The following is a 113,593-nucleotide window of genomic DNA, read 5'->3' on the forward strand; positions in this document are numbered from 1 at the left end:
ATGCAACAAGACAAACCGGAAGATTTTGTAATAGCAACCGGAAAAACTACATCCGTTCGAGATATGATTAAAATGGCCTTCAAAGAAGTCGGTGCAGAACTGGAGTTTAAAAATCAAGGTCAGGATGAAATAGGAATTATCAAGTCTGCAACGGGAGAATTTTCCGACAACTTAACAGAAGGAAAAGTTGTAATAAAAGTTGATCCGTCATATTTCCGCCCTACGGAAGTAGATTTATTAATAGGCGACCCGACAAAAGCAAATACTAAACTCGGGTGGAAACCGGAATATACTCTCGAACAATTAATCACAGAAATGGTTCAAAGCGACTTAAAATTGATGAAAAAGGATAAGTTTTTGAAAAATTCCGGGTATGAAATAAAGAATTATTTTGAGTAAAACACAAACATCAGCGATTTTTAAGACGAGTAAAAAGAGAAAAAATAAAACCGAGATTATTCCGGGAATAGTTCTGATATGTGTGCTTTATGCTTCCAAAACCACTATTAAAATCTGCGATTCCTTTAATATTCGACCCGGCAAAATCTAAAACAAGATCTGTTCCTGCATAATTTTTAAGAAATAAATCAACTAATAAATACCCGACCTTATTTTTTCGACCCGTTTCGTTTATTGCAGAAAAGATAACAGCTCTTTTATATTTTATTATAAAGCCGGCTGAACCACAAATATTTCCGCTTTTATCATAAGCATTATACAAAATAAAGCAGTCATTTTTTTGAGCGAAACTTAAAACATCTCGCATTCTTTCAAATAGGTAATTCGGAATTTTGTTGCCCGTAAGCTGTTTTTTTAAAAAAATAAGTCCGGAAATGTTTTGTTCTTTTTTCACGGCAATATTTTTTTTATAACTCCTGTTAACGTTTTTTCTGTGGTTTTTTGAATAGCTCTTTTTGAGTTCGTTATACTGTTTTTTAAGTTGGAGTTCGTAAGTTATGTTTTCTGTATGTGTGAAGTTTGGAACTTCAATAATTTCAAAAGAGTTTTGCTTAATGTTAATTACCTTAAATTTAGGCGGAATTTTTGAGAAAAACTTGTTTAACAGATCAAAGTCAATTTCTTTTTCAGAAAAAACACCCAGCCTGGCAGAAAAAAAAGGATTATAAATATAGTTTATAAAAAACTTTCTTTTATGTATTATAGGCATTACAGATATATAATCATTTTCAACTATGGCGTCCCATCCCGGGCATAGCCTGTCTAAGTACCAAGAAAGGGCATAAACAATTCTGTTTTTTGAAACACTGATACAATTATCCCATTTCTTTTTATCAATATTTTTGTGTTTTATATATCTCAAAATATCCGTTGTCAATAGTAGTATTATTCTGGTATTTTAACTTTTATATGCCCCGAGTTTCTTCAAAACTTTTGCAGGATTTCCTCCTATAAGTTGATTGTTTTCAGGAAAAGATTTTGTTACAACAGAACCGGCTGCAACAATCGTGTGTTCTCCAAGTTCAACTCCGGGCAAAATTATACTGTTTGCCAGAAGTAAAGAGTTTTTTCTGATAATTATAGGCATTCCCGGCATATAATCGTTATAATTATCGGGCGAGTGATTCTTGCTTATAATATATACTCCCGGACCTATCCAAACATTTTCTTCTATAATAATTCCGTTTCTTCCGTCAATATAGCAATTAACAGCTCCGCCGGGGTTCTTTTCCGTATTTTTTTTTATTTTTTTGTGGCAAATAATTTGAGAAGTAAAATGTACAGGCCAAGGAACCTTTCTGTTTATTCCTATTATTTTTTGCATAATAAACAAAATTGTCAACTTTTTAACAGAGTAATAAACAGACAAATCCATTTGTTTGTAAAACAAGCGGAAAAATTTCAGAACCAATAATTTAAAAAAACTTTTCATCTGATGTATTTATATTTTAAAACGGTGTTTTTTTAAAACAAGATAACCGATAATCCCCAAAACAATATACAAAGATGCTCCGAAAAATGAAAAATAAGTCAATAAAATAATAAGTTTTTGTCCTTTGCATAAAATAAAAATTAAAATAGCCGTCCCTAAAAAAACAATTTGCCAAATTAAAAGAATTTGTTGAAGTTTAAGAAATGAAAAAACACTGCTTACATTTCTTGTTGCAAATCCGGCAACTGCAATTGGTATAAGAGCTTGTGCAATATTGCCCGAAAAAGCCCAATTTTCTCCCAAAACAAAACCAAAAAGCTCTCTTCCCCAAATCAACACCGGAAACAGAATTAATAAAGCTGAAAGAAAAGAAATTAAATATGAATAAAAATATAAGCGAAGCTTGTTTTTTGTGGTTGTAATTTTTTGATAAAAAACCGTTGTAAAAGAACTGCTTATAAAGTTAAGCGGGTAATTTATGACTTTACTTGCCTGTAAATACAGCCCGACAATTGTTGTGTTGAACAGAAATGTAAGAACATATATAAGAATGTCAACAGAAATAGAGTTTAGGAATGCCATAGGCATTGAAAAAATCGGAAAATTCTTATTTTCTTTTATTTCTTTTTTTAAAGTTGCTTTATTAATAACTAAATTTTTTAATGGATTAAGCCTTCTGTTTTTTAAGAATAACAGAAAAACAGAAGAAAACTGTCCGATAATTTCCCCCGCAATAAGACCAAACTCTTTTAATATAAAAAACCCAAAGCCTATTTTTGAGGATACAGATGTGCTGTTTTTTGCAATATAGGAAAAGGCAATACTTTTAAATTCTTTTTTTCGACTGAACCAGTTGTAAAAAATTTTATATGTTCCCAGAAAAAAAACAGACAGCGGAACAAAATACAAAACAGACTTGTAACCTTCGGTGTTCAGCAAACCGGAAATTTGTTCATTGAAGATTAAAACAAAAAAAAGGCTTAAAACAGAAGTAACTACAACCAAACCAAAACTTAAAGCAAAAAGGTGTAACGCTCGGGTATCTTCTTTCGGCAACATTATTGCTAACTCAAAGCGACCGGAAGATATTGACGCAATAACTGATGAAAGACTAAAAAATACTCCGAATATTCCAAATTCCTCCGGAGTATATATTCTTGTTAATATCGGTATTGCCAGAATACTGATTATTTGGGCAATTGCTGTTCCCGACATTAATGTTAGAAGGCTTTTCGCAAAATCTTTTTTAATTACCTTTTTTAAATTAAAACTGATCAATTTCTTTGTTTTAGGAATAAGTTTATCTTCGTCTCCGAAAAGAAACAATAAACTTGTTAATTTTTTTCGCTGTTTTTCTTGCAAAAACACAACAACCGTCTTTTATATCAATATCCTCTATGCTTCAATTTTCATTATCTTGTGAAATCTATATTGTATGTTTTTTTTAAGTTTAAAATATCCTCTTCTAACATTTTGTATGCAAACGAATATTCCTCGTCATTTATTTTATTATATTCTTTAGCCTGCTTGTTCATGTCTGCAATTTTTTTTACTGTCCCGGTTTTAATGAGAAAACGATTAATAAAGGAAGGAATAATTTTCTTTAAAAAAAGTCTTGTCGGATTATTTCTGTTAACTAAAAACTGTTGAAGCTTTTTTGAGCGAACTTTAAAGGCTTTATTTTTAATATTGTCGTTTATATTTAGATTTTTATATTCTATGTTAAAGAAACCGGATATTTGCCTGAGAACAAACGGAATATTATCTTTTAAATCAGACGTTTTTAATAAAAGAAAGTTTTCTTTCGGAAAAAATTGCATCCAATATTGAAGCCCGGAATAATACTTACTTCGTAAAATATTACACATATTGTTTTTCTGTACAATATCATCAGAATTTTCAAACTCTTTTTCTTGCTGACAAGCATCAATAAAACTAATGTTTTTATTTATGTAACCGTTTCTGACAGAGTAATTATAACCTGAAAATGCACGTAAAACAGGATCTCGCAGAACCAATACAATCTTCATATTCGGATTATATTGTTTTGTTTTTTCTGGGGCATTTTTATCAATTAAAAGATATGTGTCTGCAGTAATTTTACATCTTCCGTCATTTTTAAAAAACGAATTAAGGTATGTGTCTCCTTTTTGAAATAGATCTTCAAACGCAAAAAAGTGAACTTCTTTTTCTTTGGAGAAATCAATTGAAGGATGCACATCCATATATGATGCAAGTGTTGTTGTGCCTGCTCTGGCAGCTCCGATTATTATACCTTCAACTTTTTTCATTTTGTATTGCCAAAAATAAAAAACAATTTTTCTTTTTCAACGACTTATATTGATATTATTCAGAAATCAAAAAAAGAATATATACAATATGCTAACTTTTTGTTAATTTTACAAAATTATCTTTTTAATAAAGAGGCTTTGTTAAAATGACAAAAACACAACAACTTAAAAACTTCAGTTACTTCGGAGGTTCCCATATCGGAAATGTCCGTGAAGAAAATGAAGACGCATTTACTCATTTTGAAACAGTTAACGGAAGTTTTTTTGTGTTGTGTGATGGCATGGGAGGAATTAAGGGCGGAAAAAAGGCCGCAGAAATTACAATTAAGCAAATTGAAAAATACTTGTCGGAAGAATGGGAGGAAAATCCACAAATTCTGATAAAAAACGCAATAGAATTTGCAAACAACAAGGTTTTCGAATATTTTGAAAAAAGAAGTCTCGGACAAAAGCCCGGAACAACAATTGTTTTAGTTCTTATCCGAAATAATAAGGTTTATTATGCACATGTCGGCGACAGCAGAGTTTATTACCAAACCGGAAAAAAAATATTTGCATTAACACAAGACCATTCTTTCGTAATGAACTTAGTAAACCGAAAAATTATTACGGAAAATGAGGCAAGAGAGCATATCAGGCGAAACGAAATTACAAAAGCAGTCGGAATTAAGGAATTTGCCGACCCGTCAGTTTGTAAAGATTTTATTAGTCCCGTTGATAATGATTACATTCTTTTATGCTCTGACGGACTAACCAACGAACTGACAAACAAAGAAATACTTAACATTTTATTAAATAATAAAGATATTGACAAAAAAGTTAATTTGCTGATTAACAATGCTCTTGATAACGGGGGAGACGATAATATAACAGTACAACTGATTCGCTTTTATAATACCGGAAAAGAAACAAATACTGATTTTTTAAAAAAACAGTCAAAGTCGAAAAAAGTTAAAACGCGTTTTTTTTATTTGTTCGTTTTCCTTTTTTTAGTCTCATCAGTGCTTATTATTCGATATTTTATTAAAGACCCCGTTGTAGTAAAAAAGGACAACAAGTCAAGTTCTGCATTACTTATATACAAAAAGCAAAGTAACGACACTTTAATAAATGTTTTCATAAAAGCAGGGTCAAAAACGAATGATATTCATAAAAGATTCAATATACAGCCTGAAGAAATAGGTCGTGCAACCGGATTATCGGAACATAAAAGTTTTATTAAATACTATATCCCCGTAAAAGATGTTTATAAAAAAAGAGTCGGGAAATATATTTATTCGTATCCGGATATTAAAAAACGTAATATGATTGACATCTTAATTGCAAATAAAAAGAACGAACTTTTTTTTATCCCGGGGGAAATAATAATAATACCGAAAAAACAAAAATAAATGGTCGGCGAATACATAAATGATTACGAAATAGACGAAATTATTGATGAGGGCGGCATGGCAATTGTTTATCTCGGTATTCATAAAGTTTTGAAACGAAGAGTTGCCGTAAAAATGCTAAATCCTATATTAGAAAAAAATCCTCAATATAAAAAACGCTTTATAAATGAAGCGAAATTACTTTCCAAGCTTAACCACCCGAATATAATCGGTTTATATGATTTTGTTGAAAACGATCTGGGAACATTTCTAATAACCGAATATGTAAAAGGACAAACGCTTGATGCTTATGTTGATTTGGTATCAGGCCCGATGCCGGAAACAAAAGCTGTCAAATTAATTGTTCAAATTTTAGATGCTGTCGGACACATGCACTCAAAAAACATGATACACAGGGATATAAAACCGTCGAATATTATGATAACTTCCGACAATACCATAAAATTAATTGACTTCGGAATAGCAAAACATTTAAGGAAAAACCAAGCATTGGTCACACAAGACGGAGCAAAACTCGGAACAACAATTTTTATGAGCCCGCAGCAAGTAAAAGGAAAGGTGCTCGACAGAAGGACTGATATTTATTCAATCGGAGCAACACTTTTTTATATCTTAACAGGGCAATATCCGTATGATAAAAACAAAAGTGAATATGAAATTTACAATAAAATTGTTACGCAACCCTTCCCAGACCCTCACAGGTTTTATGTCGGAGTTTCCGACAAAATGCGAAACATAATCAGTAAAGCAACACAAAATCAACCGTTAAACAGGTTCCAGTCTTGCGACGAATTAAGCATAGCTCTTTTAAATACACAAACAAAAAAAACAAAATCAGCAACAATTTCTTTGCAAACAAAAATAATCGATGCTGCAGAAATAGATATAAGAAAACCCGTACTCGGAAATGAATTTAAACAAAATATTATAATGCTTTTTGCTGCAATTGTATTCACGGCAATGATTATTACGGGCTTATATTTTTTGTCAAAAAAAGATGAGCGACAAATAATTGATAACAATGCATATTTACTTGAAGCAGACAGCTTAGGTGCAAAAAAAACAGAAAAACTTCATTATGGTGAAACTGTCAGAATAATCAAGAAGCCCGAAGACGGAATAATTAAAAAACCGTGGTATAAAGTAAGAAGTTTAAGAAATAATGTCGGTTATGTTTATGCGGACTATGTTGAGGTATCTCCTGTTTTCGCACAAATAAATGCAATTTTTGGAAATAGTTTGGCAGGAACAATAATCCCGGCCAAGTATAAAAAAGCCTTGCGAGAATTTTTTGTTGAAAACAGATATTTTGAAGACAACAAAACAAGCTGGAAATTATATCCCGATGATGTTAAAACTTTTGAATTAAATACCGTAGCATTCGGCTTTTTTGATAATAACGATATTGAAGATTTTGCTTGTATCATTGAAAATAAAGAAAAAGAGGAAACCCAAATGTTGATATTTTTTGATAATAAAGAAAATATTTCCGTTATTATTAACGAAAAAGTTAAAATAAAAACAATAGAAGCCGGAAGGCACGGCGGAAGATGGTTGCTCGGGAACTCAACCGTAAGAACAAAAGAAAACGGAGATAAATACGAAGCCGGAAAATATGAATATTTGAAAACAGACGGAATATTGCTTTTTAAACAAGAAAACAATGAAAACATTGTATATGTTTATAATCCGGAAGAAAAAATGATACGGTTTTACTCACAAACAAAGTGATTTCTTTCACATAATACTAAATATCATTCAGAGCAAATATTAAAAAATATGCAAAACTTCATAAACAAAATTGAACAAGCCGAAGAACTAATCAGAATAAAATCTCGGGTTAATCCTGAGCTCGAAATTGCCGAAATTGCTGACCGAATGTCAAAATCAAAAGGCGGAGGCAAAGCTCTGCTGTTTGAAAATACAGGAACTGATTTCCCTGTTCTGATCAATGCTCTCGGTTCAGTTAAAAGAATGCAAATTGCTCTTAATGTAAATAACTTTAACGAAATTGGCAAAGAGTTAGAAACAATGTTCAAAAGTATGACTTCTCCCAAGAAAGGGATTTTCGATAAGCTGAAAATGTTGCCCGAACTTGCTGCCTTGTCTTCTTTTATGCCGAAAACCGTTTCCGGAAAAGGACGTTCACAAGAAGTAATTCACAAAAACCCGGACTTATCAACATTTCCTATTTTAAAAACATGGAGCAGAGACGGAGGTAAATTTATTACACTTCCCCAAGTTATTACAAAAGACCCGATTACAAACATCCGGAATGTCGGAATGTATCGAATGCAAGTTTTTGAAAAAGATTTGACCGGGATGCACTGGCACAAACACAAAGTTGGGGCGAGACATTTTTCGGAATATAAAAAACTCGGTAAAAAAATGCCGGTTGCTGTTGCTCTCGGAGGACATCCGACATTAACTTACGCTGCAACAGCTCCGCTACCTGATAATATTGACGAATATATGCTTGCCGGTTTTTTGCGAAAGCAAAAAGTAAAAATGGTAAAAGCAATTACTCAAGAAATTGAAGTTCCCGCAGAAGCAGATATAATTATCGAAGGGTATGTTGACCCGCAAGAAGATTTTATTTGGGAGGGTCCTTTCGGAGATCATACCGGTTTTTTCTCTTTGCCCGATTGGTATCCTAAATTTCACGTAACCTGTATAACACATAAAAAAAATGCAATATATCCTGCCACGGTTGTCGGGATTCCGCCTATGGAAGATGCATATATAGCACGTGCAACCGAAAGAATATTTCTTGCTCCCATAAAACTGGCAATGCTGCCCGAACTAAAAGACATGAATATACCCGATGCAGGGGTTGCTCACAATTTAACTCTTGTAAGTATTGAAAAAACATTTTCCGGGCAAGCTCAAAAAGTTATGAATTCGCTTTGGGGTGCCGGACAAATGATGTTTAATAAAATGCTTACTGTTTTCGACAAAAATGTTAATATCTCTGACTATAAAGACCTTGCAAAAGCTTTTTCGGAAAACGTAAACCCTGAAAACGACATTGTTTTTATGAAGGGGCCTTTGGATGTTCTTGACCATTCGTCAAGCAAATTTGCATACGGGAGTAAACTCGGAGTTGATGCAACAAAAAAATTTGATGAGGAAAAAAGCGATAACAAATCGGTTAAGATAAATACCAAAACGGTAGAAATAGACCTTATCAATATTAAAAAAAAATATCCGGAAATTAAAGAAATAAATGACGACCTTTTAAAAGACGATATTTCATTTCTTTTTATATCGGTTGAAAAAAGTAAAAAAGAACACGTAAAAGAGCTTTCAAAAAAACTGATAAATGAAGTCGGCATTACTAAAGTTAAATTTTTAATCTTTGTAGATTATCCGGTTAACGTATTTGATATTGAACAAACAACCTGGATTTTTGCAAATAATATTGAGCCTTTACGAGATTGTTATATTTTTAATTCGCAAGATCGCTTTTCTCATTTAATAATTGACGGAACACGAAAAAGAGCCGATATTGATAATTTCAAAAGAGATTGGCCTGATATTGTAACTTCCGATGAGACTACAATTAAATTAGTTGACAAGAAATGGAATGAATACGAAATCGGAGAATTTATTTCATCGCCTTCCGAAAAATATAAACATTTAATAATGAGCAAAACAGCAGTTGTAGAATAAATGTCGCAAGAATATATATCATACAAAAAAGCATTAAACAAAGCGATGTATTTCTGCAGCAAAGCCGAAAAATGCAAATCAGATATTAGTAAGAAGTTATATGACTGGAAGGCCAAACCTGATGAACATGAAAAAATAATTTCCGAGCTTGAAAAACAAAAATTTATAGACGAAAAAAGGTATGCAAACTTTTATGTTAAAGATAAAATTAAGTTTAATAACTGGGGGAAAATAAAAATAAAAACAATGTTGTTTCAAAAACAAATACCCGAAAAAATAATTGCTGAGGCAATAAGCGAAATTAAACAAGAAGAATATCTTGAAATGTTAAAAAATGTTATAAAAGAAAAAAGAGAAAAATTAAAAGAAAAAGACCCGTATAAAGAGAAAACAAAGCTTTTGCGGTTTGCTTCAAGCAGAGGTTTTGAGCCGAATATTATTATAAAATTGCTTGAAAATGAAAAAAAGCACTAAATTAGCTTTGTAAAACAAAAAAAATGTTCGAAAAGTTCAACTTACTGCTTCAACCTTTAGATGAAATTAAATTAAATTTTAACGAAGCCGGGCTTATGGTCATGAATATTACCATAGCATTTATTATGTTCGGTGTTGCTCTCGGAATAAAACGAGAACACTTTGTTCAAATAACAAAAAACCCAAAATCGGTTATGATAGGGTTAATTGCACAGTTTTTATTGCTCCCGGCAATAACTTATTTGTTAGTTATATTACTAAAGTTTCCTGTTTCTATTTCTTTGGGAATGTTGCTTGTTGCATCCTGTCCCGGCGGAAACATTTCAAACTTTATGACATCATTGGCAAAAGGAAACACCGCACTGTCAGTAACATTAACCGCATTTTCTGATTTGCTTTCAATTATAATGACTCCTTTAAACTTCGTTTTTTGGAGCGAACTATACATAAGCTCCGTTCCTTTAGCAAACCCTCTTGAAATTCCCTGGCAACATGTTTTTCAAACAATAATAATATTAATGGGAGTTCCGTTGACAGCAGGACTATGGTTTGCACGAAGATTTCCGAAATTAACAGAAAAAATATTTAAACCCATAAAATGGATTTCAATAATTGCATTTCTCGGCTTTATTGCCGGTGCCGTTGTTGCAAACTTCGGACATTTTATGGGCTATTTCTTACTGCTTTTACCTATCGTTTTCTTTCATAATGTCATTGCCTTCGGAATGGGAAATGCAATTGCACGGGCATCTTTTTTGCCTGTCTTAGACAGAAAAACAATTACGATAGAAACCGGAATTCAAAACTCCGGCATCGCTTTAGTCCTAATTTTTAATAAAAACATTTTTCCGGACGGTTACGGTGGCATTGCTTTTATTGCTGCAACGTGGGGCATTTGGCACATTGTTTCCGGTTTAATCTTAAGTTCTTGGTGGTCAAGAAGAACAAACGGTCTTAATCAAAAAAAAGAGGCAAAACTTCAATAGTCTTGGTTTCGGCTTATTATTTTTATTTTTAATGAATATCAAGCTCTCTTTGTTTCATTTTTTCTTTTTATACAAATTATAATATTTATTTCTTTAAATTTTTATTATTTTGCATTTTAAAGGGTTTTAAAATAAATGAGCGATATTATACAATTATTACCGGATTCGGTTGCAAACCAAATTGCTGCGGGTGAAGTTATCCAGCGTCCCGCTTCGGTTATAAAAGAACTGATTGAGAATGCAACAGATGCCGGAACAAATAATATAATTGTAAATATAACAGATGCCGGAAGAACATTAATACAAGTAATCGATAACGGTAAAGGAATGTCGGAAACAGATGCTCGAATGGCTTTTGAACGACACGCAACTTCTAAAATAAGAGAAGCAAAAGATTTGTTTGCCATAAATTCTATGGGATTCCGAGGAGAAGCTCTTGCATCAATTGCTGCTGTTGCAGATGTTGAGCTAAAGACAAAACAAGAAGGAAGTGATCTCGGAACATTTATTCATATCAAAGGTTCTGAAATAATTAAGCAGGAAACAGTTTCCGTTTCTATAGGAAGCAACTTTTCCGTTCGTAATTTGTTTTTTAATATTCCGGCAAGACGAAAGTTTTTGAAAGCTGATAACACAGAATTTCGACATATTGTTTCTGAATTTAAAAAGGTTGCTCTGGCTCGTCCGGATATTTCGTTAAGCCTTATTCATAATGATAATATTATTTACAAACTGAGCAGCGGAAAATTAATACACCGTATTTCTGAATTATTCGGAAAAACTATCAGTAAGAATTTGATTCCTGTTGAAAGTAATACAAGTATTCTGAAAATATCAGGGTATATCGGTAAACCGGAAATTGCAAAAAAAAGAAATGAAGAACAGTATTTTTTTGTAAATATGCGTTTTATGAAGCACCCTTATTTTTACAAGGCAATTTCCCTCGCATATGAGCAAATAATAAAGCCGGATATACATCCTTCGTTTTTTTTATATTTTGAAATTGACCCGGCAAAAATTGATATTAACATTCACCCGGCAAAAATTCAAATTAATTTTGATGATTCAACGGGAATATTTCAGTTACTTCGAGCATCAATAAAAAAAGCTTTGGGCAGTTTCAATATTGTTCCTTCAATTGATTTTGACAGAGACGGCTATATTGAAATGCCGTACTCCGGGAATGAAAAAGATGATTTAAAAATTCCGGCTATAACAAATTCAGGAAATTATAATCCTTTTAACGAAAAGGGTCGTGAGGCAAAAATGTCTTTTACGGGCTCATCTTTTAAAAAAGAACCGGTTCCTGAAAATTGGGATTTGTTATATAACAGTTTTGAATCAAGCCTCAACAATGAAACAAAGACTCCTGAACAAAATACAATTTCTGCCGAAGCCCAAGCATTTTCAAAATTATTTCAGGTTAAAAATAAATATATTGCAACTCCGGTAAAATCCGGAATTATGTTGATTCACATAACAAGAGCACACGAACGTATTCTTTTTGAATCTTTATTAAGTTCAATGCAATCCGGGAATGTTTCAATACAAAAAATTCTGTATCCTGTAAAAATTCAATTGACATCTGAAGATTTTGAGTTTTTGAAAAGTGCTGAAAAAAGTCTTAAAAGCATCGGTTTTGACATTTCTTTTAACAAAAACGAAGAAGTTGTTATTTCCGGAGTTCCGTCACATATAAAAAATGCAAACCCAAAAGAGCTCTTAGAAGTTGTTCTGGTCCAAATTAAAGATGATACTAATTTTTTATCTGAATCCATTCAGGAGAACCTTTCTGAATTATTGGCAAAAAAAGCATCTCTAAGTTTTGCTAAACCGCTTGCATCAGAAGAAATGTTGCATATTATAAATAACTTATTTTCATGCAGAATGCCCAACTTTACTAACAACGGCAGAAAAATCATTGAAATCATTAAGTTTGATGAAATTGAGAAACTGTTTTAAGTTCGACTGATTACCTGAACATTTGAACCCAATATGTTCCGGAATGACCTATTCCCATATATTTATGATTGCCCATAATGTTTTTGCAATGTCCCGGGCTTTGCAACCATCCTCCTAACACTTCAGAAACATTTGCATAACCTGCAGCAATATTTTCTCCGTCGGAATAACAACCTTCGTCACGAGCACGTTCCCACGGAGATTTTCCGTCGGGTCCGTAATGAGAATAATGATCTTCTTTTTTCATTGTATCGGCATATTTTTGTGCTGTTTTTACCAAACAATTACATAATACCAACGGCAGTTGTTTTTTTATTGATTTTTCTCCGCAGATGTAACCGGTTGCTCTTTTTTTGTTTACCATAACCAATAAGTCAATTTGCCAATATTTTTCTTGAAATTTTCTCGACAGCTCCTTTGCTTTGGTGCTTGACTTATAGTTCCTTTTCAAAAAAACCAACAGTGTGCTTGCAGTTTCAATATCACACTTCTCTTGCAAAAAAAGGGTTTCCAAAGCATTTTCAAGTTCACCCCTTCCGCCTTTTTTCAAATAAATAAAGCTCTCACTTACAACATCATATATTGTTTCGTGTAAATCCGCTTCGTCTATATTTGGGGTGTTTTTTAAAATATCCCGGCTCTTAAAATTGTATGCTTTGGCAAGCTTAAATAAGTACACCTTTTCAGCAGGATAAATTTGCATAAGTTTTTTATATATTTTCTTTGCTCTCTTTGAATTCCCTTTTATAAAGAACGAATCTGCAGCAACCAGGACATTGTCTTTAATACGTTTTATTTTTCTTTTGTTTGTTCTGTAAAATGAGTCTTTCGGCTTTTTCTTGTTGTAAGATTCAAGTTTACTTATTCCTTTCAGGGATTCGTATATCGAATATTCATATAATTTGATAATTTTCTCATCTCTGAAAGCGTCTGTTAATACTAAGCTTTTGTAAAGAATCGAACCCTGTTTGTCTTTATTTTCTTTAATGTTTTTATCACAAAGGATTAGGCATTTTTCATATTTCTTTGCATCATATAGTTTTTGAACTTTTGTTTGAGAAAAGGCTGTTACAAAATAAAACATTAATAATAGAAGTGTGATTCCGGCTTTTGTTTTCATTGAGAAATATTTTTGATTCGAAATACAAGTTAATTGTTTTTTATAAATAAAACAACCCGATATGAATTGTAACGATTTCCCTTTCATTTAAATTATATTTTTTGTGTTGTAAATCCTATTTGAAGGTTTAAATTATTAATTAATTTGTTTTATTATGAGAGTTACTAAACTTAAGCTCCTTTTCTTTCTGCCGCTTTTCTTGTTCTTTATTTTTAGTTGCGGAGATGAAGATGCTGCATCCGAAAAAACCAATGATGTTGTTTCCGAGGAATATGTTGTTGATGACCCCGCCCAAGAAGACGATACTGACAAGATAAAAAATATTATTTGTATGTGGAAAGCAGTTTCTTTGAAAGAAACTCCGTCTTCAAAAGGAAAATACATAGGGCTTGCAGAAAAGCTCACAGGTGCATTAGATTTCAAGTTTCTCGTTTGAAGTCGTATATAAATACTGCGAAATAAGAGAAATTTGAAAGATAGTGTGCCTGTGGGCAGCTAAAATATTTTACACAAGTACCGGGAAATAGGACGAAATGAATTAAAAACCTTGCACCTGTATATGTAAACAATCCTATAAATGGCTGAAAACAAACATATTAGTGTTTTTCGGCAAGCCCTACATAACCACAATATACTTAGGTGAAGTTGCAACAACATTCGGAGAAATTGTTCCCGATTCAAGTACATCAAAAGTTCGAGATTATATTAAGATTAAATTGGGCGACGTAACAGAAGGCTGGATTCAAGAAAGCCTCATATTTAACAAGTTCTGACGTTGATATTGCCGTTGCAATTCTTGCCGACAGAGCAATGAATATTGATGATAAAAATAAAACAGTTGGTGCTTTAAATGAAATCTTTGAAAATCCTGACTTTTCAGAATCTCAGTTTATTTCAGACATACAAGATGTTATTGACAACCTTACGATGGAAGACCTTGAGCCCGATTCCGGTTTCGACGGAGATGGTGAATATTAAATATTCCCGAAAGAAAAGGGATAGAAAAATATAATCAAAAATGCAAAGCGTAGCTTTTTCGGCTGCGTTTTTTTATTATAACCTTATCTGTCTTATTTCAATGTAAGGTACTCAGTTCGGAATAATATAAACTTTAAACAAATCAAAAAACAATAAATAAATCATTAAATTTAATTAATTTTGTCGCTTATTAAGGATAATTACGACCTTCCCTTATATTTTTTACAACTATGAACAACCTCGAAGATATAAATATTTCAAAAGCTCTTATTAATGCAATTTCTGATTTGGGTTTTACAAGTTTAACCCCTATTCAAAAAAAAGCTTTTCCTATAATCCGTTCAGGCAAAAATATTGTAGGAATTTCACAAACCGGAACAGGAAAAACTTTAGCATATATGTTGCCGATACTGCAAGATTTAAAATTTTCAAAGCAACTAACACCCCGAATTTTAATAATGGTTCCTACCAGAGAACTGGTTTTACAACTTACAGAGCAAACAAAAACTTATGCAAAATACATGAGTCTGAGAGTGTTGGGCGTTTACGGAGGAACTAACATCAACACACAAAAAAAAGCTGTTTTAAAAGGTGCTGACATTCTGATTTCGACACCCGGAAGGTTATATGATTTAGCTGTAAGCGGTGTCTTAAGATTAAAATCAATAAGTAAATTAGTTATTGACGAAGTTGATGTAATGTTAGATTTAGGCTTTCGTTACCAACTAAAAAACATTTTTGAGCTTTTGCCGAAACGCAGACAAAATATAATGTTTTCTGCTACAATGACATTAGAAGTTGATACTTTGATTAATGATTATTTTATTGCTCCTGCAAAAATATCTGTTGCCGTAAGCGGAACTCGCCTTGAAAACATAGAACAACAGTGCTTTAAAGCCCCCAACTTTTATACTAAAATAAATTTACTTTCTTATCTTATTGAAAATAAAGAAGAGTATAAGAAAGTGCTGGTTTTTACCTATAGTAAAAAAAGTGCAGATAAAATATTTGAAACTTTAGAAGAAACTTTCGGAATTGAAATGGGGGTTATACACTCAAATAAATCTCAAAATTACAGAATTCGCACAATAAAGCAATTTAATGAAGGGAAAAATCGAATATTAATAACTACAGATATAATGGCAAGAGGATTAGACTTAGAAAACATCTCTCATGTTGTTAATATTGATACTCCGAACTTTCCCGAAAATTATATGCACCGTATTGGAAGAACCGGGAGAGCAGAAAAGCAAGGAAAATCAATTTTATTTTTTACCGAAAAAGAGCAAAAAGCAAAAGAAGCAATAGAAAAATTAATGTCATACAAAATTCCGGAAGTTGATTTCCCGAAAGAGGTTAAAATTTCGAAAGACCTTACTCCCGAAGAACAACCCTCTGTTAAAGGAAAAATTATTAAACATCGTATTCCCGATAAAGATGTTAAAGGTCCGGCTTTTCATGAAAAGAAAGATAAAAACAAAAAAACTAATCAAGGGGGTTCATATTTAAGAAAAATGAAAAAATATAAAAGACCTAAAACAAAAGGAGATAAAAATTTTAACCGGCGTAATAAAAAGAAATAATAATAACATTTTTTAAAAAGTTTATATCTTTGTTAAGCAATGAAAACATCACTCTACATAAAAAACATGGTTTGCCCGCGTTGTATATCTTCCGTAAGACAAATACTTATTAAACTGAACATTCCTTTCTCGGATATTAGATTGGGCGAAGTAACAATAACTATTAAAAAAGAAGAAATAGATTTTTTGTCGCTTGATAAAGAATTAAGAGCCGTAGGTTTTGAACTTATTGACGATAAAAAAAGCAAAATTATAAGTCAAATTAAAACCGAAGTTATTAATTACATCAGATATTCGCCTGATTTTACAAGAAAAGTAAATTTTTCGGATTACCTTGCCGGAAAAGTAGGACACGATTATCCGTATTTAAGCAAACTCTTCTCTTCCGTTGAAGCCCAAACCATTGAAAAATATATCATTCTGCAAAAAATAGAAAGAGTTAAAGAATTGTTGATATACAACGAATTATCTTTGTCTGAAATTTCTTATGAAATGGAATACAGCAGTGTTCAGCATCTTTCTCGGCAATTTAAAGACGTTACGGGCATAACACCTACCGCTTTTAAAAAATTGGAAAGCGGTAAAAGGAAGTCATTAGACGAAATATAATCCCCCGAAAATATATAAATCATATTCTTAATTGTATGAAAGATTTTGTTGTTGCAGGCATAACTTTGCAGTAAATAAAATCATACAATTATGACACATACATATAAAATTGACGGCATGACCTGCATGGGTTGTAAAACTAGTGTTGAAGATGCTCTGAATTCTCTTAACGAAATTACCGATTTAAAAGTAAACTTAAAGAAGTCGGAAGTTACAATTGAAATGTCGAAACACATCTCGCTTGAAAAATTGCAGGAAACCCTGATGAAAGCTGGCTTACATTATACAATTCAGATGCCCGGTAACGAGCCCGTAAACAAACACGAACATAAACACCATATTAAGAAAGCAGATTTTAATAAAACCGGTATTTTTTACTGCCCGATGCAATGCGAAGGTGATAAAACTTATGATAAATTCGGAGCATGTCCAAAATGCGGAATGGATTTGATAGAGCAAAAACAAGTAAGTACGAAAACAGAATATACTTGTCCTATGCACCCGGAAGTTATTAAAGATGTTCCCGGTGCTTGTCCTAAATGCGGAATGGATTTAGTTCCGAAAGAACCCGAAGAAAGTGAAGAGGACAAAACCTATTTGAAACTTCTTAAAAAAATGAAGATAGCTGTAATTTTTACTGTCCCTATCTTTCTTATTGCAATGGCGGATATTCTGCCTAATAATCCTTTGTCTGATATTACAAATCAGCAAAATTGGAATATATTGCAATTAATATTATCCTTGCCTGTTGTTTTTTATGCAACTCGAATGTTCTTTGAAAGAGCCTGGACATCAATCGTTACTTGGAACTTAAATATGTTCACGCTTATAGGCATCGGTGCGGGTGTTGCTTTTATATTCAGCATATTTGCACTGTTTTTTCCGGATATTTTCCCTGCTCAATTTAAAACCGACAGCGGAACAGTATATGTTTATTTCGAGGCAGTTACCGTAATTCTTACATTGGTTCTTCTCGGGCAGCTTTTGGAAGCAAAAGCACACAGTAAAACAAGCGGAGCAATAAAAGAACTTATGAAGTTAGCTCCGACAGAAGCAACCGTAATTATTGACGGTGTTGAAAAAGTAATTTCAATTCACGATATAAAAAAAGGTGATTTAATTCGGGTTAAACCCGGTGAGAAAATTCCCGTTGACGGAATTATTACAGAAGGCGGCAGCCATATTGACGAAAGTATGATTACCGGTGAACCTGTTCCCGTAGATAAAACAATTAACGATAATGTCAGTTCCGGAACAATTAACGGTAATAAGTCTTTTGTAATGAAAGCCGAAAAAGTAGGTTCCGAAACTTTATTGTCGCAAATAATAAAATTGGTTAACGAAGCAAGTCGCTCGCGTGCACCTATCCAAAAACTTGCCGATAAAATTTCAAAATACTTTGTACCTATCGTAGTGGTCATTGCCGGAACTACATTTGCCGTATGGGCAATTTTCGGTCCCGAGCCGGCTTACGTTTATGCTTTTGTGAATGCAGTTGCCGTTCTTATTATTGCTTGCCCTTGTGCATTGGGGCTTGCAACGCCTATGGCGGTTATGGTAGGTGTGGGCAAAGGTGCTCAATCCGGAATTTTAATAAAAAATGCCGAAGCCATTGAAAAAATGGACAAAATCAATGTTTTGATTACCGATAAAACAGGAACACTTACCGAAGGTAAACCCTCTGTCGAGAAAATTGTTGCTCTAAATGCCGGTAAAGAAGAATATTTATTACAAAAAGCAGCATCTTTAAATTCACAAAGTGAACATCCGCTTGCCGAGGCAGTTGTGAAATATGCAAAAAATAAAAAAATTGCTTTAAATGAAGCTGAAAATTTTGAATCCGTTACCGGAAAAGGTGTTATCGGAGTTGTTGCAGGAGAAAATATTGCGATAGGAAATTCAAAATTAATGTCCGAAATCGGTGCGGATATACCCGAAAACTTAAAAAATCAAGTTGAAAAAGAACAAAAACTTGGTAAAACGGTTTCATATATTGCAGAAAATAAAAATGTTGCCGGTTTTATTACCATAAGCGATGCAATTAAGAAAACAAGCAAAGAAGCTGTTCAAGAACTTATCCGACAAGGTGTTGAAGTAATTATGCTTACAGGCGACAATAAAAATACTGCAAAAGCAGTTGCCGATGAACTTAACATCTCCGGCTTTAAAGCCGAATGTATGCCCGAAGATAAACTCAATGAAATAAAACGATTGCAAGCCGAAGGTAAAATTGTTGCAATGGCGGGCGACGGAATAAATGATGCTCCGGCTCTGGCACAATCCGATATCGGTATTGCTATGGGAACCGGCACGGATGTCGCAATTGAAAGCGGCGAAATCACATTAATGAAAGGCGATTTAAACGGTATTGTTAAAGCCAAAAAGTTAAGTCATTCTATAATGAAAAACATCAAACAAAACTTATTTTTTGCATTTATTTATAATGTATTAGGTGTCCCGATTGCCGCAGGTGTATTATTCCCGGTATTCGGACTTTTATTGTCACCTATGATTGCAGCAGCAGCCATGAGCTTCAGTTCTGTTTCGGTAATTACAAATTCTTTACGATTAAAAAATCTGAAATTGTAATAAAAACATTATTTTCGTGCCTAAATACAAAGTAAAATAATGAAAGAAATTGCAAAAAATAAAGATTTAAGGCATCATTGGAATAAAAAATACACAAAAACTCCCGATGAACAGCTTGGTTGGTATGAAACAGATTTGAGTAAAACAATTGAATTAATAGAAAAAACAAACTTAAATAAAGATTCAAATATATTAATTATCGGAGCGGGAACAACAACCCTTATTGATGAATTACTTAAAAAAAATTATACGAATATAACGGCAACCGATATCAGTGAAGTTGCATTACAAAAACTAAAAGACCGAATAAATACGGATAAAGTTAAATTTATAATTGACGATTTAACAAAACCGAAAGAAATTAACAAAATACAAAAAGTTGATTTATGGATAGACAGAGCTGTTTTGCATTTCTTTACCGAAAAAAAAGACAGGGAAACATATTTTAATCTGTTAAAAAGAAATATTAAAAGTAACGGATTTGCCTTGATTGCTCAATTTAACACAGATGGTGCCGAAACCTGTTCGGGACTTCCGGTTTTCAGGTACAATAAAGAAATGCTTGTTATAGAACTCGGTAAGGAGTTTGATTTAACTGAAAGTTTTAATCATACATATATAATGCCTTCCGGTAACGAAAGACCGTATATTTATACTTTATTTAAAAAGAAATAGCCTTAAAATTATATAAAATACTTTCAAAATTATATGAAAGAAACAAAAAATAACATTTTAATTTTACACCGAATAATACCTTAAGTTATATGCTATGCTTAAAAAAGCAGCTTATTATATAATGACTTTTATTTTGTTACTCTCTGTAATAGGAATAACCGTGAATAAACATTATTCGGGAAATAAATTATTTTCAGTATCTCTTTTTCTTGAAGCTGACAGTTGCTGTGATAATCCTTGTGATTGTTGCAGTAACACATCAGAAACACACAGCCTGACAGACAGTTTTGTCAGAACGTTTTTTGAATTCGGTATAAATTCCTTCAGCTACATTACTAATACAAATGAAATAATTTCGAGTTTGTCTGAAAACACTGTTTTTTCGGCAACATATAAAAATATCAAATATAGCGCAAACACTTCTCCTGCATATTTGCAGAGTTTCAGGTTGTAGAGTAATCAGATACCTGAATAGTCTGTTTTTTTTTATAAATAAACCTAATAGAATAGATTATACTTCCGGAATTTAACCTCCGATACAGCAAAACGATTATTGTAAATACACTTTGTGTCGACAAATAACTTATCTAATCGTACCTGATATAAAAAAACTCGCATAACAATAAAATACATTTTCATACAAATATATTTTATACAATAATAAAACATATCTTCATCCGAATATACTTTATATAACAGTTTAAACAAAAATAATATGAAACAAAAAAAAACAATTACATACATTGCGTTTTTGCTCTTAGGAATAGGAGGATTACACGCACAAGAAAGCCCGGTTGCCGCAGGCGGTAAGGCAACAGGAGCTGGCGGAACAGTCAGTTACTCCGTAGGACAAGTAGTTTATACTGCTCACACGGGCACAACAGGAAGCATTTCACAAGGTGTTCAACAACCTTACGAAATTTATACAACAGTAGGAATAAACGAAATATCTGTCAATTTGGAACTTTCCGTTTATCCCAATCCTACCGACGGTTATTTAACTTTAAAATCAGAAGACAGCAGCAATTTGAGTTATCAATTATTTAACATACAAGGAAAAATAATTGAAGACAAAATAATAAGCAGCACTTCTACAGACATTAGTTTGGAAAGCCAAGCATCAGCCGCTTACTTTTTAAACGTATTAAAAAATAACCAAGTAATAAAAACATTTAAAATAATCAAAAACTAAAATTATGAAACGAATATTAAAAATAGCAAGTGCTTTACTTTTAACTTTTAGCTTTGGGCTTTCCGTTGTTTACGCCCAAGCTCCGGAAAAAATGAGTTACCAAGCGGTAATAAGAGATGCCGGTAACAACTTAATAGCCAATCAAACCGTAGAAATGCAAATAAGCATTTTACAAGGCTCTGCAACAGGCACGGAAGTTTATGTAGAAACACAAAGCCCTACAACCAATGCTAACGGATTGGTAAGCATTGAAATAGGAACGGGAACCGTGGTAAGTGGCAATTTTACCGCCATAGACTGGGCAAACGACACTTATTTTATAAAAACAGAAACCGACCCGACAGGCGGAACAAATTACACAATTACGGGAACAAGCCAGTTGTTAAGTGTACCTTATGCTTTGCATGCTAAAACAGCCGAAAGTTTAACGGGAACAGTAAATTATACCGAAACCGACCCGGTTTTCGGAGCATCTATTGCCAATGGTATTACAGCAGCAGATACCGCCAATTGGAACAACCACACCGTTGATACCGATACACATATTGATTCAACAGGAATAGCAGGTTTAGGGTATGTTGCAGGAGCACACACTGTTGACACCGATACACACATAGATTCTGCCGGTATTGCAGGTTTAGGATATGTAGCAGGAGCACACGTTGATTCTACTGCTATAGCCAATATGGGATTTGTAGCAGGTGGTGGTAGTGGTGGATACTCTGTTGGCGATTTTGCACAAGGTGGTATAGTATTTTGGGTTGACGAAACAGGAAAACACGGATTGGTTTGTGCAAAATCTGACCAAAACGGAGAAAGTAGTGTAAGATGGTATGCAGGAACTTATGGTAATACTCAAGCAAAAGGAGACGGGCCTTATGCGGGAAAGGCAAATACAGCAATAATAATTGCCGCACAAGTAGCAATTGGAGATGACGGAAATACCTATGCAGCTCGAATATGTAATGAATTACAAATTACCGAAGGCGGAAAAACTTATGGCGATTGGTATTTACCTTCAATAGCAGAACTTACTCTAATGTATCAAAATAGAGCAACTATTAATGCAACAGCTACAACAAATGGTGGTGCTAATTTTGTTAATAATATGCTCTATTGGAGTTCTACAGATATCAATAATAATAACGCTTGGGGCTTCAATTTCTACTATGGTACCCCAGACAATATCGGCTTTAAGGACAACCCTTATAGAGTGAGAGCCGTCAGAGCTTTTTAACCTGGTGAAATAATTTTAAAAATGGATTTTTGCTAAGCAACCTGTCAGGTTTTAAAAATCTGACAGGTTTACAAATAAAACCCACAATGTGGGTAAAATAATTAAAAACGATATGAGACTGTCCGTTAAAATGAATTTTCTTTTTCAGAAAGTTTGTATCAAGGACACAATCATAACTTAAAAATTAAAAACAATGAAAAAGATAATTCAATATACAGCAATGGTACTTTTTATTTGTACCGTTTCACTTTCAACTGCTTTTGCACAAGCACCCGAAAAAATGAGTTACCAAGCCGTAATTCGCGATGCAAGTAATAATTTAGTAATTTCTCAATCCGTAGGAATGCAAATAAGCATTTTACAAAGCTCTGAAACAGGCACGGAAGTTTATGTTGAAACACAAAACCCTACAACCAATACCAACGGATTGGTAAGTATTGAAATAGGAACGGGAACTGTGGTAAGCGGCGATTTCACTACAATAGATTGGGCAAACGACACCTATTTTGTAAAAACAGAAACCGACCCGACAGGCGGAACAAACTATACCATAACGGGAACAAGCCAACTATTAAGTGTACCTTACGCTTTGCACGCTAAAACAGCCGAAAACATTACAGGAACTGTAAGTTATACCGAAACTGACCCAATATTTGGAGCATCTATTGCCAATGGTATAACAGCGGCAGACACAGCCAATTGGAACAACCACACCATTGATACCGATACACATATTGATTCAGCAGGAATAGCAGGTTTAGGGTATGTTGCAGGAGCACACACTGTTGACACCGATACACACATAGATTCTGCCGGTATCGCAGTTTTTGGTTATGTAGCAGGAGGAATAACCGCAGAAGCAGACGGAGACCCAACCAACGAAATACAAACCATATCAAAACCGGGCCCATCTCCGGTTGTTTATTTGTCTAATGGCGGAGGGAGTTTTGTTGATGCAGTAAACGATGCTGATGCTGACCCTCTGAACGAACTGCAAACAATATCCAGAATCTTAGATATCGTGACCTTATCCAATACAGGCGGTTCTTTTTCGGTAAACGATGTCGATGCTGACCCATTAAATGAACTTCAAGATATTTCGTTAAGCGGTAACAGTCTGAGCATTAGCAGCGGCTCTACGCTTGATTTATCCGGTATCGGTTTTGATGGTGATTTCAATAATTTAACCAATGTACCCGTTAATTTAGACACAAATTTTACCGATGATTTTGACGGACAATACAGCAGTTTAACCGGCGTACCAACCAATGTAAGTGTGTTTACGAACGATGCAGGTTATTTGACATCTTTCTCAGAAACCGATCCGGCTTTTACAGCTGCGCCGGCATTTGGTATTACTAATACCTTAATGACCAATTGGAGCACCGCTTATTCTTGGGGAAACCATGCTGCACAAGGTTATTTAACTTCTTTTATTGAGGTAGATGGAGACTCTACCAATGAAATACAAAACTTATCAATTAGTGGTAATAATTTAAGTATTTCCGGTACGGGGGGAAATACGGTTGCTTTACCAACAAGTTCTTCTCCTTGGACAATTAGCGGAAGTGATATTTACAGAGCAAGTGGTAACGTAGGAATAGGAACAACTACACCAAGCACAGTTGTAGAGGTTGCAGATAATTTTCCTCTTTTTTCATTAACGGATAATGATAATTTAGAAACAGATGGGAATTATCAATCTTATTTCCAAGGATTAGATATGGCAGGAACAGAAACATGGTATGTTGGTGAAGGATCTACAGGTAAATTAGTTGGTTTGATGGCTTCTCGCCCTAATTATGATTTGTTTTTAGGTACTAATTCTATTGAACAGATGACCATCAAAGCTGATGGGAAAACAGGAATAGGAACAACAACACCATTAACTACTTTAGATGTTGACGGAGACATTAGAGGAACATCTTTTAAATTAGGTAACACAACTACTATCGGTAATTATTTTCATGTAGGTTTTAATGCCAACGGTACAGATACCGATATAAAATACGGTTCAGGTTTAATAGCCTTTATACCGGGAGGAAGCAGTAATATTCCTTTAGCATTAAACAATACGGGAGATGCTTTAATGGCGTTAGGAAGCAGTAATGTGGGTATTGGCACTTTCTCTCCAACCGAAAAGTTAGAGGTAAGTGGTTCTGTTAAAATTACAGATGGAACAGAAGGTGCAGGAAAAGTATTAACTTCTGATGCCAATGGTAAAGCAAGTTGGGTAACTCCGACAACTACCGGGGGTACAGGCGGTCTGGTTTCGCAAGGAGGTGAAGTTCGAAGAGATTTTATTACATTTAATACTACTGATAATACAGCTAATCCAATACATATCAAAACAAACATACCTGAATATTCAAACACCATGTACCGTATATTGGTTGAAGGTTATGCTTATGGAGTAAGTGCGGTAATTAATTCAGATGTAGCTGGTTATACATTTGGATCAACTGCAGGTATAAGTAATCCAAGTGCTAATAATTATGCTTCGGGGGTCTCAATATCTCAATACATCAGTTCTGATGGTTTTGTCGTTGTTAAATTAACTACAACATATAATTATTACTTAGGTTTTTCTGCCTCAGCTTGGTTTGTTAATCCTACAGGTACTAATTTCCCAATTAGTGCTACGGCAGTTGTTAGTGCAACTAATTTATAATAAAAATGTCTTTAAGCATCTATTTTGGAGCTTATAAAAAATAAAAATAATGAAAAAAATAATAACAACAGTATTTACCATTCTTTTAGGATAAGGCCGGGAACTTGTACGTTCGCGCAGTTCGGGCTTTTTAACTATTTATCACTTTAACAATTAGCGTGGTAGTAGATTTTATTTTTTTGAGTTGAGTAAATTGCTCAACTCAAAAAAACTTTACAAATATGGCATTATCACATCCTTTACTATTTTAAAATAATATAAATATTAATCAAAATTATATGATAATAACACAATATTAAACATTACTTTTGTGTTTACAGTTTAAATATTTATTCTAACATAAAAATGCTTAAAAAAGCAGCCTATTATATAATGTCTTTTATCCTGTTACTCTCTGTAATAGGAATAACCGTGAATAAACATTATTCGGGAAATAAATTATTTTCTGTATCTCTTTTTCTTGAAGCTGACAGTTGCTGTGACATTCCGTGCGATTGCTGCACCGACACATCAGAAACACACAGCCTGACAGACAGTTTTGTTAAATCAGATTTCATCTCTGATCAAAAAACTGTAGTTAAAACGGTTTCATTTTATGTCAATACCTTTAAGAGTTATTTTTTAACAGAAACAAAACATATTCTCTCGGACAACTTTAAATCCTTAAAGCAAATTGTCCTGAATTCCTCAGCCTTTCTTCAGTCTTTCAGACTATAGGATAAATCTGCATATACGGTAAACTTTACTTTTAGAGAAGTTATACCTTATCCGGGTTTATAGTAATATAACAAATAAAATAACTGCAAATTTCGGTTTATCCGAAATATAATAAAATTAATAATAAACAAATGAAAACTTTTAAAATATTATCAATTACGGCAATTATTGCAATGTCTGTTGCAATAGTTTCATGTGATAAAAATAATCAAATTAAAGATTTGACAATTGATATAGTCGGGTCATATACAGGAACGGTTACAAGCAACAATAAAGCAGGAGTGTCTGATGCAACAGCAGATATTACAAGAACTGATGACAACCAAATAGAAATTCATTGTTACGGAAGTGAAATTGATACAACATTTATTCAACGTCTTTTTGAAGACGGAGATATGATACAAATGTGTACCGTGGGTAATGATTTTTATAATGAATACGGACACGACATGACAGATCAAAGCGAGCATCACAATATGATGAAAGATTCCGAAGGAATGTCTTGGGCACACCACATGGATGAAGAACATGAAAACGGTGATGAACATTACGGATTATATAATAGTAATTCAAATGTATTTACCTATACATTCAAAATTATGTCCGGAAACACATCATATACAGCCGAGTTTTTCGGTGAAAGGAATTAACAGAAAACTGCATACAGGCGAAAAACATTGCCTGTATGCAGTACAATTTTAAATAAATATAATAATTAAAATCTTTTAAAATGAAAAAATCAGTATATATATTAGCCCTTTTGGTCTTCTCTGTTGCCGCAACAGCAATGATGACACCAAAAAAAATGTTTAACTTTAACATCGGTCAAACTGATGAGTGGGTTGCTCCAAAAAGTGCCGATAATAATAAAAACCCATTTTCAGGAAATGAAGAAGCAGCCAAATTCGGAAAAAAACTTTACAAGCAAAACTGTGCAATTTGCCACGGAAACAAAGGTATGGGCGATGGGCTTGCAGGTATGAGTCTGAAGCCGAAACCGACAAACCTTACAACAGAAAATTTTAATAAACAATCAGACGGTGCAATTTTCTGGAAATTAACAGAGGGAAATTCTCCGATGCCTTCGTATAAAAAAACATTCACGGAAAAACAGCGTTGGCAGGTCGTAACTTATTTAAGAGAAATTAAGAAATAGCTTATAGGTTTTTTGTAATGAAATTAAGCGTACAAGGAATTTTATTACAAATTTCACAGATATCTAAATCTGTGATAACCTTTTAAGAATTTAAAAAATATACAAATGAAAAACATACTGTTTGTCGTAATATTAATTCTTTTTTCTGTATCTGGCATTTTTTCTCAAAATTACGATAATCAAAAATTTGAGAAAATGAGAAATGAAATTGACAGCCTGAAAGAATTAAGTAAACCCGGAAAAAGCAATTTTTTATTGAGAGGGTATTCTCATTCCGGTCTTGAAATAACAAAGGATAATACGTCTTTTGTTGGTGGGTCGTTTAACCCGATTTTTATTTATAAACAATCTGACAGATTATTGTTTGAAAGTGAACTGGAGTTTGAACTTGAAGATAGAAATTTAGCTATAGGTCTGGAATATGCAAATATTTCCTATCTGCTTACCAAGTCTTTAACTCTTCGATTCGGTAAAGTTCTTACACCTTTCGGAATTTTTGTTGACAGAATGCATCCGGCATGGATTGATAAGTTTTCTTCAAATCCGCTCGGCATAGGTCACGGAGGAATACTTCCGAGCTCCGATATAGGAATTGAATTGAGAGGTGCATCATATTTAGGGTCTTCAAAAGTTAATTATTCAATTTATGTTATGAACGGACCTCGCCTGAATGAAGGCGATGAGGAGCCGGAAGAAGCCGGACAATTGCATTTTGATAACTTTCCCGATAACAACAGAGGTAAAACAGTCGGCGGAAGATTGGGATTTTTGCCCTTATCAAACTCTTCGTTAGAAGTCGGTTTTTCCGGAATGTACGGAAAAGTAGGATCCAAAGATTCAGAATATTTAAATGTCGCTTCCGCTTTATATGCAATAGACCTTTCTTACATACAAAACTTACCGTTTATGCAAAGCGTACTCGATATAAAAGGTCAATACAGCGGTATAGTTACGGATGACGCAAACTACACAGATACCGAAAATCTTTTAGACCCTACGGCTCTATATACTTTTGATAACCGTAGTTCAACATTTTTTGCACAATTGGCATTAAGACCTGCAATGGTAAACAACAAAATTCTGAGAAATTTTGAAGTAGCAGGAAGATATTCTGATATTGCTACACCTGTCGGTTCATTATGGGAAACAAATCTTAATCAATGGGAGTTCAGCTTAAATTATTGGTTAAACTGGCGAACTGTTTTTAAACTCTCATACCGAACAACACAAGAAGATGCCGAACAGGGTGAAAGTGCCGAAAGTCTTACCGGTAATGCGTTACTGTTTCATTGGGCAATCGGGTTTTAATTATTTTCTAAAAACGTTTTAACTATTTAATCAATTTAATATGAAAAAGATAAAAAAAACAATACTGTTTAACGGCTTCGGATTATTTATTCTTATTTTTCTGATTTCCTTATTAAGTAATTGTGCCGTAAATGATGATGTGAAAGCTAAAAGCGGAGCACAACTATGGGGAGAAAGTTGTTTGAGATGCCACAATAATCCGTCACCGGAAACATTCGGAGATGTTGATTGGGATGTTGCCGTTATGCATATGCGAATACGTGCAAATTTAACGGATGAAGAAGCCAAAAAAATTGCAAAGTTCCTGAAAACTGCAAATTAAATTGCAATGTTTCAAAATTTTATAAATATTATTCAGAATTTTATAAACAAATATGACAGAAAAATGTTTTATTTGTATTAATTATTAACTAACAATCAAAAAAATGAAAAAAGTAATCTTTTTAGTATCAGCAATACTCTTTACAATCAGTTTTTCTGTTGTTTCGGCACAAAGTGGCGGATGTTGCAACAAATCATATTCAAAATCATCTTGCAATAAAAATAAAAGCAAAGAAAGTTTCAACTCAACAAAAGGTGAGAAAGAAACAACCTTTAAAGTTGCAGGTAATTGTGGTATGTGTGAGGCAAGAATTGAAAAAGCAGCTCTCAATGTAAAAGATGTTAAATCCGCAGAATGGAATAAAGAAACCAAAATGCTGAAAATAACTTACACCGGAAATGTTAATAAAGAAGAAGTGCAAAAATCAATTGCTGCGGCAGGTCATGATACCGGCAAGTTTAAGGCAAAAGATGCAGTTTATAATGCACTCCCCGGATGTTGCAAATACAGATAATCTGTTTCTTCAACAAACAATTAAAGGCTTGTAAATTATAACTTTACAAGCCTTTTTTGCAAAATAATGCACATTTTAAACTGAATTATGTGAAAACATCATCAAAAAACACAGTATATTTGTATCAATGTTAAAAGCAATATCACATATCATAATTTCAATTTTAGTTCTGTTTCTGTCAATAGGAATAACCGTCAGTAAACATTACTCAAACGGAAAACTGTATTCTCAATCAGTTTTTGGAGAAGCCGAAAGTTGCGAATCTGCCGAATCTGAAGTTTGCGAAATGCAAAATACGGCAATGCAATGTGAAATGCACAACGAACAAAATGAAAATAATAACACAGAACAATCCTGTTCTTGTGAAGACACATCGGAATATCTATATTTTGATGCAATTTATACAGTTGCTGAAAAATTAACATTAAATCCTATTTATAAAAACTCAACTGTATTTTTTACAAGCAATATTATTGAAATATCCTCAATTGAGACCAACCGAAACACGCAATTTCAATTTTCAAACAGAAAAATGCCCGGTTTGAAAACACAAGACTTTGCTTCCTTATTCCAAATATTTCGTTGTTGATTTTAGAATCAAACTAAAAGTTATCGTATTTTATTAAAAGTTCATTTTTATTAATGCTTTCAAATTAATATACGGTTTAATACGCAAGTTTTATTTAAGTATATTTTAACTTAAATATTGCTCAACAAAAAACTTTTATACATTCTAAAATACAAAACAATGAAAAATATAATAATAATTGCCGCAGCAGTTTTAATCAGTGTAACATCATATGCACAAATAAAACTCAGCAGCAAATTAAATTCAAATACAAAAGTTGTCAAAATAGATGAGAATAACTATAAATCTTACAATTTTAACTCAAAAGACAACACCGTTCAGATTTTCAACTTAGACAATACACTTTGGAAAACAGTAACTCTTAATATACCCGAAGATGCTTTTTTCGATGAAATTTTACACATCTCAAACAGTATAATTAATAAAGACGAACAAGTTGAGATTGTTTATACAACCTACAAAGAAACATATTCCGATGTTTTCGATGAGGTAGAAAGCATTGCCTATGAAAATTACAACCTTATAATTATTAATGAAAAAGGTGAAGAACTCCTAAATGTAAAAGGAGGTATCTCTTTTAATATCTTAAACAAAAGTGATGCTTCCGATATCATTATTATCAATACACTTATAAAAAATGAATTCGATAATATTAAAAAAACACTTGTTTATTCAATATTCTGATAAATAATTGTAACTTTAAAAAAATATTAACATATAAAACTCTTTTAAAATGGAATATTACAACAATAAATTTGTCGATACCGACATAGAAACAGCAACAGAACTAATAAAAACAGAACTTCAAAAAGAAGGTTTCGGCATTGTTACCCAATTTGATGTCAACAAAGCATTAAAAGAAAAAATGGATTTGGATTTTCGACCATACAGAATTTTGGGAGCTTGTAATCCGCCGTTTGCATTAAAATCTATTAATGCCGAAGATAAAATAGGAACCTTATTGCCTTGCAATGTTATGTTACAGGAAGAAAACGGTAAAACCGAAATCGCTATTATTAATCCTGTTGCAATGATACAGTCAATTGAAAACAAAGAAATGAAAGAAATTGCAAAAGAAATTGCCGAAAAGTTAAATTCAGCATTAAAAAATGTCTGATTATAATCTAATGTCTTAAATCTAAATTATAAAAAAATGTTAAATAAAATTATAAAATTTTTCCTCGAAAATAAGCTGGTAACATTTATGTTTCTTGCCATATTTATAATGTGGGGAGTTGTATCATCGCCCTTCGGCTGGGAAACATTTTTACCCTCCGATCCGGTTCCGGTCGATGCCATTCCCGACATAGGAGAAAACCAACAAATAGTTTATACCGAATGGTCAGGACGATCACCGCGAGATATCGAAGATCAAATTTCATATCCGCTGACAACAGCATTACTCGGCATTCCCGGCGTAAAAACAATAAGAAGTAATTCAATATTCGGATTATCAAGCATTTATTTAATTTTTGAAGACGGTGTCGATTTTTACTGGAGCAGAACAAGAATTCTTGAAAAATTAAATTCTTTGCCTCCCGGAACTTTGCCCGATGAAGTAAAGCCTGCATTAGGCCCTGATGCTACGGCTCTCGGCCAAATATATTGGTACACGCTTGAAGGCAGAGATAAAGACGGGAATCCCGCAGGAGGTTGGGAACCGCATGAACTCCGAACAATACAAGATTTCTATGTTCGCTACGGACTGACTTCCGCAAAAGGAGTCTCCGAAGTTGCTTCAATCGGCGGTTTTGTGAAAGAATACCAAATCGACATTGACCCGAATGCCATGAAAGCATACGGAGTAAATGTTTCACAAATTATAAATGCCGTTAAAAACAGTAATCTTGATATAGGAGCAAGAACAATCGAATTTAACAGAACGGAATATCTTGTAAGAGCTTTGGGTTATATCAAAAACCTTGAAGATTTGGAAGAAAGCGTAGTTGCCGTAAATAGTAATACGCCCGTAAGGTTAAAAGATGTTGCAAAAATCTCTTTCGGACCGGCAACTCGAAGAGGCGGACTTGATAAAGGCGGCTCGGAAGCCGTTGGCGGTGTTGTAGTTGCTCGTTACGGTGCAAATCCGATGGAAGTTATCAAAAATCTGAAAGAAAAAATTAAAGAAATTTCTCCCGGTTTATCAAGCAAAACCCTTGCAGACGGAACAGTTTCAAAAGTAACAATTGTACCTTTTTACGACCGTACAGGTTTAATAAAAGAAACGCTCGGAACGCTTGAAGAAGCTCTTACTCTCGAAATCCTTATCAGCATCATCGTTGTTTTGATTTTGGTTATGAACCTTCGAGCATCTTTCTTAATATCAAGTTTGCTTCCGATTGGTGTTTTAATGACATTCATCGTCATGCGGCGTTTCGGTGTTGATGCAAACATTGTTGCACTTTCCGGTATCGCAATTGCAATAGGCGTAATGGTCGATGTGGGGGTCGTCTTTACCGAAAATATTATCCGGCATCTCGAAATGGCGAAGAATGTCGGAGTAAGAGGTAAAAACCTCGTAAAAGTTATTTATGAAGGAACAACGGAAGTTGCCGGAGCTGTTATTACTGCTCTTACAACAACGGTTGTAAGTTTCTTGCCGGTATTTGCCATGCAAGCCGCAGAAGGAAAGCTATTTCGACCTTTAGCTTTTACCAAAACTTTTGCCATGATTTCGGCATTGGTAATCGGATTAATGTTTATTCCGGTTCTTGCAAATATGGTTTTTTCGATAAGACCCTCAAAAAATCTTAAAAAATATATCTCAAACGGAGTTGTAATTGTAGCCGGTATTGTTTTGGCAATTGCTGCAAAATCCGTCATTGCACTTGCTTTAGTTTTAATAGGAATAAACAATTTACTGTCTGAGAAGTGGAGTGAAAAACGAAAAAAATACACAAACCGTATAAATATTTTCATCACATTAAGTATTGTAATCTTCTTTTTAACAAGAGAATGGATGCCTTTGGGTGCTCAAAACAGCCTGTTTGTCAACTATATATTTGTTATGCTGATTATCGGGGTTGTTCTCGGGGCATTAATGTCTGTTGTTCATTATTATACACAGATTTTAACTTGGAGTTTAGAAAATAAAAAGAAATTTCTTGCAATTCCTGTTTTTGTAATTCTTTTCGGAATTTTATCCTGGCAAGGTGCAGAAAAACTGTTTGGTTTTATGCCTAAATTTGTAAAGGAAAGTAAAGCGTGGAGCTCTTTCGAAAAAGTTTTTCCCGGAACAGGAAAAGAATTTATGCCGAATTTAGATGAAGGCTCTTTCTTGTTGATGCCTACAACAATGCCTCATTCAGGAATTGAAGAAAACCTTGACGTTATACAATTACTGGATAAAAGAGTAAACAACATTCCGGAGGTTAAAACCGTTGTCGGAAAATGGGGACGTGCAAATTCAGCACTTGACCCGGCACCTACCTCAATGTATGAAAATATCATAAACTACAGATCGGAGTTTATTGTTGATGAAGACGGTTCAAAACAAAGATTCCGAATTAATGATGACAATGACTTTGTTTTGAAAGACGGAACAACATTTAATCAAACAAAAGATGAGTTTCGTGTTATTGAAAGATCGGAACTTATTCCTGATGAAGACGGTAAATATTTTCGCCAATGGCGACCCGAAATAAAATCCACCGATGATATTTGGAAAGAAATCGTAAGCAAATCCAAAATACCCGGCTTAACTTCCGCACCAAAATTACAACCGATTCAAACACGACTTGTGATGTTACAAACCGGTATGCGAGCACCAATGGGAATTAAAGTCTTCGGACCCGATTTGGAAACTATTGAAAAAACGGCTTACGAAATAGAACACCATCTTAAATTTGTAAAAGGTGTAAAGGCATCTTCAGTTTTTGCCGACAGGGTCGTAGGAAAACCGTATATTGAATTGAATATCAAACGAAAAGCTATTGCACGATACGGACTGACAATTAAGGATTTGCAAAGAGCAATAGGAACAACAATAGGCGGAATGCCTTTAACTTCAACCGTTGAAGGTCGCGAACGTTTTCCGGTTCGTGTTCGATATGCTCGTGAGTTCAGAGATAGTCCGGATGAATTAAAGAAAATTCTGATACCGACAAAAAGCGGAGCACAAATCCCTCTCGGAGAGCTTGTTGACATTGAATACACAAGAGGCCCGCAATTGATTAAAAGTGAAAACACTTTCCTTGTAGGCTATGTTATTTTTGATAAAAAAGACGGATTTGCCGAAGTTGATGTTGTTGAAAGTGCTCAGAAATATTTAGAAGAAAAAATTGACAAAGGAGAACTTATAATTCCGGCAGGTGTAAACTATATATTTACAGGCAATTATGAAAATCAAGTAAGAGCAAGTAAAAGATTGCTGTTGGTTGTTCCTATTTCTTTATTATTGATTTTTTTAATCTTATATTTCCAATTCGGAAAAGTGCAACCTTCATTAATGGTATTTTCAGGGATTTTTGTTGCATTTTCCGGCGGTTTCATCATGATTTGGCTGTATGGTCAACCATGGTTTATGGATTTCTCCTTTGCCGGAGTTAACATTCGGGAAATGTTCAGCATGCATTCCATTAATTTAAGTGTAGCTGTTTGGGTCGGATTTATCGCCCTTTTCGGAATTGCAACCGACGACGGTGTAATTGTAGGAACCTATTTAAAGCAAGTTTTTGAACGTAACAATCCGCAGACCGTTGCTGAAGTCAGAAAATCGGTTATCGAAGCCGGCTCAAAACGAGTTCGTCCGGCAATGATGACTGCTGCAACAACAATCATAGCATTAATTCCGGTGCTCACATCAACCGGTAAAGGTGCTGATATTATGGTGCCGATGGCAATCCCGTCTTTTGGCGGAATGATCATTCAAGTAATGACCATGTTTGTTGTGCCGGTGCTTTACAGCACCTGGCAAGAAGGAAAAGTTAAAAAAAATAACAAAACCCTACAGGAGGCTTAAAAGGCCTTGAAGCGTTTTAGAGTTTTGAATAAAAAAACGCTTTAGGTTTTCAAAAGCACCGGAAAGGTTTGTCAAAAATAAAAAAAGATGAAACACATATTAATAACAATAATTATACTGGTTTCCGTAAAGATGTCCTCGGCACAAAACAGTTTGCCGGATTATCTTGAAACAGCGGCAAAAAACAATCCGGAACTTGCATCAAAATTTAGTGACTATAATGCAAGTTTGCAAGTCGTTCCGCAGGTAAAAGTATTGCCCGATCCGCAAATTTCATTCGGTTATTTTATTATACCGGTAGAAACAAGAACGGGACCGCAACAATTTAAAATTTCGGGAAGTCAGTTTTTTCCTTGGTTCGGAACTTTAAAAGCAAAAGAAAACGCAGCAATTCACAATGCAAAAACAAAATATGAAGCATTTGAGCAAGCAAAATCAGATTTATTTCTAAAAGTGAGAACTTCTTATTACACACTGTATTACATAGAAAAGTCAATCAATATAACAGAGGTAAACCTGATTATTCTGAGGTCATTTAAAAAACTGGCAGCCGTAAAAGTTGAAGTCGGAAAAGCTTCGGCAACTGACGAATTAAGAATTGACATGGAGATTGCAGAACTCGAAAACAAATTGGCTTTGTTTAAAGACAGTTTTTACAGTGAAAAAGTCAAATTTAACAAACTGCTTAATGTTGATAAAGAAAGTTCAATTATAGTATCGGAAATTAAAGAGGATAATTTTAAAATTGACACACAAACGGTTCTCGACAGTATTTTGGTAAATAACCATGACCTAAAAGCATTAGATTTTAAACTAAATTCTCTGGAATACTCAAAAACAGCAGCAGAAAAAGAAGGAATGCCGAAATTTTCAGTTGGGGCAGATTATACATTTATCGGAACCGGAGAGAATAATCTTGCCGGAACCGATGCCTTTTTTGCTCCCAAAATAGGAGTTTCAATTCCTTTAAACAGAAAAAAATATAAAGCAAAAGTTTCGGAAGTTCGATTTAAACAAGATGCGGTAAAATCTAAAAAAGAAAATATAGAAAACTTACTGGAAACCGCTCTTGAAAATGTTTTTAAGAACTATAACGATGCTGAAAGGCGTATTAAACTATATGAAAATCAAACAGAAATTGCCAAAAAAACGGTTCGATTATTAGAAAATGAATATGCCGTAAGTTCTGTTGGATTTGAAGAAATTTTACGAATGGAACGCAAAGTTCTTAATTATAACTTATCTGTTGAGAAAGCAAAATCGGATAAAGAAAAAGCAAAAGCACAAATTTATTATTTAACGGGAAAATAGAACTGTACGATGATTCCGATATTTAATCAGTACAAATCACAAAACCTCAGTGTACAATAAAAAACAAAATATAACATTATGAAAAATCTAATTCAAAAAATAAAAGAAAATATCAAATACATACTCCCGAGTATTCTAATCGGGTTATTATTCGGGTGGCTGTTTTTTGCCGGAGGCTCAAATTCCGGCGACACACATAATCATGACACGGAACAAACGAAAGAAACAAGGTGGACATGCTCAATGCATCCGCAAATTGATGAGCCCGAACCCGGACAATGCCCTATTTGCGGCATGGATCTGGTTCCTAAAAATACAGTAGTCTCCGATGATGAAGCTGTTTCGGAAGATGAAATTCTGATGTCGCAATCAGCCATAAAACTTGCTGATATTCAAACCTATACCGTAGAAAAAGGAATGCCCGAGAAAAAAGTTTATTTATTGGGTAAGGCTCAGCCGGACGAACGTAAAATTGCCGAATTAACAGCACGTTTTTCAGGTAGAATTGAAAAGTTGTTCGTTAATTTTACCGGACAAAACGTAAAGAGGGGACAACGCTTAGCAACAATATATTCGCCGGAACTTGTTGCTGCACAAAAAGAATTAATGGAAGCGATTTCTTTTAAAGTTTCTAATCCGAGTTTTTATACCGCAGCACGAAGCAAACTAAAATTATGGGATTTAAGCGACCGGCAAATTGACGACATTGAAAAAAACGGAAAACCGAAGTTATACTTTGATATCCTGTCGCCGATTTCGGGAACGGTTACAATGCGACACGTTGCTTTGGGCGATTATGTGAAAGAAGGCAATGCACTATTTCAAGTTGTAGATTTAACAAAAATTTGGGTGCTTTTTGATGCCTATGAAAGTGATTTACCGTGGTTAAAAAAAGGCGATAAAATTAATTTTGTATTTCAATCAATACCCGGCGAAAACTTTAATGCCGAAATTACATTTATTGATCCCTTTATTAATCCGCAAACACGAGTTGCAAAAGTTCGTGTGGAATTAAAAAACCCGAACTTAAAAATAAAACCCGAAATGTTTGTTGACGGCATTGTTCAATCAGAAATTTCAGAAGAAATGAATGATATTCTTATTCCTAAATCATCTGTATTATGGACAGGAAAACGTTCTGTTGTTTATGTGAAAGTTCCTAACAGAAAAAATCCGAGTTTCAAAATGAAAACGGTTGTTTTAGGACCGGAGGCAGGAAACTTTTATATTATTAATTCAGGCCTGAAAGAAGGCGAAGTTATTGCGTCTAACGGAGTATTTAAAATTGATGCGGCTGCACAACTTGCCGGAGTTCCGAGCATGATGAATCCTGAAAAAGAAACAGCAGAAATTAATCTTTACAGACTGGATACTCCGAAAGAGTTTGTTTCTCAACTAAATACACTTCTCAACTCATATCTTAAAATGAAAGATGGTTTCTTTAATGCAAAAAAAGAAGAAACTCAAAAACAAGCAAATGAGATTTTAAAAAATATTGAAAAGGTAAATATGGAACTTGTAAAAGGTGATGCTCACATGTTTTGGATGAAAAAAGCAAAAATCATAAAAAATAAAGCAAGAGTTATTGCCGAAGCTGAAAATATTGATACACAACGACGAGCATTTAAACCGCTTTCAGAAACAATGATTGATGTTTATAAAAGTTTCGGACTTGAAAACGAAACAGTATATGTTCAATTTTGCCCGATGTTTGATGAGAATAAAGGAGCTTCTTGGTTAAGTGCTCAAAAACAAATTCAAAACCCGTATTACGGCGACTTAATGCCTACTTGCGGAGAAATAAAGGATAGTATTCAATAATAATTACAGAGTATTCGGATTGGTTTGAGCCAATCCCGGCATAATAGCTTTTAATTAAAATTTATATAAATGAAACTTCCGAATAAAATTTTTAATAATAAGAGCGAAGACAGTTTTGGAAGTTCCTGTCTGACCTTTTAAAATATAAAAACAGAAAAAAATGAAAAAATCAATTTTAGTATTAGTAGCTGCATTATTTTTATTCGCAGGAACAGCAGTATTAACAAGCTGCGAAAGTGAAGAGTCTGAAAATACGGAGCATCATGAACATATGGACGGAGAAAATGCTGAAGCCGTATATGCCTGCCCTATGCACCACGGCATAACAGGAAAAAAAGGCGATAAGTGTTCTATTTGCGGTATGGACCTGACAAGTACAGAAACGGCTCCTGAGCATCAAGGACATGAACATTAAAATATCTAAACCAAAATTGTCCGGCTCTTAATCAGGGGCGGACAGTTTTTAACTTAAAACAATTATTATGGAAGATTATATAAAATATTTAAAATTTGTAATCCCTGACGCTGCTGATTCAAAAGAGGCATACAGCTCATTTGAGTTAATTCTGTTGAATATGCAAGGCGTTCAAAAAGTTACGAAGTCCGGCAATATTGTTTGTGTATATTACAATTCTTATGTATATACAAAAAATCAAATTGTTTCAATAATGAAAGAAAAAGGATATATACAAGCGGTTTCCGCTCAAGACAAAAAAGGACTTTTTAGTAAGTGGATTGATAAACTTGCAAAAACTAATAAGGCAAATTTCGGTAACGGTCGCTTGGAGTGTTGTGATTTAAACGATTAAAACATTTATAGCCCCGACCGACACAAATAGCAAGAGTATAAAAAACGTTGTCTTAACTTTTATAATTGAGGCAATTGTTTTTATTTTCCCAGATATTTTTTCACAATTCGGGTAATATATTTGCCGATAATGTCAAATTCAATATTTACTACAGTTCCTTCTTTAATAGTGTGAAAATTAGTTATTTCCTGAGTAAAAGGAATAATTGCTACCTGAAAAGAATTGTCTTTTGAGTTTACGACCGTAAGACTTACTCCGTTAACCGAAACAGAGCCTTTTTCAACAGTTATATCATCATTTTGAGGCTCGTATTCAAAAGTATAATACCAACTTCCGTCGGCTTCTTCTACTTTTGTGCAAATTGCTGTTTGATCAACATGTCCTTGCACAATATGTCCGTCAAGCAAACTGTCCGGTTTCATGCTTCTTTCAAGATTAACTTTATCTCCGACAAGCAGTTTTCCGAGGTTCGACTTAATCAAAGTTTCTTGTATAGCCGTAACCGTATAGGTGTTTTTAGTAACATCCACAACCGTTAAACATACACCGTTATGAGAAAGGCTCTGGTCTATTTTAAGTTCATTCACAAAACTGCACGTTAAAGTGAAATGAACATTTTCCCCTTCTTTTCTTATTTCTTTTACAATCCCGGTTTCTTCTACAATTCCTGAAAACATATTATTTTTTTTCGGTTATTTTTCGACAAATTTATAAAGTTAAAAATAAGTTGTCAGTTTTTTACAAACTTTTTTGTAACTGATTTTTCTTCTTGTTGAAAAGAAATAAAATATAAACCTTTAGGAAGTTCCGAGATGTTATATTCAAACTTAAAGTGCGAATTTTTTTCCGGAGAAAATGTTTTAACCTGTTTTCCCGAACTATTAAAAATCATAACCTTATCAGGCATTATTTTTTCGATAAACGTAACAATAATTTTATCACTTGCCGGGTTCGGACTTACAAAAAATTTATTCCCGCTGTCAAAAGTATCAACCTTTAAAACGGCAGTTCCTTTGGAAATAACATCTTTATTCGGATCGAAAACCACGGACGTTACATCAAAATCAAGTACAAAAGTAAAAGATTGTTCGTTTACCGTATTATCAAATATTATCAACGTGTCTTTTGAAGTTCCTTGAAACAAAACAGGAACACCCATTTCAAAAAAACCGACTGAGTTATGAGATTGGGTTTGGTTTATATTAACCGTAACATTACCGTCTTGATTTTGAGAATAGTAAATGTCATAAATCGGGTAACCCTCTCCGTAAAACCAATCATTAATGAACTCCTGTAAAGAACTTTCGTAGGTTGCTTCAAAGTGTGCCTGTAAATCAGATGTGCGGGCATAACCGTTTGCAATATCCGGGTCAGATAAATAATTTTGTAAAGCTTGAAAGAAGTTATTATCACCAATTTTTTTTCTGATCATGTGCAACACCATTGCTCCTTTTGAATATGATAATCTGCTGCTGAAAATTCTCCAAACCGAAGTTGTGTCATCAACAAACACCGACCCGAATAATTCTGATGTTATATGATTAATCTTATCTGCTTTCCAATCATTAAAATTTACACCGTCATCATGCAAATTGTTTTCATGTGTCATTCCGTCAAGGTATGTTGCAAAACCCTCATTTAACCAAATATCTTCCCATGAGCCGCAAGTAACAAAATCTCCGAACCATTGGTGTGCAAGTTCGTGTGCCATCAAACCGTGAGAAAACCCTCCCATAAAACTCATTGTTTGGTGCTCCATTCCTCCTCCCCAGCCGAACTGAGCATGACCATATTTTTCATTATGATAAGGATACGGAATAAAGAGGTCGCTGTATAGTTGAATAACGTCTAAAACATTCGGAGTACTGATTTGTGCAGAAGTTAAGTCTTCCGGAAAAACATAATTTAAAACCTCAACCACCTCCCCTGTTGTTAAAGTAACAAAGTCAGAATATTCAACATAATTTGTTACGGCAATTGCAATAAGATAAGCGGTAATAGGGTGTAAATGCTTCCAGTGTGCAGTTTTCATTCCCCCTTGTGTTGTTTCAGAAATTAACAAGCCGTTACTTGCAGCTTTAAAAGCATCCGGATTTGTAATAAAAACATCTATTGAGTCTGCTTTATCATTTAAACTTTGCTTACAAGGCCACCAATCTCTTGCTCCGTATGGTTCTGAAAGAGTCCAAATAATTGAAGTTCCGGCATGAGTTGTTCGTTCAAACGAACCGAATCCGCCGGCATCAGGAATACCTTGATAGTAAACAGAAATCGAATCTAATGTTCCGGCTGCTATTGTTTCCGATAAATCAATATTTAATTCGTTATTTGAAATTGAAAAGCTTAATAATTTATTTTGATGAAAAATTACGGAATCAATTGTCATATTATTTGCCAAATCAAATGATATTTGAGTAAAATTAGAGGATTGCGGCAAAAAATGGGTTGTAATTTCTCCTTGAATATATGTTGTGTTCATATCAGAAAACAACAAGTTTAATCTATAGTATTTAACATCATAACCGAAACTTGATTTTGTTTGATATTTTGTTTCATCAAAAGTTAACAGTTTTTTATTTAATGCGATTTTACTTTCTGAGCACGAATAATGTTTTTTATTTTGGGCTTTTACGGATAAAACAGCAACAATCATTATTATTACAAAATATATCTTTTTCATATTACTTTTTTTGCTTTATTTTACAAGATGAAAAGTTATTATTATAGTTGCATTTTTAAATACGCACAAACTTAATGAATATTCCTGATAAAAAAATAGCCGGTTTTATAAAAAAGCACCATGTTTTAACTTTAGCAACAGCTGTTAATAATGTTCCTTATTGCTCAAATTGCTTTTATGTTTATCTTGAAAAAGAAAATATGTTTGTTTTTACGTCCGGTAACGAAACAAAACATATACAGGATGTATTACAAAATAATTATGTCGGAGGTTCCGTTGTTTTGGAAACTTCAATTGTCGGAAAAATTCAAGGCATTCAATTTAACGGGACAATGTATTTGCCCGAAGGAGATGTAAAAAAGAAAGCCGATAAAACGTATATGAAAAAATATCCTTTTGCTAAGTTAATGAAAACTCAACTGTGGGTTTTGGAACTTGAATTTATTAAATTAACAGATAACCGACTTGGCTTTGGAAAAAAGCTGATTTGGAGAAAAAATATTGCAAAAGATTAAAAAAGGCTTTTTTATAAAAAATATATGCTTTATCTTTGCAAACCCAAAACACGGTCACGTAGCCAAGTGGTTAGGCAGCGGTCTGCAACACCGTCTACAGCGGTTCGAATCCGCTCGTGACCTCTGAATGCCAACGAGTTGTGAGAGCTTCTTTCATGGCTCTTTTTTATGAGTATTGTTAAATTTTGGTTCGTGTGGAGTCAAAAACAGAAAAAAGACCCACTTCTACGCCACAAGCCCAGAAACACAAAGCATTGTATCCTGAGAAACTAAAATTATTTATCAAAGATTATTGTTGCTTTCTTTAAATCTGTATCTATTGCCCTGATTATGGGGAAATAACCTTTGTTGTCAATTATATTTCTTGCAATAAAAGCTTTTAGCCTTGTGTTTATAACAAACCGCGATAAAGTATAGTCTTTTTTTGTGCTTATTACATTTTGGTTTATTGCAAAATCAACAAATTTCTTAACGACATTTTGTTTTTCTAAATATTTATTAATCTCGTCGGCATTTTTCAAACCGCTTAATTTATCTCTGTTTTTGTCGGCATAAGTTAGGGCAAACTTATATATTAAACCTTTTGAGGTTATTTGTCGATAATATTCTGTATAAAAAGAAGTGTCAACGGGAACAAAAATATCAGGCATTATTCCGCCTCCGCCGTAAACAACCTTTCCTTTCGGAGTAAAGTATTTTAAAGAGTCGGGAAAATGTGTACTGTCGGCTTCTGCTAATTCTCCGAGAGATGCCCTGTGATATATGTCTGAAAAATAAGATTCGATACCATTCTTATATGATTTTTGAATACTTCTTCCGACAGGGGTATAGTACCTTGCCGTAGTAATTCTGATTCCTGACCTGTCGGGGAATTCAAATTCTTCTTGTACCAGCCCTTTTCCGAAAGAACGCCTTCCTATTATTATTCCTCTGTCATTATCTTGTATTGCTCCCGAAACTATTTCACTTGCCGATGCCGACCATGAGTTTATCAAAATAATGAGCTCAATATCAACTAATAAATCATTATCCGTAGAAACATATTCCATCCGCTCTCTGAAATTACCTTTGGTATAAACGATCATTTTTCCTTTAGGTAAAAACTCATCAATAATATTAACTGCGGCATCTAAATAACCGCCGCCGTTATCTCTTAAATCAAGAATCAACTTCTTCATGCCGGCTTTTTTAAGTTTTACGGCAGCTTCTATAAATTCACTATATGTTGTTCCGGCAAATCTGCTTATTTTAATGAAGCCGGCTTCATCATTCAACATATAAGAAACATCAATGCTGAATAAAGGAATTTTATCTCTTGTGATTTCAAAACTAATTAATTCGGCAATTCCTTTTCGCTTAACCCCTATTTTTACTTTTGTACCTTTAGGCCCTTTAAGGTGCTTTATTACATCGTTGTTTGTTATTCCTATGCCTGCAAACAAAGAGTCGTTTATTGTAACGATTCTGTCGCCGGCAAGAACACCAACCTTTTCGGAAGGTCCTCCCGATATTGTATTAACAATCATTACTGTATCTTCCTGAATATTAAATTGAACACCTATGCCTTCAAAATTTCCGCTGAGGCTTTCGTGAGCCTCATCATTTATTTTCGGAGGTAAGTATGATGTATGCGGGTCAAGTTTTTCAAGAATAAAAGGAATGGCGAGTTCTTCTAAACTGTCTGTTGAGATTTTATCAACATAATTTTCTTCAATCAGCCTTAATATTGAAGGAATTTTTCCGGTGTTATTTACATTAAACGAAGAGTGAAAACTTGTCGGGTTTGTCGGAATAATTTTATTGCCGATAAAAATCCCGATTATAATACTTATTGCCATTATTACCGGAATATATACTTTTGAATTTAAAGTATTTTGCTTGGTTTCTGTGCTGTTTATTTTAGATGTTTGATTTTCTTGCATGTGTTTTTTTCTATTTTTTTATTTCCAAGTTTATAAGTTCAACTCCTGCTCTTTCTAAAATATCTAACCCGTCAGTTATTCGATATTTTTCATCAAATATAACCCGTTTAATTCCTGCCTGGATAATTAACTTTGAACATTCCATACAAGGAGAAGTTGTAACATAAAGTGTAGAACCTTCGCTGCTGTTATGAGATTTTGCCACTTTTGTTATTGCATTTGCCTCTGCATGAAGAACGTACGGCTTAGTGGTATTGTTTTCTTCTTCACAGATATTTTCAAATCCGGCAGGAGTTCCGTTGTAACCGTCGGAAATTATCATTTTGTCTTTTACAATGACAGCACCAACTTTTCTTCTTTTGCAATATGAGTTTTCTGCCCAAATATGAGCCATTCTCAAATAACGTTCGTCTAATTTGTGTTGTTTTTCTTTGTTCATCGGATTATTTCTTTTTAAAGAATTTGTCTAAAAAAGATTTTAGCGGAACTAAATATTCCGAATTTAAATTCCAATGATTTTTATTAGTATAATCTCTGTTTACTTCTTTTATTTTTTCTTTTTGAGAGTTAGTTTCACCAAGCAAAGGTTCGAGATAAGCATAAATCTTAGTTTTCTTGGCAGGCAAAGTTAAGTCAGAAGAAATTTTAAGCAAACATTTTTCATAACCATCCCAACAATTAAATATTTTGTTGTTATCAGGATTAATAATGTTCATCAGTAAATCTTCCAAATCTCCGGCATCTTTGTTATTCGGAAATAAAAAAAATTCAAAACCAACATTGTATTCAGATTTCAAATCTTGAAGTTCTTTTTTTCTTTTTTTAATATCTTCATCAGCATCAAATATTATAATGTTAGTAATACCTTGTAATGAATTTCTTTCAAAAAAAGCTTTTGTAATTTTTTCTTTATTATCAATGCCGCCTATTTCAATAAGGTTATCAGTTTGACTTACACCTTCTCTATCACTTCCTTTTATAAGAGAGATGTTATAATAATAATTTATAAAATCGGCAATGAACTTTTGGTCGGCAACACCTTCAACATATATCTTACACTTATTCATTTTTACCTCCTCTGAATTCAATTCCTTTTTCGGTTAAATAGCTGAAAGTTTCATAATCATATTTAAATGATTTTATCGATTTATCAGGCAATTCATCAAGAGCAAAAACGCTTGTTTCTTTTTGAAAAGATTTCATATTTTCATTTTCTAAAGCTCGAACCAAATACTTCAAGCAATCTGGATTATGCGTAGTTGCAAAAATTTGCACATCGTATTCTTTTGCCGTTTTAAGAATAATTTTCCAAAACTCTTCAAATCGGCTGTAATGAATACCGGTATCTATTTCATCTATCATTAAACGCTGACCGCTATTCACAATAATTTCTGATAATATTCTGAATAATTTAACTGCTCCGTCACCATATGTTGATAGTAACTTTAATTCATTTGACGTTGTTTCGGAAATTTCAATAACGGGATAATTTACAAATCTTGTTGTAAGTTCAATAGTTTGAATGTCAGGAATAAAAGACTTTATGCTGTTTACAAATTTTTCTTTTCTTTTTTTATTATGTTGAATATGGTTAGAATAAAACCCTGTTAAATCGTCATCATATCCCAGTGAGAAAGGAATGTATGCAAAATAATTATTTTTTCGTCCGAATAAATCTTCTTGTGATTTAATATCAATAAGGTTATTGTTTTTATATAAAATTATTATACTTCCTTTAGTTTGTCTTCCTTTTTCTCTTAATAAATTTCTATTATCCTCTGATAAACTATCAAATGTCTTAATTTCAAATCTAAATATGTTTTTATCAATATTCCCTTTTTCAATTATTTCAAATATATGTTCTTTTTCCTTTTTATCATTAAAAAATATAGGTAAGATTTGGTTTATTGTCCTGTCATAGTCACGAACTTCATTCGAAAGACCTGTAGAAGATTTATATCTGAAACAATCTAACAAATTAAACATTTGTTGATCAATATCTTTCGAGAACAACAATGCTTCCAACAAGCTTGTTTTTCCTACATTATTATCGCCGACAATAATATTAAATTGAGTAATATCTTTCAGTTCAAATTCTTCAAACCGTTTAAAGTTTTCAACTTTAAAATATATTAAGTGTTCATTTTCTTTCATAAGAACAAATTTTATAAGTTTTATTTTATCATTTCCTTAACGGTTTTCAAAATACCTTCGGTGTCATATCCGCAAATATGATATAATTCTTGCTGTGTTCCGTGTTCTATAAATTCATCAGGGATTCCGAGCCGCTTTATTTTTGCGGAATACCCGTTTTCCGACATAAATTCGATAACAGCACTTCCAAAACCTCCCTGAATAATACCGTCTTCAAGAGTGATGATTTTGTTGAATTTTTTAAAAACATCATGCAATATTTTTTCATCTATGGGTTTTACAAAACGCATATCATAATGTGCGACATTTATACCTTCTGCTTTCAGCTTTTTATCTGCGTCAAAAACGAGTGTTCCTATTGCTCCGATGCTTAATATTGCAACATCACCCCCGTCTTTAATAATTCTGCCCTCTCCTATCTTAAGTTCTTTCATTTCTGTTTTCCAGCTGGGTGTTATTCCCCTTCCTCTCGGATACCTTATCGTAAACGGTCCCATATCAGGAAGTTGTGCGGTAAACATTAAATTTCTTAAATCCGGTTCATCCATAGGTGCTGCAACAATCATGTTCGGTATAATTCGCATATATGCTAAATCAAAAGCCCCGTGATGGGTTGCACCGTCGTCACCGACAAGCCCTCCTCTGTCGAGACAAAAAACAACATTTAATTTTTGTAAAGCCACATCATGAATAACCTGATCGAAAGCACGTTGCATAAAAGTTGAATAGATATTACAAAAGGGCATCATTCCGTCAACGGCAAGCCCTGCCGAAAAAGTAACGGCATGTTGCTCTGCAATTCCGACATCAAATGCTCTTTCCGGCATTGCTTCCATAAGTATTTTCATGGAAGACCCTGAAGGCATTGCAGGTGTAATGCCGACAATTTTTTTGTTTTTTTCAGCCAGTTCAACAAGGGTATGGCCAAAAACATCCTGAAATTTCGGTGCCGCAGTACTATCTGTTTTTCCGGTTAATCGTTCCCCCGTTTTTTTATCAAAAAGACCCGGTGCATGCCATGTTGTTTGGTCTTTTTCAGCTTCTTCAAAGCCCTTTCCTTTTGTTGTTAATACATGTAATAGTTTTGGACCTTTAATGTCTTTTAAATCTTCCAGTATCTTAACCAGTTGATTAACATCATGTCCGTTTACGGGTCCGAAATATCTTAAATTCATTGATTCAAACATATTACTTTGGCGCATAATTACAGATTTAATCCCGGTGTCAATTTTTTGAATCAGTCTTCTTGTATTTGGTCCTATTTTTCTTATTTTACCGAGGATATTCCATATTTCGTCTTTGGCTTTATTGTATGTTTTAGAAGTTGCAATGTCAAGTAAATATTGGTTTAATGCTCCAACATTCGGGTCTATGGACATATTATTATCATTCAAAATAATAAGAATGTCCGAATTTTCTACTCCTGCATTATTCATGCCTTCAAAAGCCAGCCCTCCGGTCATTGCTCCGTCGCCGATAACTGCAATAACGTGTCTGTCTTTTTCTTTTTTTAGACTTGAAGAAACAGCCATTCCAAGAGCTGCGGAAATTGAAGTTGAAGAATGCCCCACACCAAATGCATCATATTTACTTTCAAAAATTGAGGGGAAACCGCAAAGTCCTCCAAGTTGTCTGTTTGTACAAAAACTCTCGCGTCTGCCGGTTAAAATTTTATGCCCGTATGCTTGATGTCCGACATCCCAAACAATTTTATCGTAAGGTGTGTTATAAACATAATGAAGAGCAACAGTAAGCTCAACAACCCCAAGGCTTGAGGCAAAGTGACCCGGGCTTTCTGAAACAATATCAATAATATATTGTCTTAGTTCTTTCGAAATTGTTATAAGTTCTTCGTCTTTATATTTTTTAAGGTCTTCCGGAGAATTTATATTTAGAAGAAATTTATATTCGCTCATTGCTCAGTTCAATAATTTGGCGTGCAAAGTTAATGAAAATTTTACATAAACAGGAAACCTTTTTGTTCGTTGTATTTTTTCAATAAAAAAGCAAAGACAACCGAATCAAAAAAATATTCGGTAAATATAATACGGTTTAAAAAGTGTTGCAGGAATTAATCTAAACAGCTATTTTTTTATAAATGTTTCAGTTTTATTATCGTAGTTCAAAAAGTATGACCCTGATTTTAATGAACTTAATTTTATTTCTTCCGAGTTACCGGTTTTAACAAGTTTTCCGTAATAGTCATATATCTCATAGCGTGTGCTTGCAGAGAAAAATATTTTTTCAGACACCTTACCTCCGTTCCCGGGGACAAATGATACCTCAGGGATATTGTTAATATATTCTACTGATTTTGAATATCTCGCCTTTCCGTTGCTGCCAATTTGCTTTACTCGAAATTTGTTTTTTCCGGAATGAAAGTCTATTGCAAAGCTATACTTGTTTAGTTTATTGCTTCCCTTGCCTTTTATTGAACCGATTCTTATCCATTTGTTCCACCTGTATTGTTCCACAATAAAAGGCAGTACTCCGTGTTCTCCGGTAGTTGCCCATCTTAACAGCCCATTTTTATCTGCAACAATATATTGAGTTTTAAACGTACTGTTTGGCGTAATAACTTCTTTATTTAATATTCGGGGAACACATCCGTCTCTGTGAATAATAGAAATGTTAATAAGTTCTCCGTATTTAAAACCATATACACTTAGATCTATTTCAAAAAAGGAAGAGTGAATTTCATCTGTAGTTGTGTGACCGTTAACCAGAACTTCTGCAACACAAAACCCCACACCGGATAACGAGTACGGATTTTCAACGTATAAATTTTCACCTTTATATATTCCGTTCAGTTTTATTTCTCCTTTGGCAACACTTATCAGCGGCAAAGAAAAAAACAAAACAAAACAAATATAACGGTTAACTATGCCCGCTTGATGAATTTTCATTTAAATTTTTAAGTCAGTTTTAATATTAACTTGCAAATATAATTACTAAAATTTTAAAACCTTAAAATATGTTTAATAATATTGTTCAATGAGCTTTAACAACTCTTCAACAGCATCTTTTTCGGGAATGCTTCTTTTAATAACCTCTTGCTTTTTATATAAGGTAACTTTTCCGGTTCCCGTACCGACATAACCGAAATCGGCATCTGCCATTTCTCCGGGACCGTTAACAATACACCCCATTATTCCTATTTTTATTCCTTTTAGGTGTGCTGTCTTTTCTTTTATCTTTGCTGTTATTTCTTCTAAGTCAAAAAGTGTTCTTCCGCATGAAGGACAAGAAATATAATCCGTTTTTGTAATACGAGTTCTGCATGCTTGTAAAATTCCGAAACTTAATTCATTTATTTCTTTAATTTTACTGTCCTTTGATTCAATCCAAATTCCGTCTCCGAAACCGTCAATGAATAATGCACCTATTATTGCCGAGCATTCTAATAATGTATATTCATTATAATCAGGTATTTTATACTTAATAACTACCGGTGTATTAATATTCTTTTCTTGTAAATAATAAAAAAAACTTCTGGCGGCGTGTACAGGAGATGACACATTTGAAATGTCAATTACATAAACCGAATTTTCATTATTTGCAGTTAATTTATATTTGTGCTGCTTAAATTTCTTAACATCAATTTGATAAAACACTATTTTTTTATTTGAAACAGCACCGTTATTCATTGAAAAGATAATATCATTGTAATGGTTTTTGTCGCTGATAAATTTAATATCTCCGAAAAACTTACTAATATTTTCTGAGCTCCCTGAATATAAATAATCGGCGGCCAGTTCAGTTTTTTTATAATTCCCGCTTCCCGGATCTATAGCATAACCGCTTTGTAGAATTGCTGTTTCGGTTGATTTATTATTAATGTCAGAAATTACGACAGGAACATTATCTCCTCCTATATTTTCTATTTGTAATGTTTTTCTTTTTGAATAACGGTATAAGTTCTGAATATGGGCTTTATTTGGGATAAATTCCGGTTTATAACGGCTTAATTTTTTTTGATTAAAAACCTTAACGATGTTCTTGGCTACCGGAATTTCTTTTTCCGGGGCTTCTGTTAAAGAAACTCTGATTGTATCCCCCATTCCGTCGGATAATAACGTTCCTATTCCTATTGCAGATTTTATTCTGCCTTCTTTGTCATTTCCTGCCTCCGTAACTCCAGAATGTATCGGAAAGAACATGTCTTCATTTGACATAGTATCAACAAGCAGCCGAACTGCATGAATCATTACAATAGGGTTACTTGCTTTCATTGAAATTACAACATCATTAAAGGCTTCTTTTTTACAAATTCTTAAAAACTCCATTGTTGATTCAACCATTCCTTGCGGTGTGTCTCCGTAGCGGCTTAAAATTCTGTCAGACAAAGATCCGTGATTTGTTCCTATACGAACTGCAGTATTGTGTTCTTTACATGTATTTAATAAAGGGGCAAACTTTTCTTTTATTTTGCTGACTTCGTTTTGGTATTCTTCGTCTGTATATTCTATGTGTTTAAATTGTTTTAAATCAGCATAATTACCCGGATTAATTCTTACCTTTTCCAGGTACTTTGCAGAAATTTCAGCAGCTTTCGGACTAAAGTGAATATCAGCAACCAAGGGAACGGAATATCCTTTTTTCTTTAACAGCTCTTTGATATTCTTTATTTTTTGTGCAACAACAGAGGTCGGCACCGTAATTCTCACCAAATCAGCACCGGCATCTACAATTGTAATGATTTGTGCCGCGGTTGCTTCTGTATCCGAAGTGTCAGTATTGGTCATTGACTGTATGCGAACAGGATTATCTCCGCCCAAAAATAATGATCCTATTTTAATTTCGTTTGTACGTCTTTTGGAATATTTAAAATATTTATTCTTCATCTTTTAGTTTTCGGTTCAACTGAACCTGTTTTTCTGCTTTCTTTCTGATTTTCACATTTGTAAATTCAGCAATAAGAGAGAAAAATATCGCAAAATAAATATAATGTTGCCAATCTCTAAAATCTTATTATGATAAGCATAATTACAAAACCCATATAGTTTTCGTTTTGTTTCATTTCTGCACACTTAATGTTGATTCTGTAAAAAATCATATAAATATATATATTTGCAAAGATATAATTTTCATAAAATACAAGCGTTTTTTATAAAATCAATTTATTAATATGTCATTAAAAGCAACAAATGTTACAAAAATATTCGACAATCAAAAAGCATTAGATAGTGTGAATTTTGAAATAAAAACTGGGGAAGTTGTCGGGTTTTTGGGTCCTAACGGTGCCGGAAAATCTACAATGATGAAAATAATAACCGGTTATATCAAACAAAATTCGGGAGAAGTTACCGTTAACGGAATAAATACAAAAGATGTTGTAAAAAATATAAAAAAACAAATAGGATATTTACCGGAACACAACCCGATGTACCTCGACATGTACATTAAAGAATATTTAAGTTTTGTTGCTAAAATTTATGAAATAGGGGGAAATATTAAAAGCAAAGTTAAAGATATAATAGAGATAACAGGGCTACAGCCGGAAAAAAATAAAAAAATAGGTGCTCTTTCAAAAGGTTACCGACAGAGAACAGGCTTAGCCGCAGCCTTAATTCATGATCCTAAAGTATTAATTCTGGATGAACCGACAACAGGTCTTGACCCCAACCAAATTATTGAAATAAGAGATTTAATAAAAAAAATAGGAACAGAAAAAACGGTTATGCTTTCAACACATATTATGCAAGAAGTTGAGGCAATTTGCAGCAGGGTTATAATAATAAATAACGGTAAAATTATTGCAGACAATTCGGTTGCGGGAATTCAAGAGCTGTCAAAGCAAAAGCACGATATTGTAACTATAGAGTTTAATAAGCCTGTTTCGGAAGAAAGTCTTAAAAAAATTACCGGGGTAAAAAACGTAACACCGATTGACAAGAGAAGCTTCCTTGTAGAGTCAAAACCACAATTTGATGTCAGAGAAAACATTTTCAAATATGCCGTTAATAATAACCTTATTTTGTTTTCGATGTTTAAAAAAGAAAAAAGCGTTGAAGATGTTTTCAGAGAACTTACAAAATAAAAAAACACCTTGTCGTAATAACTAAACAAGGTGTTGTAATCAATAACCATGAAAAGTGGGCCGACAGGGACTCGAACCCCGGACCCTCTGATTATGAGTCAGATGCTCTAACCGGCTGAGCTATCGGCCCCAAGAAATATTTAAATTTCAGGATTGCAAAATTAAACATATTTTTTTCTTTGCAAAACAATATTTCGATATTTTCTGCAAAATATTATTTTATAATTTGTTTTTCTATATTTGCACACTAAAATATTAAGAAATGTATGAATATATTTACGGTAAAGTAGCAGAATTAAATCCTGCATATGTAGTTATTGAATCAAGCAATATCGGCTATATTGTTCATATTTCTTTATATACCTATTCTGTTCTTGAAAGGGAAGAAACATATAAATTATATACACATCAAATTGTAAGAGAAGACACAAATATGCTGTTCGGTTTTGCTGACAAATCCGAAAGAGAAATTTTTCGTTTACTGATTTCAGTTTCCGGCATAGGTGCAAATACAGCAAGAGTAATGCTCTCATCTCTTAAAGCAGGAGAAATAAAAAAAGCAATTCGTACCGATGATGTTAACACCTTAAAAAGTGTTAAAGGTATTGGGGCAAAAACAGCACAACGTGTAATAATAGACCTAAAAGATAAAATTGACAAAACAGAGGTTGATGGTGAAAACACACCTATTATTGACACTTCTGCAAGCAGCGAAGCGTTATCTGCACTAACAATGTTAGGCTTTCCTAAAGCGAAAACCGAAAAAGCTGTAAATTCAATTCTTTCAAAAGAAAAAGATATAACTGTTGAAGAACTTGTTAAAAAGGCACTAAAAATTTTATAAATGCGTTTACATAAAATGTATTGTTTTAAAATAATTTGCCTATGCTTAAAAACCGTACTTAAAAAACCCTTAAAAATTATTAATTGGACGTGAAACTGTTTCTAAACTTAAGCATCAGACTTGCCTTTTTTTCTGTTGGTGTTACATTTTTAATGTCTTTTTCCGGTATCGGAAATTATGCTTCAGCTTTTTCTCCCGGATTGCCCGGAGTTAAAGATACGATTAACCCCGACAGCTTAATATTTCCTTTTGATGACTATAGTAACTCCCCGTCAATATTTTCATACAACTCACCTCTCTTTTTAAAAAACCCGTCTGCAATAAAATCTACGGTTAAATACGATCCGAAAACAGGAAAGTTTGTTTTCTATGACAAAATCGGAGATTTCAATTACAGAAACCCCTATTATATGTCTTTTGGCGAATATATTAAATACAGCAACAAAAAAAACACTCATGAATATTGGATGGAGCGTTCAGCCTTAGAAAATGCAAAAGGAGAAACGAGCATGGTTGACCGGTTAGTTAGCCAAAACCTGATAGTTCCCATACAAGGGTTCGACAAAATATTTGGAAGTAATACTATAAACATTAAGCCCGCCGGAACAGCCGAGCTTATCTTCGGCTTAAAAATAACGGAAATTGAAAATCCCGCATTACCGAAAGACCTCCAAAAAATGGTAAACTTTGACTTTGATATGAACATTAAAATGGGAGTAAACGGTCAAATTGGGGATAAAATGAAATTAGGAATTAATTTTGATACCGATGCAACTTTTGAATTTGAAAACAATGTGAAAATCGGCTATCAAGGCAAAGAAGACGAAATAATTCAAAAAATTGAAGCAGGAAATGTTACCATGCCCTTATCCGGTTCACTTATTACGGGCAGCCACAACTTATTCGGATTGAAAACAGAGTTAAAATTCGGGAATCTGCTTGTTACAAGTGTTTTTTCTCAACAAAAAGGAGAAAGTAAAACCATAGAAGTTGCCGGAGGAGCAACAACAACACCATTTGAAATTACAGCCGATAATTACGATGCCGACAAACATTTTTTTATTGCCCAATATTTCAGAGACAGATACGACATTGCCCTTTCTGATCTTCCGATTATAAAGTCAAATATTAACATTAAAAAAATTGAGGTCTGGATAACTAACAGATCAGGGAAATTTGAAAATTCAAGAAATATTGTAGCATTTATGGATCTCGGAGAAAACGAAGAACACTTTTATGCAACAGACTCAAGGTTCGGCACAACTTCCGAAACTCTTCCCACAAACGAAACAAACAACTTATATAGTTTAATTACAACCGATTTTGTTTCAATAAGAAACATTTCAAATGTTACCAACACGCTTTCTGTTTTAGAAAACTTTAACTCAGGTATCGATTATGAAAAAATTCAAAATGCCCGACTTTTATCTCCTTCTGAATATTCCTTTAATTCTTCGTTAGGCTACATTTCACTAAATTCGCAACTTAACAATGACGAAGTATTAGCAGTTGCTTTTGAATATGAAAACACAACAAACGGAGAAATATACAGAGTCGGAGAGTTTTCAAGCGACGGACCTGCCGCTCCTGATGCATTATTTTTAAAGTTGTTAAAACCTACGACACTGTCAACAGAGTATCCCACATGGGATTTAATGATGAAAAATGTTTATTCGTTTAATGCTTACCAAGTTAATAGTCAAGATTTCAAAATGGAAGTAATGTACCGAAATGACAAAACAGGTTCTTCCGTAAATTATATACCTGCCGGAAACATTGACGGACAAGTTCTTTTAAGGGTATTGGGCCTTGATAATCTTAACAAAAACAACGAACCCGGAATTGACGGTTTTTTTGACTTTATTGATAAAGTAACCATTAACGCTTCAAACGGAAAAATATACTTCCCCGTAACGGAACCTTTCGGCTCATATTTGAAAAGTAAAATTATTGAAGGAAATGAAAACGACCCTGAAATAAACAGAATTGCCGAACAATATATTTTTCAAGAATTATATGATGAAACCCAAAGTACCGCAAGGCAAAAAGCAGAAAAAAACAAATTTTTCCTGAAAGGAGAATATCGGTCGGCGGGGGGGTCCGAAATAAACTTAAACGCAATGAATATTCCGGAGGGCTCTGTTACCGTAACAGCAGGTGCCGAAGTTTTAACAGAAAATGTTGATTATACCGTCGATTATAATTTGGGGCGTGTAACTATTTTAAAACAGAGCTTATTAGAATCCGGAACCCCCATAAGCATTTCTCTTGAAAGCAATTCGATGTTTGCCGTAGGAACAAAATCTATGATAGGAACTCATCTTGATTACAGAATTTCAGATAATTTTAACATCGGTGCTACAATTATGCATCTTCACCAAAAACCGCTAACCAATAAAGTCAGCATCGGAAACGAACCAATCTCAAATACAATTTGGGGAACAAATATTAATTTAAATCAAGAAGTGCCTTTTCTTACCAAGCTTGTTGATAAAGTAATACCCTTTATTAAAACAAAAGCACCTTCAAATATTGATTTTTCAGGAGAATTTGCACATTTGATTCCCGGACACCCCAAAGTTCTGGGAGAAGAGGGCTTTGCTCATATTGATGATTTTGAGGGCTCAAAAGTTACTTTCGATTTAAAATCTCCTTCTCGCTGGCGTATTGCAAGTACACCCCAAGGACAACCGGATTTATTTCCCGAAGCTGACTCATCAAATACTCTGTCTTACGGATATAACCGAGCAAAATTAGCATGGTATAATATAAACAGAGATTTAATAACTGAAGAATATTTAAATAACCATTTAGTAAGACAAATTCCCGAGCAAGAAATATTTCCCGACAGGGATTACGAGTATGATATACCGCAATTTTTATATGTTCTGAACCTTGCATATTATCCGAACGAAAAAGGACCCTATAATTATGATGTTGAAGGGTTGTCCGGAATTTCTGCCGGAATGGATGATAACGGAAAACTAAACCTCCCGGAAACACGGTGGGCAGGTATTGCACAAAGCCTTACAACTAACGATTTTGAAGAAGCAAATATAGAATTTGTTGAATTTTGGATGTTAGACCCCTTTATTTATAACCAAAATCATACCGGCGGAGATATTTATTTTAATTTCGGCAATATTTCAGAAGATATTTTAAGAGACTCCAGGCAAGCATTTGAAAACGGACTGCCTTCTTCCGGAAACGGAATAAATATAGACTCAACCTCATGGGGAAGGGTTCCGATATTACCGAGAATAACAAGCGACTTTGCCAATGAACCTGCTGATGCCAGACAATATCAAGATGTCGGTCTTGACGGTTTGTCTGACGAAGATGAAAAAACATTTTTTGACGATTATATTAACAGAATCGAAAACAAATACAGCGGCAACCCTCTTGTATTAGAAAAAGTAAAAGGCGATCCCTCAAATGATAACTATTTGTTTTATAACGATCCCGTTTATGATACAGAAAATGCAGACGTTCTTACAAGATACAAAAATTATAATAATCAAGAACACAATTCCACAACAACAGGAAATACAGGCATTAACGCAAGCCCTATTCTAACCCCGGATATGGAGGATTTAAATAATGACTATACTCTTTCAGAAAATGAATCTTATTTTCAGTATAAAATCCACCTTAACCCCAACCAAATGAATGTCGGACAAAACTATATTACCGATATAAAAGAAACAGAAGTTGACCCCGATGGTGATAATATCAAAGAAACAGTAAAGTGGTATCATTTTAAAATGCCCTTGGAAGATTATCAAAAAACCGTTGGCTCTATTCAAGATTTTAAATCAATTCGTTTTGTCAGACTATTCTTAAAAGATTGGGACGAAGAAATTGTATTACGGTTTGCCGAAATGGATTTAGTAAGGGGTGATTGGAGAAAATACAGATTGTCAATGTTAGAGGGAACAGAGGGTTCCGGAACACCGGAATTAACTGATGCTCAAATCGATATAAATGCCGTCAATATTGAAGAAAACGCCTCCAGAGAACCTGTAAACTATGTTTTACCGCCTGGGGTTACAAGAGAAATCTCCCCGGGAAATGCCTATTTAACACAACTTAACGAACAAGCAATTTCATTAAGGGTGCTTAATTTAAGCGATGGAGATGCTCGTGCCGCATATAAAAATGTAAGTCTTGACGTAAGACAATTTAAGCGTTTACAAATGTTCATACATGCTGAAGCAATAGAAGGAAACATTCTTAATGATGATGATTTGTGTGCTTTCATAAGGTTAGGTTCTGATTACAAAGAAAATTATTACGAATATGAGATTCCGTTAAAATTAACAGAGCCGGGGTACTACAGTACCGTAAAAGATAAAAATGAACCGGACAGAGAACTTGTTTGGCGTCCTGAAAACATGTTAGATATTGATTTTGAAGTATTCCAAAAAGTAAAACAAGAAAGAAACCAAAAAAACAGCAGAAACTTAATTGAATTAACATCTGAATACAGCATTTATGACACAGAAAACTACGGTGATGAAACGGGCAGAAGAATAAGCATAACCGGCTCACCTAATTTAAGCAATGTCAGAACCATTATGATAGGTATTCGAAACCGAAAAAAAGACAACAACAAACTCTCTGATGATGGTCTGCAAAAATCTATTGAAGTTTGGATGAACGAATTACGATTAGCGGGATTTGATGAAGCCGGCGGCTGGGCAACTCGGGGGCGACTGCAAGCTAACCTCGCAGACTTTTCAAGTATTGCTGTTTCCGGAGATTACAGTACTCCCGGTTTTGGAAGTATTGAAAAGCGTGTTAGCGAAAGACAAAGATCAACCGATAAAAGTTACGACTTTTCAACAAGCACCGAACTCGGTAAATTCTTCCCGAAAAAGTACGGAGTAAGAGTTCCGGTTTATTTTGGTTATTCTGAGGTGTTCAGCGACCCGGAATACGACCCCTTAAATCCGGACATAAAAATGACAACTGCACTAAAAGGGCTTTCGCAAGAAGACAGGACGAAACATTTACAAATTACACAAGATTATTTAAAGCGAAAGTCGTTTAATATAACTAATATCAGAATTAACGGAAATTCTGAAAAAAAGAAAAAAGAAAAAAAAGACAGTAACCCGAAACTTATCGGAAAAAGGGAAGGTAAAAACAAAGGAAACTCTAAACCTTTGTGGCATATTTCAAACTGGACGGCAAGTTATGGTTTAAATGAAACTTTTATCAGAAACATAAATACCGACCATAATATTTTAAAGGTTCATACAGGGGCAATTGCATATAACTATAATATATCCCCTAAAAACATAAAACCTTTCTCAAAAGTTAAGTTGTTTAAATATAAAGCATTCAAAATAATTAAAGATTTTAACTTTTATTATATGCCTTCAATGATTGCTTTCAGAAGCGACATGAGAAAATCATATAACGAAATACAACTCCGAAACATTGAGGCTGTTAAGAGCGGAAGCTACGGAGATACACTAATAACAACTTTCGACAAACAATTTATTTGGAACAGAACCTATGATTTCAGGTATAACCTTACCCGAGATTTTAAAATAACCTACCGAGCAAATAATCAAGCTTGGGTTGACGAACCTGACGGCAGAATAGACAAAGACGATGAATATAAATGGAATGCCTACAAAGATTCCGTTGTCGGAAACATCAAAGATTGGGGCAGAACAAGAGATTTTCATCAAAATTTTAATGTCATTTGGTCATTACCGATTAATAAATTACCGCTGTTGGCTTGGACAACTGCAAATGCAAGGTATGATGCCGATTATTATTGGACAAAAGGCTTAGAAAGCAAAGAAATAAAAGCAGAAGATATCGGAAATACAATAAGCAATAATCAATCTGTTCAGCTTACTTCTCAATTAAACTTTGAGCGTTTATACCGAAAGGTTAAATACTTAAAAAACATCGACAATAAATTTAAAGGAAAAAGCAAGAAAAAGAAGAAAAAATACAAAACCGTAACATTTTCTAAAACGGGCTTAAAACTTAAAAAAGACAGAGCAAAAACAATAACTCATAACCTTAAAACAGATAATGTAAAACTAACAGTTACCGATAAAAACAAAAAACCGATAAAAGGAAAAACCGAAATTATTGATGCGAATAAAGTAAAGTTTATTCCTGAGGTTGATGCAAAAGGCGTTACAGTTGAAATATCCGGCAAAAAAGAAATAAAAGACAATATTTTCAGAATTATTACTGACTATACTGTTTACAGCCTGATGTCCGTCAGAAATCTTTCACTCAACTATACCGAAAACAACGGAATGATAGTTCCCGGATATTTGCCGAAATCCAAATTCCTCGGAATGGACGAAAGCTTTAACGCTCCCGGCTGGAAATTCATTACCGGTTTAACAAATACAGAAGGATTACTCGGTTTTGCCGGAACAAACTTTATGCAAGAAGCGGTTCTGCACAATTGGTTATCAGGAGATTCCTCACTAAATGCTCCCACAGTTACAACCCATGATGTTACTTACACTTTCAGAGCAACCCTAAAACCCCTGCAAGGAATGAGGGTAGATGTTACAGCAGACAGAAGGACAAATAATCAAAAAAAGCAATATTGGATAAATTTTGACGGAAATATTGATCCTACCGGACTAACAGAAACCGGAAATTTCTCAATGTCATTCATATCATTAAAAACAGCGTTTAAACAAAATAAATTAGACACAACATATAACTCTGATGTTTACGACCTTTTTAAAAGCTACCGTATATTTGTTGCCGAAAATTTAGCAGAAGACAGAGCAAGCAAAATATCCGGATACAACCCTAACATACCCAATACTTATATTGACTCTTCCGGAGTTGAGCAAATCAGAGACAACTACCCCCACGGATACAGTGAAGCTTCGCAAGATGTGTTATTGCCTGCCTTTTTAGCGGCATATTCCGGGCAAACACTTAATGGTTTTATAAATAACCCTTTCCCGAATATACCATTGCCTAATTGGCGAATAAAGTATGACGGACTTACTTATTACGATGCAATTAAAAAAGTTTTTAAAAGAATTACAATAAACCACGCATACAATTCAAAATATCAAATAACGGCTTATAATCTTCATTCTGACTATAACGAATACCTTGAAACAGGATTAACCGACTTCAGAGATGAACTCACAAATGATTTTATTTCTGAATATCAAATGGGAGGTGTTTCAATTGACGAAAAATTTGTTCCCCTTATCGGAATAGATATGCGATGGAAAAATGAAATGCAATCTAAACTCGAATATAAGCAAACCCGAATGTTAATGCTCAGCTTTGCAAACAACCAAATACTTGAAATGCTTAATAAAGAGTATGTTATAGGCTTTGGGTATAAAGTTCCGAAACTAAAAATTCCGATGACGGTGCAAGGGCAACAAAAAATATTTGAAAGCGATTTAAACATTCGTGTTGACTTCACATACCGAGATATGATAACTATTATCCGAAGAATTAACGAAGAAATAAATGATGTTTCTGCAGGAAATAAAAACATTTCAATAAAAGTAAATGCCGATTATAATCTCGATAAAGTTACTCTTCGAATCTTTTACGAAAGGTTAATGAACGAACCTCGTGTTTCGTCCGGTTATAAAACCACAAACACACACATCGGTTTCAGTTTAAGGTTTAACTTGGCAAATATTTAAAAACAAATAAAAAATTATGTGTTTATTTTTTTTATTATTGAAAATATCTATTTTTGAAACTTCAAAACAAAAAAGTAAATTTATTATAATTTAAAGTAAACTGTGGGATTATGAATATACCTGAAAACTTGAAATATACAAAAGACCACGAATGGATTAGGGTAGAAGGTGACGAAGCATATATCGGAATAACCGATTTTGCACAAGGAGAGTTAGGAGATATTGTTTTTGTTGAAGTTGAAACCGTCGGCGAAACTTTCGATAAAGAAGAAGTGTTCGGAACAATCGAAGCCGTTAAAACAGTTTCCGATATGTTTATGCCGTTATCGGGAGAGGTTCTTGAGTTTAACGAAAAATTAGAAGACACTCCGGAAGTAATAAATACTGACCCTTACGGCAACGGCTGGATTATTAAAATTTCAATAAATAATGCTTCGGAAGTTGACTCGTTATTATCAAACACAGATTATGCAACTCAGGTAAACGCCTGATTAACCTATATTTTAACAAAAAAGGATTGTCTGATTACGGCAATCCTTTTTTTATTGCTAAAAATAATATCTTTGCAAAAAAGAAAAAATGGAAACCTTAATACCCGTCATTGTATTTATTATAGGAATTATCGGAACTTTGTTAATTACAAATTTCCTGTTCAAAAAAAACTCCGTCAGCAAATCCGATTTCAATAACCTTCTGAAAGAAAAAGAAATCTCCGATTATAAAATAGAAACACTTGAAAACGAAAGAAAAAAAACAGAAGAAGAACTGCAAACCCAAAAATATGAAATAAAAATCCTCAGAGAAGACTTGTCAAATATTAAATCTTTATTGGCATCAAGCAAAACAATGATTGAAAATAAAGAAAAAGAAATACAAGAATTGAAAATTGATATTGCCGATTATCTTAATGAGATTAGTGAAATAAAAGAAAAAGTAACCAAAGCAGAGTCGGAAAAAGTAGCATTAGAACAAAAAAACATTAACCTTTCGGAAAAGCTGCAAACCCAAAAAGAAGAAATTGAGAACATAGGCAAAAAATTCAGCAACGAATTTAAAGTTTTGGCAAACAGTATATTGGAAGAAAAAAGCAGGAAGTTCACGGAACAAAATCAACAAAACTTAAAGATATTATTAGATCCCTTAGGCGAAAACATTAAAGAATTCAGAAAAAAAGTTGAAGAAACTTACGATAAAGAATCTAAACAGCGTTTTTCATTAGAAGAAAAAATAAAAGATTTAGTTGATCTCAATCATAAAATAAGCGAAGAAGCACACAATCTTACCAAAGCTTTGAAAGGCTCTGCAAAAACACAAGGCGATTGGGGCGAAATGATATTAGAGTCAATTCTTGAAAATTCAGGGCTTCAAAAAGGCAGAGAATTTTTCACACAAGAATTTTTAAGAAATGACGCCGGGCAAACAATTAAAGGAATTGACGGCAAAAAAATGCAACCTGATGTTTTAATCAAATATCCCGACGGACGAAATATTATCATCGACTCAAAAGTAAGCCTTGTTGCTTATGAAAGATATGTCAATGCAGAAAATGATATTGAACAAGAAAAAGAATTAAAATTACACTTGCAATCACTGAAAAATCATATTGACGGGCTCAGTGCAAAAGATTATGACAGCTACACACAAACATTAGATTTTGTAATGCTTTTTATTCCGATTGAACCGGCATATTTATCGGCAATAAAACATGATGATAATCTGTGGAACTATGCCTACAAGAAAAAAATATTATTAATAAGCCCAACAAACCTGATAACCGCATTAAAACTTGTTAAGGACCTTTGGAAAAGAGAAGATCAAAACAGAAATGCGTTTGAAATAGCCGAACGCGGCGGCAGGCTGTACGATAAATTTGTCAGTTTCATTGAAAATTTAGAAGACATAGGAAAAAACATTAATAAAGCAAACGACAGTTATGAAAACGCATTAAAACAACTTAAAACCGGAAAAGGAAATATTATAGGTCAGGTTGAGAAACTAAAAGAGCTTGGTGTAAAAACACAAAAATCAATTCCCGGAAACTTTGAACTTCAGGATAAAAATTAACCTCAGAAGCTTATCATACAAAAACATTGCAACTTTCTAATCTTTTTATAAATTTGCAAAAAATTAGGTCCCGTAGTTCAACGGATAGAATAGCAGTTTCCTAAACTGTAGATACAGGTTCGATTCCTGTCGGGACTACTTTTTATATCTTTTCAACCCTAATTATATTTACCGGACAAACATCAGCGGCTTCTTTGTTCGGTTCAAAATCATCATCAGAAGTAACCGCAATATAAATCCCCTTTTTTTCTTTCGATTCTAAAAGCGTACTTTTTCCGTCAACCTCATCCATTGTCCAGTTTGAGGGTGCAACCTCAACACAATAATTACAACCGATACATTTTATTCTGTGGTGACTTATTCTGACCATAAATTTATTTAAAGACGCAAATTTTATTAATTTTGGTAAATATTTCAAAATAAAGTTGATATTTAACTTGTTTTATGCAGAAAACTATATGAAACAATTGATTTTTTACATTGCGGCATTAATTTTTATCATCTCCGGATGTGCTCAAATAGGCTCATTAACCGGAGGGGAAAAAGACACAGAGCCTCCCGTAATGCTAAAAAGCAAACCCGCAGAAAAAGCACTAAACGTTAAAGAAAATAAATTAACTTTTACTTTTGATGAATTCTTTGGGTTAAATAATCTTAACGCCGTGTTTTTATCATCTCCGCCTTTAATTGAAAAACCGACCTTTAAAATAAAGCGTAAAAATTTAGTCGTTATTCTTAATGAAAAATTGAAAGATACAACAACATATATGTTTTGGTTTGCTGATGCAATTGAAGATTATCATGAAAAAAACCCCTTAAAAGGTTTCAAATTTATCTTTTCAACCGGTAATGTGTTAGATACAATGGAAATTTCCGGAAGTTTAAAAGATGCTTTCACATTACAGCCTGACCCTGATATGCTTGTAATGATTTACAGGGAGTATAACGACTCTACTCCCATTAATGAAATACCGTATTATATTACAAAATCCGATACATCCGGAAACTTTAAAATTGATTATATCAAACCCGGAAAATATCGAATTTTTGCATTAAAAGATTTAGATGCCAACATGAAGTTCAGCCTCCCGAATGAGAAAATTGCTTATACCGATACTTTTATAATTCCCGAAGTTAAAACAGAAACAAAAACCGACACCTTTAAAACCGGCTCAGTTTTACATATAGGTTCGGAAACTTCAGCCGGAGACACTTTGCTTAACGATACGGTTATTATTTCAGAAGAATATATTTACTCTCCGCAAAACATTACTCTTTTCACTTTTACGGAAGATAACAACAAACAATATATCTTAAATTCTGAAAGAGAACTAAAAGGAAAGTGTAAATTTGAATTCAATAAACCGGCCGACAACGTAAAAATCTCCTCCTTAAACTTCGATTTAATTGACAAAAATTACTTTGCGGAAAAAGCCGACAGCGGAAGATCTTTAATTTATTGGCTTCGAAATAAAGAAATATACAATAAAGATACACTACAATTTTCTGTTTCATATTTTAATTTAGACTCCGCAGAAAACAAAGTTGCCGAAACAGATACAATTAGCTTTACCTTTAATATTGATGCTGACACAATAGCCCGAGAAATAAATTTTGAAGAATTTAAAACAGAACAAGATTCGTTTTCTCATTATTCAATAGTTTCAACAACCCCGATAAAAAGTATCGACACCTCAAAAATCAAACTTTTTGAAGTTCTGGACACATTAGTTGCAGATACAAAAGAACAAAAACTGCTTAAATTTTTCAGACCGGCACCAAACGAGTTAGTTTTTTCATTAAAAAGACCTTTTGCAAAAAACTTTTTTATTGAAGCCTTAAATTTTGATACAACAGAAAATTGGGTTCAAAATAATTACAGGAAAAATAACACAGTCTTAAATTGTAAAATAACCGATAAAAACATTTCTGAAAAAGACACCCTAAAGATTGTATTACATTATGATAATGCTTTTTTTAAAAACCAAATACTTAAATTCAACGACACACTTTCCCTTCCGTTACTAAAGCAAGGTCTTATTTCCGTGCAACGTCTGTCCGCTGATACAATTAGGATGAAATTTAAAAAAGCTGTTTCATCTGATACAGAAATAAAACAATTTGTAACAGAAAACAAAAATTGGTATAAACAGGTAAAATCGGAAGAAAGCAACTTATTAACATTACTAATTAAGGAAAAAGAATTAATTTATAAAGATACAATCTTATTAACTCTCAGAACAAATGATTTTGACAATACTTCCGGTGAAAAAATTGACTTTGAATATTCAAAAAACGCAATTTTTAAATTTAATAAACAAAAAATTAAAAAATTTGTTCGCGAAGAACGTGATAAATTTTATATCGTGTTTAATAAACCTCTGCACTCTGACATTAACATAAATTCTGTTAACTTTACGATTAACAACGAATGGTATAATCAAGAAAAAACATCTTCCGGAGATACCGTAAAATTTAAAATAACAGATAAATTTGTAAGCAGTCTGGATACGTTAAAAATATCCGTAAACTATAAACTTTTAAACAGGTACGATAAAACAGTAGAAGAAAAAGATACCCTAACCCTTACTTATAAAAGAAAAAGGCGTTCAAGAAAAAACCGTTCTGCAAATGTTTCAACCGGCACAGAAAACTCAGAAAAATTAAAAACTGTAAGTATTAATATTCCTGTTAAATATAAAATTTTAAAAGATACACTTTCCGAACGTAAATATAACTTATTATACCCGTGGGAAGGTTCTAAAAACTATTTGCTTAAAATGGATTCATCCTCATTTACTGATATATATGGAGGGTTATCAAAAAAAGAAGAAATAAAATTTAAGGTGAGAAAAAACGATGCTTACAGCAAATTAAATATTAAACTTGCAAATATCGGTAAATTAGAGAACCCTAATTATATAACTTCTGACGACTCAACATCAACAGACTCTGTTCTTCTTTCTCAACTAAAAAAAGGACAAATAATTTTATATTTATCCAATGAAAAAAAAGAAATCGTAAAAACTGAATTTGCAAATTCAAATGAAAATATCTCATATAGTAATCTAATCCCCGGAACATATTCGGCAAAAATAATTTACGACATAAATAATAACAAAAAATGGGATTCGGGCAAATACCTGAAAAACCGACAACCCGAGCGTGTTATTATTTATGAAGAAACCATAACATTAACAGCCGGAGAAGAAACAGAAATTATCTGGGATTTATAAATAAAAAAAAAGAAATTATGGCAAAACACAACAATAAAAAAAAGAAATTAAAAAAAATATCAACCTTTAACCGAAAAACATTGCAAACCTTTGTAATGAATATTTTTCGCGACAGACCTAAACAATACTTCAACTACAAACAGTTAGCAAAAAAGCTGAACATTTCGGATTTGCGAACAAAACAACTTCTGAACGAAGTTTTAAATCAACTTTGCGACCAAGGAAAAGTTGAAGAAGAAAGAACCGGAAGATACAAATTTGTACCTACAACATCTACTGTTACAGGCAGAGTCCAATTAATTGCATCCGGCTCAGCCTTTGTAATATCTGATGATACCGAAGAAGACATTTACATTCCTCGCAAATTTATGGGCGGAGCCTTAAACGGCGACACTGTTGAAGTTCGTATATGGGCAAGACGCAAAAAACGAAGCCCCGAAGGCGAAATCACAAAAATAATTAAACGAAATAAAATAAAATTTGCAGGAACAGTAAGCATTACAAATGACAATATAGCATTCTTAATCGTTACCGAAAGAAATATGCCTTATGATATTTTTATTCCCATGAAAAACCTTAACGGTGCTGAACACGGTAAAAAAGCAGTTGCCGAAATTACAAGTTGGGCAGATCATCAAAAAAACCCTGTCGGGAAAATAATTGATGTTCTTGGTAACGAAGGCGATAATGATGCCGAAATGCACGCAATTCTTACAGAGTTTAATTTACCGTACAAATTTCCGGAACACCTAAATAATCTTGCCGAAAAAATTCCTATTGAAATAACCGAAGAAGAAGTAAGCAAGCGAAAAGATTTCAGAAAAATAACAACCTTCACAATTGACCCGCATGATGCAAAAGATTTTGACGATGCTCTGTCATTCAGAAAGTTAGCAAACGGAAACATAGAGGTCGGAATTCACATTGCCGATGTAACACATTACGTAAAAGAAGGCAGTAAAATAGACAAAGAAGCTTACGAAAGGGCAACTTCCGTTTATCTTGTTGACAGAACGGTTCCCATGTTGCCGGAAAAACTTTCCAATAATGTTTGCTCTCTACGCCCCAATGAAGAAAAACTCACATACTCCGCCGTGTTTGAAATGGATGTCGATGCAAATGTAAAAACTCAGTGGTTCGGACGAACCGTAATTAATTCCGACAGAAGATTCAATTATGCCGAAGCACAGGAAGTTATTGAAACAGGAAAAGGAGATTTGTCCGATGAAATTCTTGAACTGAATAAACTGGCAAAAAAATTAAAAGAGAAACGTTTTAAAAGCGGCTCTATTTCTTTTGAAAGAATCGAAGTAAAGTTTCATTTGGATGATGACGGAAAACCGACCGGAATATATTTTAAAGAAGCAAAAGATTCTAATCATCTTATTGAAGAATTTATGTTGTTGGCAAACAGAAAGGTTGCAACCTATGTCGGCAAAACACTTCACAAGCCGTTTATTTACAGAATACACGATGAGCCGGATATGGAAAAACTTCACGCATTCGGAGATTTTATAAAACAGTTCGGTTACAATTTAACCTTTAAAAATGAAACGGAAGTTGCAGAATCGTTAAATAAATTGCTGTATGACGTTAAAGGAAAAAGTGAACAAAACATGATTGAACAACTTGCCGTTCGCTCAATGGCAAAGGCGGAATATTCAGCCGATAATGTCGGACATTACGGTTTGGCTTTCGACTTTTATTCACACTTCACATCTCCCATTAGGCGCTACCCGGATATGATGGTACACAGGCTTTTAACTAACTATTTAAATAAAGGCAAACCTGCAATGACTAATGTTTTAAACGAAAAAAGCAAACATTCGTCCGATATGGAACGCAGAGCCGTAATGGCTGAACGTGCATCAATAAAATACAAACAAGCCGAATTTATGCACGACAAACTCGGGTATATTTTTGATGCCGTAATAACGGGTGTAACAGAAAGAGGATTATATGTAGAAATAAATGAAAATAAAATTGAAGGAATGCTTGCAATGCGAGATTTAGATGATGATTTTTATGTATTCGATGAAAAAAATTATTGCATAACCGGAGAAAGAAGCAAAAAGAAATTTCAGCTCGGGGACCCGATAAAAATACAGCTGGTAAAAGTTAATATGCAAAGCCGAACAATTGATTTTGTTCCTGCAGAAGATTTTTAGTTTTTTTGTAATTAAAAAACAAAAGTGGCAACATATAAAGTAAATATCAAAATATGCTTTTCAACACAATTGAATTTGTATTTTTTCTGCCTGCAGTAATTATTATTTATTTTTTGGTTCCTTCCAAGTACAGATGGATACTCTTGTTGGTTGCAAGCTATTACTTCTATATGTGTTGGAAAATAGAGTACATTATTCTTATAATAAGCTCAACCCTAATTGATTACTTTTCGGCAATTCAAATAGAAAACGCAAAAAAAAAGCAAGTAAAGCGGGCTTTTCTGATTTTGAGTTTGGTTACTAACTTAGGCTTACTGTTCTCATTCAAATATTTTAATTTCTTTTCGGAAAGTGTTAATATTCTGTTTAATAAAATAAATATAGCATACCAAACACCCGAGCTAAATGTTCTTTTGCCTGTCGGTATTTCATTTTATACTTTCCAAACATTAAGTTATTCTATTGATGTTTATACCGGAAAACAAAAGGCTGAGCATCATTTAGGATATTTTGCCTTGTATGTTTCATTTTTTCCTCAATTAGTTGCCGGACCTATTGAGCGTTTCAGCAGATTAACGCCCCAACTGAAAGCAAAACACACATTCTCTTATGATAACTTAAAAAACGGACTGAGGTTAATTCTTTACGGCTTATTTATAAAAATGGTTATTGCCGACAATATTTCTGTTTACGTTGACCAAATATATAATAATCCGGCAGAATACGGTTCTTTCGATATTTTGAAGGGCATATTTTTTTATTCATTCCAAATATATAGTGATTTTTACGGATATTCAATAATTGCAATAGGAAGTGCCCTGATTATGGGAATAAAAATAATGGATAACTTTAAAACACCATATCTTGCTAAAAACATTGCAGAATTTTGGCAAAGGTGGCACATATCTCTTTCAACATGGTTCAGAGATTATTTGTATTTTCCTCTCGGAGGCAATAAAGTTAAAAAATACAGGTGGTTTATAAATGTTTTAATCGTGTTTCTTGTCAGCGGGCTGTGGCACGGTGCAAATTGGACTTTTATATTTTGGGGCGGATTGTTCGGTATAATTTATTTGACAGAAAGCATTGTTAATAAAGCATTAAAAGTAAAAAGTTCTCATACAAGTTTTTCAATTAAACATATTTTGCTTGCTTTGAAAACATTTATTTTAGTAACTTTCATTTGGGTGTTTTTCAGAAGTCAAAGTATTAGCGAAGCATTTAATATTTTTGAATTAATAGGAAATAACTTCGGAAAAGGGGTTAAAAGTCTGAGTGTTGATAATATAACATTAATGTTTTTCGTGTTATTCTTGATAAGTGATGTTTTGCTATACAACAAAAGGTTTGATAAATGGGTTGATAAAGTTCCTTTTGTCTCGAGGTGGAGTATATATTTTATTTTAATTTTTTCAATAATTGTTTTCTCCGGTGTTGATGATGCTCCTTTCATCTATTTCCAATTCTAAAAAATATGAAGATATTAAAAAAAATATTATTCCGGATTTTTATAATAATTATATTTTTGGTTATTTCTAACCTTATTTATTCGTATTTCTTTCTTGAATCTGACATACAAAAGCATTCAAAAATTATACGTGAAATACGAGAAGTCCAAGACAGTTGTCAAATAGTATATTTCGGAGAATCTTCAAATGCAACAGTTAGCAGCGGCGATATTAACAAAAGCTCAATCAGTAAGTTTATATCAGAATATTTTCCCGATTTAAAGTTCGGAACAGTTGACAGAGGTGCTGTTCACTCAGGAATTTACAAGGTATATCTTCAGCTGTTACCCGAAAAATCTCAAGTTGAAACAATTATTATTACCTTAAATTTACGCTCTTTCAATGCTCAATGGATTTTTTCGGAATTAGAAACCTCTCTGCAAAAAAGTGTTGTTTTATTAAAAAAATATCCGCCGCTGTATAACAGGTTTAGGCTTTCTTTCAAAGATTATGACTTAAAAACAAAAGACGAAAGAAATAAACAATTTAAAAGAAAGTGGAAAAAAGATAAAATTGACTTTCCCTACGAATTTCCTTATAAAAATGTAATTGAATGGGACAAAGATATGTTTAATAATGGAGTTTTGAACCCTGACGGGTCTCGCAATCAGGAGCTTACTGAATTAGCCTGCCATTATATCAAAGCTTATGCATTTACAATTGACACCTTAAAAAATCCTAGGATTAAAGATTTTGATGAAATTGTTGGATTAGCCAAAAAACGAAATTGGAATATCGTTTTTAATCTTCTGTCAGAAAATACCGAAAAAGCAAACGAATTAGTAGGTAAAGACCTTGTGTTTTTGATAAGAAAGAACAGAGATATTTTAGTTTCTCGCTACACAAAAAAAGGAGTTATTGTTGTCGATAATCTTGAATTAGTGCCTAATGAGGAATTTATTGATCAAAACTGGACAACGGAACATTATGCCGAAAAGGGCAGAAGAGCTGTTGCCGGAAATGTTGCAAAAAAAATGAAAGTTCTGTATTCTGATGAATTTGTTAATGTCGTAACCGGAGACGAGAAAAAAACAAACTTTTTCATACCGTGTGAAAAAAAAGACTCTTGGGGACAAATGCAAACTATCTCAACCGAACAGTTTTTCTCGGGAAAAACATCCTCAAAAACCGGAAACGGAGAAAATTTCAGCTTAACTTTTGAATGGGGCGTAAAAAATATTCCCGATACAATAAAAACCGTCAATATAAAATGTAAAATTTTTCAAACCGTAAAAGATGGTAATATCAAATTAGCAATTGAAGTCAGAGGAGACAGTATTAATAATATTTGGCATACAAAAAGCATAAGTTCTTTTGTACAAAATATTAATTCTTGGGAAAACTTTGAATATGCCTATTCTGTGCCGAAAGAATTTTTTTCGGGCGATTTGATAAAAATATACATCTATAACCCGACAAAAAACATTATTTATGTTGATGATTTTGAGATTAATTTCAGATAATTGTTATGTTGGGAAAATAATATTTTCCAACCCGCCGCACACATCTTGCTGGAAATCAAACAAATATACCTTTTGGGGTTTTGGTGCATGAAAAAAACAAAAAAAGATTTGCACAGTAAAAAAAATATCTTTTTATTTGCGAGTGAATACTAACTAACAAATTATGTTGTCCGAAAGACAATCTCAAATTATTGATGAGTCGATAAAATTAATTGCTGAAAAAGGAATACAAGGTTTTACAATAAAAAACTTGTCAAAAGCAATCGGCATTTCAGAACCAGCAATTTATCGTCATTTCGACAGTAAAACACATATTTTGTTGGCTATTTTGGATAACTTTAAACAAATGGCAAAATTTTTAGCAAAAATGATGTCCGAAATCCAAATAACAGCAGTAGAAAAAATATCTTTTATGTTTGAAAAAATGGTAGATTTATTTACCGAAACGCCCTCGCTTGTTTCCGTTCTTTTTTCCGAAGAAATTTTTAAAAACGAAGAAGTTCTTAAACAAAAAATTGTTGAAATATTAAATACAAACGAATCAACTGTTGAAAACATTTTAATTGCCGGTCAAAAAAAGGGTGAAATAAGAACCGATGTAAGCGAAAAAACTCTTGCATTAATGGTTATGGGATCACTGAGACTAATGGTAAAACGATGGAGCTTAGAAAATTACAATTTTAATTTGAAAAAGGAAGGAAAAATACTCATAGAGTCTATTAAAACAATATCATCTAAATAAAAACAAACTTGCGCATATTAGTATGCGTTTTATTTTACAAAACAAACGTAGTGAATATTAACTAACAAATAAAGATTAAATGGAGAAATTATTAAATAAATTGTTGAAAGCCCCTTGGCTGATTATTGCATTAACGCTTATTATAAGCGGTGTGTTCTTTTATTATATGAAAGAAAACTCAAAAATGGAAACTGACCTTGACAAATACATGCCGCAAGATCATCCTGCATTTGTATTCAGCGATCAAGCAGAAGAATGGTTCGGAATTAACGACGGAATTATTGTTGCCATAGAAAATAAAAACGGAATTTTTAATTCTGAAACGCTTGATACTTTAAAGCAGCTCACAAAAAGGCTGCAAAAAATGGATGAGATTGAAAAAGAAGACGTAACATCCTTATACACCGCAGATAACATTGTCGGCTCAGAAGAAGGTATGGATGTAAGGGCTTTTTTCAAAAGAGTTCCTAAAACAGACAGCACCTTAAATGTTTTACAAGAAAATGTTAAAAACAATGAAATGGTATTCGGAAGACTTGTTTCAACAGACGAAACGGTTACTGTTATTATTGCCGAAATCAGAGATGATGTTTTTACACAGGAGTTTTACGGTGATATTTTGAAAACTGCTTCAAGTTTCCAAACAGACGACATAAAAATTCATGTTGCAGGTCGCCCGATTGTCGAAGGTACAATGGCATTACTCGGTCCGGCAGATATGAAAAAAATGGTGCCTATTGTATTACTTGTAATTACAATTGTATTGTTTATAATGCTCAGAAGTGTAAAAAGCACATTATTGACAATGAGTGTTGTCTTTTTCAGCACATTGTGGGCTTTCGGTTTAATGGCTTTAGTAAATGTTCCGATTTATGCCGTTTCAACAATGATTCCGGTAATGCTTATTGCAATCGGGGTTGCTGACGGTGTTCATCTATACAGCCACTTACACCTGTTTCAACGAAAAAATCCGGATGCAACGAAAAAAGAAGCAGTAAAAGACATGATAAAAAATATGTGGAAGCCGGTTGTAATGACATCAGTAACAACTTCCGTAGGGTTTATTTCACTGTTAACATCACAAGTTTACCCGATTAAATATTTCGGTATTTTCACGGCATTCGGCGTAATGGCTGCCATGTTATTTTCTCTTTCTTTAATACCTGCCGGAATTATGGTGTTCGGCTTGCCGAAAATTAAAAAGGCTAAAGAAAATAAGGGGAAACACAATTCTCATATTGCGGACAAATTTGCAACAGCAGTAATAAAAAAAAGAAGTATTTCAATTATAGTAACAGCACTTATTATAATCGGCTCAATTGTCGGGATGCAAAAAATTTGGATAAATTCAAGTTTCCTTGAAAAATTTGAGAAAGACAGCGACATTGTAATGACAGATAAATTTATTAACAGTCATTTCGGAGGAACAACAACACTTAATTTAATTCTTGACGCAGAAGGTAAAAAAGAAACATTTAAAGATCCCGAAGTTTTGAAACTTGTTGACAAAATGCAAAACAAAGTTGAATCAGAATTACAGGTTGTAGGTAACTCTTTTTCTCTGACTGATTATGTAAACAGAATGAACAAAGTAATGAATGCCGATAATGAAAAATTTAACGTAATCCCGGACACAAAAAACATGATTGCCCAATACCTTTTGCTTTATGAAATGTCCGGCGACCCTGAAAACCTGAACAAAGTTGTTGATTATGATTACGAAAAACTTAATGTAACATTTCAGCTTAAAAGCGACAATTCTAAAGCAATAAATTCAACCCTTAAAGTTGTTAAAACTTTTGAGGACGATTTCAAAAAACTCGGAATAACTGTAAAATACGCCGGCAGTGGATACAAGGGGCTGGTATTTACAGACTTAATTCTTGAAGGCCAAATAATGAGTTTGATATTATCATTATTGATTGTTATTGTTTTATTGTCACTGATGTTTAAAAATATAAGATTAGGCTTAATTGGTGCAGTACCTATAGTTATCACAGCTTTAATGAGTTTCGGAATAATGGGATTCTTAAATATTCCTTTAAATACAACAACAGCTCTATTATCGAGTATTGCAATAGGAATAGGAATTGATTATGCCGTACATTTTATAGAACAATACAGAACAAATGCGAAAAAAACCGGAGACAAAATGTTGACAGCACAAAAAACAATGGCTCACTCAGGAAGAGCAATTATTTTTAATGCTGTTGTTGTCATAGTCGGGTTTATGGTTCTTACGTTTTCTGTATTCCCGCCGAACAGAGAGCTGGGAGCATTAGTTTCGCTTAATATGTTCACAAGTTTTGTAGGAACTTTGACTGTTATGTTGATTCTTTTATACAGCGGAAACTTATATTTTAAAAAGAAAAAAATTAATAACTAAATTAAAATTAAACAAAATGAAAAATTTAAAAATCACATCAATAGCAATTGCTGTATTAATGATAGCAAGCTTAGGTGCAAACGCACAATTAACAGGAAAGCAAATAGTAGAAAAAGCATATAACTTGCCTGCCGGAAAAGATAAAACGTCTGTTTTAACAATGACATTGACAAATAAACAAGGAAAACAAAGAGTTCGTAAAATAAAACAGTTCTCAAAAGATATGGGAACTGTTGAAAAAAGCATTATGTTTTTTCAATCTCCGGCAGACGTAAAAAATACATCTTTTATGAGCTGGACTTATGACAGTAACAAAGCTGACGACCAATGGATTTATTTACCGGCATTGAAAAAAACAAAACGTATTTCAAGCGACAGTAAAAGCGACTATTTTATGGGATCCGATTTTACTTATGACGATTTAGGAGACAGGAAATTAGATGCTGACAATCACAAGTTGCTTAAAACAGAAACAATTAACGGGCAAGCCTGTTATGTTGTTGAAAGTGTTTCAAAAGACGAAGACTATATGTACTCCAAAACTAAAACCTGGATTAATAAGTCAAATTTTGTCGGTGTTAAAAAAGAATTTTATGATGAAGACGAAGATCTGCTAAAAATACTGACAATTAAGAAAGTTCAAAAAATTTCAGGATTCTGGGTAATTACAAATTCAGAAATGAAAAATGTGCAAAAAAATCATAAAACCTCAATGATATTAAATAATGTACAAATAAATACCGGCGTTTCAGATGCAAAATTTACTGAAAGAATGATGATGCGAGGATTATAAAACAATTTTTAGTTGACAATTAAGTGCACTCTCTTATTTTGAGAGTGCCTTATAAAGATTTTAACACCGTGATTAAGAGCAATAAACAATATCAACATCTTATAATAATATATCTTTTTATCAGTATTATATCTTATCCTGTTAAAGCAGATACAATTCCGGATATTGATTTAATAACGATTGCACAAGTTAATCAGGGAAACAGTTATATTACATTCCCGACTGATATAGGGAATATAGAACCTTTATGGTTTGAAGGAAACTTAATCCCGAATTTTACGATACGTACAAATAAAGATGCCAGACTAGTTGGTGTATTAACACCTCAAGTAATAATAAGAATGTATCAAGAGGAATCTTTTCCGGTAAAAACACCAAGTTATATACCTCAAATAACGATGTATTACAAAATCTGTCGTGAAAATAAAAATAGCACTGTATTTGCCAGATTAGCGCATCACTCAAACGGACAAGACGGCGATTTTTACCTGGAAGACGGATTAATAAATTTACAATCCGGTGATTTCTCAACACAATATTTTGAACTTGGATTAATAAGGTCATTTTATAATACTGATTTTAATGCAAGTCAATTCTTTCGAACATCTTTTCAAAAACATTTTTTCGAAATTGAGAACCTTCAAAACGGAATATTCAGTAAATATAGGTGGAATAACAGTTTTTCTGTATTTAAAATACGTCAGGATAAAACGGAATTTGCAAAGAAAAAAGCAGGCTTCTCAATTAAGCTGAATGCAGATTGGATGTTTGGTGATATTTATACATGGAGCAACAAATCAATCGACCGCTTAAACATAGGGTTAACAGCATTTTATGCCCCGAGATTTTTAGAAGATATCGGTTTATTTGTTGAATTATATCACGGTCAGGACTATTACAATATTTATTTTAACCAACAACTAAATGTAATTCGCTTTGGTATTATGACAGAGCTGTTACGATTTTAAAATTATTTAAATTAACTATAATGAAAAAATTACAAACTATGCTATTCCTGTTAACATTAATGCTTGCAGGACAAGCACAAAATACCGAATACTCGGGATATATGAGAAATTATACGGGAGTACTGTTCGACTCCGGAGATTTATCAATTTTGCAAAACACATTTAATTTCGATATTTCAAAAACCGGAGATAAAGTAGCGTTTAAGATAAACCCTATGTTATATCATTATTGGTCAGACAGTTTGGATTTACGATTAAGAGAAGCATACCTTGACCTATATTTCAAAAACTTTGATATAAGAATAGGAAAACAGCAGGTTGTTTGGGGAAAAGCAGACGGAGTTTTCATAACCGACATAGTTTCGCCTCTTAACTTAACCGAATTTTTGTTGCCCGACTTTGATGAAATCAGAACAGGAGTAAATGCCGTAAAATTAGATTATTACATTGGCAACAATACACTTGAAGCAATCTGGATTCCTCAATTTACACCAACGGAAATTCCCGCAGAAGGCTCAATTTGGAACATTCAGCCTGAATTTCCCGCTCCCGCTTATTTCGACTGGTCAAACTCTACCATTAAACCAAGTTTAGAAAATAGTGAAGTATTTTTAAAATTTACGGCACTAACGTCTGCAATTGATTTTGAAATGATGGGCGGATATACTTGGGATGATAATCCGACTATGCACGTTCAAAAAGAATTCAGCATAAACCCGGAAACATTGCAACCGATGCTGACTCAATTAAACATTACTCCGAAACATCACAGGTTGTATCTTGCGGGAGCATCTTTCAGCACCGAAATAAAGGGTGTTATTTTTAGAGGCGAGGGGGCATATTACAACGGAAAATATTTTCAAACTGAAGATCCTTTCGCAACAGATGCTTTGGTTGGGAAAGATTATTTGCATTATTTACTCGGAGCAGATTTTAATATCGGAAATGTCAAGCTGAGTACGCAGTTTATTCAACAAACGATCTTAGACTATGACGAAAACATATTAAATCCTGAATTTGAAAACACAATGACATTTATGGCGCGTTATGATATGTTTCGAGAAACTGTTCATTTAGAATTGTTCTCATACATCGGTCTAACTTATGAAGATGCACTCATCAGACCTAAAGTTTCCTATGATTTTGATGACAGTTTTAACATACAACTCGGCTCAAACATCTTTGTCGGCGAACGTGACGGCAGGTTTGGGCAATATCAAGACAATTCAATGTTATATTTAAAATTGAAATATAGCTTTTAAAAACATCAACTAAATTTTTATATATGTATAAGATAATAATAACAATATCATTAATAATATTCTCTATATCACAAACATTCGCTCAAAAAGCCGATGCGATTGTAGGCAAATATCACCTTCCTAACAGTTTAGACCTGGAAATATTTGAACACAATAATAAATATTTCGGAAGAATAATAGCATTAAACGGATATGAAGACGGGCAAACAACAGATTATAAAAACCCTAATAAAACAAAACGTAAAGACCAATTAATCGGAAAAGTGATTATTACTAATTTAGAGTATGACACAGAAGAAAAAGAATGGGTAAACGGTAAAATGTACGGCCCTGAAAAAGGCATGTATTTCGATATTAAAATAACAGACGTGAGGCCAAAAGAAATTGAGATACAAGCCTCAAAATATTTTTTTCGGAAAACGGCAGAATGGGAAAAAATCTAAAAAATTAAAAAAATGTCTTCAAAAAAAATCTGGGATAAGGTAAAATCAAATGCTTATAAAGCATTGAAACCTTTTATTAATTTACTAAGTAAGAGTGGAATAACACCCAATATGATTACAACTATCGGCTTGTTGATTACAGTTTTATCAACAATTGTTTTAATTATGGGGGCTGAAATAGGAGAACGAGGAGACACGAGATATATAACGTGGTTTGGCGGCATATTATTATTTGCCGGGGTTTTTGATATGTTGGACGGACAATTAGCCAGAATTACCAAAAAAATGTCAACATTCGGTGCCTTTTATGACTCTGTTGTTGACAGATACAGTGAGATGATTATGTTTTTCGGAATTGCTTACTATTTGGTATCATTTGATTACTTTTTGAGTTCAATTTTTACATTTATAGCAATGATCGGTTCTATAATGGTTAGCTATACAAGAGCCAGAGCCGAAGCATTAAATACAGAATGTAAAGTCGGACTGATGCAACGCCCGGAAAGAGTCCTTACAATTGGAATTTCTGCAATTTTATACGGCCTCATATCTTATTTTACCGGTGATTTTAAAATTATCGTTGATTGGCTCCCCTTTCCTTTTATAGAAAACATATCCATTTTTACGATACCGATTTTTATAATGGCAATTCTCACAAACTATACAGCATTTCAAAGGTTAAATCATTGTTATAAAAAAATGAAATAATAATTTTAAAAATAAATAAATGAATACAAAACAAAATGTTACAAAACCTGTCGGAAAATTAGGAGTCCTTACACCCGGTTTAGGTGCAGTTTCAACCACATTTATGGCAGGGGTGTTTGCTGCACGAAAAGGTCTGGGAAAACCAATCGGCTCCATTGCTGAAATGGGAAAAATTCGATTAGGTAAAAGAACAGAGAATAAAAATCCTAATGTAAAAGATTTCGTACCCTTAGCATCTATGGATGATATGGTTTTCGGCGGATGGGATATATTTTCAGAAAACACATATGATGCAGCTATGAGAGCAGGAGTATTGGATAAGAACTTACTTTATAATCTTAAAGATGAGATGTCTGCTGTAAAACCGATGTCTGCTGTTTTTGACCATGATTTTGTAAAAAATATTGATGGTAAGAATATAAAACATGAAAAAACAAAAATGGATTCTGCTAATGCTTTAATAGCAGACATCAAACAGTTTAAGACAGAAAATAATTGTGACAGAATGGTTATGATTTGGTGTGCTTCTACCGAAGTATATACTGAAGAATCAGAAATTCACCAAACCATTGAAAAATTTGAAAAAGCTTTAAAGGAAAATCATCCGGCTATTTCACCAAGTATGATCTATGCTTATGCATCAATTAAAAGCGGAGTTCCGTTTGCAAACGGAGCACCAAACCTGACGATTGATATTCCTGCAATAATAGAATTATCAAAACAATTAAATGTTCCGATTGCAGGGAAAGATTTTAAAACGGGTCAAACATTAATGAAAACAATATTAGGTCCCGGGTTAAAAACACGTTTGTTAGGTATTGACGGTTGGTTTTCTACAAACATACTTGGGAATAGAGATGGTGAAGTTTTAGATGATGCAGGTGCATTTAAAACAAAAGAAGTTTCAAAACTAAGTGTTTTGGATAGCATATTAGAACCTGAACAATACCCGGAGCTATATAAAAACATGTATCATAAAGTAAGAATTAACTATTATCCGCCGAAAGGAGATGATAAAGAAAGTTGGGATAATATAGATATATTCGGTTGGTTGGGATACAAAATGCAGATTAAAGTTAATTTTCTATGTAAAGACTCTATTCTTGCAGCTCCTGTTGTTCTTGATTTAGCATTATTTATGGATTTGGCTCAAAGGTCTGAAATGAGCGGAATACAAGAATGGTTGTCATTTTATTTTAAATCACCTCAAACAGTTAAAGGTTTAGAGCCGATTCATGATATTTTCTTACAAAAAATAAAATTTGAAAATACATTACGTCATATAATGGGGGAAACATTAATTACACATTTAGGATTAGATTATTACGAAGAATAAATGAAAACATACAAACTAATAGCATCAGGGTTAGGAACAGGATACTCTCCAGTTGCCCCGGGAACAGCAGGTTCTATTCTCGGAATATTAATTTTATATTTATTCAACTATGGATTGAATTATTATAATATTCATGAAATTACGGTTGTTGTTCTTAATCTTGTTGTTTTAGTTTTAGTTCTTTTAATTGGTGTTTATTCTATAAAAAGAGTGCATGAAGTTTGGGAACATGATGCCGGTAAAATTGTAATTGATGAAATTGTCGGTGTATGGATTGCAGTTTTAATTGTACCGTTTCATTGGCAATATTATCTTATCGGTTTAATCTTATTTCGATTTTTTGATATCTTAAAACCATTTTATATAAGAAAATTAGACCGCCTTAAAAGCGACTGGAGCGTAATGCTTGATGATGTCTTAGCCGGAGTATATGCAAATATTGTTTTACAAATAATTGTTTATTTCTATGTTTTATAAGTCGGATAAAAAACCAAACATACTTATTTCTTTTTTTCGCTACAATATTTCAGCAATTATAGCAACGGCTGTTGACTTTACAATTTTAATAGGCCTGACAGAGATATTTCAACTTTGGTATTTCCTTTCTGCCGTAATCGGGGCAATTGCCGGAGGAATTGTTGCTTTTCTGTTTTCAAGAAATTGGGTTTTTAAAAAACGTGACGGTAAGATAGCAACACAAGCTTTAAAGTATATATTGGTGTGGGGAACAAGTATTTTTTTAAATACATATGGACTTTATCTTTTTGTTGAATACCTCAATTTTCATTATATCATTTCAAAAGTTATTGTGGCAGTAATCATCGGCATAGGATTTAATTTTTTTATGAACAAATATTTTATTTTTAAATAGTTAGTCTGAATGAGAACAAATTGGATTACATATATTGCCATTTTAAGTATAAGCCTGTTGTTGGTTTCAAGGTCAACAGTCTATTCACAAAAAATGACTCATATCAAAGGAAAAGTTATCGATGCAAAAACCAAAGAACCGATACCTTTTGCTAATGTTATTTTTGTCGGTAAAAATATCGGCACAATCACAGACTATAAGGGAGAATATTCGTTAGAAACTCAATGGCCTTCAAATAAAATTCAGGCATTATACATGGGGTACTATAGTAAGTATAGTGATATTATACCTGAAAAAAATCAAATTGTTAATTTTGAGTTAGACCCTGAAAATTATATACTGGATGAGGTCGTGGTGTCTTCAAAAAGAAAAAGATACCGAAACAAGGATAATCCTGCTGTTACTCTGATCAGAAAAGTTATTGAACATAAAAATGTAAACAGAAAAGAAAGTTTGGATTTTTATGAGTATGACCAATATGAAAAAATAGAATTTGACATTAATAATATTACTGAGGGGTTTAGAAATAAACGAGTTTTTAAAAATTTTCAATTTGTCTTTGATTATGTGGATACCTCGTCAATAAACGGGAAACCATATTTGCCGATATTTTTGCAAGAGAATTTATCAAAAGTATATTATCAAAAATCACCAAAGTCTGAAAAAGAATACATAACAGGAACAAATATTGTCGGTTCAAGAGAATATGTTGATAATGACGGAATCAGTATGATGACCGATTATTTATATGAAGACATTGATATATATGACAACAACATTCCTTTATTGACAAATGAATTTGTAAGTCCCTTATCAAATATTTCTCCGGCTATCTATAAATTCCGTATAATGGATACTGTAGATATTAACGGTTACGATTGTATTAAGCTTGCATTTCAACCAAGAAATAAATTAGATTTTGCTTTTAAAGGGACTTTGTATATTAAAAATGACAGTAGTTATGCCGTGATTAAAGCAAAACTACAATTAACTGACGGTATAAACTTAAATTTCGTGAATGACCTTCAAATTGTTCAAGAGTTTAGTTTTGAAAACAATCAATGCTGGGTACTAACAAAAGATGAGTTGGTTATCGATTTCAATGTAAGAAAAAAAGGAGCCGGGATGTTCGGGAAAAAGACGGTTCATTTCGACAACTATTTATTTAATAAAGAAAGGGCGGAAGAACTATATTCAGGAATTGATAATGTTATTAAAGAAGACGGTTTTGATCAAAGAAAGAAAGAATTTTGGGAAAAAGAAAGGCTGACAAAATTATCAGAACAAGAAGAGAATATTTTTAAAATGGTTGACAGTGTTCAAAGTTTACCTGCTTTTAAAAAAACCATGGATATATTAATGTTGTTAGTTGCCGGTTATTGGGAGTTCGGAAAAGTAAATGTCGGACCGGTAAATACATTTTATAGCTTTAATGATGTTGAAGGTTTTCGTTTTAGATTAGGAGGCAGAACAGGTGATAAATTTAGTGAACATTTAAGACTAGACGGTTATCTGTTATATGGCTTTAATGATGAACGCTTTAAATATTCAGGAAGTGCAAAATGGTCGCTTAATAAAAAGCCGTTAAAGGAATACCCGGTACACTCTATAATGGCAATGTATCAAGTAGAAACAAATTTTCCGGGTATGGAAATGCAGTTTATTAATGAAGATAACTTTTTACTGTCATTCAAACGAGGGGTCGCCGATAAACTGTTATATTATAAAATGTTTAAAATTGAGCCTTTCAAAGATTGGGGAAACGGTTTTTCAACAACGGTAAACTTAAAACACATTATTCAAGAACCGGGAGGAACATTGCATTTTGACTATGATGATTTTTCTTTAAATGAAATAACCTCAAGTGAAATTTCAGCAATATTACGATTTGCCCCGAATGAAAAATTTTACCAAGGAATTAACTATAGAACCCAAATTATTTCTAAATACCCGGTATTTCAATTATCCTACACTCAAGGAATAAAAGATGTTTTCAATTCTGATTTTAATTATGGTAAATTATCGTTTAATGTATTTAAACGTTTTCACCTTTCACCAATCGGATTTACTAATTTTGAATTTGAAGCAGGAAAAGCGTTCGGAGAGGAAATTCCTTATCCTTTACTATTTATTCATCGTGCGAATCAGACCTATTCCTACCAACTGCATTCATATAACATGATGAATTTTCTTGAATTCATAAGTGATCAATACATTGCTGTTTATGCTGAACATAATTTCTATGGCTTTTTCTTTAATAAAATACCTTTGATAAAACGGCTTAAACTGCGAGAAACAATATCATTTAAAGCAATAAAAGGGAATGTAACTGATAAAAATAATCCATTAATAACAGACGGATTAATGAACTTCCCGACAGACATTGACGGAAACACTTCTACATTTACTTTAACAAGTGAACCCTATGTTGAAGTAAGTGTAGGTGTCGGGAATATATTCAAATTTTTCAGGGTTGATTTAATTAAAAGAGTTACTTATCTGGATAACCCGAATGTTTCAGAATACGGTATCCGAGCAAGATTTAAATTTGATTTTTAAATATGAAAAATATGAGACAACTTCAACAAAAATATTCAAAGTTTAACATCCCTCAGCTTGCAAAGAAAAAAGGGATTTATCCTTTTTATCACCCGATTGAATCAGGGCAAGATGCAGTAGTAAAGCTTAAAGGGAAAGATGTATTAATGTTTGGTTCAAACAGTTACCTTAGCTTAACCAATCATCCGGAACTAAAAAAAGCTGCAAAAACTGCTATAGATAAGTACGGTACCGGAGCTTCAGGTTCAAGGTTAATGAATGGAAACCTTGATTTGCATGAAGAACTCGAAATTAAATTAGCAGATTTTGTTAAAAAGCCTGCAGCAACTGTATTCAGTACAGGTTTTCAAACCAATATCGGCACAATTTCTACAGTTGTAGGACGAAATGATTATATTATTTCTGATGAAAAAAATCATGCATCCATTATAGAGGGAACCAGATTAACCTACGGAAAAACGCTGAAATATCGCCATAACGATATGGGCTCTCTGGAAAAGGTTCTTCAAAAAACAGATAAAAATCAAATAACATTGATTGTCACAGACGGGATATTCAGCATGGAAGGCGATATTGCTCAGATGGATAAAATTTGTGATTTAGCCGATAAATATTCAGCATCCGTTATGGTTGATGATGCCCATGCTCTTGGAGTGTTGGGTGCTAAGGGTGAAGGAACAGCTGCGGAATTTAATGTGACCGATAAAACAGATCTTATTATGGGAACATTCAGTAAAACACTTGCCTCTCTCGGTGGTTTTGTTGCAGGAGATTTTGAAACGATTAATTACATTAAGCATCATGCTCGGTCTTTGATTTTTAGTGCGAGTATTCCGCCGGCTTCAGCGGCAACAGTTTTAAAAGCCTTAGAAATAATAAAAGCTGAACCTGAAAGAATCAGTCGTTTATGGGATAATACGAATTATGCGAAAAAATGCCTTCAACAAGAAAACTTTGACATCGGGAATAGTGAATCGCCCATTATACCCATTTTTATAGGAAATGATATTAATACCTTTGTCTATTCATCAATGTTATTGGAAAATGGGGTATATGTAAATCCGGTTGTTCATCCGGCAGTTGCAAAAGATCAGGGGATTCTCAGATTTTCTTTAATGACGAATCACACAAAAGAACAAATCGAAATAGCTGTTGAAAAACTTGTGAAAAGCAGAGCTCAAATTGAAAAAATTAAAATCCCACAATTTAGTTAATATGAAAAATGTTAAAATAACAGAGGTAAAGTCCAAATCAGACCTCAAAAAATTTATTAGTTTTCCCGATAAGTTGTATAAAGGTAATAAATATAGAGTGCCGCAGTTGCATTCTTTTGAAAGATCTACATTATCGAAAAAAAAGAATCCTGCTTTTGATTTTTGCGAATCAAAATATTGGTTAGCCTATAAAGATGATAAACTTGCAGGGAGAATTGCCGGAATTATCAATCATAAATCAAATGAGATTTGGAAAGAGAAAAATATGCGTTTCGGATGGATTGATTTTATAGATGATATCGAAGTTTCATCTGCTTTGATTAAAACAGTAGAAAGCTGGGCAAAAGAAAATGAACTGACGGCAGTGCACGGCCCTTTAGGCTTCTCAGATATGGATCTAGAAGGAATGTTGGTAGAAGGTTTTGATGAAATCGGAACTCAGGCGACACTGTATAATTACTCCTATTATCCGGTTCATATAGAGAAACTCGGCTATGTAAAAGATGTTGATTGGGTTCAGTCCGAAATTAAAGTGCCGAAAAAAGTACCTGAAAGGGTCAAGCGTATCAGTAATATCGTTTTAAAAAAATATGATTTAAGAATATTAAAGGCAAAAAAAGCAAAAGATGTTTTACCCTATGCTAAGAGTATGTTCGAAACTCAGAATAAATCCTTTGCTCACCTTTACGGTTATGTTCCGCTTACAGAGAAACAAATAGATTATTATGCGAAAGAATATTTTTCACTGATAAATACTAAATATGTATGTTTTGTATTAGATAAGAATGACGAAGTTGTTGGTTTCGGTATAACAATTTTATCATTGTCAAAAGCCTTACAAAAAGCCAAAGGAAAGTTATTCCCTTTCGGATTTATCAAAATATTGAAGGCTTTAAAGAAGAATGATACTGTAGATATGTTTTTACAGGGTGTAAGGCCTGATTATATTAAAAAAGGAGTGGCTGCTGTTTTCTTCAATGAGTTAATGCAAGCTTATATTGATAACGGTATTAAAACAGCAATTACAAGCCATGCCTTAGAAAATAATAGTGCTGCTACTCAGATATTTAGTGTTTATAATAGCCGCCAACATATACGGAGACGAGCATATATAAAAAAAGATATTTAATAAGAAATAACAGTGAAAAAAATTTTAATTACCGGTGCTGGGGGTTTTATCGGAGGTTTTCTTGTTGAGGAAGCTTTGAAAAGGAACTATGAAGTATATGCAGGCATCAGAAGTACAAGTTCGAAAACTTATCTGACACACCCGGATATTAAGTTTCTTAATGTGGACTTATCAGATAAAAATGTACTGTGTGAGAAATTAAGAACCTTTGATAAGTTCGATTATGTGATTCACAATGCCGGAATTACTAAAGCACTAAAAAAGGAAGATTTTGACAAGGTTAATTTTAAAAGCACACAAAACCTTATAGAGGCTTTAAACGAAACGGTCGGTTTTCCTGATAAATTTATTTACATCAGCAGTCTTGAAGCTTTTGGCCCCGGAAATGAAGATACTCTTCAACCGATAAAAGATTCAGACGACCCAAAACCGATTTCAAAATATGGAGAAAGTAAATTGAAAGCAGAGCGGTATATTAAATCTATTGAAACTCTTCCACATTTAATTTTCAGACCGACAGGTGTATACGGCCCTCGAGAAAAAGATTACTTCCTTTTATATAAAGGAGTTAAAATGGGAATTGAAACATATGTCGGCACATCTGAACAATACATTACTTTTATATATGTAAAAGATTTAGCTCGTTTGATTTTTGATGCAGTTGAATCAACGGTTTCAGGCAAATCCTATTTTGCAACAGATTTGAAACAATACACAGCCAAAGAATTTAATAATGTTGTAAAAGAACAATTAAACAAAAAAACCATTCGAATTATTTTCCCTAAACTTTTTGTTAAGACCTTAGCTTTTATAAACGAAAAAATATATTCTGTTTTTAGGAAAGTTCCGACTTTAAACACTGAAAAATATAAAATAATTTCCTGTAAAAACTGGCTTTGTGACAGTAGTGCGATTAGAAATGATTTTGGGTTTATTCCCAAATATGATTTAAAAAAAGGCATTAAAGAAGCAATTACTTGGTACAAAAAAGAAAAATTACTCTAATACGAATGAAAATAATTATTTCAATATTAATTATATGCTTCGGATTGTTAACATTACAACTTCCGGCTCAAAACGATTATCCTATTCCTGAAAAAAACAAGGAATTACTGTTTTATATTCAACGAAATCATAATAAGAATACAATAATCTACGATGCAAATTTTGACAGAGACGGAAATCTTATTGATAATAAACCGATAAATGTATACTGGGTCAGATATGAAGAGCAAGGGCAAAAAATGGAATTGCGTGCAATTGAAAAGAAATTTGCATATGGTTTAGAATTTAAAAAAATAAAATCACATAAGCATTATTATCAAATTGAACTTGTTGCATACGATAAGCGAAAACTTTGGTTAAAACAAGAAGCACCCTACAAGGCAGCGGTTTATATGATGATTAACGGTAAATTAGCTCTTTTGGAGCGTCAATATATTTTTGCAGATAACTCCGGGCTATGGCCGGATGTTAAATACATAGAGCTATTCGGGAAAGATATTGTAACAAATGAGAATAGATATGAAAAAATAATAAACAATTAGTCAGACATTAATAAAAAATGAACTTTCAAAGATTTACCAAAAAAAACATTGCCATAAATAGTTTGCTTGTTATTGCATACTTAATTTGGAATATGATTATCGGAGGAATAAGAGAAGAACATTATTTCCTTGTTTTTCTTTGGCTCACTTTGTTTTATGCTCACGAAAATACACGAAAATTCATTACTGGTTTTTCATTATTTATAGTTTATTGGATTATTTACGATTCCATGAGAATTATCCCTAATTATGAAGTTTCACAAGTACATATTCGTGAACCCTATGAATTTGAAAAAGCATTATTCGGTATAAATATTAATAATGTATTACTTACTCCTAATGAATACTTCAACCTTAACCACAGTAAGTTTTTAGACATTCTTTCCGGCTTATTTTATATTAACTGGGTTCCGATCCCACTTGCTTTTGCCGTTTACCTTTTTTTTAAAGACAAACTATTGTTTGTGAAATTTTCATTAGTCTTCTTATTTGTAAACATAGTCGGTTTTATAATCTATTATATTTATCCGGCTGCTCCGCCTTGGTATGTTGATATTTATGGATTCGACTTACATATGGGAGTACAAGGAAACAGTGCCGGTCTTGCTCGTTTTGACGAAATCACAGGAATTCCGGTATTTGAAGGTATTTATAATAAAAATGCAAATGTTTTAGCTGCAATTCCATCACTCCATGCATCTTACCCTGTTGTTGTTTTGTTCTACGGAATAAAAAAGCGACTATTTAAAATCAATTGGTTGTTTGGAATATTTATGATTGGCATATGGTTCTCTGCAGTATATTCAGGACATCATTATATCATTGATATTATTCTTGGTGTTTTTGTAGCGTTATCGGTACTAATTCTATTTGAAAAATTTTCACAAAAATTAGTTCTGAAAAATTGGATTCAAAAATTCATTCAAAAAATCTAAAAAGTCGCAATAATGATGTATAGGTATATTTTTACCGTCAGACCAAAAATTCCCGGCGATTTTAATGACAGCACTTTTAAATTCATTTCAAAACCGCTTCCGATAAAATATCAATCGGATGAACAGCATCTCTGCCTGTTCCGTCTTTTATTTGGCACCTGCAACTTGTTCCCGGAGCAACAATAACTGTTTCTTTTTTGCTTTTTCTAATTTCCGGAAACAAAGTTAACTCTCCTATCTTCATCGAAAGCTCATAATGTTCTTTTTCGAATCCAAAACTTCCTGCCATCCCGCAACAGCCCGACGGAATTTCCTCAACCGTATAATTCTTCGGAAATGACAAAATAAGTTTTGTAGCATCGGTTGAAGCAACAGCTTTCTGCTGGCAATGTCCGTGAAGTTTTATCTGTTTCGGCTCTTTTGTAAATTGCTCTTTTACAATGTTTCCGGACTTCATTTCTTTTGCCAGAAATTCATCTGTCATCAAACAGTTTTTCCCCAACTGTAAAGCAATATCTTTTTGTTTTGCATCTTTAAAAAAATCCGGATATTCATCTCTGAAAGTTAAAATTGTCGAAGGTTCAATTCCTAAAAGCGGTGTTTTCTCCGAAATTATATCTTTTAAAACAGCAATGTTTTTTTCAGCAATTTGCTTTGCTTTTCTTACCAATCCTTTTGACAAATATGTCCTTCCGCTTTCCGAAATATCGGGAATAGCAACCACATAACCCAATTTTTCCAAAAGGCGGACTGCTTTAATTCCTATATCGGCATCATTGTAATTCGTAAACTCGTCGGCAAATAAATAAACCTTTCTTTTATGCTTTGATTTCGGCATTTTTTTAAATGCTTTTTTCAAAGTTTTCGGCGATAAAGTCGGCATTTTTCTTTTTGTTGAAAACCCAATTAATCGCATTGCCGGTTTATAAAAAATTTTGCTTTTAAGAAAAAAGTTTGAAACAGCCGGTACAACCGAAAGCAAACGATTTATTTTTGTGATATTTGCAACAATGCGACTTCTGAAAGGAATACCGTTTTTGTCGTAATATTGCTGTAAAAATTCGGCTTTTAACTTCGTTACGTCAACATTTGAAGGACATTCGCTTTTGCATGCTTTACACGACAGGCAAAGGTCAAGTATGTTGTATAAGTCTTTGTTGTTGAATGGGTTATCGCTGTTTGTAATCACCTCACGCAGCATATTTGCCCTTGCTCGTGTGCTGTTTTTTTCGTCTTTACTTGCCCTGTAAGAAGGGCACATTGTTCCGCCTGCGGCATTGGTTTTTATGCAATCGCCGGAGCCGTTGCATTTTTCTGCTGCACGCAAATATCCTCCCGTTGACGAAAAATCAAAAGTTGTTTCAATTTTTTTTGTTTCATTACCGGGAATATATCGTAAATGTTCATTCATTGGCAAAGTATCGGTAATTTTTCCGGGATTAAAGATGTTTTTGGGGTCAAAAACTTTTTTAACTTCTTTAAAAAGATTATAAATTCTTTCTCCGTACATAAGCGGAATAAACTCTCCTCTCAGTCTGCCGTCGCCGTGTTCTCCGCTTAATGAACCGCCGTATTTTTTAACGAGTTTTGCCGTTTCGTATCCTATCGTTTTGAACAGTTCAACATCTTTTTTATCCTTCAAATTTAAAATCGGTCGCAAATGCAACTCTCCTGTTGCAATATGTGCATGATAAACACAATCTAAATTATATTTTGACAGAAGTTTTTGAAAATCGAAAATATATGCAGGCAGTTTGTCAACTCTCACTGCAGTATCTTCAACCAAACTTACAGGGCGAGCATCGCCCGGCATATTCGACAAAACTCCCAAACCGGCTCTTCGCAAATCCCAAACTTTTTTAATCTCATCGCCCCGTATAATCGGAAAGTGATAGCCGTAACCGGCATTTCGCATATCATTTTTCATGTTTTCGGCAATTTGAATAATTTCCTCAATGCTTTCTCTTGTAAATTCTATTATCAGAATTGCCTCAGGTTCGCCTTTCAAAAAGAAACGATTTTTTTCTAACCCTTTTGATTTTTTTGTTAAATCAAGAATTTTTTTGTCCGTTAACTCAACCGCACCGGGTTTAAATTTCAGAGCAATTAAATTTGCATAAAAAGCATCTTCCAATTTGCTGAAATGCGGAACAATTAATGCCTTTTCTTTCGGCGGAAGTTCAACTAATTTTAAAGTTATTTCTGTTGTGAAAGCCAAAGTTCCTTCCGAACCTGCAAGAAGTTTGCAAAAATTAAATTTCTTTTTGCTTTTGCTGAAAATTTCATTGTCAGATAATAAATCGAGAGCATAGCCGGTATTTCTTCGCATAATTTCCTTGTCGGGAAATTGTTTTTCAATTTCTTTTTGAATTCCCTTATCGGAAAGAATTTTATAAATTTTTTGGTATATTTTTCCTTCAAGATTTTGAAGTTTTAATTTTTCGAAAAATTCATTTTTTGAAAGCTCCCCGAAAACAACTTCCTCCCCGTTACTGAGGATTGCTTTTATAGAATGCGTGTAGTCTCTTGTGCTGCCGTAAATTACGGAATGTAGTCCGCAAGCATTGTTTCCTGCCATTCCGCCGATGGTGCAACGGTTTGCCGTAGAGGTTTCCGGTCCGAAAAATAAGCCGTGACGTTTCAAATAGTTATTCAAGTCTGTTAAAATCACACCCGGTTGAACGGTAACAAGTTTATTTTCAACATCAAGATGCAAAATTTTATTCATATATTTTGAAACATCAACCACAATCCCGTTTCCGGTAACTTGTCCCGCAAGGGAAGTTCCTGCTCCGCGAGGAATGATACTTATATTGTCGGCACAACTTTGGGCTATCCCGGCAATATAGGAGTTAACAAAAGAAATAATTTGCTTAATATCCTCAATATCCTTCGGAAAAGTAACTGCCGAAGGTTTTTCTTTATATGCGGAAGCATCAGTTGAATATATTATTCGGTGGGTTTGGTCGAAGTGTACTTCTCCTTTGAGCCCGGAATGTAATATTTTTAATTTTTGCTCCATTTCTTTTTAAAACCAAGACCTGCCAAGCTTTCATTTTCTGACAGGTCTTATAATTCTTATATGTGTACTATACTTTCTCCGTAGGAACGGCATCAATATTTTCAATATTTCCGTTATTAAACCCGTGCGGACAAGGAACAATCCCATTTTTTTTTGTATAGCAACTGTTTACAGATAATATTCCGAAAATAAACAATAAAACAAAGAGGTACGATACTTTTTTTTTCATAATTATATTATGTTTAAGTTGTTAAAATTGTAAAGATAGTAATTGTAAAAAAAATAACTCAATTTAATTTGAAAATTTGTTTCCCGAATGAAAAAAATATTTATATTTGCACACAATTTAGAATGGTTCTAAATAACTTAAGTTTTATGGGAAAAGACGATAAAATAATAAATGAACTGAAAGAAAAAGAATACAAAGCCGGCTTTGTTACTGATATAGAAATGGATGTCTTTCCTGTCGGGTTAGATGAAGATGTAATAAGAGCCATTTCAAAAAAGAAAGAAGAACCGGAATTTATGCTTGCGTTCAGATTAAAGGCGTTTGAATATTGGAAAAAACAAAAAGAACCCGATTGGGCTTTACTAAACTATACTAAGCCAGATTTTCAAGGCATTAGTTATTTTGCAACACCAAAAAATACGCCGAAATATAACAGTTTAGACGAAGTTGACCCGGAAATAATTGAAACTTTTAATAAACTCGGTGTTCCGCTTGAAGAGCAAAAGATACTTTCAGGTGTTGCTGTTGATGTTGTTATGGACAGCGTTTCAGTTCACACAACTTTCCAAAAAACCTTAGGAGAACTCGGCATTATATTTTGCTCAATAAGTGAAGCAATTCGAGAGCATCCGGATTTAATAAAAAAATATTTAGCTACGGTTGTCCCCGCAAGAGATAATTTTTATGCAGCTCTAAATTCCGCAGTTTTTACTGACGGTTCTTTTGCATACATCCCGAAAGGTGTAAGATGTCCCGTTGAGCTTTCGACATATTTTCGTATAAACCAGGCAAATACAGGGCAGTTTGAAAGAACATTGGTAATTGCCGATGAAGGAAGCTATGTAAGTTACCTTGAAGGGTGCACGGCTCCTCAAAGAGATGAAAACCAACTTCATGCCGCTGTTGTTGAACTTATTGCCATGAAAGATGCCGAAATAAAATATTCGACCGTCCAAAATTGGTATCCCGGAAATAAAGAAGGAAAAGGAGGAATTTATAATTTCGTAACCAAAAGAGGAATTTGCAAAGGAGATAACTCAAAAATATCATGGACACAGGTTGAAACCGGCTCTGCAGTTACATGGAAATATCCGAGTACGATTCTTAAAGGAAATCATTCCGTAAGTGAATTTTATTCCGTTGCCGTTACAAACAATCATCAACAGGCTGATACCGGCACAAAAATGATTCATGTAGGCAGAAATACAAAAAGTACAATTATCTCAAAAGGAATATCTTTGGGGAAAAGCAATAATACATACAGAGGCTTGGTTGATATTAAAAAAACGGCAAGTAATGCCAGAAACTATTCGCAGTGTGATTCTTTGTTGATAGGAGATAAATGCGGAGCACATACATTTCCGTATATAAATGTTGATAATTCAACCGCAATTGTTGAGCATGAAGCAACAACATCAAAAATTGCGGAAGACCAAATTTTTTACTGTAATCAAAGGGGCTTAGATACAGAGAGTTCTATAAGTTTAATCGTAAACGGGTTTGCAAAAGAAGTCTTAAATAAGCTGCCGATGGAGTTTGCAACAGAAGCAAAAAAGTTGTTATCATTAACTCTTGAAGGAAGTGTAGGGTGAAAATTATGAAAAAATTTACATACATATTATTTTTAAACTTGCTTTTACAAACACTCTCTTTTTCGCAAGAAGAAAAATGGGAAACTCAAAATTATATCGGTTTTCATGTAAGCGGTATTACAAGTACTGTTTTCATAATCTACAACGACCCAAGTATACAAGTAAACGTAGGGAACCCTTATCTGAATTCTTTTTCAGGCGGCCTTTCTTTTAAAAACTTTTCAGAAAAGCTTGTAGGCTTATCTGTTGACTTAAAGTATATTTCAAAAGGGGGTTACGCAGAACTGTCATATAACGCAGAGAGTGTCGCTATTACTCCGGTTTTGTTCAGGTATATTCCGAAATATCTCGAATTGTCGCCCTTAATGAATATCAGAACAGGAAAAAAGAAAAGCCACATAAACTTTTATGCAGGCCCTCACATTTCTTGGTTATTGAGTGACAATATTGAATTCGCCACCGGAACAGAAACATATAAAAACACAGCAGATACAAAATTTGAATTCGGTTTGGATGCCGGAGTCGGTTACAGTTTTGATTTAAAAAAGAGTTTTGTTGAGTTACGGTTTTTGTACAGTCACGGGTTGTCAAACATTTTTGACCCCGAAACAACAAACAGCAATTATTGGTTTGTCCAAAATCAAGTATTTTCCGCAAACCTTGCTTATTATTACAAATTATAACCTAGTGAATTATTATTATGCTTAAAATAACAAATTTAAAAGCCGAAATAAACGGCAAAGAAATATTAAAGGGAATTAATTTAGAAATAAAAGCCGGCGAAGTTCATGCAATTATGGGGCCTAACGGTTCCGGAAAAAGCACACTTGCTTCTGTCCTTGCAGGAAGAGATATTTTTAAAGTTACCGGAGGTAAGCTTGTGTTTAAAGGAAAAAACTTATTGGACTTATTACCCGAAGAACGCTCAAGGGAGGGAATATTTTTAGCTTTTCAATATCCGGTTGAAATACCGGGCGTAAGCATCACAAATTTTATGCGAGCCGCTCTTGACGAACAAAGAATACATAAAGGATTAAAACCTATGCCGGCATCAGAATTTCTAACTTATATGAAAGAAAAAAAAGCATTAGTCGAAATGGATGCAAAACTTGACGGAAGGGCTGTTAATGAAGGTTTTTCCGGCGGAGAAAAGAAAAAAAATGAAGTTTTTCAAATGGCAATGCTCAAACCTGATTTGTCTATTTTGGATGAAACTGATTCGGGTTTAGATATTGATGCATTACGAATTGTCGCAAACGGGGTAAACAAACTCAAAACAAAAGATAATGCAAGCATTGTAATTACACATTATCAAAGGTTATTAGATTTTATTGTTCCGGATTTTGTTCATGTTTTATACGACGGCAAAATTGTAAAATCCGGAGGTAAAGAACTTGCATTAGAGTTGGAAGAAATCGGTTATGATAAAATAAAAAGTGATGCTGATAATAAATAAAACAAGCACGGATGATTAACTTGGAAGAAAAAAAGAAAGAACTATTAAATCTGTTAAAAACCGAAAATGCGTTTTTGTCTTCTGAAAAACTGTCGGATTGTATTAATGAAATTAACCAAACAAAAATACCTGACAGCAAGACGGAGGAATGGAAGAGTACAGACCTAAAACGCATTTTTAAGCACGGTTTTGTTCTCGGGAAAAAGAAACCGGTACCGGATGAATTTGTTGAAACATTTTCATTCTACGGCTTAAATGCAGACAGACTTGTTTTTGTAAACGGATATTTTATTCAGGAAAAATCTAAAATTTCACAATCAACGAATGATATATTTATTGGTTCGTTAAAAGATGCAAAAGGAAAATATAAAAAGCTGATTCAAGATAAATATTGCTCAACAAACTTACAAAAAAACAACTTTTTTGCAGCAATTAACTCGGTTTATGCACAAGACGGGGCTTTTATTTACATTCCTGATAATGTTGTAATAGAGAATCCTATACATCTTGTAAACTTTATTCACGGTGATAATCAAAAAGTTTTTTCTCAAACAAGAAATTTAATTATTACAGGAACACATACAAAAGTTAAAATAATAAGTTCATACCATTCATTTTCAGAAGATTTCACACTAAACAATGTTGTAACCGAAATTATTTGCGGAGAAAACTCATCGACAGAATTTTATATGTTTGAGGGAGAAGGAAACTTTGCAAGTCATATAAACAACACATTTATTAATCAAAACACAAACAGCATTTTTAAATCTAATACCGCAAGTTTATGCGGAACATTAGTCAGAAACGAAATACATGTTGATTTTCTCGGAGAAAATTGCGAAACAGATTTAAAAGGTGTTTACTTTCCCGACAAAGAACAACACTTTGACAATTATATAAACATCAAACATTCAAAACCTAATTGTAAAAGCAATCAACTTTACAAAGGGATTATTGACAATAAAGCAAAGTCTGTTTTTACAGGAAAAGTTTTTGTTGCTCCCGATGCTCAAAAAACGGATGCAACACAGTCAAATAAAAACTTGCTTTTAACGGATAATGCAACAGCACACAGCCGTCCGCAACTTGAAATATATGCCGATGACGTAAGTTGTGCTCACGGCTCCACAATAGGACAACTTGACAAAGAAGCCCTTTTTTATATGCAAACGAGAGGAATTCCTGAAAAAAAAGCTAAAATATTGCTAATGTCTGCATTTACGGCAGATGTTCTTGATGATATTTCCGTTAAACCATACCAAGATTTTGTAAGCTATCTGGTAAACAAGAGATTAAAAGGTCAAAAAACCGAAGGTCTCTGCTCTTTGAAAATTTGCCCGATTTGTTAAACTCTAAAACCTTACAATGATAAACATTGCTAAAATAAAATCTGACTTTCCGATATTACAACAAAAAATATACGGCAAAGATTTGGTGTACCTTGACAGCGGAGCAACAACACAAAAACCGGTTCAAGTTATTGAAAAAATCAAACAGGTTTATTCCGAGATAAACTCAAATATTCATCGAGGTGTGCATCTTCTGAGCAATAAATCTACCGAAGAATACGAAAATGCAAGGAAAACAGTTAAAGAATTCATTAATGCAAAAAGCACGAAGGAGGTTATATTTACGAAAGGGACAACAGAAGCAATAAATCTTGTTGCTTTTTCATTCGGAGAACTGTTTGTAAATGAGGCTGATGAAATTCTAATTGCAGAAACAGAGCATCATTCAAACATTGTTCCTTGGCAAATGATGTGCAAAAGAAAAAAAGGAAAACTTAAAGTTATTCCGGCAAAAGAAAACGGAGAGTTCGATATTGAAAAATTTAAAGCATTATTAAATCCCAAAACAAAACTTGTAGCAGTTGCTCACGTTTCCAACTCTTTGGGAATAATAAATCCGATAGAAGAAATTATTGACGAAGCACATAAGTTCGGAGCAAAAGTTTTAATTGACGGAGCACAAGCCGTACAACATTTAAAAGTTAATGTTCAAAAATTAAATTGTGATTTTTATGCTTTTTCCGGTCATAAAATTTATGCCGAAACCGGAATAGGTGTTTTATACGGAAAAGAAGATATATTAGAAAAACTTCCGCCCTATCAAGGTGGCGGAGATATGATAAAAACCGTTTCTTTTGAAAAAACAGAGTATGCAGATTTACCCTTAAAGTTTGAAGCCGGAACAGCAAACTATGTAGGAGCAATCAGCATGAGTGAAGCAATAAAATATATAAATAACATCGGATTAAGCGAAATTCAAAAGCATGAAACCGATTTGCTTAACTATGCAACAGAAAAACTTTCAGAAATTGACGGTTTAAAAATAATAGGAAAATCAAAACATAAAACATCTGCGATTTCATTTACATTGAAAAACATTCACCATTATGATGCCGGATTAATCCTTGACAAACTCGGCATTGCTGTAAGAACCGGCACACATTGTGCAGAACCTGCAATGAAACATTTCGGAATTACGGGAACAATAAGGGCAAGTTTTGCAATGTATAATACCAAAGAAGATGTTGACAAATTAATTGCCGGAATTAATAAAGTAAAAATAATGTTATCTTAAAAAAATGACGATACAAGAAGCACAAAACCAAATAATCGAAGAGTTTGCAATGTTTGACGAATGGATGGACAAATACGAATACATCATAGAACTCGGAAACAATTTAGAAGAATTTGGCGAAAAAAACAAAACACCGTCAAATTTAATTCAGGGGTGCCAATCAAGAGTCTGGTTAAACGGAGAAATGGAAAACGGAAAAATTATCTTTACGGCAGACAGTGATGCAATAATAACAAAAGGAATTATTGCTTTATTAGTCAAAATTTTAAGTAACAGAACACCCGAAGAAGTTATGAATGCAAATTTGTTTTTTATAGAAAAAATCGGACTTAGAGAAAATCTTTCCCCGACAAGGGCAAACGGCTTAGTTTCAATGATTAAAAACATGAAAGCATACGGTTTGGCATTTAATTCAATGATAAAATAAAAAATTAATATATTTGCACGTTAAGTATATTTATTAAAACAACATAAAACAGAATCTGATATGAAAAAAACAGCAATTTTATTAAGCCTTTTAATAACCCTTTCTTTCTCTTGTGATAAACGGTATAAGTTTTATGCATTTTACATCGAAAAAACCGTTGATGTTGAATTTGCAGCAGGAACAGTTGGTGATTTTGATTTAACACAAAGCGTAGAGATTTATATTGACAACTTACTGACCAAAGAAGGAACAGAAGCAGAACTTATTGAAGAGGTAACAATTGAAGAGGCAAGCTTATCGGAAAATAATTTTAATCGGTTTAATTCATTGGAACTATTTATATCTGCTGACGGCTTAACCGAAATTCCGTTAGCCAAAAGCGATACAACAAATTTATATGAAAGTAAAGTTTTACTAAATGGATCAAAAGAAAAAATGGATGAATACATTAAAGCTTCTACATTTAGTATAAAAACGACAGGTCAGTTGTCAAGCAGCGAAGCTCAAACTTTTAAAATTCCTGTTTACCTGAGATTTTTAGTTAAAACATATGTAAAATAAAATAATTGAAGATGGAGAAAGATATATTGCAGACAGAGAAAGAAATATTTAATGTATTAAAAACAATTTTCGACCCTGAAATTCCTGTTAATATCTATGATTTAGGATTAATATATGATGTTGAAGTTGATGAATACGATAATGTTGATGTTACAATGACTTTAACGGCTCCGAATTGTCCGGTAGCCGATAATATTTTAAAAGAGGTAAGAGATAAGGTGTCCGATATCGAAGGGACTAACAAAGTTCATGTCGAACTAACATTTGATCCGCCTTGGGATAAAACAATGATGTCTGAACAAGCAAAATTAGAACTCGGGTTTTTGTAATTTGAATAGTACAAAAAAAAATACAGAACTAATTAAAGCTGAGGCAAAACGTCTCGGCTTTTTTGCATGCGGAATTTCAAAATCCCGTTTTCTCGAAGAAGAAGCAAAACATCTGGAAAATTGGTTGAAATCCGGAATGAACGGAACAATGTCCTATATGGAAAATTATTTTGACAAAAGGCTTGATCCGACAAAGTTAGTTCCGGGCTCAAAATCAGTAATCTCATTATTACTTCCGTATTATCCGAAGAAGCTTCAAAAACACAAAGGTGCACCGGTAATTTCAAAATATGCATACGGAGAAGATTATCATTTTGTTTTAAAAGATAAGATGAAAGATTTAATGATTTTTATCCGTCAAAAAATTGGTAAAATTTCCGGAAGAGCATTTACCGACAGTGCTCCGGTTATGGATAAAAAGTGGGCAGAATTATCCGGAATTGCATGGCGAGGGAAACATTCAAATATGCTTACAAAACACGGTTCTTTTTTCTTTATCGGAGAACTAATTATTGATGTTGAATTAGAATATGACAAACCAATGAACTCATACTGCGGAACTTGCACCCTTTGTATTGATGCATGCCCCACAAATGCAATCGAAGAGCCTTATGTAGTAAATGCAAACAAGTGTATTTCATATTTAACAATAGAATTTAAAGAAAATTTACCCGAAGAGCTGAAAAATAAATTTAATAACAGAGTTTTCGGCTGTGATATTTGCCAAGATGTTTGTCCTCATAACCGAAAGCCGTTGTTTCATAATGAAGAACGATTTATTCCTCATCCGAATTTACTTGAAATGACAAAAACCGAATGGCATGAAATAACAGAAGATGTTTTCAGGAAGATATTTAAAAAATCAGCAGTTAAACGAACAAAATTTAAAGGATTTAAAAGAAACTTAGATTTCGTTAAGCAATAAACTTATGTTATTTTTGTTAAATATTTTAAACAGAATTAAAAATGAAACGAAAAATATTAATAACAGGAGCAAGCAAAGGAATAGGTCGAGCCGAAGCCGTAAGGTTAGCAAAAAACAATGAACTGTATTTACATGCTTCAAAATTATCCTCTTTTAAAAAAGGTATAAGCAATGCTCATTATTTCGGGTATGATTTTTCTAAAACAGAATCGGTAAATCCTTTTATTGATGAGTTAAAACAAAAAACAGACTCTCTTGATGTTTTTGTAAGTAACGCAGGAGTAATGGTTCTTGAAAGTTTTTCAAAGTTTAAAGACGAAGAAATAAGTCGTTTGATTACCTTAAACCTTCATTCTCACCTTTTGTTAACGAAAAAACTGATTCCTCTTTTACTTAAAAGCGACAACCCGCACATTGTGTTTATGTCATCAATGTCTGCCAAAAGCAAAATAGAAGGAGAGTCGGTATATGCGGCAACAAAAGCAGGTATTATGCAATTTGCTCACGTTTTAAGAAACGAACTTGCCGGAAAAATAAGGGTGTCAACAATACACTCTTGGGGTGTAAATACTTGGGGAGACCCGGAAGGCTCACCGATTTTAGTTCCTGAAAATGTTGCTGAAACTCTTGAGTTTATCATATCTCGCGAAAGACCTTTTGTAATAGAATCAATAGATTTAAGCCACGAAATGCAATGGAAGGGCTCTTCTGCTCCGTGGTCACCAAAAAAAAATTAACTTTTGTATGAAACAGATTTCATTTATTTTTCTCTTATCGGCAATTTTAATTTCTTCTTGCAAAAACAACAGCAAATATAATGTTGATATTTCAGACATTAATGTCGAAATAAAAGTAATGCGATTTGAAAAAGATTTGTTTAAATTTAATCTTGACAGTGCTGATTTTTATGTTAACGAATATGAGCAAAAATACGGAGAGTTCTTTAAGCTGTATAATAGTCAGGTAATTGGAACGGGAGATTCCGAAGATGAATATTATGCACAAAACTTAAATGAATTTCTCAGATATTGGAAGCCGAAAGAAATTAATATTATTATTGAAAATGAATTTTCGGATTTTGAAAAAGATCAACTTCCTGTAATTGAAGAAACGTTTAAATATTATAAATACTATTTTCCCGAAAATCATGTTCCGGAACTGATTACATATTTTTCTTCATTCGGATATTCGGTTGTAATGCTTGACAGCACTGTCGGTTTGGGTTTAGATAAATATTTGGGGTTGCACAATTCAGATGTGTATGATAAAGTCGGTTACAGCAGGTACCAAAAGAGGCGAATGATAAAAGAAATGATTCCCGTTGATATAATGCGTTTAATGGCTGAGTCAGATTATCCTTACGACCCGGAAGAATCCGACAACTTTTTAGATAACATCATCTATGAAGGAAAGATGCAATATTATTTAAATTGTATGCTCCCAAAAACTGCCGATACGTTAAAGTGGCGTTATACCAAAAAACAACTTGCATGGGCAACAAAACACGAACAAAAAATTTGGAATTATATTGCAGAACGAAAGTTGCTTTTTTCAACCGATAAGTTGGAAATTCGCAAATTTACGGGAGAAGGACCGTACACCTCTGTTTTTACTGACATTTCGGCTCCGAGGGCAGGAGCATTTATTGGCTATAAAATAGTTGAAAGTTATATGAAACACAATTTCCAAACCGGCTTAAAAGAACTTTTAGAGGAAAAAGATGCTCGAAAAATTTTATCGGGAGCGAAATACAGTCCGTAAAACAAACAGATATAACGACTTTAATTGTTTCTGTGTATTTATTAAATTAACTGAACAACACAATGTTTGTAAAACAGCTATTCGACAATTACGAACTTTATAAAGAAAAAAGTTTAGCCCACAGAAGGATTAAACATAAAGATATTTTACCCTTGGTTTTAAAAAGAAGCTCTGTTTTTAAAGTTCAAGAAGTCGGAAAATCATTCGAGGGCAGAGAAATTTTTGTTTTGAAAACAGGAACGGGTAAGACAAAGGTTATGTTGTGGTCGCAAATGCACGGCAACGAACCTACCGCAACTCAAACTCTTTTTGATATCTTTAACCTTTTTGAAAAACCGAAAAGTTTACAAACAGAGATAAATGAAATATTAAAAGCCTGTACATTGTATTTTATTCCGATGCTTAACCCCGACGGGGCAGAACAATTTAAAAGAAGGAATGCTCAAGATATTGATATTAACCGAGATGCGTTACGACTTGCAGCACCGGAAAGTAATATATTAATGAACTTAAGAGATAAGCTTAATGCTGATTTCGGTTTTAATTTGCATGACCAAGATATTTGGTATTCTGCCGGAAATACAAAAAACCCGGCAACACTGTCTTTTTTGGCACCAACTTTCAATACAGCAAAAGATATTGATGAGAAAAGAAAAAAATCAATGCAATTAATTGTGTCAATAAATAATATGTTGCAAGAATTTATACCCGGTCAAACAGCAAAATATGATGACACATTTATGCCGACCGCTTTCGGAGACAATATTCAAAAAAGAGGTACGAGTACAATCCTGATAGAGTCCGGCGGTTATAAAAATGACGTTGAAAAGCAATTTGTGCGGAAGTTAAATTTTATAAGTATTTTGCATGCACTAAAACAAATTGCAAATAAATCATTTCATAAAGAGAGGGTTTCTTTATATGATAAAATCCCGTTCAATAAAAAAAACAAACTCTTCGATTTTATATTACGAAACACAACGATTTCCGGAAAATTCGGAGAATATAATGCCGACATAGGAATAAGGAGCCGAAGTTTAATTGAGAAAGATATTTTTACCGTTGATGACATAGGAGATTTATCTCAAAACAATGCTTTTTATGAGGTTGATTTAAAGAAAAAGAAAATACAACAAATAAAAATCGGGGCAAATGCACAAAAATTAATTGGTGCCTTTTTTACGAAGTAGGGCTTTTTTCTTCTGTACCCTTATTCATTTCTTCTAAATTATCTTTATATTTTTTTCCGTATTGATCCCAAATCAGTATAAACAAACCCGTAAGTAAAGGTCCGGCAAGAAAACCGATAACACCCAGCCATAACAAACCGCCCAAACTTGCAATAAGAGCAATAGCTGTGTGCATTCCGCTTCTGTTTGCATCAAGCCTGGGGCGAACAAGATTCTGATTAATTAAAATAACACCGGTTCCGGCACCGAGCAAAATAAATGCCGTTGTGTAATCTCCTAACAATAAGTGAATTAAAAATGCCGGCACCATAATGCTGTTTGTTCCTACAAGAGGAATTATTGATAAGCCTGCCATAATTATCCCCCAAAAAACAGGAGACGGAATTCCCAGCAGGGCAAATAAAATACCGCCGTATGTTCCTTCAATAATACCGAGCATAAAAGAGTTTATAACAATTGCATCCGTAACTTTTTCTATGTTATCCATTAGTTCTTTTTCGTCTTCATCTTTTAGGGGAATTAAATATTGAAGCCGTTCCAACAACTTATCTCCGTCGGCAAACATAAAATACAGCAAAAACAGTAAAATAAACACATGAATAAGTGTGTATGTTAATCCGGTAAATGTTTTTTCAAGAATTACAACAGCCCATTCTGTTGCTGTTGAAACAAGCTCATCAAGTTTATCCTCAAAATCTGAGAACTTCATTTTATTAATATGTTCTCCGAGAAGCGGAACATCTGCAAATCGGGCTTTAATAGTTTCTTCCGTAAGCTGTTCTTTTATAGCCGGCCATTGGTTTTTTATTTTGGTGTAGTTTTCTCCGGCTTCGTTTGCAACAATAAAACCTATAAACATAAGCGGAATTACAATTGTGAAAAAAACCATAATTGTGGTTAATCCCGCTGCTTTTTTAGTATTTCCGTTAAATTTTTTTCTGAACCAACGAAATGGTCTTTTAAAAAGAATTACCAAAATCAAAGCTAAAAAGCTGTCTCCGATAAAAGGTAAAAATATGTTATAAAAGGCAACAGAAAGTGCTATCAGAATTAAAAAAAAGAATACTTCTTGAAGAGAAAAACTTAGTTTATTTCGCATTATTTCTCAATTTTATATGTTTTAACAGAAATTATATTTGTTATTTCAATAGGCCAAGTAAAAGCGGATTCGGAACTTTCAGAATACTTCATTCCTGCAGTTCCTTTTATGTGTTGTGTTGCATACGATTCTTTTACCATGCATGAATTTTTAAACAAAGTGTATGTTCCGGCTGATTTTCCCTCCATATCATAATTAAGAAAGATGCCGTTGGTGTTTAAACCGTCATTTTTATCGGTAAATATATTTGATGTGTGGTTTATGGTATATGTATCATTCGTTATTTCTTTAAGTGTGCAGATTGTATTATAAACTTTCAAGATATTAACCTTTATTGTATCACTTGTTTTCCAGCTTTCTTTTTCTTGTACGCTTTTTATCGGAAATTTTGAAACCGGAGATATTCTTTTTATCATTTCTTCTCCGAACCGTTTTTTAAGCATTGTTTTTGAACTTTCATCGAGTTCGTTAACCGAATCAAGTTTAAAAACATTATTTAAGCTGTCAATTTTCAATATTTCGCCTCTTGCGTTTATTTCAACATAAAAACTTTTATTGATTATTGTTGACAAATAATAGCTTAGCGGAGAATCTTCAACAATACTGTCGGAATCAAATACAGAAACATTATCTTGGTTTTCAATTTCGGTTCGGATTCTTTTGTATGTAACTTTAATGTGGTAGGTGCTGTCATTGGGGTTGGCATTTACAAAAAATAAATACGTGATAAAATCTTTCTTTTTAATTATCTCTTTTTGCCCCATAATAATCTGCTCGGTAAGAGATTCAATTTTATTTTCAACAATAAATGCGTCACCTTTTTTAAGCTTAAGTCGCAATTCTGTTTTGTTTTGCGAAACCCCGGCTATATATGCAAACAGAAGAAAGGTTAAAAAAAATTGTTTCATTAATTATTGGTTAATCTTTCAAATTTAATATAAAAAATCATTATACGGATAACGAATTTTATGAATCTTCACAACCTCTTTATAAATCTTGTCTTTTAAGGCTACAATGTTTTGTTTCTTTTTAGCAGAAATAAAAACAGAATCTTCTTCTTTTGCAAACCACATTTTTTTTAATTCATCAAGAGAGTAGTTTTCTTTTGTTACGAGGCTTAAATCGTCTTCGTCCTTTTTTGTATATTTGTAATTGTCAATTTTGTTGAAAACGGTAAATGTTTTTTTTGTTCCTGCCCCTATTTCTTTCAAAGTGTTGTTTACTACATCAATTTGCTCTTCAAAATTAGCATGCGAAATGTCAACAACATGAATTAAAAGGTCTGATTCTCGCACCTCATCGAGGGTAGATTTAAATGATTCTATTAAATTATGGGGCAATTTTCTGATAAATCCTACGGTATCGGCAATTAAAAACGGTAAATTTTCTATTACTACTTTTCTTACGGTTGTGTCAAGTGTTGCAAAAAGTTTGTTTTCGGCAAAAATATCAGATTTGCTTAATAAATTTGTTAAGGTTGATTTTCCGACATTTGTATAGCCTACAATAGCAACTCTTACTAATTTCCCTCTGTTTTTTCTTTGAACTGCTTTTTGCTTATCTATTTTTTTTAACCGTCCTTTCAGAAGAGATATTTTATCTCGGACAATCCTTCGGTCAGTTTCAATTTCTTTTTCTCCCGGACCTCTTAGTCCAATCCCTCCTCTTTGTCTTTCAAGGTGTGTCCACATACCTCTTAATCGAGGCAATAAGTATTCATATTGTGCTAACTCAACCTGGGTTTTTGCATGTGATGTTCTTGCTCTGCTTGCAAAAATATCTAATATTAAATTTGTTCTGTCGAGAACTTTACAGTTTAATTCTTTTTCGATATTACGAAGTTGTGAGGGACTGAGTTCATCGTCAAAAATTATTGAATCAACCTTTTCTGCTTTAATGAAAGCTTTTATTTCAAGAAATTTACCGGACCCTACAAATGTTTTAGAGTCAGGAGTATTTCGTTTTTGCTTAAATTGTTTTTTTACGACCGCTCCGGCAGTATGTGCTAAAAATTCAAGTTCGTTTAGGTATTCCTGAACTTGTTCTTCTGTTTGTCCTTGGGTGATGATTCCGACTAATACGGCAGTTTCTTTTTCGTTTTTTTTCTTTGCTTTTTCAATCATCTTTTTTTGTAATTAACAAAAAACAGCCGGTTAGCGGCTGTTTTTATTTTAATTTCTTTTAAAATTATACCAAAGTTTAATTTAGTTTAAATGTTACCGGAAGAGAAAACCAAACATTCACTTTTCTTCCGTTCTGCACACCCGGCTTAAATCTTGCAAGTTTTTTTACAACTTTAATCGCTTCTTCGTCAAGAAGAGGGTCAACACCTTTTTGCAGTTCAACTTTCCCGACAGCTCCGGTTTTTGTTACTTCAAACCTTAGATAAACTGTTCCTTGTATTCCGTTTTCTCTTGCAACAGCAGGGTAATTCACATTGCTTCCTATCCATCTTCTTAGTGCCATAATTCCTCCGGGGTATTCCGGCATGTTTTTTACAAATACAAAAATTTCATCGTCAACAACTTCTTCTTCATCAAGATTAATGTCTTCATCTTCATCAAAATCACTGAAGTCAAATTCGGTATCCGCAATGTCTTCGTTGTCTTCAACAATGTCAAACACTTCTAATGCTTGTTGTTGCTGTTGTTCCTGTGGTTGCTCGGGTTCAACTTCTTGGTCTTGTCTTGTAACATCCATCATTTCTTCTTCTTGTATGTTTTCTTCGTTACTGAAATCTTCAACCGTAGAAGGTGATTGCCATTGAAATGCAGAAACCAGAAGCCCGAGGCTGATAATTAAACTTACAGCTAAAAATAATAGCTTATATCTTTCGAGATTTGCTTTCGGATTTTTTTTAATTTCCATTGTTTTGTGTTTTAAAAAGTTAATAAATGTTTTTGACATTAACTTTTGAGCGGCTCAAAGTTAACAATTTTTTATTTAAATAAAATTAATTTGTCTTAAGTTTAAAGGAAATGGGTATAGAAAACCAAACATTTACTTTGGCTCCGTTATGCATTCCGGGTTTAAATTTGGGTAGTTTTTTAATGACATCTGTTGATGCGTCTTCGAGCATTTCATCAACAACCCCTTTATTCATTATTTCAATTTTACCGACAGTTCCTTTTTTTGTTACTTCAAATCTAAGATAAACAGTTCCTTCAATGCCGTTTTCTCTTGCAACTGCCGGATAGTTTATATTTCTTGCAATAAATCGTTGCAATGCGGGGATTCCTCCCGGAGGTTCCGGCATTGTTGATGCGAAAACTAAGGGTGTGTTGTCGATTTCGTCCGGATAGTCGTCAATCGGAGGATTTCCCCAATCAATATCCGGACCTTCAATATTTGTTGTGTCAGGTATTACGTTTATTAAATCTGTAATAAAACTTTTGATAATCTGTTGTTTTGTTTCGGTTTTCGGTTTCGGTTTTTCTATTTCAGAGGTTGTTACGGTTGCGTGTATTTCTTCCGGAATCTCTCCCTCATTATTTGTATAACTTTCAACTAAAGCATCCGACTGCCATTTGAATGCTGATACAACAATTGCAATCGCAATTATTAATCCGATCGACAAAAACAATGTTTTTGTTTTTTCTAAATTTGCTTTTACGCTTTTTTTCTTTTCCATGACGTTTGATTTTGAGTATTAATAATTATGTTTCCTTGTTCCTTGTATGTATTTACTGATTTAAATTTTAATTACTTATAAATATTACCGGTAAAATTTGCTTACTTTCAACCGGCTTTCCGTTTGCTTCTGCCGGTTTCCAGTCGGGCATTGCATTAATCAGCCTTAATGCTTCTGTGTCAATTAAAGGATGAATGCTTCTTATAGTTTTTGCATCTTTTATTTTTCCGCTTTCATCAATTATAAAACTTACGTTTACTCTTCCTTGGATATTTTTTTTCTTTGCTTCTTCGGAATATTGCTTTTCTTTATCAAAATATTCTCGTAATGCTTTTTCGCCTCCCGTAAATTGTGCTTGTTTATTAATGTTTAAATTTAAATTACTTCGTTCTGTGTTTGAAAGTTCAATGTTATTCTTCGTATTTAAAAAGCTCATTTTACTCGGAACAGGAGGTTTGATGTCTCCGCTTTTAAACTTTTGTTTTTCAATTTCAAGATTTATTTGAGTAAATCCTGCAGGTTTTTCTTTTGTGTATGAACTTTTTGTTTCGAAAATGATTAAAACAATCAACAAAGATGCTATAATGCTTATTTGCAGCAGCAAGCCTCTTCCTTTTTCTAATTTGTTGATATGTTTTTTTCTGTTGTTCATTATTGATAAATGTTTTCGGGATTTTTATATTTGCCGTCTTTCATAAGTTTAATACTTACAGACGGGTACAATCTTAAATCTCCGGTTAACCCGATTATATCTCCTTTGTTAACTTTATCATTTTCTTTTATTGTTGTTTTGTATAAACCGATATATTCCACAATATCTCCTGTTTCCAATTCAATTATTATTGTTATTTCCGTTAAGCCGAATATGTCTTTTCTTTTAATATGTGATACCTTTCCGTTGCCTATTGCATAAACTTTTGAATAATCTTTTACTTCATATGTTGCCTCTTTATGAGAAATCGTGTATTGCAGGGCTTTATTAATGTTTTCTTCTTTCCCTCTCATAACTTCTCCGGGCAACATGTTTTCGAAAAACGGACTTATTAATTTATAATTTCCTTTTTCAAAGGGTGTGCAAAATTCTTTATTCGTTTTAGAGCCTGCAAGTACATACTCATTTGTTGTTGAGACAATTATCCACATTGCAAAAACCGTTGCCAATAAAACCGGTATTGAAATTGCAAAGCGAATTTTCCTTACTTTTTCTTTTTCGGGAAATGTTATCAGTTTAATTCTGCTCTTTATTTCATCTTTCGAAAAACTGCTTACTGAAATTGCATGAGAACAGTGGGTTGATAATTTTAAGATTAACCGAGAATAATCAGGAGCATTTTTGTTTCCGGTTAATTCATTATCAACAATAAATTCGTGTATTATTTTTATGTTTGCCGAAATTAATCTTGAAACAGGATTAAACCAGAATACGGCTCTGAAAATTTCGAAAATCAAATTATCAATTGTGTGTTTTTGTTTTGCATGTATTTTTTCATGTCTTAATATCTGATTTTTCTCCTCATCATTTAAAGTTTCAAAGTTTTTATTTACAAAAATATTATTGGAAAAACTAAATGCCGTATTTTCAGAATTTGTAAATATTAATGTAAAGCCTTTTTCTTTTATTTTCTTGCTGTTGCTTTTCAATCTTAAAACTGAAATAATGCTTCTTATAATAATAAACACATACCTTATAAACCCGGATAACCAAACAATAAAAAAGATTTCCTTTAGTGGGATATTCGACCAAAATGTTTTTGGATTATTTAAATAGCTGTTTTCAACATTAATCAACCCAAAGCTTTCACTCTTCGAAACACCTATTATACTATCAATTTTAAAAATGATTGCTTCGGAATTAAATATTGTCGGCAAAAGAGGAATAACAAAGCTTAATAATAAAAAAGCAAAGAAATAATACCTGCTCCAAACAAAATATGCTAATTTGAAATACAAATATCTGTAAAACAAGAAAAAGATACTTGTTAAAACAGAAACTTCGAGTATGTATATCAAAAAGTTTTGCATTTTATTTTTCGTTTTTATCAATTAGTTTCATCATTTCTTCAATATCTTTTTCGTCTAATTTGTTTTCTTGCACCATATAAGAAACCATTTTCTTGTAAGAGTTGTCAAAATAATCGGCTACAACGGTCTTAAATATTTGTTTTCTGTATCGTTTTTTTGAAATTTTCGGAGAATATTCATACGTATTCCCGTATTGTTTATATTTCAAAAATCTTTTTTTTTCTAAAATCCTGACAACCGAAGAAATTGTATTATAAGGAGGATTATCAGAGAGTTTTGCAATAATATCTTTTACAAATCCTTTTTTTATTTCCCAAAAAATTTGCATTATTTCTTCTTCTCTTTTTGTTAATGCTTCCATTTTTATTTGATTTAAATTGTTATTTTGATACAAAGCTACAACTTGTTTTTTAATTATGCAACTATTGTGCCAGTTAATTAACTTGAAAAGCAGTTGAAAAACTTGTGTTTGCGTTATTTCATTGTGTGTTGCGAGAAAAATGTTTTTAAAAAATTATGTAATCAAGAAGAAATGTGTATTTTTGCAAACCAAAAAGGGGCATTAACTCAGTCGGCTAGAGTGTCACGCTGGCAGCGTGGAAGTCATCGGTTCGAATCCGATATGCTCCACAAAGACCAAAATAATTTTATTTTCGGTCTTTATTTTTTTCGAGATACTAATAAATTCGCAAAATCGTAAAGCTCTTCTTTTTTTCCTGCTTGTAAAGGAACACTGTTTAAAGAATTAAGAGCCTTTTGATGAAGTTTTTTGATCTTTTGCTCTGTTGTAGTTTTAATGTTCAACTTATCATAAATTTTAATAACAACCGCGATTTTTTCTTTGTCATTTATTGACTTATTATTTATACGCTCAATAAGTTTTTTTGAAGTTTCCGAATCTGATTTTTCTAATGCATTGATCAACAAAAAGGTTTTTTTGCCGGTTAAAATGTCATTTCCGTTTTGCTTTCCGAATAAATTTTCATCAGCATAAACATCTAATAAATCATCTTGAATTTGAAATGCTAATCCTATACTTAATCCGAATTCATATAACAAATTTGCTTGCTTATCCGTTGCTCCTCCGCATATAGCTCCGGCTTTTAAAGATGCAGCAATTAAAACCGCCGTTTTCAATTTTATCATATTCAAATATTCCGGTTCCGAAACTTTTTTTTGTGTTTCAAAATCCATGTCATATTGCTGCCCTTCACACACCTGTAGAGCCGTATCGTTAAACACGGGGAAAACCTTTACAAAAAGTTCTGCCGGTAAATCTTTCAAAAAATCATACGCTTTAATCATCATTGCATCTCCCGAAAGTATTGCCGTATTCTTATTCCATTTTAAGTGAACAGTTTCTTTATTCCTTCTTATCGGAGAGTTATCCATAATATCATCATGCAATAATGTGAAGTTATGAAAAATCTCAAATGCCAATGCAACAGGTATTGCAATTTCAATCTTTTCCGAAAACATATTACATGCAGCCAAAGCTAATGCCGGTCTTATTCTTTTGCCGCCTGCATCAAGCATATATTTTATCGGAACATATAAATTTGAAGGGTTTTCACCAAAATTAAGACTGTTAATTTCTTGCGAAATCTTTTCTTGTAACTGATTTATAGTGTACATTTAAGAATTAGTTTATTTTTGCACTACAAAAGTAACAATAATGACCGAAATTTCTTTACAAAAACTCGCAGAAGTCGTTTCCGGAAAATTAATCGGCAAGTCCGAACAAGTCGTTTCCGAAATAATTACGGACAGCAGAAGTTTTGTTTCTTCTGAGAAATCAATCTTTTTTGCATTGAAAAGTAAACGAAATGACGGACATAAGTACATTAATGACTTATACAAAAGAGGAATGTCAAATTTTGTGGTTTCAGAATACCGCAATCAATTTAAAGAATTAACAAATGCACGCTTTATTATTGTTGATAATACTATGGATACTTTGCATAAATTGGCAAAATATTACAGAGACACCTTTAATTCTGAAGTTCTTGCTGTTATCGGCAGTAACGGAAAAACTATCGTAAAAGAATGGTTGTATCAATTGTTACATGATGAAATTAACATTGTAAGAAGTCCGAAAAGTTATAATTCTCAACTCGGAGTTCCTTTGTCTTTATGCCTTTTAGAAAAAAAATATCAAACAGGAATTATTGAAGCCGGAATTTCGGAGCCGGACGAAATGGAAAACTTAGAAAAAATTATTAAACCTGATACGGTTATTTTTACTGCATTCGGAGAAGCACATCAAGAAAACTTTAAAAATCTTCAAGAAAAAGCAATTGAAAAACTTAAAATGTGCAAACATGCCGAAACTGTAATTTTTTCTCCGAACTTTCAAATTATTGCCGATTTAATTAAAAAAGATAAAAATTTTAACAATAAAAACCTTTTTACTTGGTCTTTAAAAAACAAAGCCGCTGATTTATTTGTTGAAAAAGTTGCAAAATCAGAAACAAATACAAATTTAACAGTCGTCTACAAAAACAAAGCAATAAAATACAAAATTCCTTTTATTGATGATGCGTCCGTTAAAAATTCATTGTCTTGTTTAAGCTATATTATTTCGCAAAATTTACTTAACGACAGCATATTAGAACGATTTTCTCATTTAGAACCGATTGAAATGAGGATTGAACAAAAACAAGGCATTAACAATTGTGTTTTAATAAATGATTCATATAATTCTGATATTAACTCATTGAAAATTGCTGTTGATTTATTAAAAAACCTTTCGAAGCACATGGATAAAACCATTATTTTATCAGATATCAACCAAAGCGGAATGTCTGATAAAGATCTTTATGAAACAGTTTCAAAAATTATAAAAAATAATAATATTAACCGTTTTATCGGGATCGGAGAAAAAATAAGTGCTCACAAAGACTTTTTTAACGAAAAAATTAATTCTTCTTTTTATACATCAACTAAAGATTTTTTGAAAGACGATTTCATAAAATTATTTCAAAATGAGGTAATATTATTAAAAGGTTCCAGAGTTTTTAAATTTGAAAAAATTTCAGAGGCATTAGAGTTAAAAAAACACCGAACCGTACTGGAAATTAACTTAGAAGCCCTCACACATAACTTTAATTATTACAAATCCTTACTTCCGCCCGGAACCAAAACTATGGTAATGGTAAAAGCATTATCGTACGGCAGCGGAACATCTAAAATTTCCGAATTATTACAATACCACCAAGTTGATTATCTCGGAGTTGCCATTGCCGATGAGGGCGTCAGCTTAAGAAAAGCCGGTATCACAACTAAAATTATGGTAATGAATCCGGACGAAAACAGCATTTCGGATATTATTGACTATAAATTAGAACCGGAAATATACAGTTTCAATATTTTAGAAACATTTTTAAATAAATTAAAAGATTATTCCGGCATAAAATTACCGATACATATTAAAGTTGATACCGGAATGATGCGTCTCGGATTTTGTGATTTTGAAATTGATGCTCTGTTAAAAAAACTTCAAAATACCAAATTGCTTTTTGTGAAATCTGTTTTTTCACATCTTGCAGCATCAGATGAGCCTCAACATGATGAGTTTACAAACACACAAATTAATAAGTTTAAAGAAATCTGCAATAATTTTTCGGCAGGATTAAATTATAAGTTTATAAAACATATTGCAAATACATCGGGAATTGAACGATTTCCGAATGCTGTGTTTGATATGGTAAGAATAGGCATTGGACTATACGGTTTTAACGGTGCCGACAATGCAAACCTGATGAATGTCAGCACATTAAAAACAAGGATAATACAAATTAAAACCGTTCTTAAAAATGAAACCGTTGGTTACGGAAGAAAATGGATTGCAAAACGTAACAGTAAAATTGCTGTTATTCCTATCGGCTATGCAGACGGCTTAAGTAGAAAATTCAGTAACGAAACAGGAAGCGTTTTAATAAACAAACAAAAAGCAGTAATTATAGGTAATGTATGTATGGATATGTGTATGATTGATATTACCGACATTGATGCAAAAGAAAACGATGAGGTTATTATTTTCGGAGATGACTATCCGGCAAGTGAAATTGCAAAGAAACTAAATACGATTTCTTATGAGGTTATTACACGCGTTTCTGAACGAGTGAAAAGAATCTATTTGGGATAATTTAGGTTCCCTCTTTTCAGGGCAAACTCATACTTTTTTAATTGAAAACACTTTCAAAAATTGTCTTTTTTCTTATTAATTATTTGCATATTAGCCTGTTAGATAAACAGTTAAAAGGTATGAAAAAAGATAATAAACTAGTGGGCATTTTTGGCAGTACAGACGACCCCGGAAGCCATGTAAACCAACTTCACAAACTAAACGACATCCTCCTAATTGGCATAGTCTCAGTTATTTGCGGAGCTGAAACATGGAAGCAAATGGTAGAGTTTGCGAATTCAAAAGTGGGTTTTTTAAAAGAATTCCTAGAATTACCTAATGGAATTCCGTCAGAAGACACAATCAACAGATTATTTTCTTCAATTGACAGTTCTCAATTTGAAAGTTGTTTTATAGATTGGGTTAATTCAATATCAAATATATCAAAGGGGCAAGTTATTGCAATTGACGGAAAAGCATTAATAGGAGCTAAGTCAGAAGGAAAGAAATCTCCCGTACAACATGGTCAGTGCATGGGCAAATCAAAACAATTTAGTTTTAGGTCAAGTAAGAGTTAATGATAAATCAAATGAGATTACGGCAATACCGGAACTATTAGAAACATTACTAATTGAAGGCAATATTATAACGA

The 113,593-nt window shown here is 33.1% G+C and carries 96 protein-coding genes, 4 tRNA genes and 1 pseudogene (1 of these 101 running past the window's edge); 74 read left to right on the forward strand and 27 right to left on the reverse strand.

Annotated elements, in window-relative coordinates:
- Window positions 1-399, forward strand: the 3' end of a protein-coding gene (gene gmd / locus L3J35_01180; protein MCF6364793.1) for a GDP-mannose 4,6-dehydratase. Its footprint begins 720 nt before the window's first position; only the last 399 of its 1,119 coding nucleotides appear in the window; its start codon lies off the left edge, out of view; its stop codon occupies window positions 397-399.
- Window positions 400-409: 10 nt separating this feature from the next.
- On the opposite strand, the gene L3J35_01185 is transcribed toward gmd, so the two are convergent.
- The 4 genes from L3J35_01185 to L3J35_01200 are packed head-to-tail and all read right to left on the reverse strand — an operon-like array spanning window position 410 to window position 4,182.
- Entirely contained in the window at window positions 410-1,321 is a 912-nt protein-coding gene (locus L3J35_01185; protein ID MCF6364794.1) for a hypothetical protein, read from the reverse strand.
- A gap of 36 nt (window positions 1,322-1,357) precedes the next feature.
- On the reverse strand, window positions 1,358-1,891 hold the full coding sequence (locus L3J35_01190) for an acyltransferase (protein ID MCF6364795.1): 534 nt from the start codon (window positions 1,889-1,891) through the stop codon (window positions 1,358-1,360).
- A gap of 9 nt (window positions 1,892-1,900) precedes the next feature.
- Window positions 1,901-3,259 (reverse strand): oligosaccharide flippase family protein, encoded by a 1,359-nt coding sequence (locus L3J35_01195; GenBank protein ID MCF6364796.1) that lies wholly within the window; start codon window positions 3,257-3,259, stop codon window positions 1,901-1,903.
- 44 nt (window positions 3,260-3,303) lie between these two features.
- Complete coding sequence (locus tag L3J35_01200; GenBank protein MCF6364797.1) at window positions 3,304-4,182, reverse strand: sulfotransferase domain-containing protein; 879 nt, start codon at window positions 4,180-4,182, stop codon at window positions 3,304-3,306.
- Between the two features lie 146 nt (window positions 4,183-4,328).
- Between L3J35_01200 and L3J35_01205 the strand changes: the two genes are divergently transcribed.
- From L3J35_01205 to mutL, 6 genes are all read left to right on the forward strand, one after another.
- Window positions 4,329-5,573 carry a Stp1/IreP family PP2C-type Ser/Thr phosphatase gene (locus tag L3J35_01205; GenBank protein MCF6364798.1) on the forward strand — a complete coding sequence of 415 codons (1,245 nt, stop codon included), beginning with the start codon at window positions 4,329-4,331 and terminating at the stop codon, window positions 5,571-5,573.
- Window positions 5,574-7,304 (forward strand): serine/threonine protein kinase, encoded by a 1,731-nt coding sequence (locus L3J35_01210; protein ID MCF6364799.1) that lies wholly within the window; start codon window positions 5,574-5,576, stop codon window positions 7,302-7,304.
- 48 nt (window positions 7,305-7,352) lie between these two features.
- The gene (locus L3J35_01215) at window positions 7,353-9,245 is read left to right on the forward strand and encodes a menaquinone biosynthesis decarboxylase (GenBank protein ID MCF6364800.1); all 1,893 of its coding nucleotides are present in this window, start codon (window positions 7,353-7,355) and stop codon (window positions 9,243-9,245) included.
- On the forward strand, window positions 9,246-9,719 hold the full coding sequence (locus L3J35_01220; protein MCF6364801.1) for a RecX family transcriptional regulator: 474 nt from the start codon (window positions 9,246-9,248) through the stop codon (window positions 9,717-9,719).
- 23 nt (window positions 9,720-9,742) lie between these two features.
- Complete coding sequence (locus L3J35_01225) at window positions 9,743-10,705, forward strand: bile acid:sodium symporter family protein (protein MCF6364802.1); 963 nt, start codon at window positions 9,743-9,745, stop codon at window positions 10,703-10,705.
- A 135-nt stretch (window positions 10,706-10,840) separates the two neighbouring features.
- Window positions 10,841-12,667 (forward strand): DNA mismatch repair endonuclease MutL, encoded by a 1,827-nt coding sequence (gene mutL / locus L3J35_01230; protein ID MCF6364803.1) that lies wholly within the window; start codon window positions 10,841-10,843, stop codon window positions 12,665-12,667.
- 10 nt (window positions 12,668-12,677) lie between these two features.
- Here the strand turns inward: mutL and L3J35_01235 are convergent, their stop codons facing one another.
- Window positions 12,678-13,787 carry a CAP domain-containing protein gene (locus L3J35_01235; GenBank protein ID MCF6364804.1) on the reverse strand — a complete coding sequence of 370 codons (1,110 nt, stop codon included), beginning with the start codon at window positions 13,785-13,787 and terminating at the stop codon, window positions 12,678-12,680.
- A gap of 154 nt (window positions 13,788-13,941) precedes the next feature.
- On the opposite strand from L3J35_01235, the gene L3J35_01240 reads away from it, so the two are divergent.
- The 24 genes from L3J35_01240 to L3J35_01355 all read left to right on the forward strand — a co-directional run bounded on the left by L3J35_01240 (window position 13,942) and on the right by L3J35_01355 (window position 38,828).
- Window positions 13,942-14,223 (forward strand): hypothetical protein, encoded by a 282-nt coding sequence (locus L3J35_01240; protein ID MCF6364805.1) that lies wholly within the window; start codon window positions 13,942-13,944, stop codon window positions 14,221-14,223.
- Window positions 14,224-14,386: 163 nt separating this feature from the next.
- Entirely contained in the window at window positions 14,387-14,560 is a 174-nt protein-coding gene (locus L3J35_01245) for a hypothetical protein (protein MCF6364806.1), read from the forward strand.
- Window positions 14,561-14,597: 37 nt separating this feature from the next.
- Window positions 14,598-14,765 carry a hypothetical protein gene (locus tag L3J35_01250; GenBank protein MCF6364807.1) on the forward strand — a complete coding sequence of 56 codons (168 nt, stop codon included), beginning with the start codon at window positions 14,598-14,600 and terminating at the stop codon, window positions 14,763-14,765.
- A gap of 230 nt (window positions 14,766-14,995) precedes the next feature.
- The gene (locus L3J35_01255; protein MCF6364808.1) at window positions 14,996-16,348 is read left to right on the forward strand and encodes a DEAD/DEAH box helicase; all 1,353 of its coding nucleotides are present in this window, start codon (window positions 14,996-14,998) and stop codon (window positions 16,346-16,348) included.
- A 39-nt stretch (window positions 16,349-16,387) separates the two neighbouring features.
- Entirely contained in the window at window positions 16,388-16,957 is a 570-nt protein-coding gene (locus tag L3J35_01260) for an AraC family transcriptional regulator (protein ID MCF6364809.1), read from the forward strand.
- 90 nt (window positions 16,958-17,047) lie between these two features.
- Window positions 17,048-19,546 carry a heavy metal translocating P-type ATPase gene (locus L3J35_01265; protein ID MCF6364810.1) on the forward strand — a complete coding sequence of 833 codons (2,499 nt, stop codon included), beginning with the start codon at window positions 17,048-17,050 and terminating at the stop codon, window positions 19,544-19,546.
- A 39-nt stretch (window positions 19,547-19,585) separates the two neighbouring features.
- Window positions 19,586-20,221, forward strand: coding sequence for a class I SAM-dependent methyltransferase (locus L3J35_01270; GenBank protein MCF6364811.1), 636 nt, complete (start codon window positions 19,586-19,588; stop codon window positions 20,219-20,221).
- Window positions 20,222-20,315: 94 nt separating this feature from the next.
- The gene (locus L3J35_01275) at window positions 20,316-20,675 is read left to right on the forward strand and encodes a hypothetical protein (protein MCF6364812.1); all 360 of its coding nucleotides are present in this window, start codon (window positions 20,316-20,318) and stop codon (window positions 20,673-20,675) included.
- Window positions 20,676-20,936: 261 nt separating this feature from the next.
- Window positions 20,937-21,413 carry a T9SS type A sorting domain-containing protein gene (locus tag L3J35_01280; protein MCF6364813.1) on the forward strand — a complete coding sequence of 159 codons (477 nt, stop codon included), beginning with the start codon at window positions 20,937-20,939 and terminating at the stop codon, window positions 21,411-21,413.
- A gap of 4 nt (window positions 21,414-21,417) precedes the next feature.
- Window positions 21,418-22,650 carry a DUF1566 domain-containing protein gene (locus L3J35_01285; GenBank protein ID MCF6364814.1) on the forward strand — a complete coding sequence of 411 codons (1,233 nt, stop codon included), beginning with the start codon at window positions 21,418-21,420 and terminating at the stop codon, window positions 22,648-22,650.
- 193 nt (window positions 22,651-22,843) lie between these two features.
- Window positions 22,844-25,321: a hypothetical protein gene (locus tag L3J35_01290; protein MCF6364815.1), complete on the forward strand. Its 2,478-nt coding sequence runs from the start codon at window positions 22,844-22,846 to the stop codon at window positions 25,319-25,321.
- Window positions 25,322-26,169: 848 nt separating this feature from the next.
- Window positions 26,170-26,688 (forward strand): hypothetical protein, encoded by a 519-nt coding sequence (locus L3J35_01295; GenBank protein MCF6364816.1) that lies wholly within the window; start codon window positions 26,170-26,172, stop codon window positions 26,686-26,688.
- Window positions 26,689-26,768: 80 nt separating this feature from the next.
- Entirely contained in the window at window positions 26,769-27,194 is a 426-nt protein-coding gene (locus L3J35_01300; protein ID MCF6364817.1) for a cytochrome c, read from the forward strand.
- Window positions 27,195-27,299: 105 nt separating this feature from the next.
- Window positions 27,300-28,502 carry a hypothetical protein gene (locus L3J35_01305; protein ID MCF6364818.1) on the forward strand — a complete coding sequence of 401 codons (1,203 nt, stop codon included), beginning with the start codon at window positions 27,300-27,302 and terminating at the stop codon, window positions 28,500-28,502.
- Between the two features lie 40 nt (window positions 28,503-28,542).
- The gene (locus L3J35_01310; protein ID MCF6364819.1) at window positions 28,543-28,824 is read left to right on the forward strand and encodes a cytochrome c; all 282 of its coding nucleotides are present in this window, start codon (window positions 28,543-28,545) and stop codon (window positions 28,822-28,824) included.
- Between the two features lie 103 nt (window positions 28,825-28,927).
- Entirely contained in the window at window positions 28,928-29,338 is a 411-nt protein-coding gene (locus tag L3J35_01315; protein ID MCF6364820.1) for a heavy-metal-associated domain-containing protein, read from the forward strand.
- Between the two features lie 127 nt (window positions 29,339-29,465).
- Window positions 29,466-29,927, forward strand: coding sequence for a hypothetical protein (locus tag L3J35_01320; protein MCF6364821.1), 462 nt, complete (start codon window positions 29,466-29,468; stop codon window positions 29,925-29,927).
- Between the two features lie 159 nt (window positions 29,928-30,086).
- Window positions 30,087-30,611 (forward strand): hypothetical protein, encoded by a 525-nt coding sequence (locus tag L3J35_01325; protein MCF6364822.1) that lies wholly within the window; start codon window positions 30,087-30,089, stop codon window positions 30,609-30,611.
- 49 nt (window positions 30,612-30,660) lie between these two features.
- Entirely contained in the window at window positions 30,661-31,044 is a 384-nt protein-coding gene (locus L3J35_01330) for a DUF302 domain-containing protein (GenBank protein ID MCF6364823.1), read from the forward strand.
- A gap of 36 nt (window positions 31,045-31,080) precedes the next feature.
- On the forward strand, window positions 31,081-34,887 hold the full coding sequence (locus tag L3J35_01335; protein ID MCF6364824.1) for an efflux RND transporter permease subunit: 3,807 nt from the start codon (window positions 31,081-31,083) through the stop codon (window positions 34,885-34,887).
- A gap of 87 nt (window positions 34,888-34,974) precedes the next feature.
- Window positions 34,975-36,198, forward strand: coding sequence for a TolC family protein (locus L3J35_01340; GenBank protein ID MCF6364825.1), 1,224 nt, complete (start codon window positions 34,975-34,977; stop codon window positions 36,196-36,198).
- 78 nt (window positions 36,199-36,276) lie between these two features.
- Window positions 36,277-38,019, forward strand: coding sequence for an efflux RND transporter periplasmic adaptor subunit (locus tag L3J35_01345; GenBank protein ID MCF6364826.1), 1,743 nt, complete (start codon window positions 36,277-36,279; stop codon window positions 38,017-38,019).
- Window positions 38,020-38,179: 160 nt separating this feature from the next.
- Window positions 38,180-38,434 carry a hypothetical protein gene (locus L3J35_01350; protein ID MCF6364827.1) on the forward strand — a complete coding sequence of 85 codons (255 nt, stop codon included), beginning with the start codon at window positions 38,180-38,182 and terminating at the stop codon, window positions 38,432-38,434.
- A 67-nt stretch (window positions 38,435-38,501) separates the two neighbouring features.
- Complete coding sequence (locus tag L3J35_01355; GenBank protein ID MCF6364828.1) at window positions 38,502-38,828, forward strand: hypothetical protein; 327 nt, start codon at window positions 38,502-38,504, stop codon at window positions 38,826-38,828.
- Window positions 38,829-38,908: 80 nt separating this feature from the next.
- Here the strand turns inward: L3J35_01355 and L3J35_01360 are convergent, their stop codons facing one another.
- The gene (locus tag L3J35_01360) at window positions 38,909-39,505 is read right to left on the reverse strand and encodes a riboflavin synthase (GenBank protein MCF6364829.1); all 597 of its coding nucleotides are present in this window, start codon (window positions 39,503-39,505) and stop codon (window positions 38,909-38,911) included.
- 53 nt (window positions 39,506-39,558) lie between these two features.
- The gene (locus L3J35_01365) at window positions 39,559-41,508 is read right to left on the reverse strand and encodes a T9SS type A sorting domain-containing protein (protein MCF6364830.1); all 1,950 of its coding nucleotides are present in this window, start codon (window positions 41,506-41,508) and stop codon (window positions 39,559-39,561) included.
- 74 nt (window positions 41,509-41,582) lie between these two features.
- On the opposite strand from L3J35_01365, the gene L3J35_01370 reads away from it, so the two are divergent.
- Together L3J35_01370 and L3J35_01375 are read left to right on the forward strand one after the other, a co-directional pair.
- Window positions 41,583-42,023 carry a pyridoxamine 5'-phosphate oxidase family protein gene (locus L3J35_01370; GenBank protein MCF6364831.1) on the forward strand — a complete coding sequence of 147 codons (441 nt, stop codon included), beginning with the start codon at window positions 41,583-41,585 and terminating at the stop codon, window positions 42,021-42,023.
- Between the two features lie 52 nt (window positions 42,024-42,075).
- Window positions 42,076-42,146, forward strand: a tRNA-Cys gene (locus L3J35_01375).
- A 152-nt stretch (window positions 42,147-42,298) separates the two neighbouring features.
- On the opposite strand, the gene L3J35_01380 is transcribed toward L3J35_01375, so the two are convergent.
- The 7 genes from L3J35_01380 to ispG form a co-directional block, all read right to left on the reverse strand.
- A complete protein-coding gene (locus L3J35_01380) occupies window positions 42,299-43,945 on the reverse strand; it encodes a S41 family peptidase (GenBank protein ID MCF6364832.1) in 1,647 nt (548 codons plus the stop codon).
- A gap of 10 nt (window positions 43,946-43,955) precedes the next feature.
- Entirely contained in the window at window positions 43,956-44,384 is a 429-nt protein-coding gene (locus L3J35_01385; protein MCF6364833.1) for a dCMP deaminase family protein, read from the reverse strand.
- A gap of 4 nt (window positions 44,385-44,388) precedes the next feature.
- Window positions 44,389-45,012: a hypothetical protein gene (locus L3J35_01390; GenBank protein MCF6364834.1), complete on the reverse strand. Its 624-nt coding sequence runs from the start codon at window positions 45,010-45,012 to the stop codon at window positions 44,389-44,391.
- The gene (locus L3J35_01395; GenBank protein MCF6364835.1) at window positions 45,005-46,099 is read right to left on the reverse strand and encodes an AAA family ATPase; all 1,095 of its coding nucleotides are present in this window, start codon (window positions 46,097-46,099) and stop codon (window positions 45,005-45,007) included. The genes L3J35_01390 and L3J35_01395 overlap by 8 nt, the downstream gene beginning before the upstream one ends.
- Before the next feature lie 20 nt (window positions 46,100-46,119).
- Window positions 46,120-48,015 carry a 1-deoxy-D-xylulose-5-phosphate synthase gene (gene dxs / locus L3J35_01400; GenBank protein MCF6364836.1) on the reverse strand — a complete coding sequence of 632 codons (1,896 nt, stop codon included), beginning with the start codon at window positions 48,013-48,015 and terminating at the stop codon, window positions 46,120-46,122.
- A 168-nt stretch (window positions 48,016-48,183) separates the two neighbouring features.
- On the reverse strand, window positions 48,184-49,005 hold the full coding sequence (locus tag L3J35_01405) for a T9SS type A sorting domain-containing protein (protein ID MCF6364837.1): 822 nt from the start codon (window positions 49,003-49,005) through the stop codon (window positions 48,184-48,186).
- Window positions 49,006-49,077: 72 nt separating this feature from the next.
- Complete coding sequence (gene ispG, locus L3J35_01410) at window positions 49,078-50,943, reverse strand: (E)-4-hydroxy-3-methylbut-2-enyl-diphosphate synthase (GenBank protein ID MCF6364838.1); 1,866 nt, start codon at window positions 50,941-50,943, stop codon at window positions 49,078-49,080.
- Between the two features lie 284 nt (window positions 50,944-51,227).
- Here ispG and gldA point away from each other — a divergent pair, with 284 nt between their 5' ends.
- Window positions 51,228-52,139 (forward strand): gliding motility-associated ABC transporter ATP-binding subunit GldA, encoded by a 912-nt coding sequence (gene gldA, locus L3J35_01415; protein ID MCF6364839.1) that lies wholly within the window; start codon window positions 51,228-51,230, stop codon window positions 52,137-52,139.
- A 56-nt stretch (window positions 52,140-52,195) separates the two neighbouring features.
- Here the strand turns inward: gldA and L3J35_01420 are convergent.
- Window positions 52,196-52,269 (reverse strand) — tRNA-Ile (locus tag L3J35_01420).
- Between the two features lie 132 nt (window positions 52,270-52,401).
- Here L3J35_01420 and ruvA point away from each other — a divergent pair.
- The 5 genes from ruvA to L3J35_01445 all read left to right on the forward strand — a co-directional run bounded on the left by ruvA (window position 52,402) and on the right by L3J35_01445 (window position 62,858).
- Entirely contained in the window at window positions 52,402-52,983 is a 582-nt protein-coding gene (ruvA, locus tag L3J35_01425) for a Holliday junction branch migration protein RuvA (protein MCF6364840.1), read from the forward strand.
- A gap of 89 nt (window positions 52,984-53,072) precedes the next feature.
- Window positions 53,073-60,656: a cell surface protein SprA gene (gene sprA / locus L3J35_01430; GenBank protein MCF6364841.1), complete on the forward strand. Its 7,584-nt coding sequence runs from the start codon at window positions 53,073-53,075 to the stop codon at window positions 60,654-60,656.
- 110 nt (window positions 60,657-60,766) lie between these two features.
- The gene (gene gcvH / locus L3J35_01435; protein MCF6364842.1) at window positions 60,767-61,147 is read left to right on the forward strand and encodes a glycine cleavage system protein GcvH; all 381 of its coding nucleotides are present in this window, start codon (window positions 60,767-60,769) and stop codon (window positions 61,145-61,147) included.
- 88 nt (window positions 61,148-61,235) lie between these two features.
- Complete coding sequence (gene rmuC, locus L3J35_01440; protein MCF6364843.1) at window positions 61,236-62,720, forward strand: DNA recombination protein RmuC; 1,485 nt, start codon at window positions 61,236-61,238, stop codon at window positions 62,718-62,720.
- A 66-nt stretch (window positions 62,721-62,786) separates the two neighbouring features.
- Window positions 62,787-62,858 (forward strand) — tRNA-Arg (locus L3J35_01445).
- A 4-nt stretch (window positions 62,859-62,862) separates the two neighbouring features.
- Here L3J35_01445 and L3J35_01450 read toward each other — a convergent pair.
- Window positions 62,863-63,090, reverse strand: a complete 228-nt coding sequence (locus tag L3J35_01450; GenBank protein ID MCF6364844.1) for a ferredoxin — start codon at window positions 63,088-63,090, stop codon at window positions 62,863-62,865.
- Window positions 63,091-63,178: 88 nt separating this feature from the next.
- Between L3J35_01450 and L3J35_01455 the strand changes: the two genes are divergently transcribed.
- The 20 genes from L3J35_01455 to L3J35_01550 all read left to right on the forward strand — a co-directional run bounded on the left by L3J35_01455 (window position 63,179) and on the right by L3J35_01550 (window position 87,988).
- Complete coding sequence (locus tag L3J35_01455; protein MCF6364845.1) at window positions 63,179-65,956, forward strand: Ig-like domain-containing protein; 2,778 nt, start codon at window positions 63,179-63,181, stop codon at window positions 65,954-65,956.
- A 17-nt stretch (window positions 65,957-65,973) separates the two neighbouring features.
- Window positions 65,974-68,124 (forward strand): ribonuclease R, encoded by a 2,151-nt coding sequence (gene rnr, locus L3J35_01460; GenBank protein ID MCF6364846.1) that lies wholly within the window; start codon window positions 65,974-65,976, stop codon window positions 68,122-68,124.
- 53 nt (window positions 68,125-68,177) lie between these two features.
- Window positions 68,178-69,593, forward strand: coding sequence for an MBOAT family protein (locus L3J35_01465; protein ID MCF6364847.1), 1,416 nt, complete (start codon window positions 68,178-68,180; stop codon window positions 69,591-69,593).
- Window positions 69,594-69,598: 5 nt separating this feature from the next.
- Window positions 69,599-71,095 carry a hypothetical protein gene (locus L3J35_01470; GenBank protein MCF6364848.1) on the forward strand — a complete coding sequence of 499 codons (1,497 nt, stop codon included), beginning with the start codon at window positions 69,599-69,601 and terminating at the stop codon, window positions 71,093-71,095.
- Between the two features lie 163 nt (window positions 71,096-71,258).
- On the forward strand, window positions 71,259-71,837 hold the full coding sequence (locus L3J35_01475; protein ID MCF6364849.1) for a TetR/AcrR family transcriptional regulator: 579 nt from the start codon (window positions 71,259-71,261) through the stop codon (window positions 71,835-71,837).
- Between the two features lie 79 nt (window positions 71,838-71,916).
- Complete coding sequence (locus L3J35_01480) at window positions 71,917-74,223, forward strand: efflux RND transporter permease subunit (protein ID MCF6364850.1); 2,307 nt, start codon at window positions 71,917-71,919, stop codon at window positions 74,221-74,223.
- 16 nt (window positions 74,224-74,239) lie between these two features.
- Complete coding sequence (locus L3J35_01485; protein MCF6364851.1) at window positions 74,240-75,016, forward strand: outer membrane lipoprotein-sorting protein; 777 nt, start codon at window positions 74,240-74,242, stop codon at window positions 75,014-75,016.
- Window positions 75,017-75,084: 68 nt separating this feature from the next.
- Window positions 75,085-75,984, forward strand: coding sequence for a hypothetical protein (locus L3J35_01490; GenBank protein MCF6364852.1), 900 nt, complete (start codon window positions 75,085-75,087; stop codon window positions 75,982-75,984).
- Window positions 75,985-76,004: 20 nt separating this feature from the next.
- Window positions 76,005-77,246: a hypothetical protein gene (locus L3J35_01495; GenBank protein ID MCF6364853.1), complete on the forward strand. Its 1,242-nt coding sequence runs from the start codon at window positions 76,005-76,007 to the stop codon at window positions 77,244-77,246.
- Between the two features lie 23 nt (window positions 77,247-77,269).
- Entirely contained in the window at window positions 77,270-77,689 is a 420-nt protein-coding gene (locus L3J35_01500; protein MCF6364854.1) for a DUF2147 domain-containing protein, read from the forward strand.
- Between the two features lie 12 nt (window positions 77,690-77,701).
- A complete protein-coding gene (locus L3J35_01505) occupies window positions 77,702-78,397 on the forward strand; it encodes a CDP-alcohol phosphatidyltransferase family protein (protein MCF6364855.1) in 696 nt (231 codons plus the stop codon).
- A 19-nt stretch (window positions 78,398-78,416) separates the two neighbouring features.
- On the forward strand, window positions 78,417-79,733 hold the full coding sequence (locus tag L3J35_01510) for an inositol-3-phosphate synthase (protein MCF6364856.1): 1,317 nt from the start codon (window positions 78,417-78,419) through the stop codon (window positions 79,731-79,733).
- Window positions 79,734-80,210 carry a phosphatidylglycerophosphatase A gene (locus tag L3J35_01515; protein MCF6364857.1) on the forward strand — a complete coding sequence of 159 codons (477 nt, stop codon included), beginning with the start codon at window positions 79,734-79,736 and terminating at the stop codon, window positions 80,208-80,210. It abuts the gene before it with no gap.
- The gene (locus L3J35_01520; protein MCF6364858.1) at window positions 80,200-80,604 is read left to right on the forward strand and encodes a GtrA family protein; all 405 of its coding nucleotides are present in this window, start codon (window positions 80,200-80,202) and stop codon (window positions 80,602-80,604) included. The genes L3J35_01515 and L3J35_01520 overlap by 11 nt, the downstream gene beginning before the upstream one ends.
- Window positions 80,605-80,613: 9 nt before the next feature.
- Window positions 80,614-83,163: a DUF5686 and carboxypeptidase regulatory-like domain-containing protein gene (locus L3J35_01525; GenBank protein ID MCF6364859.1), complete on the forward strand. Its 2,550-nt coding sequence runs from the start codon at window positions 80,614-80,616 to the stop codon at window positions 83,161-83,163.
- A gap of 11 nt (window positions 83,164-83,174) precedes the next feature.
- Complete coding sequence (locus L3J35_01530) at window positions 83,175-84,377, forward strand: aminotransferase class I/II-fold pyridoxal phosphate-dependent enzyme (protein MCF6364860.1); 1,203 nt, start codon at window positions 83,175-83,177, stop codon at window positions 84,375-84,377.
- A 1-nt stretch (window position 84,378) separates the two neighbouring features.
- Window positions 84,379-85,506 (forward strand): N-acetyltransferase, encoded by a 1,128-nt coding sequence (locus L3J35_01535; protein ID MCF6364861.1) that lies wholly within the window; start codon window positions 84,379-84,381, stop codon window positions 85,504-85,506.
- A 12-nt stretch (window positions 85,507-85,518) separates the two neighbouring features.
- Complete coding sequence (locus L3J35_01540; GenBank protein ID MCF6364862.1) at window positions 85,519-86,511, forward strand: NAD(P)-dependent oxidoreductase; 993 nt, start codon at window positions 85,519-85,521, stop codon at window positions 86,509-86,511.
- A gap of 5 nt (window positions 86,512-86,516) precedes the next feature.
- Window positions 86,517-87,053, forward strand: coding sequence for a DUF4833 domain-containing protein (locus L3J35_01545; protein MCF6364863.1), 537 nt, complete (start codon window positions 86,517-86,519; stop codon window positions 87,051-87,053).
- 17 nt (window positions 87,054-87,070) lie between these two features.
- Entirely contained in the window at window positions 87,071-87,988 is a 918-nt protein-coding gene (locus tag L3J35_01550; GenBank protein ID MCF6364864.1) for a phosphatase PAP2 family protein, read from the forward strand.
- An 82-nt stretch (window positions 87,989-88,070) separates the two neighbouring features.
- On the opposite strand, the gene L3J35_01555 is transcribed toward L3J35_01550, so the two are convergent.
- A complete protein-coding gene (locus L3J35_01555) occupies window positions 88,071-91,010 on the reverse strand; it encodes an FAD-binding protein (GenBank protein MCF6364865.1) in 2,940 nt (979 codons plus the stop codon).
- Window positions 91,011-91,077: 67 nt separating this feature from the next.
- Window positions 91,078-91,239, reverse strand: a complete 162-nt coding sequence (locus L3J35_01560) for a hypothetical protein (GenBank protein MCF6364866.1) — start codon at window positions 91,237-91,239, stop codon at window positions 91,078-91,080.
- A 146-nt stretch (window positions 91,240-91,385) separates the two neighbouring features.
- Between L3J35_01560 and sufB the strand changes: the two genes are divergently transcribed.
- The 12 genes from sufB to L3J35_01620 all read left to right on the forward strand — a co-directional run bounded on the left by sufB (window position 91,386) and on the right by L3J35_01620 (window position 102,063).
- Window positions 91,386-92,831, forward strand: a complete 1,446-nt coding sequence (sufB, locus tag L3J35_01565; protein ID MCF6364867.1) for a Fe-S cluster assembly protein SufB — start codon at window positions 91,386-91,388, stop codon at window positions 92,829-92,831.
- Window positions 92,832-92,836: 5 nt separating this feature from the next.
- Window positions 92,837-93,514 (forward strand): PorT family protein, encoded by a 678-nt coding sequence (locus L3J35_01570; protein MCF6364868.1) that lies wholly within the window; start codon window positions 92,837-92,839, stop codon window positions 93,512-93,514.
- 17 nt (window positions 93,515-93,531) lie between these two features.
- Window positions 93,532-94,287, forward strand: coding sequence for a Fe-S cluster assembly ATPase SufC (sufC, locus tag L3J35_01575; protein MCF6364869.1), 756 nt, complete (start codon window positions 93,532-93,534; stop codon window positions 94,285-94,287).
- Between the two features lie 11 nt (window positions 94,288-94,298).
- A complete protein-coding gene (sufD, locus tag L3J35_01580) occupies window positions 94,299-95,636 on the forward strand; it encodes a Fe-S cluster assembly protein SufD (GenBank protein ID MCF6364870.1) in 1,338 nt (445 codons plus the stop codon).
- Between the two features lie 16 nt (window positions 95,637-95,652).
- Window positions 95,653-96,870 (forward strand): cysteine desulfurase, encoded by a 1,218-nt coding sequence (locus L3J35_01585; protein MCF6364871.1) that lies wholly within the window; start codon window positions 95,653-95,655, stop codon window positions 96,868-96,870.
- A gap of 4 nt (window positions 96,871-96,874) precedes the next feature.
- Window positions 96,875-97,297, forward strand: a complete 423-nt coding sequence (locus L3J35_01590) for a SufE family protein (protein ID MCF6364872.1) — start codon at window positions 96,875-96,877, stop codon at window positions 97,295-97,297.
- A 60-nt stretch (window positions 97,298-97,357) separates the two neighbouring features.
- Window positions 97,358-97,858 carry a hypothetical protein gene (locus L3J35_01595; protein ID MCF6364873.1) on the forward strand — a complete coding sequence of 167 codons (501 nt, stop codon included), beginning with the start codon at window positions 97,358-97,360 and terminating at the stop codon, window positions 97,856-97,858.
- Window positions 97,859-97,869: 11 nt separating this feature from the next.
- Entirely contained in the window at window positions 97,870-98,187 is a 318-nt protein-coding gene (locus tag L3J35_01600; GenBank protein MCF6364874.1) for an iron-sulfur cluster assembly protein, read from the forward strand.
- 1 nt (window position 98,188) lies between these two features.
- Entirely contained in the window at window positions 98,189-99,112 is a 924-nt protein-coding gene (gene queG / locus L3J35_01605; GenBank protein MCF6364875.1) for a tRNA epoxyqueuosine(34) reductase QueG, read from the forward strand.
- Window positions 99,113-99,153: 41 nt separating this feature from the next.
- Window positions 99,154-99,849 carry an SDR family oxidoreductase gene (locus L3J35_01610; protein ID MCF6364876.1) on the forward strand — a complete coding sequence of 232 codons (696 nt, stop codon included), beginning with the start codon at window positions 99,154-99,156 and terminating at the stop codon, window positions 99,847-99,849.
- 7 nt (window positions 99,850-99,856) lie between these two features.
- Window positions 99,857-100,873, forward strand: coding sequence for a hypothetical protein (locus L3J35_01615; GenBank protein ID MCF6364877.1), 1,017 nt, complete (start codon window positions 99,857-99,859; stop codon window positions 100,871-100,873).
- A 62-nt stretch (window positions 100,874-100,935) separates the two neighbouring features.
- A complete protein-coding gene (locus L3J35_01620) occupies window positions 100,936-102,063 on the forward strand; it encodes a hypothetical protein (GenBank protein ID MCF6364878.1) in 1,128 nt (375 codons plus the stop codon).
- Here L3J35_01620 and L3J35_01625 read toward each other — a convergent pair.
- The 8 genes from L3J35_01625 to L3J35_01660 all read right to left on the reverse strand — a co-directional run bounded on the left by L3J35_01625 (window position 102,053) and on the right by L3J35_01660 (window position 109,176).
- Window positions 102,053-103,162: an AI-2E family transporter gene (locus L3J35_01625; GenBank protein ID MCF6364879.1), complete on the reverse strand. Its 1,110-nt coding sequence runs from the start codon at window positions 103,160-103,162 to the stop codon at window positions 102,053-102,055. The genes L3J35_01620 and L3J35_01625 overlap by 11 nt on opposite strands.
- Window positions 103,162-104,070 carry a DUF6263 family protein gene (locus L3J35_01630; GenBank protein MCF6364880.1) on the reverse strand — a complete coding sequence of 303 codons (909 nt, stop codon included), beginning with the start codon at window positions 104,068-104,070 and terminating at the stop codon, window positions 103,162-103,164. Before L3J35_01630 ends, L3J35_01625 begins: the two co-directional genes overlap by 1 nt.
- Before the next feature lie 24 nt (window positions 104,071-104,094).
- On the reverse strand, window positions 104,095-105,285 hold the full coding sequence (hflX, locus tag L3J35_01635; GenBank protein MCF6364881.1) for a GTPase HflX: 1,191 nt from the start codon (window positions 105,283-105,285) through the stop codon (window positions 104,095-104,097).
- A 76-nt stretch (window positions 105,286-105,361) separates the two neighbouring features.
- The gene (locus L3J35_01640; GenBank protein ID MCF6364882.1) at window positions 105,362-106,030 is read right to left on the reverse strand and encodes an energy transducer TonB; all 669 of its coding nucleotides are present in this window, start codon (window positions 106,028-106,030) and stop codon (window positions 105,362-105,364) included.
- A gap of 85 nt (window positions 106,031-106,115) precedes the next feature.
- Window positions 106,116-106,793 (reverse strand): TonB family protein, encoded by a 678-nt coding sequence (locus L3J35_01645; protein ID MCF6364883.1) that lies wholly within the window; start codon window positions 106,791-106,793, stop codon window positions 106,116-106,118.
- Window positions 106,794-106,860: 67 nt separating this feature from the next.
- The gene (locus L3J35_01650) at window positions 106,861-107,445 is read right to left on the reverse strand and encodes an energy transducer TonB (protein ID MCF6364884.1); all 585 of its coding nucleotides are present in this window, start codon (window positions 107,443-107,445) and stop codon (window positions 106,861-106,863) included.
- Window positions 107,445-108,815 (reverse strand): peptidoglycan DD-metalloendopeptidase family protein, encoded by a 1,371-nt coding sequence (locus L3J35_01655; GenBank protein ID MCF6364885.1) that lies wholly within the window; start codon window positions 108,813-108,815, stop codon window positions 107,445-107,447. Before L3J35_01655 ends, L3J35_01650 begins: the two co-directional genes overlap by 1 nt.
- Window position 108,816: 1 nt before the next feature.
- Entirely contained in the window at window positions 108,817-109,176 is a 360-nt protein-coding gene (locus L3J35_01660) for a BlaI/MecI/CopY family transcriptional regulator (GenBank protein ID MCF6364886.1), read from the reverse strand.
- 195 nt (window positions 109,177-109,371) lie between these two features.
- On the opposite strand from L3J35_01660, the gene L3J35_01665 reads away from it, so the two are divergent.
- Window positions 109,372-109,445, forward strand: a tRNA-Ala gene (locus tag L3J35_01665).
- Window positions 109,446-109,475: 30 nt separating this feature from the next.
- Here L3J35_01665 and L3J35_01670 read toward each other — a convergent pair.
- Entirely contained in the window at window positions 109,476-110,450 is a 975-nt protein-coding gene (locus tag L3J35_01670; GenBank protein MCF6364887.1) for a polyprenyl synthetase family protein, read from the reverse strand.
- A gap of 40 nt (window positions 110,451-110,490) precedes the next feature.
- Between L3J35_01670 and L3J35_01675 the strand changes: the two genes are divergently transcribed.
- Window positions 110,491-112,962 carry a bifunctional UDP-N-acetylmuramoyl-tripeptide:D-alanyl-D-alanine ligase/alanine racemase gene (locus L3J35_01675; protein MCF6364888.1) on the forward strand — a complete coding sequence of 824 codons (2,472 nt, stop codon included), beginning with the start codon at window positions 110,491-110,493 and terminating at the stop codon, window positions 112,960-112,962.
- A gap of 119 nt (window positions 112,963-113,081) precedes the next feature.
- Window positions 113,082-113,593, forward strand: a pseudogene (locus L3J35_01680) (ISAs1 family transposase).

The organism is Bacteroidales bacterium, assembly GCA_021648725.1.
In the GTDB taxonomy this organism is placed as follows: domain Bacteria; phylum Bacteroidota; class Bacteroidia; order Bacteroidales; family JAADGE01; genus JAADGE01.

Coding starts and splice junctions, on each gene's coding strand:
- L3J35_01190 (MCF6364795.1), bottom strand. CDS start 1,891: ATGAAAAGTTTTTTTAAATTATTGGTTCTGAAATTTTTCCGCTTGTTT.
- L3J35_01200 (MCF6364797.1), bottom strand. CDS start 4,182: ATGAAAAAAGTTGAAGGTATAATAATCGGAGCTGCCAGAGCAGGCACA.
- L3J35_01205 (MCF6364798.1), top strand. CDS start 4,329: ATGACAAAAACACAACAACTTAAAAACTTCAGTTACTTCGGAGGTTCC.
- L3J35_01210 (MCF6364799.1), top strand. CDS start 5,574: ATGGTCGGCGAATACATAAATGATTACGAAATAGACGAAATTATTGAT.
- L3J35_01215 (MCF6364800.1), top strand. CDS start 7,353: ATGCAAAACTTCATAAACAAAATTGAACAAGCCGAAGAACTAATCAGA.
- L3J35_01220 (MCF6364801.1), top strand. CDS start 9,246: ATGTCGCAAGAATATATATCATACAAAAAAGCATTAAACAAAGCGATG.
- L3J35_01225 (MCF6364802.1), top strand. CDS start 9,743: ATGTTCGAAAAGTTCAACTTACTGCTTCAACCTTTAGATGAAATTAAA.
- mutL (MCF6364803.1), top strand. CDS start 10,841: ATGAGCGATATTATACAATTATTACCGGATTCGGTTGCAAACCAAATT.
- L3J35_01235 (MCF6364804.1), bottom strand. CDS start 13,787: ATGAAAACAAAAGCCGGAATCACACTTCTATTATTAATGTTTTATTTT.
- L3J35_01240 (MCF6364805.1), top strand. CDS start 13,942: ATGAGAGTTACTAAACTTAAGCTCCTTTTCTTTCTGCCGCTTTTCTTG.
- L3J35_01250 (MCF6364807.1), top strand. CDS start 14,598: ATGAATATTGATGATAAAAATAAAACAGTTGGTGCTTTAAATGAAATC.
- L3J35_01255 (MCF6364808.1), top strand. CDS start 14,996: ATGAACAACCTCGAAGATATAAATATTTCAAAAGCTCTTATTAATGCA.
- L3J35_01260 (MCF6364809.1), top strand. CDS start 16,388: ATGAAAACATCACTCTACATAAAAAACATGGTTTGCCCGCGTTGTATA.
- L3J35_01265 (MCF6364810.1), top strand. CDS start 17,048: ATGACACATACATATAAAATTGACGGCATGACCTGCATGGGTTGTAAA.
- L3J35_01270 (MCF6364811.1), top strand. CDS start 19,586: ATGAAAGAAATTGCAAAAAATAAAGATTTAAGGCATCATTGGAATAAA.
- L3J35_01275 (MCF6364812.1), top strand. CDS start 20,316: ATGCTTAAAAAAGCAGCTTATTATATAATGACTTTTATTTTGTTACTC.
- L3J35_01280 (MCF6364813.1), top strand. CDS start 20,937: ATGAAACAAAAAAAAACAATTACATACATTGCGTTTTTGCTCTTAGGA.
- L3J35_01285 (MCF6364814.1), top strand. CDS start 21,418: ATGAAACGAATATTAAAAATAGCAAGTGCTTTACTTTTAACTTTTAGC.
- L3J35_01290 (MCF6364815.1), top strand. CDS start 22,844: ATGAAAAAGATAATTCAATATACAGCAATGGTACTTTTTATTTGTACC.
- L3J35_01295 (MCF6364816.1), top strand. CDS start 26,170: ATGAAAACTTTTAAAATATTATCAATTACGGCAATTATTGCAATGTCT.
- L3J35_01300 (MCF6364817.1), top strand. CDS start 26,769: ATGAAAAAATCAGTATATATATTAGCCCTTTTGGTCTTCTCTGTTGCC.
- L3J35_01305 (MCF6364818.1), top strand. CDS start 27,300: ATGAAAAACATACTGTTTGTCGTAATATTAATTCTTTTTTCTGTATCT.
- L3J35_01310 (MCF6364819.1), top strand. CDS start 28,543: ATGAAAAAGATAAAAAAAACAATACTGTTTAACGGCTTCGGATTATTT.
- L3J35_01315 (MCF6364820.1), top strand. CDS start 28,928: ATGAAAAAAGTAATCTTTTTAGTATCAGCAATACTCTTTACAATCAGT.
- L3J35_01320 (MCF6364821.1), top strand. CDS start 29,466: ATGTTAAAAGCAATATCACATATCATAATTTCAATTTTAGTTCTGTTT.
- L3J35_01325 (MCF6364822.1), top strand. CDS start 30,087: ATGAAAAATATAATAATAATTGCCGCAGCAGTTTTAATCAGTGTAACA.
- L3J35_01330 (MCF6364823.1), top strand. CDS start 30,661: ATGGAATATTACAACAATAAATTTGTCGATACCGACATAGAAACAGCA.
- L3J35_01335 (MCF6364824.1), top strand. CDS start 31,081: ATGTTAAATAAAATTATAAAATTTTTCCTCGAAAATAAGCTGGTAACA.
- L3J35_01340 (MCF6364825.1), top strand. CDS start 34,975: ATGAAACACATATTAATAACAATAATTATACTGGTTTCCGTAAAGATG.
- L3J35_01345 (MCF6364826.1), top strand. CDS start 36,277: ATGAAAAATCTAATTCAAAAAATAAAAGAAAATATCAAATACATACTC.
- L3J35_01350 (MCF6364827.1), top strand. CDS start 38,180: ATGAAAAAATCAATTTTAGTATTAGTAGCTGCATTATTTTTATTCGCA.
- L3J35_01355 (MCF6364828.1), top strand. CDS start 38,502: ATGGAAGATTATATAAAATATTTAAAATTTGTAATCCCTGACGCTGCT.
- L3J35_01360 (MCF6364829.1), bottom strand. CDS start 39,505: ATGTTTTCAGGAATTGTAGAAGAAACCGGGATTGTAAAAGAAATAAGA.
- L3J35_01365 (MCF6364830.1), bottom strand. CDS start 41,508: ATGAAAAAGATATATTTTGTAATAATAATGATTGTTGCTGTTTTATCC.
- L3J35_01370 (MCF6364831.1), top strand. CDS start 41,583: ATGAATATTCCTGATAAAAAAATAGCCGGTTTTATAAAAAAGCACCAT.
- L3J35_01380 (MCF6364832.1), bottom strand. CDS start 43,945: ATGCAAGAAAATCAAACATCTAAAATAAACAGCACAGAAACCAAGCAA.
- L3J35_01385 (MCF6364833.1), bottom strand. CDS start 44,384: ATGAACAAAGAAAAACAACACAAATTAGACGAACGTTATTTGAGAATG.
- L3J35_01390 (MCF6364834.1), bottom strand. CDS start 45,012: ATGAATAAGTGTAAGATATATGTTGAAGGTGTTGCCGACCAAAAGTTC.
- L3J35_01395 (MCF6364835.1), bottom strand. CDS start 46,099: ATGAAAGAAAATGAACACTTAATATATTTTAAAGTTGAAAACTTTAAA.
- dxs (MCF6364836.1), bottom strand. CDS start 48,015: ATGAGCGAATATAAATTTCTTCTAAATATAAATTCTCCGGAAGACCTT.
- L3J35_01405 (MCF6364837.1), bottom strand. CDS start 49,005: ATGAAAATTCATCAAGCGGGCATAGTTAACCGTTATATTTGTTTTGTT.
- ispG (MCF6364838.1), bottom strand. CDS start 50,943: ATGAAGAATAAATATTTTAAATATTCCAAAAGACGTACAAACGAAATT.
- gldA (MCF6364839.1), top strand. CDS start 51,228: ATGTCATTAAAAGCAACAAATGTTACAAAAATATTCGACAATCAAAAA.
- ruvA (MCF6364840.1), top strand. CDS start 52,402: ATGTATGAATATATTTACGGTAAAGTAGCAGAATTAAATCCTGCATAT.
- gcvH (MCF6364842.1), top strand. CDS start 60,767: ATGAATATACCTGAAAACTTGAAATATACAAAAGACCACGAATGGATT.
- rmuC (MCF6364843.1), top strand. CDS start 61,236: ATGGAAACCTTAATACCCGTCATTGTATTTATTATAGGAATTATCGGA.
- L3J35_01450 (MCF6364844.1), bottom strand. CDS start 63,090: ATGGTCAGAATAAGTCACCACAGAATAAAATGTATCGGTTGTAATTAT.
- L3J35_01455 (MCF6364845.1), top strand. CDS start 63,179: ATGAAACAATTGATTTTTTACATTGCGGCATTAATTTTTATCATCTCC.
- rnr (MCF6364846.1), top strand. CDS start 65,974: ATGGCAAAACACAACAATAAAAAAAAGAAATTAAAAAAAATATCAACC.
- L3J35_01465 (MCF6364847.1), top strand. CDS start 68,178: ATGCTTTTCAACACAATTGAATTTGTATTTTTTCTGCCTGCAGTAATT.
- L3J35_01470 (MCF6364848.1), top strand. CDS start 69,599: ATGAAGATATTAAAAAAAATATTATTCCGGATTTTTATAATAATTATA.
- L3J35_01475 (MCF6364849.1), top strand. CDS start 71,259: ATGTTGTCCGAAAGACAATCTCAAATTATTGATGAGTCGATAAAATTA.
- L3J35_01480 (MCF6364850.1), top strand. CDS start 71,917: ATGGAGAAATTATTAAATAAATTGTTGAAAGCCCCTTGGCTGATTATT.
- L3J35_01485 (MCF6364851.1), top strand. CDS start 74,240: ATGAAAAATTTAAAAATCACATCAATAGCAATTGCTGTATTAATGATA.
- L3J35_01495 (MCF6364853.1), top strand. CDS start 76,005: ATGAAAAAATTACAAACTATGCTATTCCTGTTAACATTAATGCTTGCA.
- L3J35_01500 (MCF6364854.1), top strand. CDS start 77,270: ATGTATAAGATAATAATAACAATATCATTAATAATATTCTCTATATCA.
- L3J35_01505 (MCF6364855.1), top strand. CDS start 77,702: ATGTCTTCAAAAAAAATCTGGGATAAGGTAAAATCAAATGCTTATAAA.
- L3J35_01510 (MCF6364856.1), top strand. CDS start 78,417: ATGAATACAAAACAAAATGTTACAAAACCTGTCGGAAAATTAGGAGTC.
- L3J35_01515 (MCF6364857.1), top strand. CDS start 79,734: ATGAAAACATACAAACTAATAGCATCAGGGTTAGGAACAGGATACTCT.
- L3J35_01520 (MCF6364858.1), top strand. CDS start 80,200: ATGTTTTATAAGTCGGATAAAAAACCAAACATACTTATTTCTTTTTTT.
- L3J35_01525 (MCF6364859.1), top strand. CDS start 80,614: ATGAGAACAAATTGGATTACATATATTGCCATTTTAAGTATAAGCCTG.
- L3J35_01530 (MCF6364860.1), top strand. CDS start 83,175: ATGAGACAACTTCAACAAAAATATTCAAAGTTTAACATCCCTCAGCTT.
- L3J35_01535 (MCF6364861.1), top strand. CDS start 84,379: ATGAAAAATGTTAAAATAACAGAGGTAAAGTCCAAATCAGACCTCAAA.
- L3J35_01545 (MCF6364863.1), top strand. CDS start 86,517: ATGAAAATAATTATTTCAATATTAATTATATGCTTCGGATTGTTAACA.
- L3J35_01550 (MCF6364864.1), top strand. CDS start 87,071: ATGAACTTTCAAAGATTTACCAAAAAAAACATTGCCATAAATAGTTTG.
- L3J35_01555 (MCF6364865.1), bottom strand. CDS start 91,010: ATGGAGCAAAAATTAAAAATATTACATTCCGGGCTCAAAGGAGAAGTA.
- L3J35_01560 (MCF6364866.1), bottom strand. CDS start 91,239: ATGAAAAAAAAAGTATCGTACCTCTTTGTTTTATTGTTTATTTTCGGA.
- sufB (MCF6364867.1), top strand. CDS start 91,386: ATGGGAAAAGACGATAAAATAATAAATGAACTGAAAGAAAAAGAATAC.
- L3J35_01570 (MCF6364868.1), top strand. CDS start 92,837: ATGAAAAAATTTACATACATATTATTTTTAAACTTGCTTTTACAAACA.
- sufC (MCF6364869.1), top strand. CDS start 93,532: ATGCTTAAAATAACAAATTTAAAAGCCGAAATAAACGGCAAAGAAATA.
- sufD (MCF6364870.1), top strand. CDS start 94,299: ATGATTAACTTGGAAGAAAAAAAGAAAGAACTATTAAATCTGTTAAAA.
- L3J35_01585 (MCF6364871.1), top strand. CDS start 95,653: ATGATAAACATTGCTAAAATAAAATCTGACTTTCCGATATTACAACAA.
- L3J35_01590 (MCF6364872.1), top strand. CDS start 96,875: ATGACGATACAAGAAGCACAAAACCAAATAATCGAAGAGTTTGCAATG.
- L3J35_01595 (MCF6364873.1), top strand. CDS start 97,358: ATGAAAAAAACAGCAATTTTATTAAGCCTTTTAATAACCCTTTCTTTC.
- L3J35_01600 (MCF6364874.1), top strand. CDS start 97,870: ATGGAGAAAGATATATTGCAGACAGAGAAAGAAATATTTAATGTATTA.
- L3J35_01610 (MCF6364876.1), top strand. CDS start 99,154: ATGAAACGAAAAATATTAATAACAGGAGCAAGCAAAGGAATAGGTCGA.
- L3J35_01615 (MCF6364877.1), top strand. CDS start 99,857: ATGAAACAGATTTCATTTATTTTTCTCTTATCGGCAATTTTAATTTCT.
- L3J35_01620 (MCF6364878.1), top strand. CDS start 100,936: ATGTTTGTAAAACAGCTATTCGACAATTACGAACTTTATAAAGAAAAA.
- L3J35_01625 (MCF6364879.1), bottom strand. CDS start 103,162: ATGCGAAATAAACTAAGTTTTTCTCTTCAAGAAGTATTCTTTTTTTTA.
- L3J35_01630 (MCF6364880.1), bottom strand. CDS start 104,070: ATGAAACAATTTTTTTTAACCTTTCTTCTGTTTGCATATATAGCCGGG.
- hflX (MCF6364881.1), bottom strand. CDS start 105,285: ATGATTGAAAAAGCAAAGAAAAAAAACGAAAAAGAAACTGCCGTATTA.
- L3J35_01640 (MCF6364882.1), bottom strand. CDS start 106,030: ATGGAAATTAAAAAAAATCCGAAAGCAAATCTCGAAAGATATAAGCTA.
- L3J35_01645 (MCF6364883.1), bottom strand. CDS start 106,793: ATGGAAAAGAAAAAAAGCGTAAAAGCAAATTTAGAAAAAACAAAAACA.
- L3J35_01650 (MCF6364884.1), bottom strand. CDS start 107,445: ATGAACAACAGAAAAAAACATATCAACAAATTAGAAAAAGGAAGAGGC.
- L3J35_01655 (MCF6364885.1), bottom strand. CDS start 108,815: ATGCAAAACTTTTTGATATACATACTCGAAGTTTCTGTTTTAACAAGT.
- L3J35_01660 (MCF6364886.1), bottom strand. CDS start 109,176: ATGGAAGCATTAACAAAAAGAGAAGAAGAAATAATGCAAATTTTTTGG.
- L3J35_01670 (MCF6364887.1), bottom strand. CDS start 110,450: ATGTACACTATAAATCAGTTACAAGAAAAGATTTCGCAAGAAATTAAC.
- L3J35_01675 (MCF6364888.1), top strand. CDS start 110,491: ATGACCGAAATTTCTTTACAAAAACTCGCAGAAGTCGTTTCCGGAAAA.